The 95,631-nt window shown below is 41.9% G+C and carries 97 protein-coding genes, 2 tRNA genes and 2 pseudogenes (1 of these 101 only partly in view); 90 read left to right on the top strand and 11 right to left on the bottom strand.

Annotation, left to right across the window (positions count from 1 at the left end):
* The 30 genes from C7384_RS08110 to C7384_RS08105 form a co-directional block, all read left to right on the top strand.
* The coding region (locus C7384_RS08110) for a hypothetical protein (RefSeq protein ID WP_165806763.1) at positions 1 to 474 on the top strand (474 nt) is incomplete at its 5' end.
* A gap of 250 nt (positions 475 to 724) precedes the next feature.
* Entirely contained in the window at positions 725 to 958 is a 234-nt protein-coding gene (locus C7384_RS02145; protein ID WP_089940100.1) for a hypothetical protein, read from the top strand.
* A 78-nt stretch (positions 959 to 1,036) separates the two neighbouring features.
* Entirely contained in the window at positions 1,037 to 1,255 is a 219-nt protein-coding gene (locus tag C7384_RS02140) for a hypothetical protein (protein WP_089940097.1), read from the top strand.
* A complete protein-coding gene (locus tag C7384_RS02135) occupies positions 1,242 to 1,652 on the top strand; it encodes a DUF2335 domain-containing protein (RefSeq protein ID WP_089940094.1) in 411 nt (136 codons plus the stop codon). Before C7384_RS02140 ends, C7384_RS02135 begins: the two co-directional genes overlap by 14 nt.
* A 289-nt stretch (positions 1,653 to 1,941) precedes the next feature.
* Positions 1,942 to 2,250, top strand: coding sequence for a hypothetical protein (locus tag C7384_RS02130; protein WP_133240776.1), 309 nt, complete (start codon positions 1,942 to 1,944; stop codon positions 2,248 to 2,250).
* A gap of 47 nt (positions 2,251 to 2,297) precedes the next feature.
* Positions 2,298 to 3,062, top strand: a complete 765-nt coding sequence (locus C7384_RS02125; protein ID WP_089940088.1) for a terminase small subunit — start codon at positions 2,298 to 2,300, stop codon at positions 3,060 to 3,062.
* A complete protein-coding gene (locus C7384_RS02120) occupies positions 3,059 to 4,384 on the top strand; it encodes a PBSX family phage terminase large subunit (RefSeq protein WP_089940085.1) in 1,326 nt (441 codons plus the stop codon). Before C7384_RS02125 ends, C7384_RS02120 begins: the two co-directional genes overlap by 4 nt.
* Entirely contained in the window at positions 4,381 to 5,982 is a 1,602-nt protein-coding gene (locus C7384_RS02115) for a phage portal protein (protein WP_243400695.1), read from the top strand. The genes C7384_RS02120 and C7384_RS02115 overlap by 4 nt, the downstream gene beginning before the upstream one ends.
* Entirely contained in the window at positions 5,979 to 7,121 is a 1,143-nt protein-coding gene (locus tag C7384_RS02110; RefSeq protein WP_089940081.1) for a phage minor capsid protein, read from the top strand. Before C7384_RS02115 ends, C7384_RS02110 begins: the two co-directional genes overlap by 4 nt.
* A gap of 141 nt (positions 7,122 to 7,262) precedes the next feature.
* A complete protein-coding gene (locus tag C7384_RS02105) occupies positions 7,263 to 7,886 on the top strand; it encodes a phage scaffolding protein (protein WP_089940078.1) in 624 nt (207 codons plus the stop codon).
* Positions 7,887 to 7,900: 14 nt separating this feature from the next.
* The gene (locus C7384_RS02100; protein ID WP_089940075.1) at positions 7,901 to 8,872 is read left to right on the top strand and encodes a N4-gp56 family major capsid protein; all 972 of its coding nucleotides are present in this window, start codon (positions 7,901 to 7,903) and stop codon (positions 8,870 to 8,872) included.
* 13 nt (positions 8,873 to 8,885) lie between these two features.
* Positions 8,886 to 9,299, top strand: a complete 414-nt coding sequence (locus tag C7384_RS02095) for a hypothetical protein (RefSeq protein WP_089940072.1) — start codon at positions 8,886 to 8,888, stop codon at positions 9,297 to 9,299.
* The gene (locus tag C7384_RS02090; protein ID WP_243400694.1) at positions 9,296 to 9,646 is read left to right on the top strand and encodes a putative minor capsid protein; all 351 of its coding nucleotides are present in this window, start codon (positions 9,296 to 9,298) and stop codon (positions 9,644 to 9,646) included. The genes C7384_RS02095 and C7384_RS02090 overlap by 4 nt, the downstream gene beginning before the upstream one ends.
* Positions 9,643 to 10,002, top strand: coding sequence for a minor capsid protein (locus C7384_RS02085; protein WP_089940067.1), 360 nt, complete (start codon positions 9,643 to 9,645; stop codon positions 10,000 to 10,002). Before C7384_RS02090 ends, C7384_RS02085 begins: the two co-directional genes overlap by 4 nt.
* Positions 10,002 to 10,409: a phage tail terminator protein gene (locus tag C7384_RS02080; RefSeq protein ID WP_165806762.1), complete on the top strand. Its 408-nt coding sequence runs from the start codon at positions 10,002 to 10,004 to the stop codon at positions 10,407 to 10,409. The genes C7384_RS02085 and C7384_RS02080 overlap by 1 nt, the downstream gene beginning before the upstream one ends.
* On the top strand, positions 10,409 to 10,894 hold the full coding sequence (locus C7384_RS02075; RefSeq protein ID WP_089940061.1) for a phage tail tube protein: 486 nt from the start codon (positions 10,409 to 10,411) through the stop codon (positions 10,892 to 10,894). Before C7384_RS02080 ends, C7384_RS02075 begins: the two co-directional genes overlap by 1 nt.
* Positions 10,895 to 10,971: 77 nt before the next feature.
* Complete coding sequence (locus tag C7384_RS02070) at positions 10,972 to 11,376, top strand: hypothetical protein (RefSeq protein ID WP_089940058.1); 405 nt, start codon at positions 10,972 to 10,974, stop codon at positions 11,374 to 11,376.
* Positions 11,376 to 12,014: a Gp15 family bacteriophage protein gene (locus tag C7384_RS02065; RefSeq protein ID WP_089940055.1), complete on the top strand. Its 639-nt coding sequence runs from the start codon at positions 11,376 to 11,378 to the stop codon at positions 12,012 to 12,014. Before C7384_RS02070 ends, C7384_RS02065 begins: the two co-directional genes overlap by 1 nt.
* 20 nt (positions 12,015 to 12,034) lie before the next feature.
* Positions 12,035 to 15,976, top strand: a complete 3,942-nt coding sequence (locus tag C7384_RS02060; RefSeq protein WP_089940052.1) for a tape measure protein — start codon at positions 12,035 to 12,037, stop codon at positions 15,974 to 15,976.
* Positions 15,963 to 16,799 carry a phage tail domain-containing protein gene (locus tag C7384_RS02055; protein WP_089940049.1) on the top strand — a complete coding sequence of 279 codons (837 nt, stop codon included), beginning with the start codon at positions 15,963 to 15,965 and terminating at the stop codon, positions 16,797 to 16,799. Before C7384_RS02060 ends, C7384_RS02055 begins: the two co-directional genes overlap by 14 nt.
* A complete protein-coding gene (locus tag C7384_RS02050) occupies positions 16,799 to 17,944 on the top strand; it encodes a phage tail protein (protein WP_089940047.1) in 1,146 nt (381 codons plus the stop codon). The genes C7384_RS02055 and C7384_RS02050 overlap by 1 nt, the downstream gene beginning before the upstream one ends.
* The gene (locus tag C7384_RS02045) at positions 17,937 to 18,158 is read left to right on the top strand and encodes a hypothetical protein (RefSeq protein WP_089940044.1); all 222 of its coding nucleotides are present in this window, start codon (positions 17,937 to 17,939) and stop codon (positions 18,156 to 18,158) included. The genes C7384_RS02050 and C7384_RS02045 overlap by 8 nt, the downstream gene beginning before the upstream one ends.
* Positions 18,155 to 18,343, top strand: a complete 189-nt coding sequence (locus C7384_RS02040) for a hypothetical protein (protein WP_089940041.1) — start codon at positions 18,155 to 18,157, stop codon at positions 18,341 to 18,343. The genes C7384_RS02045 and C7384_RS02040 overlap by 4 nt, the downstream gene beginning before the upstream one ends.
* Before the next feature lie 13 nt (positions 18,344 to 18,356).
* Entirely contained in the window at positions 18,357 to 19,499 is a 1,143-nt protein-coding gene (locus C7384_RS02035) for a BppU family phage baseplate upper protein (protein WP_089940038.1), read from the top strand.
* Between the two features lie 10 nt (positions 19,500 to 19,509).
* Positions 19,510 to 19,869 carry a hypothetical protein gene (locus C7384_RS02030; protein WP_089940034.1) on the top strand — a complete coding sequence of 120 codons (360 nt, stop codon included), beginning with the start codon at positions 19,510 to 19,512 and terminating at the stop codon, positions 19,867 to 19,869.
* Positions 19,870 to 19,877: 8 nt separating this feature from the next.
* Positions 19,878 to 20,279, top strand: a complete 402-nt coding sequence (locus C7384_RS02025; RefSeq protein ID WP_089940031.1) for a hypothetical protein — start codon at positions 19,878 to 19,880, stop codon at positions 20,277 to 20,279.
* Positions 20,272 to 20,553 carry a hypothetical protein gene (locus tag C7384_RS02020; protein WP_089940029.1) on the top strand — a complete coding sequence of 94 codons (282 nt, stop codon included), beginning with the start codon at positions 20,272 to 20,274 and terminating at the stop codon, positions 20,551 to 20,553. The genes C7384_RS02025 and C7384_RS02020 overlap by 8 nt, the downstream gene beginning before the upstream one ends.
* Positions 20,554 to 20,577: 24 nt before the next feature.
* Positions 20,578 to 20,991 (top strand): phage holin, LLH family, encoded by a 414-nt coding sequence (locus C7384_RS02015; RefSeq protein ID WP_089940026.1) that lies wholly within the window; start codon positions 20,578 to 20,580, stop codon positions 20,989 to 20,991.
* Positions 20,991 to 21,854, top strand: a complete 864-nt coding sequence (locus C7384_RS02010) for a peptidoglycan amidohydrolase family protein (protein WP_089940023.1) — start codon at positions 20,991 to 20,993, stop codon at positions 21,852 to 21,854. The genes C7384_RS02015 and C7384_RS02010 overlap by 1 nt, the downstream gene beginning before the upstream one ends.
* A 254-nt stretch (positions 21,855 to 22,108) precedes the next feature.
* Positions 22,109 to 22,258, top strand: a complete 150-nt coding sequence (locus tag C7384_RS08105; RefSeq protein WP_165806761.1) for a hypothetical protein — start codon at positions 22,109 to 22,111, stop codon at positions 22,256 to 22,258.
* Between the two features lie 145 nt (positions 22,259 to 22,403).
* Here C7384_RS08105 and C7384_RS02005 read toward each other — a convergent pair.
* Positions 22,404 to 22,476 (bottom strand) — tRNA-Arg (locus C7384_RS02005).
* A 126-nt stretch (positions 22,477 to 22,602) separates the two neighbouring features.
* Here C7384_RS02005 and upp point away from each other — a divergent pair.
* From upp to C7384_RS01980, 5 genes are all read left to right on the top strand, one after another.
* Positions 22,603 to 23,232: a uracil phosphoribosyltransferase gene (upp, locus tag C7384_RS02000; protein WP_089940418.1), complete on the top strand. Its 630-nt coding sequence runs from the start codon at positions 22,603 to 22,605 to the stop codon at positions 23,230 to 23,232.
* Positions 23,233 to 23,249: 17 nt separating this feature from the next.
* The gene (locus tag C7384_RS01995) at positions 23,250 to 24,650 is read left to right on the top strand and encodes a D-alanyl-D-alanine carboxypeptidase family protein (RefSeq protein WP_089940415.1); all 1,401 of its coding nucleotides are present in this window, start codon (positions 23,250 to 23,252) and stop codon (positions 24,648 to 24,650) included.
* Positions 24,651 to 24,818: 168 nt separating this feature from the next.
* Positions 24,819 to 26,957, top strand: a complete 2,139-nt coding sequence (locus C7384_RS01990) for an NEAT domain-containing protein (protein WP_089940412.1) — start codon at positions 24,819 to 24,821, stop codon at positions 26,955 to 26,957.
* Positions 26,958 to 27,020: 63 nt separating this feature from the next.
* On the top strand, positions 27,021 to 27,674 hold the full coding sequence (locus C7384_RS01985; protein ID WP_089940409.1) for a hypothetical protein: 654 nt from the start codon (positions 27,021 to 27,023) through the stop codon (positions 27,672 to 27,674).
* Between the two features lie 65 nt (positions 27,675 to 27,739).
* Complete coding sequence (locus C7384_RS01980) at positions 27,740 to 29,107, top strand: KxYKxGKxW signal peptide domain-containing protein (protein ID WP_089940406.1); 1,368 nt, start codon at positions 27,740 to 27,742, stop codon at positions 29,105 to 29,107.
* Positions 29,108 to 29,208: 101 nt separating this feature from the next.
* On the opposite strand, the gene C7384_RS01975 is transcribed toward C7384_RS01980, so the two are convergent.
* Complete coding sequence (locus C7384_RS01975; protein WP_089940403.1) at positions 29,209 to 29,505, bottom strand: CsbD family protein; 297 nt, start codon at positions 29,503 to 29,505, stop codon at positions 29,209 to 29,211.
* A 364-nt stretch (positions 29,506 to 29,869) separates the two neighbouring features.
* Between C7384_RS01975 and C7384_RS08315 the strand changes: the two genes are divergently transcribed.
* The 10 genes from C7384_RS08315 (at position 29,870) to brnQ (ending at position 41,476) form a co-directional block, all read left to right on the top strand.
* Positions 29,870 to 30,982 carry a KxYKxGKxW signal peptide domain-containing protein gene (locus tag C7384_RS08315; protein WP_165806760.1) on the top strand — a complete coding sequence of 371 codons (1,113 nt, stop codon included), beginning with the start codon at positions 29,870 to 29,872 and terminating at the stop codon, positions 30,980 to 30,982.
* A gap of 150 nt (positions 30,983 to 31,132) precedes the next feature.
* Positions 31,133 to 31,921: a type I methionyl aminopeptidase gene (gene map, locus C7384_RS01965; RefSeq protein WP_089937914.1), complete on the top strand. Its 789-nt coding sequence runs from the start codon at positions 31,133 to 31,135 to the stop codon at positions 31,919 to 31,921.
* A 21-nt stretch (positions 31,922 to 31,942) separates the two neighbouring features.
* On the top strand, positions 31,943 to 33,307 hold the full coding sequence (locus C7384_RS01960) for an RsmF rRNA methyltransferase first C-terminal domain-containing protein (RefSeq protein ID WP_089937912.1): 1,365 nt from the start codon (positions 31,943 to 31,945) through the stop codon (positions 33,305 to 33,307).
* A gap of 92 nt (positions 33,308 to 33,399) precedes the next feature.
* Positions 33,400 to 33,747 carry a DUF1831 domain-containing protein gene (locus tag C7384_RS01955; RefSeq protein ID WP_089937910.1) on the top strand — a complete coding sequence of 116 codons (348 nt, stop codon included), beginning with the start codon at positions 33,400 to 33,402 and terminating at the stop codon, positions 33,745 to 33,747.
* On the top strand, positions 33,740 to 34,393 hold the full coding sequence (locus C7384_RS01950; RefSeq protein WP_089937908.1) for a histidine phosphatase family protein: 654 nt from the start codon (positions 33,740 to 33,742) through the stop codon (positions 34,391 to 34,393). Before C7384_RS01955 ends, C7384_RS01950 begins: the two co-directional genes overlap by 8 nt.
* Positions 34,394 to 34,401: 8 nt before the next feature.
* Entirely contained in the window at positions 34,402 to 36,831 is a 2,430-nt protein-coding gene (gene recD2 / locus C7384_RS01945) for an SF1B family DNA helicase RecD2 (protein WP_089937907.1), read from the top strand.
* A 68-nt stretch (positions 36,832 to 36,899) separates the two neighbouring features.
* Positions 36,900 to 37,874, top strand: a complete 975-nt coding sequence (locus C7384_RS01940; RefSeq protein WP_089937905.1) for a ribose-phosphate diphosphokinase — start codon at positions 36,900 to 36,902, stop codon at positions 37,872 to 37,874.
* Between the two features lie 2 nt (positions 37,875 to 37,876).
* The gene (locus C7384_RS01935; protein WP_089937903.1) at positions 37,877 to 38,773 is read left to right on the top strand and encodes a GDSL-type esterase/lipase family protein; all 897 of its coding nucleotides are present in this window, start codon (positions 37,877 to 37,879) and stop codon (positions 38,771 to 38,773) included.
* Between the two features lie 4 nt (positions 38,774 to 38,777).
* Positions 38,778 to 39,770, top strand: a complete 993-nt coding sequence (locus C7384_RS01930) for an aldo/keto reductase (protein WP_089937901.1) — start codon at positions 38,778 to 38,780, stop codon at positions 39,768 to 39,770.
* A 338-nt stretch (positions 39,771 to 40,108) separates the two neighbouring features.
* Entirely contained in the window at positions 40,109 to 41,476 is a 1,368-nt protein-coding gene (gene brnQ, locus C7384_RS01925) for a branched-chain amino acid transport system II carrier protein (RefSeq protein WP_089937899.1), read from the top strand.
* 41 nt (positions 41,477 to 41,517) lie between these two features.
* Here the strand turns inward: brnQ and fni are convergent, their stop codons facing one another.
* From fni to mvk, 4 genes are read right to left on the bottom strand one after another with little or no spacing between them, the layout of a single operon-like run.
* Complete coding sequence (fni, locus tag C7384_RS01920) at positions 41,518 to 42,558, bottom strand: type 2 isopentenyl-diphosphate Delta-isomerase (protein ID WP_089937897.1); 1,041 nt, start codon at positions 42,556 to 42,558, stop codon at positions 41,518 to 41,520.
* Between the two features lie 11 nt (positions 42,559 to 42,569).
* Positions 42,570 to 43,601, bottom strand: coding sequence for a phosphomevalonate kinase (locus C7384_RS01915; protein ID WP_089937895.1), 1,032 nt, complete (start codon positions 43,599 to 43,601; stop codon positions 42,570 to 42,572).
* Positions 43,591 to 44,544, bottom strand: coding sequence for a diphosphomevalonate decarboxylase (mvaD, locus tag C7384_RS01910; RefSeq protein ID WP_089937894.1), 954 nt, complete (start codon positions 44,542 to 44,544; stop codon positions 43,591 to 43,593). The genes C7384_RS01915 and mvaD overlap by 11 nt, the downstream gene beginning before the upstream one ends.
* Entirely contained in the window at positions 44,541 to 45,470 is a 930-nt protein-coding gene (mvk, locus tag C7384_RS01905; RefSeq protein WP_089937892.1) for a mevalonate kinase, read from the bottom strand. Before mvk ends, mvaD begins: the two co-directional genes overlap by 4 nt.
* A gap of 130 nt (positions 45,471 to 45,600) precedes the next feature.
* Between mvk and C7384_RS01900 the strand changes: the two genes are divergently transcribed.
* The 5 genes from C7384_RS01900 to C7384_RS01880 all read left to right on the top strand — a co-directional run bounded on the left by C7384_RS01900 (position 45,601) and on the right by C7384_RS01880 (position 51,908).
* Positions 45,601 to 47,970, top strand: coding sequence for an exonuclease domain-containing protein (locus C7384_RS01900; protein ID WP_089937890.1), 2,370 nt, complete (start codon positions 45,601 to 45,603; stop codon positions 47,968 to 47,970).
* A gap of 93 nt (positions 47,971 to 48,063) precedes the next feature.
* A complete protein-coding gene (locus C7384_RS01895) occupies positions 48,064 to 48,588 on the top strand; it encodes a cell wall elongation regulator TseB-like domain-containing protein (protein WP_243400693.1) in 525 nt (174 codons plus the stop codon).
* A gap of 13 nt (positions 48,589 to 48,601) precedes the next feature.
* Positions 48,602 to 49,789 carry a pyridoxal phosphate-dependent aminotransferase gene (locus C7384_RS01890; RefSeq protein ID WP_089937886.1) on the top strand — a complete coding sequence of 396 codons (1,188 nt, stop codon included), beginning with the start codon at positions 48,602 to 48,604 and terminating at the stop codon, positions 49,787 to 49,789.
* Between the two features lie 32 nt (positions 49,790 to 49,821).
* Complete coding sequence (gene asnS, locus C7384_RS01885; protein ID WP_089937884.1) at positions 49,822 to 51,132, top strand: asparagine--tRNA ligase; 1,311 nt, start codon at positions 49,822 to 49,824, stop codon at positions 51,130 to 51,132.
* Positions 51,133 to 51,203: 71 nt separating this feature from the next.
* On the top strand, positions 51,204 to 51,908 hold the full coding sequence (locus C7384_RS01880) for a DnaD domain-containing protein (RefSeq protein WP_089937882.1): 705 nt from the start codon (positions 51,204 to 51,206) through the stop codon (positions 51,906 to 51,908).
* Positions 51,909 to 51,911: 3 nt separating this feature from the next.
* On the opposite strand, the gene C7384_RS01875 is transcribed toward C7384_RS01880, so the two are convergent.
* Positions 51,912 to 52,160, bottom strand: coding sequence for a hypothetical protein (locus tag C7384_RS01875; protein ID WP_133240775.1), 249 nt, complete (start codon positions 52,158 to 52,160; stop codon positions 51,912 to 51,914).
* A gap of 61 nt (positions 52,161 to 52,221) precedes the next feature.
* On the opposite strand from C7384_RS01875, the gene C7384_RS01870 reads away from it, so the two are divergent.
* Together C7384_RS01870 and C7384_RS01865 are read left to right on the top strand one after the other, a co-directional pair.
* Positions 52,222 to 53,355: a THUMP domain-containing class I SAM-dependent RNA methyltransferase gene (locus C7384_RS01870; protein WP_089937877.1), complete on the top strand. Its 1,134-nt coding sequence runs from the start codon at positions 52,222 to 52,224 to the stop codon at positions 53,353 to 53,355.
* 139 nt (positions 53,356 to 53,494) lie between these two features.
* A complete protein-coding gene (locus tag C7384_RS01865; protein WP_176760684.1) occupies positions 53,495 to 54,013 on the top strand; it encodes a GNAT family N-acetyltransferase in 519 nt (172 codons plus the stop codon).
* Positions 54,014 to 54,021: 8 nt separating this feature from the next.
* Here C7384_RS01865 and C7384_RS01860 read toward each other — a convergent pair whose 3' ends face one another.
* Complete coding sequence (locus C7384_RS01860) at positions 54,022 to 54,411, bottom strand: ribonuclease HI family protein (protein ID WP_089937875.1); 390 nt, start codon at positions 54,409 to 54,411, stop codon at positions 54,022 to 54,024.
* A 108-nt stretch (positions 54,412 to 54,519) separates the two neighbouring features.
* Between C7384_RS01860 and C7384_RS01855 the strand changes: the two genes are divergently transcribed.
* From C7384_RS01855 to C7384_RS01820, 9 genes are all read left to right on the top strand, one after another.
* Positions 54,520 to 54,909, top strand: a complete 390-nt coding sequence (locus C7384_RS01855; RefSeq protein ID WP_089937873.1) for an EbsA family protein — start codon at positions 54,520 to 54,522, stop codon at positions 54,907 to 54,909.
* Positions 54,896 to 55,843 carry an RluA family pseudouridine synthase gene (locus C7384_RS01850; RefSeq protein ID WP_089937871.1) on the top strand — a complete coding sequence of 316 codons (948 nt, stop codon included), beginning with the start codon at positions 54,896 to 54,898 and terminating at the stop codon, positions 55,841 to 55,843. Before C7384_RS01855 ends, C7384_RS01850 begins: the two co-directional genes overlap by 14 nt.
* Before the next feature lie 4 nt (positions 55,844 to 55,847).
* Complete coding sequence (gene pyrR, locus C7384_RS01845; protein WP_089937869.1) at positions 55,848 to 56,375, top strand: bifunctional pyr operon transcriptional regulator/uracil phosphoribosyltransferase PyrR; 528 nt, start codon at positions 55,848 to 55,850, stop codon at positions 56,373 to 56,375.
* 18 nt (positions 56,376 to 56,393) lie between these two features.
* A complete protein-coding gene (locus tag C7384_RS01840; protein WP_089937867.1) occupies positions 56,394 to 57,473 on the top strand; it encodes a carbamoyl phosphate synthase small subunit in 1,080 nt (359 codons plus the stop codon).
* A complete protein-coding gene (locus tag C7384_RS01835) occupies positions 57,454 to 59,970 on the top strand; it encodes a carbamoyl phosphate synthase preATP-grasp domain-containing protein (RefSeq protein ID WP_089937865.1) in 2,517 nt (838 codons plus the stop codon). The genes C7384_RS01840 and C7384_RS01835 overlap by 20 nt, the downstream gene beginning before the upstream one ends.
* The gene (locus C7384_RS01830; protein ID WP_243400692.1) at positions 59,960 to 60,265 is read left to right on the top strand and encodes a DUF7671 family protein; all 306 of its coding nucleotides are present in this window, start codon (positions 59,960 to 59,962) and stop codon (positions 60,263 to 60,265) included. The genes C7384_RS01835 and C7384_RS01830 overlap by 11 nt, the downstream gene beginning before the upstream one ends.
* 71 nt (positions 60,266 to 60,336) lie before the next feature.
* Positions 60,337 to 61,008 carry a hypothetical protein gene (locus tag C7384_RS01825; RefSeq protein WP_089937862.1) on the top strand — a complete coding sequence of 224 codons (672 nt, stop codon included), beginning with the start codon at positions 60,337 to 60,339 and terminating at the stop codon, positions 61,006 to 61,008.
* Between the two features lie 108 nt (positions 61,009 to 61,116).
* Positions 61,117 to 61,293, top strand: coding sequence for a hypothetical protein (locus C7384_RS08100; protein WP_165806758.1), 177 nt, complete (start codon positions 61,117 to 61,119; stop codon positions 61,291 to 61,293).
* Positions 61,286 to 62,512: a glycosyltransferase family 2 protein gene (locus C7384_RS01820; RefSeq protein ID WP_089937861.1), complete on the top strand. Its 1,227-nt coding sequence runs from the start codon at positions 61,286 to 61,288 to the stop codon at positions 62,510 to 62,512. The genes C7384_RS08100 and C7384_RS01820 overlap by 8 nt, the downstream gene beginning before the upstream one ends.
* Positions 62,513 to 62,555: 43 nt before the next feature.
* On the opposite strand, the gene C7384_RS01815 is transcribed toward C7384_RS01820, so the two are convergent.
* The gene (locus tag C7384_RS01815; RefSeq protein WP_089937859.1) at positions 62,556 to 63,767 is read right to left on the bottom strand and encodes an MFS transporter; all 1,212 of its coding nucleotides are present in this window, start codon (positions 63,765 to 63,767) and stop codon (positions 62,556 to 62,558) included.
* Positions 63,768 to 63,971: 204 nt separating this feature from the next.
* Here C7384_RS01815 and C7384_RS01810 point away from each other — a divergent pair, with 204 nt between their 5' ends.
* Genes C7384_RS01810 through dtd form a run of 3 tightly spaced genes read left to right on the top strand, consistent with a single transcriptional unit; the run spans position 63,972 to position 67,259 of the window.
* On the top strand, positions 63,972 to 66,209 hold the full coding sequence (locus C7384_RS01810; protein WP_089937857.1) for a RelA/SpoT family protein: 2,238 nt from the start codon (positions 63,972 to 63,974) through the stop codon (positions 66,207 to 66,209).
* 21 nt (positions 66,210 to 66,230) lie between these two features.
* Positions 66,231 to 66,809 carry a hypothetical protein gene (locus C7384_RS01805; RefSeq protein ID WP_243400691.1) on the top strand — a complete coding sequence of 193 codons (579 nt, stop codon included), beginning with the start codon at positions 66,231 to 66,233 and terminating at the stop codon, positions 66,807 to 66,809.
* Between the two features lie 3 nt (positions 66,810 to 66,812).
* A complete protein-coding gene (dtd, locus tag C7384_RS01800) occupies positions 66,813 to 67,259 on the top strand; it encodes a D-aminoacyl-tRNA deacylase (RefSeq protein ID WP_089937856.1) in 447 nt (148 codons plus the stop codon).
* Between the two features lie 40 nt (positions 67,260 to 67,299).
* Here dtd and plsY read toward each other — a convergent pair whose 3' ends face one another.
* A complete protein-coding gene (gene plsY, locus C7384_RS01795; protein ID WP_089937854.1) occupies positions 67,300 to 67,914 on the bottom strand; it encodes a glycerol-3-phosphate 1-O-acyltransferase PlsY in 615 nt (204 codons plus the stop codon).
* Between the two features lie 217 nt (positions 67,915 to 68,131).
* Here plsY and parE point away from each other — a divergent pair, with 217 nt between their 5' ends.
* The 19 genes and pseudogenes from parE (at position 68,132) to C7384_RS01705 (ending at position 87,320) form a co-directional block, all read left to right on the top strand.
* On the top strand, positions 68,132 to 70,192 hold the full coding sequence (parE, locus tag C7384_RS01790; RefSeq protein WP_089937853.1) for a DNA topoisomerase IV subunit B: 2,061 nt from the start codon (positions 68,132 to 68,134) through the stop codon (positions 70,190 to 70,192).
* A gap of 33 nt (positions 70,193 to 70,225) precedes the next feature.
* Complete coding sequence (parC, locus tag C7384_RS01785; RefSeq protein ID WP_089937850.1) at positions 70,226 to 72,658, top strand: DNA topoisomerase IV subunit A; 2,433 nt, start codon at positions 70,226 to 70,228, stop codon at positions 72,656 to 72,658.
* Positions 72,659 to 72,702: 44 nt separating this feature from the next.
* A complete protein-coding gene (locus C7384_RS01780) occupies positions 72,703 to 73,608 on the top strand; it encodes a manganese-dependent inorganic pyrophosphatase (protein ID WP_089937848.1) in 906 nt (301 codons plus the stop codon).
* Positions 73,609 to 73,735: 127 nt separating this feature from the next.
* A complete protein-coding gene (rpmG, locus tag C7384_RS01775) occupies positions 73,736 to 73,885 on the top strand; it encodes a 50S ribosomal protein L33 (RefSeq protein WP_002815032.1) in 150 nt (49 codons plus the stop codon).
* A complete protein-coding gene (gene rpsN, locus C7384_RS01770; protein WP_089937846.1) occupies positions 73,885 to 74,154 on the top strand; it encodes a 30S ribosomal protein S14 in 270 nt (89 codons plus the stop codon). Before rpmG ends, rpsN begins: the two co-directional genes overlap by 1 nt.
* 200 nt (positions 74,155 to 74,354) lie before the next feature.
* Positions 74,355 to 74,831, top strand: coding sequence for a ribosome maturation factor RimP (locus tag C7384_RS01765; RefSeq protein WP_089937844.1), 477 nt, complete (start codon positions 74,355 to 74,357; stop codon positions 74,829 to 74,831).
* Positions 74,832 to 74,858: 27 nt separating this feature from the next.
* Positions 74,859 to 75,986 carry a transcription termination factor NusA gene (nusA, locus tag C7384_RS01760; protein WP_089937841.1) on the top strand — a complete coding sequence of 376 codons (1,128 nt, stop codon included), beginning with the start codon at positions 74,859 to 74,861 and terminating at the stop codon, positions 75,984 to 75,986.
* A gap of 17 nt (positions 75,987 to 76,003) precedes the next feature.
* Positions 76,004 to 76,300 carry an RNase P modulator RnpM gene (gene rnpM, locus C7384_RS01755; protein WP_089937839.1) on the top strand — a complete coding sequence of 99 codons (297 nt, stop codon included), beginning with the start codon at positions 76,004 to 76,006 and terminating at the stop codon, positions 76,298 to 76,300.
* Entirely contained in the window at positions 76,254 to 76,610 is a 357-nt protein-coding gene (locus C7384_RS01750; RefSeq protein WP_089937837.1) for a L7Ae/L30e/S12e/Gadd45 family ribosomal protein, read from the top strand. Before rnpM ends, C7384_RS01750 begins: the two co-directional genes overlap by 47 nt.
* Positions 76,610 to 77,009 (top strand): annotated as a pseudogene (locus C7384_RS08385) (translation initiation factor IF-2); the annotation flags it as partial. The gene C7384_RS01750 and the pseudogene C7384_RS08385, both read left to right, overlap by 1 nt.
* A 113-nt stretch (positions 77,010 to 77,122) precedes the next feature.
* Positions 77,123 to 79,096 (top strand): annotated as a pseudogene (gene infB / locus C7384_RS01745) (translation initiation factor IF-2); the annotation flags it as partial.
* Between the two features lie 44 nt (positions 79,097 to 79,140).
* A complete protein-coding gene (rbfA, locus tag C7384_RS01740) occupies positions 79,141 to 79,494 on the top strand; it encodes a 30S ribosome-binding factor RbfA (RefSeq protein ID WP_089937833.1) in 354 nt (117 codons plus the stop codon).
* An 86-nt stretch (positions 79,495 to 79,580) separates the two neighbouring features.
* A complete protein-coding gene (locus tag C7384_RS01735; RefSeq protein ID WP_089937830.1) occupies positions 79,581 to 80,765 on the top strand; it encodes an aminotransferase class I/II-fold pyridoxal phosphate-dependent enzyme in 1,185 nt (394 codons plus the stop codon).
* The gene (gene truB / locus C7384_RS01730; RefSeq protein WP_089937828.1) at positions 80,758 to 81,666 is read left to right on the top strand and encodes a tRNA pseudouridine(55) synthase TruB; all 909 of its coding nucleotides are present in this window, start codon (positions 80,758 to 80,760) and stop codon (positions 81,664 to 81,666) included. Before C7384_RS01735 ends, truB begins: the two co-directional genes overlap by 8 nt.
* A 3-nt stretch (positions 81,667 to 81,669) precedes the next feature.
* The gene (ribF, locus tag C7384_RS01725) at positions 81,670 to 82,620 is read left to right on the top strand and encodes a riboflavin biosynthesis protein RibF (protein ID WP_089937826.1); all 951 of its coding nucleotides are present in this window, start codon (positions 81,670 to 81,672) and stop codon (positions 82,618 to 82,620) included.
* A 127-nt stretch (positions 82,621 to 82,747) separates the two neighbouring features.
* Positions 82,748 to 83,779: a heat-inducible transcriptional repressor HrcA gene (hrcA, locus tag C7384_RS01720; RefSeq protein ID WP_089937824.1), complete on the top strand. Its 1,032-nt coding sequence runs from the start codon at positions 82,748 to 82,750 to the stop codon at positions 83,777 to 83,779.
* Between the two features lie 21 nt (positions 83,780 to 83,800).
* The gene (gene grpE, locus C7384_RS01715; protein WP_089937822.1) at positions 83,801 to 84,403 is read left to right on the top strand and encodes a nucleotide exchange factor GrpE; all 603 of its coding nucleotides are present in this window, start codon (positions 83,801 to 83,803) and stop codon (positions 84,401 to 84,403) included.
* 88 nt (positions 84,404 to 84,491) lie between these two features.
* On the top strand, positions 84,492 to 86,333 hold the full coding sequence (gene dnaK / locus C7384_RS01710; protein ID WP_089937820.1) for a molecular chaperone DnaK: 1,842 nt from the start codon (positions 84,492 to 84,494) through the stop codon (positions 86,331 to 86,333).
* Positions 86,334 to 86,402: 69 nt separating this feature from the next.
* Entirely contained in the window at positions 86,403 to 87,320 is a 918-nt protein-coding gene (locus C7384_RS01705; protein ID WP_089937818.1) for a DnaJ C-terminal domain-containing protein, read from the top strand.
* Between the two features lie 34 nt (positions 87,321 to 87,354).
* Here C7384_RS01705 and def read toward each other — a convergent pair whose 3' ends face one another.
* Complete coding sequence (def, locus tag C7384_RS01700; RefSeq protein ID WP_089937817.1) at positions 87,355 to 87,933, bottom strand: peptide deformylase; 579 nt, start codon at positions 87,931 to 87,933, stop codon at positions 87,355 to 87,357.
* Positions 87,934 to 88,088: 155 nt separating this feature from the next.
* Here def and C7384_RS01695 point away from each other — a divergent pair, with 155 nt between their 5' ends.
* The 7 genes from C7384_RS01695 to aspS all read left to right on the top strand — a co-directional run.
* Positions 88,089 to 89,258, top strand: a complete 1,170-nt coding sequence (locus C7384_RS01695; protein WP_089937815.1) for a DUF3114 domain-containing protein — start codon at positions 88,089 to 88,091, stop codon at positions 89,256 to 89,258.
* A complete protein-coding gene (locus C7384_RS01690; RefSeq protein WP_089937813.1) occupies positions 89,251 to 89,520 on the top strand; it encodes a UPF0223 family protein in 270 nt (89 codons plus the stop codon). The genes C7384_RS01695 and C7384_RS01690 overlap by 8 nt, the downstream gene beginning before the upstream one ends.
* The gene (locus C7384_RS01685; RefSeq protein ID WP_089937811.1) at positions 89,517 to 90,308 is read left to right on the top strand and encodes an inositol monophosphatase family protein; all 792 of its coding nucleotides are present in this window, start codon (positions 89,517 to 89,519) and stop codon (positions 90,306 to 90,308) included. The genes C7384_RS01690 and C7384_RS01685 overlap by 4 nt, the downstream gene beginning before the upstream one ends.
* 61 nt (positions 90,309 to 90,369) lie before the next feature.
* A complete protein-coding gene (gene typA / locus C7384_RS01680) occupies positions 90,370 to 92,220 on the top strand; it encodes a translational GTPase TypA (protein WP_089937809.1) in 1,851 nt (616 codons plus the stop codon).
* Between the two features lie 31 nt (positions 92,221 to 92,251).
* A tRNA-Ser gene (locus C7384_RS01675) sits at positions 92,252 to 92,341 on the top strand.
* A gap of 325 nt (positions 92,342 to 92,666) precedes the next feature.
* Positions 92,667 to 93,968 carry a histidine--tRNA ligase gene (gene hisS, locus C7384_RS01670; RefSeq protein ID WP_089937807.1) on the top strand — a complete coding sequence of 434 codons (1,302 nt, stop codon included), beginning with the start codon at positions 92,667 to 92,669 and terminating at the stop codon, positions 93,966 to 93,968.
* A gap of 2 nt (positions 93,969 to 93,970) precedes the next feature.
* On the top strand, positions 93,971 to 95,631 hold the 5' portion of the coding sequence (gene aspS, locus C7384_RS01665; protein ID WP_089937805.1) for an aspartate--tRNA ligase. Its footprint extends 133 nt past the window's final position; 1,661 of the gene's 1,794 nt are visible here — the first part of the coding sequence; it begins with the start codon at positions 93,971 to 93,973; its stop codon lies beyond the right edge, outside the window.

Raw genomic sequence — 95,631 nt, 5'->3', positions numbered from 1 at the left:
GGTAAAGATGGTCGAGATGGCAAGGACGCCACTAGCACAACACCACGTCGTCCACCGATGGCCTGGGCATTAGATACCTCAACCACACCGTGGAGTCTATATTTCGACAATGGTTGTACATTACAACTGCCTAGCTATCCCAATAATGTTGCTTTGTATGGTTATGGAATGTACTCTAATCCAGGCTCATTAGCAAACTACCCGCTATATCAGAATATAATTGGCACAGCAAACGGGGCTATTACAGTTCAAAAATGGAAGGATGTCGCTTTTGAGCCTTGGGCTTATTGGGCTGATGATACGACCGTCCTTAATCCAATTAATGATGCTACTAAATTAGACTTTTCCAATGCGCAGTTCAAAGAAAATGGTGGTAGCTATCATTCCCGCCAAAAGAATGTCATTCGTGTGATGTATGAATTAGGTATTTGGGACTTAGCAACAATTAAGAATTTGGGGGCTAAAGAGAAGTGATTCCACCAGAAATGATTAAGAAGCGTATCCAAGGTTCGACGGAAGTGAACCGCAAGTACATTCAGCGTAATAACAACGACAAGGCGACCAGGGTTGCGTGTCATCAGCAAATGCGCCAAGAGTTGTTATTGAGTCCGATTGGCTATGTGAGGCACATGGAGTGGTTATTTCACTATTAGAGTAAATTTTATAGAGTTGACATTTTTTTATTTTAATCCAATTGCTATAATTAGTATTAGGGGTAGAAATAATGAATAAAAAAATATATGACAGACGCTCGTTAGGTGGCCGAGATGAAATCGGAATGAAGACCGCTGCTCAACGAGAGGAGCGGATTAAAGAATCAAGCGCAGTTAATGACGAGCTAATTGAATATAATGACCATCAGTATGAGACCAGAGGAGCTAGGCACGCTTCCATGAAGAGTGACTTACAGCTTAGTAAATTGGATTACACGAAACATATGCCATGGTTGAATAAGTAGGCACTCCGGTGCTTTTTTATTTGAATAGTTTATATGTGTTACAATAAAGCAAGTGTAAAGCAAGGAGGAATGATGCTTATGAAGTATGAAAGCAATGTAAAACGTGACATATTTGGATCACTCCTAAATGGTTTTTCAAAGTTAAACATGGCTGGTAATATCGGTTCAATTCAAACTAAAAATGTTTTTGTTGGTTCTGAGTATGATGATAAAAAAGCAATTTCAAGCGATTGGAATGCTGTTGGAAATAGCTTAAGGGCTTCAATTAATTTGGTGGTTGGCCATGAGTCAAAGTAGCCACAAACAAAATATTGGCCTTAAAAAGAACAACCAGGCTAAAACACCACAACAATTTCATTATGCAGGTCCATTACCTCCTTCTAATGAATTGAGAAATTATGGGAATATTGACTCAAGCTTTCCAGATAGAATTGTTGCAATGTCTGAAAAACAAATGAAACATCGTCAAGAATTGGAAAGTAAATCTGCTGAAGTAAGTTCTAAAAATAGTAAGTCAAATCGTATAACAACACTGCTGGGACTTATTTTTGGATTTATAATCGTGATGTTTGCGTTAACGTTAGCTTTGATTATGATTTTAAAGGGCCAGTATTGGAATGGTGTATTTGCCATATTTGGAATCATTGGTGCAATTGCTATCGCATGGTCCAAAAGTAATAAATCAAATAAGTAATTATAAACGTTCCACACTTTTAAAGATGTGAGCGTTTTTTATTTGCATATGAAATCATAGAAGACAACAGCGATGATTACCAGTTTAGAAAGACTAAACAATATTTTGAAGCAAAAAAAGTAATGAACGATTTCAGTAAAACAAAATATAAAAAGCGTAGAGACAAAAAGGAGATGTAGATATGATGTTCATTCTAATATTTATGTCGCTAATATTATTCATTAGCTATATAGTCATGATTGCTTATGTAGAATTTGTTTTCAATCTTAAGTCACTTAGGATTACTTCTATGGCTGGACATTTTATTGTTCCGTTAGTCATATTGTATTTTAGTATTAAATCATGGTTTGAAATGTTGGGAGAGAATGAAATAAAAATTAATGCAATAAAGCGGGTAGTGCTGTCTCTGTTCTACGGTATGACGTTTTTTATTATTGGTACTTCAGTCACCGCAACTTGGTTAGTGGCATACCATAGTGGTAAGGTTCATATTAAACAGCCAGAATATAAGCAAAGTAGTGAGGAAGATAATATATCTTTTGGATTTTGGAAAGCGGCGGATTATTTGAGACAAAATAAAAGCATTAGATTTGCATAAGCACTTCGGTGCTTTTTTATTTGCAGTAAAGGAGGTGGCGCGATGACATGAAGAAGTATGAAGAAGCTGAACAAGACTATTTAGCTGGCATGAAATATAAGGATATAGCTGACAAGTACGGCGTAACAATCAATACTGTTAAGTCATGGAAGTCACGCTACTGGAATGCAACTAAAAAGGTTGCAACCTCTCAAAAAAGTGTGCACACAAAACCTAAAAAGGTTGCACACAAAACAGTAACCGATATTGCTATTGAAGAATTAGCTAATAGTGATTTAAATGATAAGCGAAAAGCCTTTGTTATTGAGTTTGTTCGGCTTTATAATGCAACCCAAGCGTATATAAACGCTTATGGTGTTGATTACAGCACAGCTAAGACAGCAGGCCCACGATTGTTGGAAAATGTTGGAGTTCAAAAAGAAATAAAACGTCTACGTGATGCTCGATTTAAAGAGCTAAGCATAGGCGTTTTTGATTTGCTAGATGATGTAGTGGCCGAAGCAAAAGGTGACCTAGGGGAGTATATAAACTTTGGTAGTGAAGAGCTAAAGTCTGTTGATGAAGATACAGGCCAACCGATAACAAAGCATTATTCTTGGGTTGCGCTCAAAGATAAAGTAAGCGTTGATACAAAATTATTGAAGAAGGTCAACGTTGGTAAGGATGGCGTGGTAGTTGAGTTACACGATCGTAACAAGGCCCGTGATACTTTGTTGGATTGGATGCTTAAAAAGGGCAGGTTTGAAAATAGCGACGGCGAAGGAGATAAGAATAGAACGACTGTGGTAGATGATTTAGGGGATGTTAAATGAGTGATGTAGTTATACATACAAAAGATATGATTAACCCACACTTTGCTAAGCTATGGCGAACTGATAAGCCCGAAGTAATTGCTAAGGGTGGACGTGGTTCGTTTAAGTCGTCTGTTATCAGTCTTAAGTTAGTGCTAATGATGCTTAAGTTAGCTGGAAAAGGTAACAAAGTAAATGTTATTTGTGTGCGAGAAAATGCCAATAATTTACGTGATAGTATCTATAACCAAATTTTATGGGCCATTGATATGGTCAACTCTGAAGGGGAATTTCGGACGTATGCATCCCCACTAAAGATTGAACATATCGCTAGCGGTAGCACGTTTTATTTTTATGGTGCTGATAATCCGCGAAAGTTAAAGTCTAATACCGTAGGAAATATCATTGCTGTTTGGTATGAAGAAGCTGCTAACATGAAATCATTTGAGGTGTTTGATACAGCAAACCCAACATTTATTCGGCAGAAACCAGCATGTGTTGATAACGTTAAGATATTTTATTCTTATAATCCACCAAAAAACCCATATGATTGGGTAAACGAATGGATTGATAAGAAAAAGTTAGAACAAGATGTTTTTATTGACCACTCAACTTACCTAAATGATGAACTAGGTTTCACCACTAATCAGCAATTAAGAATGATTGAAAACTATAAAGCCAACGATTATGACTATTATCGCTGGCTTTATTTGGGTGAGGTTGTTGGACTTGGTACGTCAATCTATGACATGGATCTATTTCATCAGATTAATAGCTTAGACGAGTTGCCAGAAAACGATCATGTTGTAATGTTAAAGTTTTCGGCCGATGTTGGTCATTCGGTATCTGCGACTACGGTTAGTTGCTACGGGATTACTTACCAGCGCCGGGTAGTCGTGCTAGACACCTATTATTATTCACCGGTTGGACAAGCCAACAAGAAAAGTCCTAGTGATTTAGCACCAGAGATATATGAATTCATCAATCGGATGTATCAAAAGTATCCGTTTGCTATTACAGGAATGATTATGGATAGTGCTGAGCAGGCCTTACGTAATGAATACCATAAGCGTTATGGCGTGGATTGGAAGAACGTTCGCAAGTTGAAGAACGTTGACATGATTGACCGTGTTCAGAATGTTTTGGCACAAGGTAAAGTATTCTACTTGCCAACTAAGAACAACTTAAAATATTTCATCCCCGAGCACCAAAAATACCAGTGGGAAGAGAAAACACTGCAAAGTGATGATCCTAAAGTGATTAAGGTTGATGACCACACAGTCGACCAATTTAAATACCTAGTTCGTGAAAGTGAACAGGAGTTAGGAGTTTCTTGGTCATGAGTTTATTAGACAGTATTAAAAATATATTTAAGAAAGGAGTAAGCGCCATGCAACCGAATCAAGGACTAGGACTAATCACTGATGATCCACGTATTAATTTGCCACCTAGTGAACTGACCAGGATTCAAACGGCCTTGCGGTATTATCGTAACGATTTTAAGGATGTTAAGTTTTACAACACCTTGAATCAATTGAAACACCGCAAACCTTACACGCTATCGGTTACTAAGTCAGCAAGTAGGCAGCTAGCATCAATCATTGCAAATGAAGGCTTTAATATCTCTGTTCAATCAACTAATCCAGATGGGAAAGACAACAGCCAATCAAAAGACATTGATGACTACTTGCAGCAGGTATTTGACCGCAGTAATTTCTATCAAAACTATGAGGAGAACTTAGAGGTTGGTATTGCCACTGGTGGTTTTGCGATTAGACCTTTTATTCAAAACAACGTAGTTAAGCTGGCTTGGATTAGAGCTGACCAATTCGTGCCACTTGATAGCAACAGTAATGAAGTTAACAGTGCGGCTATCGTTAGTAAGAGCTCCGTGTCTGCCAATGGGACAACTACCTATTATTCATTGATTGAATTTCATGAATACGATCCTGATAGCAGAGTTGAAATGATTAGCAATGAACTTTATCAATCTAATTTCCCTGATTCTGTTGGTACACGCGTATCATTATCAACATTAGAAGCTTATTCTGGATTGTCTGACAGCGTACAGCTAACCAACATTTCACGGCCAACATTTGCTTACTTTAAATCTCCTGGTAAGAATAACATTGTGGTAGATAGTCCGCTTGGTATCGGATTAGTTGATAATAATTTAAGCCTTGTCGATGCTATTAACGTCGCAAATGATCAGTTCGTACGTGAGGTAAAACTTGGTAAGCGTAGGATTGCAGTGGGGGCTGAGTTAATTAAGCCGACTGTTAATCAACAACCCCAGTATGGGGAGTTACCTAACCAAGGTTATCCATCATTTGCAGAAGATGATGATGTATTCATGCAACTAGCTAGCACTCGTGATGATAAATCTATGTTGCAGGACTTAACTAACGATATCCGGGTTGACCAGTATAGTAAGACCCTACAAATGTATATCCATCAGTTCGAAAATGCTGTGGGACTGTCACAAGGTACACTATCGGTAAATGATAGCAATAGCAGTGGGACTAAAACGGCTACCGAGGTAGTATCTGACAATAGTCGAACCTATCGAACCCGCTCTAGCTATCTGACGATGGTTGAAAAGCAGTTAAGAGGATTAATCACCACGATTGTTGAACTGTCTAGTATTGGTGAATTATTTGACAATGGAACATCCCCACTGAACTATGATTTGGCTGCTAATCCGTTAGACATTAACATTCATTTTGAAGACGGTGTCTTTGTTGATAAGGATGCCCAAGCAAAGAGCGATATGTTAGCCGTTCAAGCTGGTATTATGCCAAAAATTGAGTTCTTACGGCGCAACTATGGACTTTCTGAAGAGGACGCACAGCGTTGGTTATCAGAAGTGCAAGGAGAGGCACCAGAAGACGATTTCACGCCGCCTAATCAACGTCAAATGTTAGGGGATGATGGAGCATGATCACTCACGACAGCTTAAATAACGATGCGAATCGTATTGTTGATGAGTTTAGTTTGCTTGAGCAAATGATATTCAAGACTATTATTAATCGGTTGCAAGATATTGATATTAGTAATTATGACGCTGATAACATTCTTGATTGGCAGGTAAGACAATTATCCAATGCGGGGATGTTGAATAGCGAAGTAATTAAGCTAGTCGCTAAGCAAGCTGGAAAGTCCATTAACGAGGTTAGTAAGGTACTGACCAATAATGGGATTAAGATTGTGGATGACGTCGATGGCCAACTAAGTAAAATCACGGGCGATGAGACACCGATGAGCGAAGATGCCAAAAACATCATTCATTCAGTTGCAAGGCAAGCGCACGATGATTTAAGTAACGTGGTCAATCAGTCTTTGCTGACGCGCAACGACTCACAGAATGCCGCCGTTAAGGTTTATCAAGATATCGTTACTAAATCTACATTGGCAGTTACAACTGGTATTAAAACGCCAGAGAGAGCGTTGTTCGATAATATCTACCAGTGGGTGGCCAAAGGACTACCAACTAATTTAGTGGATAGTTCAGGTAGACGTTGGAGTCTAGAAACGTATTCACGCTTAGTGATTGGCAACACAGCTCATCAAACTTTCAATGATCTCAGGTTAAAGCGAATGAATGACTATGGTGTTGGTCAAGCGTTGATGAGCTCACATCATGCATCCCGTGAAGCTTGTGCCTATATTCAAGGCCATGTCGTGAATATAGTTCCTGTTGGATCGCCTAACTATGATGATAGCTTTGATAGCATCTATAACCACGGCTATGGGACACCAGCGGGTACTCAGGGCGCTAACTGTCATCACACATTAACGCCGTTTGACCCAGAAGCTAATACGGTGCCTGATAGTGGTGATATTCCTAACCCTGATAAAGCGTTAGCCAACGCTCAAGTTCAAGCTAAACAGCGCCAAATTGAACGTGCTATTCGTGCTAGCAAAAAGAAGCTAGCTGTAGCCCAAGAATTAGATGATACTGATATGATTACTAGAATTAAATCACAAATAGCTAATCAGCAAGCTAACATCAGAAAACTAATTGATGAAAATAGTTGGCTTGGTCGTGACTATAGTCGTGAAAAGGTGGTTACAATATGAACAATAAGGTATGTAAAAGAAAAATTGTTAAGCACTTACAGTGATGTAGGTGCTTTTTGTGTGCCTGGGCAAGCCTATAACTACCTACATAACAACTCTGTGCGGGAGCAGACCCGCTAACTAACTGCTTAGGAGAAAATTATGGCATTTGATACAAAAACATTAACAGAACTCGGATTAACCGATGAACAAGTGAAAGGAGTGATGAAGGCACATGGCGAAGATGTAAACGCTGTTAAAGCGCAATTAAATGATGTGGTAGCTGAACGCGACGGCCTAAACGGCCAGGTTAGTGAATTTACCAAGCAACTTGAAGAGGCCAAGAAAGCGGCTGAAAAAGACAGTGAAGCAGCTAATCAAGTTGAACAGCTACAACAGCAATTAAAGGATAGCCAAAAGCAAGCCGCTGATAGTTTAGCTAAAACAAAGCTAGGCTATGAGGTGGATAGTGCTTTGTTAAAGGCTGGAGCCCTTAATAATAAGGCCGCGAAGGCTTTAATTGATATGGATAAGGTTAGCTTTGGTGATGATGGAAAGCTAATTGGTTTAAATGACCAATTAGAGAGCATTAAGAATGATAATTCATTCTTGTTTAAAGCCACTGAACCAGAGCAGACTAAGCCAGGCGTAAAAATTACACCTCCTGGAAATCCAAGTAATTCAAACAACGACAAACCTAATCTAAGTAGCATGAGCTATAAAGAACGAGTTGAGTTTAAACATAATGACCCAGAAGGGTATGAACAAGCTGTACAAGCTGAATAAGGAGAATTTTTTATATGGCAGATGATGTAACACAAGTAAGCGAAATGATTGATCCTCAGGTATTGGCAGACATGATTTCTGCCGAACTTCCTAAGGCGGTAAAATTCAGTACGTTATCGCCAATGGATACAACCTTGCAAGGCCGTCCAGGTGATACGGTAACTGTTCCACGATGGAAATATATTGGGGATGCTAAAGATGTCGAAGAAGGGGCGGCTATTGATTATTCAAAGCTAACTTCTTCAACAGACACATTCACCATCAAGAAGGTCGGAACAGGAGTTAAGTTAACGGATGAATCTGTTTTGGTTGGTTATGGTGATCCAATTGGACAAGCTCAGAAGCAAATCACAATGGCGATGGCTTCTAAGATTGATAACGATATCGTAGCCACGGCTTCAAAGGCTCGACTATCTTTGGGAAGTGTTGATTTTACTAAGCTAGACTTTATTGACCAAATTGAAGATGCGTTTATTGACGACACTAGTGAGCAAAACGTTGAGACAGACGATACGGCTAAAGGTGTTATTTTTATCAACCCTAAGGATGCGAATACGGTTCGTAAGGCAGCCGCTTTGAATTGGGAGCGCCAAACAGATTTGGGAGACTCAATGTTGACCAGTGGTGTATTTGGTGGAGTCCTTGGTTGGCAGTTCCAGCGCTCTCGTAAGATTCCTGTTGGTTCAGCGATTGTTGCTAAGCCTGGTGCTATGAAGACTTATTTGAAGCGCAATGTTAATTCTGAAACTGGCCGTGACATGGATCATAAGTTGACCAAGTTTAATGCTGATGCTATCTATGGTGTGGCGATTTACGATGACACTAAGCTATTGGTGATTAAGCCGTTTAACTATGCGGATGGAACATATATTGAGCAGAACACCAAGAATGTGCCTGATGACTCAACTAAGTCAGCTAATAAGCGTAAGTCTAGCACACAAGCGCCAGCTCAAGCTCCTGTAACTGGAGACAACACTGGTAAGTAATTAGGAGGTTAATATGTACCTCAATTATGTAGAATACAACGATCTGATTGGCGATGATTTGGAACTGAAAGATTTTAATAAGCTGCTTAAAAAGGCCACTATTCAGCTAGATAATGTTACTAATGGATTTTATGAGCTAAAGCATAGCTTGGATGATGATTTAAAATCGTCAATATTTACCTATATTGCAAGGGCAAAAGCATTTAAGCAGGCATTAGGTCTAACCATTGATTTCATGAACCAATTACAGGTTACTAATGTAGCCAGTTTAAACACTGACGGGACAGCCGATGTTCAAATTGGTGACACGCACATTCAAGGTGCTGGTTTAAGCGGTACCATCACTAATGGATATGGTTCGGTCATCCCCGATGAAGCTATTCAGCTATTGGGGCGCCATGGATTGCTTTATCGAGGTGGATTATGATAATACCTAAAGTACCTAAGGCATTGTGCAACCAAAACATTATCTACAAGCGTCCTGGTGATCCAGACGATTGGGGTGGTGTTGGTAGCACGATTGATACACCGATAGCTAATTGTGTGGTGCAACTCCAGACAATTTGTTCGGGTACTAATAACAATCGTGAAGTTGTCGCAAATGGCAGTGTTTATTTATATGCCGGGATAACTACGCCAATGCCAACATTAACAAAGACGAACCAAGGGGATGTAATTAGCTTTGATGGAATTGACTATACCGTTAAGACCATCATTGAGCATCGTGACCCGTTAAGCAACGACATTTGGAGTTACAAGCTGGAGGTATTATGACCGGCGTACATTTGGATTTAAACGGTGTGAATAAAATGCTTCAAAATGGCCGTTCAAGGGGTAATTATCTAGCAGCTAATCAAGCAATGTTAGAGATGAACCGCTTTGTTCCGTATTCTGGCAAGCAACGTCAAAACCATTTACGCGACACCGCTCATTTAAGCAACCGCACTGATGCAATCATTTACACAACGCCATACGCCAAAGCACAGTTTTACGGGTTTGTTGGTCGTGGTGGCTATCGAGTCCGCAACTATACGACCCCTGGCACTAGTCGCCGTTGGGATTTACGTCTGAAGGGTGACAAGCAAGGCATGAACAATGTGATTAATGCCTTTAGAAAGGGGATGCAATAGTGGATTTACTAGAATGTTTAGCAAAGTCTATCAACGATAACGTCAAGCAATTACCAGGCAAATTGATGCTTGGCTATATTTCGGAAACGAAACCGTTCGCTATCTACGCTCAACCAGGGTCAAAGGTAATCAGCGCCGATTATGATGGTACTCAACTAAAGGAAATGCCATTCGAGGTGGCACTTTCTACTAATAGTCTTGGCCAAGGCGATAGTGTGATGTGGTCAATCAGCAATTACCTAGATAACTTAACTAAATTAGATACTGACGGTACCTATACCGTCGAAAGGCTAGATATTCAGCCTCAACCGTTTCTATCAATGGTTGATGTGCAGAATAAAAGCCTTTTTTTATTGGATTTTTCCGTGCAAATCACGGCTAAAAGAACACAAGGAGATTTGAATTAATGGCAGAATTTCAAGAAAACTGGGTCAACAAGTTAGAGATTGACCTAAATGGGAATAATTCACTTGATGATGTATCAAAGGCTAAGTGGGGACGACTGGCAACGGGTATTACAACGATTACACCGTCAGCTTCTGAAACGGCAGATACAACCGCCTATTACGATGGCGAAGGATTCGCCGATCACGATGTAACTGGTAAGGCCATTCAGTTTGCAATTGCTGGGCATCGTAAGTTTGGTGACCCCGCGCAAGACTATGTTGCGTCTAAGTTTATTGCAGTTGGTGATACATTGCGCACTTTGGCACGTTGGACTGACCCACAGGGGAACATCGTGCAGTTCGTTGCTACTTTGGTTGCCGTTGTACCTTTCGGTGGCGCTGCTAACGTTAAGCAAACATTTAGCTTCACCTTGGCTGCCAATGGCAAGCCACAACGAGTTAGCAATGCTGGTACGGTAACTACCGGAGATACTGGCACTCACTAATTGATCTAGCGACGACGGCTTAAAACGTCCAAACGGGGTGAGAAGCCCATGCAAACGAATTACATAGGAGAATATACATGGCTATTCAGATTACTAATTTATTGATTAACACGCAGGAATTTGTGCTAAAAGGGCGCAAGTTAAAGGCTACTTACACGCCTGAAATTGATAAACAGTTCAGCAACTTGATGATTGACATTAACGAGCTTGAAAAAAAGATGACTTCAAAACAAGCTGATGAGTTAAATGTTGAGGCTAAGAAGAAGTTGAGTAACGAATCGTCTGAGAAAGCGTCACGTTTGGCTACTGATTACATCAAAGCGTTATTTAGTCCGGAAGATGCAAAGTTCATTTTAGAAGCAACTGGTGGACGTGATTACAACCTAGGCAGGCTAGCTGGTATTTTCTTCAAGGCTGGTAACGATGACGAAGTCGAAAACAACCGCCAAGAACGTCGTCAAAACAACAAGAAAGGCAAGTAATGTTTTCGTTCACCAAAAAACCTGAATCAACAATTGAATTTAACGGTAATGTTTACCGAATTAATTTAGCTTTTGATGTGGTCATTCAGGCTTTTAGTGTGATTGAAGATGAGCAGCTTAGTGATGCTGAAAAGGCGAACAAATGTTTTGACTTGTTGATAATTGACGACTTTCCATATCAGGACGAAAGCATTAAAGCTCAGATAATCGCCGACTTGTTTAAATACCTCTATCAGAACCCCTATGGGCATGCTAATGCTAGTGATGATGACGAACAAGAAGGTGCTGCGCCGATCCCTGACTTTGATTTTGAGCAAGATGCGGGTGCTATTTATGCTTCATTTCGTCAGCAATACAATATTGATTTAATTCAAGAGCTGGGTCATATGCACTGGGATGTGTTTATAGCACTGTTTAAAAACCTTAATTCTGAAACACCTATTCAACAGATACGTGCTTATCGTAATGATGAATTAAATGGTTATAAGGATAATCCAGAGGGGCTAAGTCATGCGGCCGAGATGAAGGATTACTTTCAATTGGATAAGGTGCGCCACCTTGAAGAAGATGATGACGCTGATAAGTTCTCAGGGGATGCACAGTCAGTATTTGCAAGCATGTTCAACGATGCAAAGTAAATAGGAAAGGAGGTAAATAAATGGCAGATGGAAGTATCACAATTGATTTTTTACTCAATGACCAGACAGGACCGCAGTTTGACAAGTTCAAGCAGAAAGCTGCTGATGCCGGAGCAGAGGGCTATAAAAGTGCTAAAAAACCTTTCGATGAGCCTATTGTTGCTAAATTAGATGCGCAGGCTAAAAAGCAAGGGATAGAAAATTTCAAGCAGTTATTAAATGAATTGCCTAAAAAACAACAAACGGAACTTCTAGCCCGTGCTGAAAAAGGTGAAGTAATTGATTTTACTAAAGAGTTGCGTAAGATACCATCAAAGGTGGCTTCACAGGTTGAATTAAATGACAACGCAAGTCCTAAAATGCGTAATATCCAGCAGGAAGCTGTTAACACCGAAAAGAAGTTCGGCACCTTGAAAGAAGTTATTCAGGGTACTTTTATCGGTAATATGGCCTTTAAAGCTTTTGATGTTGGAATTGGTTTGATTAAAGGTTCGCTTGATGGCGCTATTAGTCGTGTTGATACCTTGAATAATTCTACCCGAGCTTATGAAAATATGGGCGTTAAAGCCGAAGATGCCGCTCAAGCCAATAAGGATTTACAAAAGGCCATCGACGGCTTACCAACTTCATTAGATGAAGCGGTCAAAGGTCAACAATTGCTCACTGCTTCAATGAATAATGATATTGGTGGCGCTACTAAAGTGTTTAGGGCGATCAACGATAGTATCTTGGGATTTGGCGGAAATGCTAACCAAGTTAACGAAGCAGTTATCCAGTTATCTCAGTCGTTTTCTAACGGAAAAGTAGATGCAGCTACCTGGAACTCCATGATTAATGCTGGTATGGGACCTGCTTTAAATTCTCTAGCTAAGATTATGGGTAAGACGGCCGGAGAATTAAAAGATGGTATGTCTACTGGTAAGATATCGGCTAAAGATTTCCAAGATGCCTTGGTTCAGCTTGATCAAAAAGGTGGGGGTGGCATGGCCTCCCTACAGAAGATTGCCAAGGATTCGACTGGTGGTATTCAGACTAGTATGGCTAACATGAAGACGGCTTTTACGCGAGTATTAGCTGATATGTTAGATGGCTTACAAAAGGGTGGTTTATCTCAAGGTTTTGATATGATGACCAAAGCAATTAAAGGCTCATCTGGAACAATGAAAGACTTTGGAAAACAAGCTGGTAAGACATTAGGGAACGCTTTTAAATATATCGCAGATCATCAAAAAGACTTAGGAAAACTATTTGGAGCAATCAAAGATATAGCAGGAGCGCTAGCTGATGGTGCATTTTCTGCTGCTAAAGGAGTTATCGAAGGAATAGCTGACGGTTTTAATCTATTAACAGGTAACTCAAAAAGTTCTAAAGATCCTCTTAAAAGTGTGGCAGATGCCTTGAGCGCTTTCTCTAAACACAAAGAAACGATTAAAGTTATTGGTGGTATCCTCGGTGGATTGTTTGTAGCATCTAAGGTCACTGATTTTGTTAAGGCCTTGAAAGAAATGAATGAAGTGTTGAAAATAACATCAATTCTTTCTTGGGCTGTTTCTGGCCCATGGGGTCTAATTGCCCTAGCTATTGCGGCAGTCGGATTAGCCTTATATGAAGCGTATAAGCACTTCAAACCATTTAGAGAAGCTGTCGACGGCTTTGCTAAATTTGCAGTTAAAGCGTTTAATTCGGTCGTTGATTTCTTTAAAAATGACTGGAAAGAAATACTATTATTTATTGTTAATCCAATTGCTGGCGGATTTGCTTTACTTTATAAGCACAATACTGGCTTTAAAAAGTTTGTAGACGGACTGGTTAAGGATGCCAAGAAGGCATTTAGCAACATCGGAAAAGCAATAGGTAGTGGTGCTAGTGCTGTTGGTAAATTCTTTTCAGGACTAACAAAAGGATTTGTAAAAGGTTGGAATACTTTTACGAAGTTTGTTGGTAACTTAGCGAAAGGCATTGGAACAGTTTTGCTATATGGCTTGTTGCTCGCAGTTGGTGTAGTTGTTTTGTTTGGAAAGGCGTTATTGAAAGCGTTTGAACCAGTATTTAAACCAATCGCTAAGTTAGTTACATCTGCTTTTAAAGCAATTAGTAAGGTCATATCAAACTGGTTTAAAACTACCCAAAAAGCATGGAAAGCCGGTTGGAAAGTCATTACGGACGTGTTCACGTCTGTATGGAATGGACTAGTTAAATTCTTTACACCAATCATTAAATGGCTTGGGAAAGCGATTGATAATGAAATTAAAGGTATCCAAAAGGGATGGGATCTAATTTGGAATACTATCACTAATCTGTTTAAGTCAATTTGGAATGGGCTGGTAAAATTCTTCAAGCCGATTATTGAATGGTTTGGGGATGTCATTAACGATACTGTAAAGGTTATTCAAAAAACTTGGGATAATGTTTGGAATGCTATCAGTTCATTCTTTGGTGGTATTTGGAAATGGATTTCCAAGACTGGTAGTGATGCGATTAATGGTGTTCATGACACTATTTCAAGTGTGCTAGATAGCATTGGTAAAGTCTGGAATAGTATGTGGCGTTCGTTCTCTGACTTCTTTGGATCTATTTGGAAAGATATTAAAGGATTCGCTTCAGATGGAATGAATGGCGTGTTAGATATTATTAATGCTGGTGTTGATGCGATTGATTCAGTATGGAAATTCTTTACTGGTCATGAAACGAGTATTCATCATCTAGGACACGTTAAGTTCGCAAGTGGTGGAACTGTTGGTGGTGAAGATGGCCAAATGGCAATGATTAATGATGGTGGTGGTTCTAATTGGAAGGAGCTACTACAGTTCCCTAATGGTGAACTAAAGATGTCTAACCAACGTAACCATGTATTACCATTGCCAAAGGGTACCCGCGTTTATAACGGGGAAGAAACCAAACAAATCATGGGCATGGCTGGTATTCAAAAGTATGCCAATGGCGGTGTTGTTGGTGGACTCATTGACTGGGGTAAAGGTGCATTGAACAATGTATCTAGCTGGATTGGTGATAAGTTTGAAGCTGTTACTAGTTTCCTAAAAGACCCACTTAAGAATGTAGTCAATATGATTACTAAGGCCACTGATGGTATGTATTCTGGCCTGCATAACTTTGGTGATATGGCCCATGGTGTATGGGATAACCTCTACAATCCGATTGCTGATTGGTTTAAAAAAGGCCTGGAAGAAGTCAAAAAGAGCATGTCTCGCTCTGCTCCTGGTGGTGCTGGTGTTGAACGTTGGCGCAGTCAAGTCAAGGATGCGCTTGCTGCTACAGGAATGCCAACGGCGGACTGGGCTGTTGAAAAGATTTTACGCCAAATTCAAACGGAGTCCGGCGGGAACGAGAAGATAACACAGCCTGGTGCTGACCCAGATGGAGATGGTTCTGGTCCAGCTATTGGATTGATGCAAACTAAGCGGAGTACATTCAACGCTTTTGCTCTGCCGGGACATGGCGATATTTTCAACGGATATGATAACTTACTTTCAGCAATTTCCTATATTAAGGCACGTTATGGCGAAGGCATGTCATTTATTGGTGAAGGACATGGATATGCTAATGGTGGGCGCACTAATGGCGTGGGAATTGTTGGTGAAGTGCCCGGCGAAGATGAATGGGTAACTAATCCTAATCGTGATAGTGCCGACCGCACGATCATCGGTTCAATCAGAGAGACAGCAGCTAAGCAGCCTAATAGCTTTAGTGCCAAGCTATCTAAAGTAATTGATGGTGTTAAAACTGGTATGAATGGTGTTGGATATCAACCAGTAGTGGCTAGTGCAAATAATACACATACCACTAATGGCGGTAACGTTGATCTATCTGGGGATGTGAACCTTACGATTGAACTAGATAGTGGTCAGATTGCTCAAGCAACTTATCCAAAAATTAAGATGCTTCAAAACCAAGACATCCAGTTAAAAGCACAGGCAAGAGGTTCTATCTATGGCAATTACTAAAGGATCAATCATCATTCAGCGTAAAGATGGCACTATTTATGATTTGCATAAAGAAGGCATTGAAGTTGTTTCATTTGACCCGCCTAGTCCTAATTTTCAACACACTTATACGCAAAATAGTAAGTATGGTGCTACTTTAACTACTAGTCAGATACAACAAATGAATATTCCGATTGTTTTCGACGTATTTGCTCGAGACAATGCCGATTATGAATTACAAAGGCTCAAGGTACTACGTATTTTCGATAGTACTGAGCCTTTTTATGTGATCAATCGTCGGTTACCTTGGCAACGTTGGCGAGTAGTAGCAGAAGCATTTAACTATCCTCGTTCTGGTAATTTTTGGAAAGCGAAGTCAGTATCTTTTAACTTGGTGGCGATTGATGGCTTAGCTGAAAGCGTTGGCACAACATTAGATCCATTTATTTTTGATGATGCCAAATGGGGTATTGGTATGGGAATACCGTACGAAAATCAGCGCTATTCGTTCAATAATCAATCGTCGTTTAATGTGTATAACCCGTCTATTATTCCATTGCTAGCTAACGAACGTCCGGTAGTTATTACTTTTAAAGGAAATGCACCAAATGGCCTAACAATTAGAAATAGTACAACTGGTCAATTATTTAATTATAAAAAGTCATTGAGTAGTAGCGACGAGTTCCAATTGGTTGGCATTGTTCCTATCATAAATGGTCAACAACGATTGGGGAATGATTTTTCTGATCGTGGCTTTGTTGATTTTGTAAAAGGTGATAATCAAATAACTATTAGCGGTGCAAGTAACTTCTCAATTTCATTTAATACGAGGTTTTATTACTGATGGAATTAGCAAATAATTTTGTAACATTTAAAAATGCTAGTGGGGATGAGACGGCTGCTAATACATTTGCTTTGCAAGTGACTGAAAATATCAACGAGCTATCAACGTGTACGTTTCAGATATTATCAGAGGCTCAAAACAAAGTAGCGATTGAGATGTTACAACCGTTGACCAAGTTTTATATCCCAACCGTCGGACAATGGTTTCAAATCACAAATGTGTCTTCTAACTCTCAAGTTAATACGCGCCTCTTTAATATATCTGGTGTTCAGGTTGGAACAGCGTTACATGCTAAATTTATTGAAGATAAACTCAATGGATCGCAGTCATTAGATGCTTGTATGCAATTTATTACTAAAGATACAGCGTTTAGCTATGTGATTAATGATCATTTCAACAACTACGGTTTCAGTGATGGTTTTGGTGGAGATTATGCAGACCAACTATTAATGAGTACTTTGAAAGATGATTTTGGATTTGAGTTACTTTTTGATAATTACACCATCCATATTTATAAGCAAATCGGTCAAAATGATCAGTTTGTTTTTGTTGATGGATATAACGCTTCAAAGATTAATTCGACCGAAGATTACACTAACGTGGCTACGTACATTAAAGGCAACGGCAAACCTAATGAGGGAGAGAATGCTACTGGCTATCAGGCAACGGCTGACTATCTAAGTCCCAATGCTTCTATTTGGGGAAAGATACAAGCACAAACCATCAGCGATGAGCGCTTTACGGATAGCAATGCACTACGCGATTACATTAAGAGTAAGTTGCAGGACTATCCAATTGTGCAATACACGATGGAACGTGCTGAATTTGAACACCATGCCAAGTTTGCTGAAGTCAACAACGTTAAGATTGGAAACTACGGTCTATTAAAAGACCGTTTGGGAATTGACGTTGACGTTAGAATAATCGGTATGTCTTATTATCCTAATGATCCTAACCAGACAGATACAGTAACATTTGGAAACAAGTTATTTGATTTTGCGCATAATATGCAAATGCAAGGAAGTGCAAGACGAATGAATGAAAGTATTAAAAAAGACCTATCTGGTATTAATGAGTCTGTACAAGATTTGTTAGGAAACAAAATAGGACTCGAATTTGCTGGAAAGGTCACAACACATGGATAATCAAAATATTAGCGCATATTATCTGACAGACAGTACTGGTAATCGCATTTATCCGGTTGCCCATTGGGATAAAATTGATGGTCGCCCGGACATTCCAAGTAAGTCTGGTACTAATAACACTAGCAATCTTATTTTGACAAGTCCCAAAGGTCAACAATATAAACTAGGTGTTGATGACAATGGCAGACTAATAACAATAAAGGTGACTAAATGAAAAAAGTGGGCAATGGATTTGATCAAGAATTTAGAAACACACTGAATGATAATTTTGATGAATTGAGTGCTACTAAAAACATTAACGGTAAACAATTTAATACATTAGGAGACCGTTTAAATGCTATTGAGTTAGCACTACAGTCATCTGGACTGCCAATTGACGGTGATCCAGATACACAATAAGAAAGGAATATAAATGGATATTTCACAAAAATATGTTCAGATTAATACTGAACTAAGTACCGACCAAGCAACGGTAGTTAATGCTATGTCTGGCCGGCAAGGCGATAACAAGCGTGAGGTGTTTTTCCAGTTAAAAGATGGGCAATTTCCACATAATTTATCCGGTCAAGATGTTCGCTTAGTTGTAAAGGATGCTAAGGGGGTATTAAAAGTACTATCTGGAATGAACAACGTCTCAAACTTAGCTTTGGGGCGTTTTTCAATGGTAATTCCTTGGAACTTTTACCAAGCTGCAGGCGATATTTTAGATGGATATTTGCAAGTTACTGAAGGGGATAAGGTTATTTCAACTATTCCTATTCATTACACTGTTTACACCAATCAGGGAACATTTGTTCAAACTGATGACAAGGTGTTTTTAAGCGATGTTCAAACATTAGTGGATGATATTAATAGTCGTTTCAAGGGAGCAACACAAAACCTAGAGGCCATGGAGACGGCAACTAAGTTGCTACAACAAGCACTCGATAACGTCACCGCACAGATTAATGGTAAGGGACTGGCATCTAAGGGGGATGATAATACCTTCACTGGTAGCAATACCTTTACTAATCCAATTAAAGGTTCACTACAAGGAGTAGCCACTAATGCTTTATCAGCCAACACGGCTACTGACCCCAACGCTGCGCACGTAACTAGTAGGAATGACTTTAGCAATTACAAACAAACTTTTGGAACTGTTGTTTTAAATGAAGGTATTTCAAGAGACTTGAGGTTTACATTTGATGCTATTTTGTGGGGTGTACATGTCACTTTTTATCAGACACCAATTGGCGTACAGATATACATCAATGGTTCATTAACAGACCGAGATAGTTCATGGGATTGGCAATCGACTGGGGTCAGCTTGAACAGTAACATTAATCCTCCAGTTGCCGATCAGGTTATTTCGATTCCATGTGGAAGTGGTGTTGATGGATATAGCTTCCGAATTGCTTTTGAATTTCAAGTTAAGATAACTACTTCTGGTAATATTTTAATTCGTTTAATGCGTACTGATACAGCTTATAAAAGTACATTGGATGATGCCTGGGGAACACTCCATGTTAATACTATGAATGTGGAAGGTTCATACTTCTATCCATCATTTGTGTAGGAGGATATAAATGGCAGACAAAAATACATTTGTAACTACTGATGATGTTGTTGCATTATCCAGTGGGCTAACTTTTAAGTCGGTAAGCAAAATAGTTAATGGAGTTAAATTTACATTTTCTAGAAGTGGCCCGTTGGTAATAGTAACGGCTAACGGTTTTGCAACAGCAGAAACAGGTAATTTTTCCGGACTCGTTCCAACGGGTTACCGTCCTGAATCAATCGCAGTATTACCTGTTGTTGGATTCGGTACAAGCGGTGCCATGCTAATTAATAATGCTGGTGGTACCTATATGCCGAAGGCTGTTGTTGCTGGTAACTATTTTAGGTCATCAGGCAGTTATTTAACGGCTGATCCAATGCCAAATTAGGAGGGTATATGAAACGGCACATTTTATTAAATGAAGATATGATAATCACGGCGTGGGAAACCATCATGTTAGGTCTAGTTATCTTAGTGCAGTCCCAACAGTTACACCATCGGTTACCTCCTATTCTTGATTGGACGGACGATGTCACATCGGGCATGATATTCCTAGTATTAGGTATTCTGGTACTCGTGAACGCTGTGTGGGACTTTTATTGGTATCGAATACGGGTTGTTCTATTAAGTTCCATGGCCTTTTTATGGTCAACATTAGCGGCTAGTTTTTTATTAGATGATTTATCAGATCACCATATTACGATTGTTCCTTTACTGTTTATTACAGTTGTCGTTCGTATTATGCTGATTGCTAAGCGAGAGCCCCCATATAAAATGAATGGAGGTGACCATGGATAATGTTATTACGGCAGCAATTATTGGGATTGTTCCAGCGGCTATAACGGCTATTCTAACCTATAAGGGTAAACATGAGGATACTTTAACATCTGTATTGAACGGTATTCGAGAAGATAATCGGGAGTTAAAAGCATCTAATGAAAAGATTTTAGAAGATAATAAGCGGCTTAGTAACCAAGTAAATCAGCTAATCCTACTAGTTAAGGAAATGAATTCAGAGTTGAAAAGTTACGGTCACGATTATAGTGAACGAATCAAAAGCATTACTGAGTAGTGCTTTTTTATTTTGGAGGTAAATATGAATAACGTAGTAGAAACACTTGCAACGATTGGTACGTTGATTGTACTGGGTGCTCCGATAGTTCACGGAGTAGTTAAGTACCTACGGTCAAAGACCAAGAACAACAACGTACAGCTATTTTTAGGTTGGGTTGACCAAGCTGTTGGATCGCTGGAAAATAGCGACCTATCTGGCACTGAAAAGAAGTACAAGGCCATTAGCTACGTTAGCAAGCGTTTAGCTGCTAATAAATTGGTTGGTAAGTTCAGCGAACAGCAAATTAGCGCAGCAATTGAAATGGCTGTGAATGGCTTACACGGTAGTGAAACAAGCAATGCAGAACCAGTAGTTAGCAATAATCAGCCTGAACAAGCAGGATTACCAACGATCAAGAATTATGTGAATGGACCTGTAAATGGAGGTGTTAAATAATGGGATATGATGTACAAAAAGCCTTAAACGCAGCTTATAGCATGTTACACGGTGTCACTTATTCGATGGATTGGGATAAGCGTGACGGCCTAACTGCCGACGGTACAACTTACTTTGATTGTTCCGGTTTTATTTATTTTTTACTTAACCAAGCTGGTGCAATTGATGATAGTTACTTGAAGCGGTCGCATTTTACTGGAACTTTGAAGCAAGACTTGGAAGCAGCGGGATTTATTGAAGTATCTGGCGACAAGGTACAAGCTGGCGATATTTATATCTGGGGCGGAAATTATGGTGCTGCTGCCGGTGGTGCTTGCCATACTGGTATGTTTGTTGATAGTTCTAACCAGATTAGTTCTTGTTATTACACACTAGGTAGTTGGAACGAGGCTGTAGTTGTATTGGACCATGACTACTACTGGGGAATTGATGGACAACCAGAGTATCATTTCTTCCACTATGTTGGCGGTTCAAGTAAACCAGTATCAATTGACCGTCCGGTTGTTGATACACCAACAACATCGATTGAACAATTTAAGAACGGCGGTAATGAATTCGTCTTAGGCGGGCAATTTACTGTAACGAACGCACAGCGTGTGAACGGTATCTTCCAGGTACGCGCTGATGAGCTAACGGCTGAACCGTTTGATTGGACTGACAACGGTATTCCTGCCGTATTGTTGCAGAACGTCAATGGCAGTCAATCAGACTTTAAAGCTGGGGATGTGGTTCGATTTAAGCCAGCCTACAATTCTGGCACAATTGATGAGTACAATACACAAGATAACGCCGTAGGTATTGAATATATTAAGGGGTATGGCATTATCTGGTATGATGCTGATAAGTTTTGGAAGCACGATTAACAAAAGGGCTGCGGCCCGTACATAATTAATAGTAAAAAAATAAAAGGCCTCGAAAAAAATCCGAGACCTTTTGGGCGAAAAAACTATAAAACCTAATTACGTATTAACTAATACCATATTTGTTTTCAAGTACTTTTGTTAGAATTTCTGATACATCGTTTCCGTATTATAGCAATATGCCATGATTTATTTTTATTAATTTTTTATAACGTTTTGTGTATACTGAAATTATCAAGTGTAAAGGAGGAAATGATATGTCACTTGAAGAAAAGTTAGATGCAACTAAGGATAAGCTTGCTGGTAAGGCTAAGGAGGTCCAAGGTAAGGCTAAGGATGTAGCTGCTGATGCTAAGGATGCTGCTAAAGATGTAGCTGATAAGGCAAAGGACGCTTTTAAGAAGTAATTTGTCATTCAAGCTTCTGTAGCTAAAATGGAATATCCTTTAAATATAAAAAGCACCTAGACTACTAAAGTTTGGGTGTTTTTTACTATATTAGTGCAAAAGTCGTGTGAATTGCTTGTAAACGTTTATATATCAACGCAGATCATGCGTCCACCCAGACTCGAACTGGGAGCAAAGACTTAGGAGGTCCTCGTTTTATCCCGTTAAACTATAGACGCGAACTTTGTCATTATACCCAAAATTAAAAATAATGACAATCGCCATAAGGAACGGCTGCTTTTTGATATAATAATTTAAGAAGCAATCTAGAAAGGAGCTGGCAAACTTGAGTAGCCAGAAAAACAATGGGTAAAGTATACGAAGTTAAGCATCCTCTAATTCAACATAAGTTGACAATGATTCGGCATAAAGAGGTCGGTACAAAAGATTTTCGGGCGCTAGTCGACGAATTGGCGATGTTACTAACCTATGAGGCTAGTCGAGATCTTCCGCTAGAAGATATTAGTTTTGACACGCCAGTTGCCCATACTACGCAAAAGCAACTAACGGGTAAAAAATTAGCCGTGGTGCCGATTTTGCGGGCTGGATTAGGCATGGTTGATGGTATTTTGGAATTAATCCCAGCTGCTAAAGTGGGGCATATTGGGATGTATCGCGACGAAGAAAGTTTAGAGCCAGTCGAATATTTCATTAAGTTACCGGAAGATATCCAAAGTCGTGAAGTATTATTAGTCGATCCAATGTTAGCTACGGGTGGGTCAGCTCGGGATGCCATTAGTGCTTTAAAGGCCCGTGGTGCTCAAAAAATTAAGTTAATTACCTTAGTTTCAGCTCCAGAAGGGGTTGAGGCCGTTTTGGCTGAGCATCCTGATGTTGATATTTTTACTGCTTCAATTGATGAAGGACTAAACGACCAGGGCTATATCGTGCCTGGTCTTGGGGATGCTGGTGATCGACTCTTCGGTACCCATTAATTTAGGATACAGAGAACATGAATAAAGAGTCTAATCAAGGGCCAACACAAAAGACCCGTTTGCAACTTTTTGATAGGCACACACAATCTTCAGACCGTAGTAGGGGCAAGATAATCGTCTTAGGCCTGGCTCTGCTCGGCCTTTTTTGTGTGGGTTTAGGATTGCTTTTTTACCAGCAACGACCAGTTAAGCCAACTCAGAGGGTTGTTACAGCTCAACCGATTACGTTACACACTAAAGCCAAGTATGCGATAGTTATTGATGCCAAGACGGGTCAAATTTTGGGACAAAAAGATGCTAATCAATTAGTTGGGATTGCCTCACAAACTAAGATGTTAACAGCTTATGGTGTCTTGCGAGCAGTTGAACGGGGGCAAATTAAGTGGAGTGACAAGGTACCCATTAATCAGCATACGGATTGGTCGAATAAAGATTCGGATACGTATGCTCATCTGGATATTCATGCAGGCCAAGCAATTGCTGTTCGGGCGTTATATGGTGCAATGTTTACCAGTTCGGCTAATGATGCAGCCTTGGCTTTAGCTGAGTACGTTAAACCTAAAGATAAAAGCCAGCAAGCAGAACTGCAGCAGTGGGCTGATGAATTACATTTAACAGGTTCTAAATGGTACAACGCTGCTGGTCAGGTTAATCGAGATGCCTTTGATTTTGAGGTGAAAAATGCCCAGCCAAACGCTGAAAATAAGGCAACGGTCACGCAATTAGCTACCTTGGCTTGGCAGGATTTGAAAATGGATCCTAGTTTGCGAGAGTACTATCAAAAGTTGGGCTTAGTTTATCACCCGACGCCGGATGTAAATAAGATTGCTCAAACTGAATACTCTAAGTTTAAACAACAGGTTTTACCGAATTTACATAATGCTGATAATTTTAAATTTGAAGGCTTAAAAACCGGCTCAACTCCTGATTCTGGGGGTGCATTTACTGGTTTGTTAAAGGATCGTGCTGGTCATGAATTGATTACGGTTGTCAGTGGTGCCGGGCGTTACACGGACCAAATTGAACGTTACCAATATACCGTTGATGTGGCTAATGAAGTCTTAGAACATACTGTGCCTTGTACTTTTACTGCTGGTCAGACCATTGCTGGAGCTGGTACAGTCGTTAATTCAGCAGTAAAAACTGGTAAAACAGCGGTTGTTGTGCAAGAAACGAAAACTTATTGGGTTCCTAAGGAAGCTCAGTCATCTAATTTAGGTGTTTATCCGCCAAACAAAATTAATCAGGCCCCTGTTAAGAATGGTCAAAGGATAGTGAAATTGGCACCGGCTTTAAAAACAGAATATATTCCTAATAGTCAAAAAACTGATCGAGGTTTAGCGATGATCAGTACTCAAAATGAAGCGACAGCTGCCTGGTGGCAACGATGTTTTAATTGGCTCTTTGTTTATTCGTAAGGTTTCTATCGGTTTATCTGAATATTTCAGGTAGACCGATTTCTTTTATTAGGAAAGTTACCCTCCTTATCGCTTGATAAACAAGCTTTATATGGGCATTTTATCCATTAAAATATGGTATACTACTGTTGAATTTTTATTTGGAATTAGATATGTGAGGAGAAGGAAATGGTTCAAAAAGAAACGCATCGAGTGAAGATGTTCAAGGCCGGGAAACTATGGTTAACAGCCGGGGTTACGGTAGCTACTTTGGGAGCGGTATCAGCTACCCAAGTCAATACACCAGCGCTGGCCGCTGAAGTTACTAGTACGAGCAGTGCTGATGATCCAATGCAATTAGCTGATGGTGAATATCAAATTAACTACGTTATGAATGAAAGTGGTAAAACCACGCCATCCATGATGCAGTCGATGTTTGGTAATCCAGCTACGGCAGTGGTTAATGGTAATCAAATTACCATGACCTTTACCTTCAATGATTCAATGTTTACTACGGCAGCACAGTTGTCTGATATGTTGACCTCGTGGACCTTTAACGGGGTGGAATCACAAAAGAGTGGTATTACCCGTTCCGTTACGCTGGATAAGGCAGCTCTTGCTTCAACTATTAAGATGGATGTTGCTTATCCACACCATCAACAGGCTGATTTTAATTTTAAGTCGGCAACTTTAGTTAAGGCGGCCTCTGACTCCACTAGTACAGCTAGTCAAACAAGTACCGCTACTATTTCTGATAGCAAAACGTCAGCTAGTACTAGTACTGCTAGTGATTCAGTAGCGCCAATTAGCCAATCTGCTGCGCCTAACAGTGATGTCAATAAGCATGATGTTGGCTTTCAGATGATGCGCTTTGATGATCCTAAGACTCCATCAGTGATGTCGAAGATGATTGCCCAGCCGGCTAAGGTTTTTTATAGCGCCGATGGTAAAAACGTTACCATGACCTTTAGTTTTTCCAATAGTGGTTCAGCATTTGGTAACGGACAAGCACTATCGGATATGCTGCATTATTGGAAGTTTAATAATATCCCAGCTACTAAGAATGGCCTAGATTGGACAGTGACTTTGCCAACCCAGGATCTAGATAAGGCCATCATCATGGAGGTGAGTTACTTCCAAGTTGAACAGGCTCAGTTACTTATGGATAAAATGCCTGCTTTTGTGGATGTTACTTCGTTATCCGCTAGTACCCAAGCCAGCACAAAAACTAGTCAATCAGCAAGCCAATCAAACATTACTAGTACAAGCTTAAAGGATTCAGCTAGTCTGAGCTCTAGTAAGGCGGACAGTGAAAGCCAGTCTATTAGTAAAATAGCTAGTACTAGCTTAAGTCAAAAAGTTAGTGAACAACAAAACGATTCACTAAGTGAATCTAATAGTGCTGACCAAAGTCAAGGTGGGAGTCAAAGTAAATTAGCAAGTGCTTCAACTAGTTTGAGTGAAGCGCTTAGTGCCAAGCAAAGTACCTCTGTGAGTGAGTCTATTAGTACCAGTTTGAGCCAAGTTAATAGTCAAAAAGCAGCTTCAACTAGCCAAACCAGTGACTCAACAGCTTCTGATAGCCAAGACTCAACTAGTCAGACCAGCGACTCAACAGTATCAGACAGTCAAGGCTCAACTAGCCAGACCAGTGACTCAACAACTTTCGATAGCCAAGATTCAACTAGTCAAGCCAGTGACTCAACAACTTCCAATAGCCAAGACTCAACTAGCCAATCAATAACTGATAACAATAGTGTTAACAGCCATGAAATTAGCTATAAGATGATTCGCCATGATGGTAGTAATCAACCTTCAGTTATGGCTAAGATGGTTTCTCAACCAGCCAAGTTGGTTTACAGTGCTGATGGACAAAATGCAACTTTGACTTTTAGTTTTGCTAATAGCGGTTCATCATTTGGTAATGGCCAAGCCCTATCAGATATGTTGCATTATTGGAAGTTTAATGGCGTACCCGCTCAAAAGAATGGTTTGGACTGGACGGTAACTTTGCCCACCAAGGATCTTAACAAGATGATCTTGATGGAAGTAAGTTATTTCCAAACTGAGCAAGCAGAATTATACCTAGATGCAGTGCCAGCGTTTGTGGCACCAGACAAACCATCTAATAACTCGACTAGTCAAACCCCTTCAGTGCCAACTAGTCAAGCTTCACAAAGTACTAACAGTCAATCAACAGCTTCTGATAACCAATCCAGTGATTCAAACAGTAAGTCAACTGGCACTTCAACTAGTACAACTCCGGCTTCACAAGGTTCAGATTCTAAGTCAAACAGTATTAGCAACTCAACTACTAGTGAATCTTAAGTCACTAATGGCCAAAATGCTAAAAAGGCCATTGTTCCTGGCACTTACGCTGCTGATTACAGTATGAAGAAGTCTGGTACCGCTGAGCCATCCGTTATGGATAAGATGTTTGATAAACCCGCTAAGGTTGTTATTAGTGCCGACGGGAAGCAAGCCACTTTGACCTTTACGTTTACTCAGGGGGATACTACTTTTGGTAGTGGTGATTTGTTGGCTAACATGTTGAAAGAATGGACTTTCAATGGCGTGCCTGCCGTGCGTGATGGCCGTAACTGGACGGTAACTTTGCCAAGTAACGCTTTGAAGAACGCCATTCATATGAAGGTAACCTATTTCCAAACTGAAGAAGCTGATCTTTACTTAAAGGATTGGAATATGGATGATTCGGGGGCTGATAGTCAAAGTCCTAGCGACATTACACCGAATTCACAGTCTGATTCTGCCCATCAAGGCAGTGAAAGTGAGTCGACCAATAATTTGGCAAATGTCAACGGTAGTGCCCAATCAACTTCATCGGCAGCTACAGTAGTTGATTTTCCACAAATCAATAGTGCGGTAGCGCCCCTAACTGGTAGCTACCCATCAGCCAATACTAGTGCCCAGTCCTTGCCAAAAACTAGTCAAACTAGTCTCAATGCCTCTGCTGCAGTGCTAGCAACTGCCTTGGCCTTCTTTGGCATTAGTGCTGGTGCCAGTCTTAACCGTCGCAAAAAGTAGAATTCATAAAATAATCATTGTGGTATACTGAATACAAGTGAAAGTGTATTTAGGAGGAAACTTTTATGAATAAGCAAGTAAAGCAACACGTGAAGATGTTCAAGGCCGGTAAATTGTGGTTGACTGCTGGTGTCGTAGCCCTTGGTATGGGTGCTGCTACTGTCGCTACCACTAGTCCAGTCGCATCAGCCGATACTGCTGCTGTTCAAGCACAACAAAGTATCAATGGATATGCCGATGGTACTTATACAATGCCATTTGCCATTATGGAAACTGGTAGCACCCAAAATCTTTCGCAAATGCAAGGTATTTTTGCTAACCCAGCAACTATCACTTTGAAGGGTGATCAAGCAACTTTGACTTTGGCTCCCGCCGGTGAATTATCAGGAACCAACGCAACTATGTATAACAACTTGGTTAAGACCATGACCTTTAATGGCAAGCCAGTGACAGCGTCAGGTAACAATATTTCTGTTACTTTGCCAAAGGATGATTTCAATAAAACTATTATTATGAGTGTTTCAGCTCTTGGATCAACTCAAAATGCTGATTTTCATGCTGTTAACCAATTTACTCCAGTTAATGGTGGTAGCACCTCAACTTCTGAAGCTCCGAAGACCTCAGCTTCAGCTTCTGAAGCGCCAAAGACTTCAACTGCTAGTGAAAGTCAAAAGCCTTCTGCTTCTACTAGTGCAACCCCAGCACCTTCAACTAGTACTGCAAGTACTTCAACTGCTGCTCAAAGCACTGAATATAAGGCTGACTTCAAGATGGTTAAGGACAACAGTTCTGAAGCCTCTGTCATGGACAAGATGTTTGAGAAGCCGGCTAAGGTGGTCTACAGTGCTGATCGTAAGAACGTGACTTTGTCATTTACCTTCGGTAATGGTTCATCTTTTGGTGATGGTAACGCTTTGTCAGGTATGTTGAAGTCATGGACTTTCAACGGTGTTGAAGCTACTCGTAATGGTCGTGTTTGGTCAGTAACTTTGCCAGCTTCAGCTGTAAAGTCACCAATCGACATGAAGGTTACTTACTTCCAAAGCGAAGAAGCCAAGTTGGTTATTACTAACATGACGACTATGGATGGTAAAGCCTTTGATTTCAAGGCTGACGAATCTTCGTCGACTACTAACAACGGTGGTTCAACTACGCCAAGTTCAACTGTCGATTCACAGTCCAAGACTGATTCAAACTCGGCAAGTGATAACGCTACTGCTGGTACTGACACAAAGGGAACTAGCACAACTTCAGCTGCAACGATTCCAGTTGCCCACAAGGGTCAACAAGCCCCTGCAGCTAAGACGACAACCACTTCAGCTTTGCCAAAGACTGCTCAAGAAGCAGCCAACAACAACGCTGTTGCACTAGTTCTTGCTGCTCTTGGTTTGAGCGGTGTCGCTGCTTACATGACTTATCGTCGTAAGCACTAATATGAGTTTAGTAAAAAACACCCAAGGGTGTTTTTTTACTTGATAAAAGAGCAATAAAAAAGACCAGCACTGGCTGGTCTTTTTTATATTAATTAGATTGATTAAGAAAGGGCTTCATCGGCCTTCTCTTTAACATCTTTAGCAGCATCCTTGACGTCACTTTGAACGTCTTGAGCAGCATTCTTAACATTGCCCTTGGCTTCATTAAAGGAGCCTTCAACCTTATCACCGGTATTACCTGTAACGGCACCCTTGATTTGCTGTGCCTTACCAGACCATTCATCGGTCATAGCATCAACACGATCACGTAATTCACGCACTGAATCTTGATCCTTTAGCAAAGTGTATGCCAAAGCTGCGTTACCAACAAGACTTAATCCAAGCAAAAAGTTCTTCATAACTAAAATCTCCTTTATTCAACTTACCTTAATTATGGTAGCTGTCGGCACCTTTGTCAAACATATTCTCTCAAAAGGAAATTAAATATTGAAGATTAAAATTCTGAGTGAAATTGTAGATTTAAGGCAAAAATTAATCATTGAAATTTTAAATTATTAAATAATAAACTGTTAAATTATAAAATATTAAATAAAGTTGATTAAATTAGGAAATTTTTTTGTTTTTTTACATTCCTATGCTGTATACTTTAATTGTTGTAAGAAATAATTACACGCGGAGAGAGTGCACGCCGGTCGGTAGATTATTCGATTTACTGAAAATGATTGCACACAGTAATCATGTAAAATGATGGAGGAAAGATATATGACTGATACACGTTATAAGATGTTTAAGTCAGGTAAGATGTGGATGGTTGCTGGAGCTGCTGCTTTGGCAATGGTTCCTGCTGCTGCACAATCAGCAAACGCTGATGATGCTACTGCTGCTACTACTGCAGCAACAACTGCAGCTGCTGACACTAATGTTAAGCATGAAACTGCTAAGGAAGGCGAGAAGCCTGTTGCTGTTGGTACTGTTACCACTCCTGCTGTTACTAATGCAGATGGTTCAAAGACAACTACAACTACAACTACTACTGAGTCAAAGAACGCTGATGGTTCTTTGACTCAGACTTACAAGTCTCATGCTGAAACTGTAAGCACTGTAAAACACACAAATTCAAAGAATCAGGTTAACGCTAACGGTGTTAATGACACTACTCAACTTTACAATTTTGAAGCTAATGGTAAGGCTCAGACATTCACTGTAACTGGTGATCGTACTAAGGCCTTTCCTAAGGCAATGGGAACTGAAGCAGCTCACAGTCAAGTAAACTTCAAGGTTGTAACTACTAGTGGTGACCCACAAGGGCCTGGTGTTGTAATGGCTGAAGGTACGTTGTATGCTAACAAAGCTGGTGAAAACACAACAACGTTCACTTTTACTCCACAAACTAATGGTAAGTACGCATTCCAGTTCGAACAAGTTCCTTTGTCAGATGAAATTGGACAAGGTAATGACGTTGTTTGGAATGATATCCAAGTTACTTCAACAAAGACTACATCTACTGACTCAACTGTAGTTAAGGATTTCCCTGCTACTAAGCCTGCAGATAAGCCAGCTGACAAGCCTGCAGATAAGCCAGCTGACAAGCCTGCAGATAAGCCAGCTGACAAGCCTGCAGATAAGCCAGCTGACAAGCCTGCGGATAAGCCAGCAGAACAACCAGCACAAAAGCAAGAAGAGAAGCCAGCTGCAAAGCCAGCCACTGAAAAGAAGGCTACTCAAACTGCTGCCCCAGCCGCTAAGAAGGCTTCTGCTTCAGAATTGCCTGCAACTGCTGAAAAGGCTTCAAACAATGAAGCTGGTTTGATTGCTTTGGCTGCTGCTACTGTTGCTGCATCATTTGGTGTATTGAGCTACAAGCGCAAGCACTAATACCAAGTCTCTTGGTATTGATTAAAGCTACCTTCGGGTGGCTTTTTTTATTGGTTTTATACTGGAGGATTTTGTTAAAATAGAGTTGCTGTTTAATTAAAATAAATTGATTAAACAATCATGAACAAAAGAGGCCAAGAAAGAGAAAATATGATTAGTTTAAAATCACCACGAGAAATTGAAGCGATGCGCAAGTCAGGCGCTGTTCTTGCCGGCATGCACCACATGGTTCGCGACTTAGTAAAGCCTGGTATTGATACTTGGGAAATTGAAACCCGTTGTCGTGAATACATTGAAAGTCATGGCGCCGTGCCTTTGCAAATTGGATTCGAAGGCTTTAAATATGCCACTACCATTAGTATTAATGACGAAGTCGCCCATGGTTTACCCCGTAAGGGTTTGAAGCTTAAAAATGGTGATTTGCTTAAAGTGGATACTGTAGTTGGTTTGGATGGGGCTGTTTCCGATTCAGCTTGGTCCTATGCGGTTGGTGAAGTTAGCCCGGAAGTTCAGCAATTGATGGATGTAGCCAAGAAATCCCTTTACTTAGGTATTGATCAAGCGGTAATTGGTAACCGGATTGGTGATATTGGTTGGGCCATTCAAGATTACACTGAGAATCAGCATCATTATGGCGATGTGCGCCAGTATATTGGGCATGGTGTGGGACCAACTATGCACGAAGATCCACAAGTGCCCCACTATGGTAAGCCAGGACATGGTGTGCGTTTGCAAGAAGGTTTGGTTATTACCATTGAGCCAATGATTAACATGGGCGGTTGGGAAGTTATCACCGATGATACACCAGAAGATGGTTGGACAGTCCGCACGGCCGATGGCTCTTGGTCAGCCCAGTATGAACATACTTTGGCCATTACTAAAGATGGTCCTAAGATTTTGACCAGTCAAGATCCTGAATTTGACGCCCCTTATCTATAAAAAGTAGTCACGAGGTTACTAATGCCATTACCAGAGGCTTTTATTCAAAAATATGAAAATTTGCTTGGTGCTGATGCACCGGCTTTTTTTGCGAGCTTTAATCAACCGGTGCAAAAGGGCTATCGCTTGAATCCCCTTAAGGATCTGACCAGTTTTTTAAGTCAATCCAGTGATCCTAAATTACCCTATGGTCAGTGGGGTTACTATGGGCGCGTAGATGGACATAGTATCGCCCATGTGACGGGGGTGCAATATTCACAAGAACCGTCGGCTCAATTTGTTGGGGAAGTGTTAGCACCTAAACCTGGTGAACGTGTTTTAGATTTAGCGGCTGCTCCTGGTGGAAAAACGACTCATTTAGCGGCCTTCATGAAGGGGCAAGGACTCTTATGGGCCAACGAAATCTTCATGAACCGGGCTAAGATTTTAAGTGAAAATGTGGAACGGTTAGGTTTGCAAAATGTTGTGGTTTCATCCCAAACGCCGGCGGAATTAGCCCAAAAATTATCGGGTTATTTTGATAAAATTCTTTTGGATGCGCCCTGTTCGGGGGAGGGGATGTTTCGTAAAGATCCCGATGCTATCCAATATTGGCATGAAAATTATCCTTTGGAATGTAGCTTGCGTCAAAAAGAAATTTTAGCTTCAGCGGTTCAAATGTTACGACCGGGTGGGACTTTGGTTTACTCAACTTGTACCTTTGCGCCTGAAGAAGATGAGCAGATGATTGCCTGGTTGGTGGCAACTTATCCAGAATTTAGGATTGATCCAATTATTAAACCAGCTAATAGCCATATTAGCGATGGCCAAGTGGCCTGGGGGGATAGTTTAACTCAATTACAGGGGACGGCGCGTTTATGGCCTAATCTAGTTCAAGGCGAAGGGCATTTTGTCGCCCGCTTAGTTAAAACGGATGATGATTCGAAAACGTTTGTTCCTAAAGTGTCGAAACCAGTCAAGTTATCCACTGAGGAACAGGGCTTATTGACAGACTTTTGTGATCAAAATTTGGCTAACTTTGATTTAGATTTTCAGCGTTTGGTCCGATTTGGGGATCGTCTATTTTTGGCTCCGGTTGATTGCCCAGATTTGAAATCATTTAAAATTTTACGACCAGGTTTAGCCTTGGGTAGTTTTAAAAAACAACGATTTGAACCAGACCATGCCCTAGCTTTGGCATTATCCGCTCAGCAAGTTCAGCAAAGTTACGAGCTTGATGAAGCGGAATGGCCTCAGTATGTGCATGGCGATGTGTTGACCAGTCGAACAAACTTTGCTAAGGGATGGGTCTTAATTTTGGTCCAAGGCAATGGTTTAGGTTGGGCTAAATATGTGAATGGACAATTAAAAAATTTCTACCCCAAAGGTTTACGTTTTAACGTTTAAAGCGGTAGAAAGGCAGAATCGGCCTAGTTGTGAAGGTCGATTTTTTGATATAATTAAATAGACTTTACGTATTATGGAAGGTGGAGATTTCAATGGCATTTGCAAAAGAAGTGACCATTCCAGGCGATACTACTTATCGTCTGAACGCAACAATTAAAAAATATACTTTATTGGATGTTGGTTTTATTACAAATAATGCTGGTGCCTTTGTTTTGCATCGGGCCTTGGAACCCGATAAACTGTTGGAACAGGCCATACAACTTAAGTTGACCATTAACCCTGATTTGACTGGTTTTAAGATGAGTACGGTAGCTGCTGGTGATCGTGCACGGATTGATATTTTTAAAAATCCGAATGCCCCTCAATTGATTGAACTTTATCATTTCTTTATTGATGAATTGGTGCAACGTGGCATCATCGAGCGGGTAAAACATGACTGATTTTTACTTTGTACGACACGGTCAGACGGAATGGAATTTGGAACGGCGTTTTCAAGGTGGCCAAGGCGATTCACCGCTTTTGCCAACTAGTTATCAGGATATGCACCGGGTGGCGGATTATTTAAAGGACGTAACTTTTGATCATGCTTATACTTCGCCACTGCGGAGAGCCCGGGTAACAGCTGAGGTGATTGTGAGTGATTGGCAAGATGCTCCCCAACTATCAATCCGCTCAAATTTGCTAGAAGTTGGTTTGGGTCAGTGGGAAGGGGAATTGACTAGTCAAGTTGCCAAGGATTTTCCCAAAGCCTACGATCAGTATCGGAATCATTTAGAAGAGTTTGAAGGGGAAGAATTTGATGGAGAGGGCTATACAGCCGCTGTCACACGCTTTCAACGATTGATTACTAATTTGGTTCAGCAATATCCGGATGGTAAAGTATTATTAGTTGCCCATGGTTTGATTCTTTCCTTTGGTTTGAATGCCTTACTGGGGACTGCTCGTTCTGAAATTCGTCAACGCGGTGGCTTAAGTAATACTTCGACCACTATTTTAACGACCGAAGATGGGCAACACTTTGATGTGAAAGCCTGGAATCAAACTGATTATTTAAATAAAGAACAAGATGATTCAACAACCATTTAAGGGTTTGTATGACTGAACAAGAAGAACAATTGGATATGGTTAGTGGCACACTGCAAAATATTATTTTTGCAGCCAGTGATTCCTACTTTAAAATTTTGTCGGTATTAGTTGAGGATAGTACCTTAACGGATTGGCAGGAGCCTGAGATTATTGTGACGGGTACTTTTGCAGATGTGCAGGAGGGTTCAGTCTATAATTTTTATGGTGATTTAGTGCGTCATCCCAAGTATGGCCAGCAGTTTAAAGCCCAACGCTATGAAAATGAACTGCCACCAGACGAGAATGGTTTAATCAAGTATTTAGCTTCGGGTCAGTTTAAAGGGGTGGGACCCAAAACGGCAGCTAAGATTGTTAATAGTTTGGGTTTGAATGCTATTCAATTAATTTTAGATGACCCCCGTGTTTTAGCCGGAATGGTCAAACCAGCCCTCGCGCAAAATCTTTATCGCACGCTTCGATTAAATTTGGGATTGGAGCGTTTTTTTCAATTGGGGAATCAATATGGGATTGGCGCTGACTTAGCTGGAAAATTATACGATCAATATGGGGATGAGGCGGAAGATATTTTGGTTAATCATCCCTACCGCTTTGTCTTTGAATTTGACGGCCTATCCTTTAAGAAAATCGACCAAATTGCTCAAAAAAGTGGCTTCCAAGATAATGATGGCGAGCGAATGAGGGCCGCTGTTTATGCGGCTATGAGCGCCTTAACTTTTCGACAGGGACATACATATTTAACGTTCGACCAGTTGGAAAATGCCACGGCTTCTCTACTAAGACAGCCCGAGGCTCAACAATCAGGAGCCATTCAAACAGCTTTGGATGAACTAATTTCAGCTCATCGAGTGGTGGTTGATCAGCAGCGCTATTATCCTAAACCACTCTACGATGCTGAAGTTACCGTAGCCCAACAATTAAAGCAGCTCCTGGTTTCTCCCGGTAGTTTCCCACTTAATGTCGACCAAGTTGGCCAACATTTGGTGGTACCAGACCGAATTGAACTTGACGATAAGCAACAACAAGCGATACAAACCGGTTTGGCCTCTCGCCTATTTGTCTTGACCGGTGGACCCGGAACTGGAAAAACGACCATTATCAAAAGTATGGTGGCCACCTGGCAAAAATTGGTACAGGTTGTTGCCCAACAGGGAAGTTTTGGAACCGATTGGTTAAAAAGTCAGCGGGTTCGCTTGGCTTCACCAACCGGTCGAGCCGCCAAACGAATGACCGAAATTACTGGTTATGAGGCCAGCACGATTCATCGTTTACTAGGTATTACCGACGGTGGTGAGGCTGAATTTAATGCGGACAATCCGATTGCTGGTGGCTTACTTATCGTTGATGAGGCGTCCATGCTAGATATTGAGCTGGCAGCCCAGTTGTTGTCGGCCTTACCTAAAGATATTACCCTGATTTTTGTTGGGGATAGTGATCAATTGCCTTCGGTTGGACCAGGTAATGTTTTGGCTGACATGTTAGCTAGTCGGGTGATTCCTCAAGTGGAATTGGATACTATTTATCGCCAGGGGCGGGGAAGTAGCATTAATGCCCTAGCTGCCGATATTAAAGCTGGCTATTTACCACAAAACTTTGCGGCTAATCAGGGTGACCGAGCTAGTTTTATGGTGGATGGGCCCCAGGTGCCTTCGGCTATTTATCAGGTGTTAGAGGCGGCTCATAAAAAGGGCTATTCGGCCAATGAAGTGCAGATTTTAACACCCATGTACAAGAGTGAAGCTGGGGTTAATGCCCTGAATTTAATGGCCCAGGAATTGTTTAATCCGATTAAGCCAGGTCAAAAGAGCCTCCAACACGGGCAAATTAATTTCCGCCAGGGTGACAGGGTTTTACAATTAGAAAACGATAGTGAACGAGATATTTACAATGGCGACATGGGGCAGGTGATTGCAGTCCACTACCGTAGTGATGGCCAGGGCCATGAAGACAGCTTGGTGGTTGATTTCGACGGTAAGGAGTTACTGTATCCCAAAAAGTCCTTAAATCAGTTAACCTTAGCCTATGCCACAACTGTGCATAAGGCTCAGGGAAATGAATTCCGCTTGGTGATTATGGTTTTGACCGACCAGTTCTATATTATGCTTAATCGAAATTTACTTTATACTGGTATCACGCGGGCCAAAGAAGCCTTGATTATGGTTGGTAACTATTCGGCCTTTGAAACAGCTGCCAGCCGTGCGGTACCCCAGCGCCAAACTAGCTTAGTGGCCCGTTTACAAGATCAGACAGGGACTACGGTTGCGACTAAGCCATCCAGTCCAGCACCAAAAACAAAACCAGCTGATAAACCATTGGTGACTGAAGCACCACCCGTTTTGGCTGGACCCGCTGGTGGTTTAAATCAGGCGACTTTAAGGCAGGCTAGTCAAGATCCCTTGATAGGGATGACCGGCACTAGCCCCTATGATTTTATGCCCTAGGGCCTTAAACTTGTTATAATAAGCTTGAAAGACTCTTGGCTAGATTTACATATACAAATGGAGACGAAATGACTAGTAATCCTGAATATCGTTTATTTGATTTGGGTAGTAATCCCACTTTAGCAGCAGAAATAGCAGAAAAATTAGACTTACCTTTAGCCAAAGTTCAGCTAGAAATGTTTGCCGATAATGAAATTTATGAACGGATTGAGGATTCAGTACGGGGGATGGATGTTTATGTCATCCAGTCCATCAGTGATCCAGTTAATGATAATTTCATCAAGTTGATGATTTTTATTGATGCGATTCGCCGTACTTCAGCTAAGTCCATTAACGTGATTATGCCTTATTTTGGCTATGCACGTTCGGATCGTAAAGCTCGTTCTCGAGAACCGATTGTGGCACGTTTAATTGCCGATATGTTAGAAAGCCAAGGCGTTAAGCGGATGCTAACGATGGATCTGCACACGGGGCAAGTGCAAGGTTTCTTTGATATTCCGGTGGATCATCTTTTAGCCATGCCAGTTCAAACCCACTATTTTTATGAACGTGGTTTAACCGGTGATGACGTTGTCGTCGTTGCTTCGAACCCTAGTAGCCTAAAAATGGTACAACGCTTTGCTAAAATTTTAGGTGCTCAGTGGGCCTTAGTTGATCGGCGGCAAGATGAAGATGATCAACGGACAAAGCCTTATCAGATTACTGGGAATGTAGCTGGTAAAGTAGCCTTGATTCTAGATGATATGATTGATACCGGTCGTTCGATGGTCCTAGCCAGTGAAGCCATTCAAGCAGCGGGAGCCCGCCATATTGAAGCTGTGGCAACACACGCAGTATTATCGGGTTCAGCTGTTGAGCTTTTGGAAAATTCTCCAATTGAACGAGTAGTGGTAACAAATACCATTGAAGTACCGGCTAATAAGCGTTTTTCAAAGCTGGTAGATTTATCGGTTGCCGGAACTTTTGCAGCCGGCTTAAAGCGGGTCATTGCCCATGAAAGTATTGCCCCGGTTCTCTTGAGCCCGGATAATCCGGAAGTGTAATAATGGAACAAATTGATTTAGAACAAATTTTATCTCCTGAATGGGGAAAAGCTGATGGTGATTTTGTCACTAGTCAGTATGGTGCGCAATTAAATTTTATTAGTCATCAAGCCGATACGGTCGTGGTCACGCTATCTCAAGTCTATCCGGGATTACAGTGGTTGTGGTCAGTTGACCAGCATGATTATCAAGTCGTTTTACCAACTGATAATCAACTTAAATTAGACTTACCGGCAGGCACGCATCGGCATCAAATCGTATTACAAAATCTGGCGATGGGGCAGATTGCTTTTTGGCAACAAGGGGTTCGGTTACTGTCTATAACCAGTCAGCATGTCTTGGAACCGGTTAGCTCTCAAAAGCCTTACATAACTTTTGTAGGCGATTCGATTACAGCTGGAGAATGCATGGATGGCTTACAACACCATCCCGAACTGAGTTTTCCGCAATTGGTGGCGCAGGCTTTGGAAAAACCTTTGGCTCGGATTGCATACGGTGGGACTGGCCTGACTAGTCACGCCCCCTTTCAGGAACCTAGTGCGATTGAAGCATTGTGGAAAATTGGGGAAGCGATTGCCCGTCCACGGGTGCAAACCGATTTAGTAGTCGTTAACTATGGGATAAATGATGCTAATTATGGCGCCAATCGGCAGGAATTTGCCTTTGGCTTACGGGTCTATTTGTTAGAGCTAATTAAACGCTTTCACCAGGCTCGATTTATTTTATTAACGCCCTATAATGGCGCTTTTGTCGATATTTTTAAAATGGAAGCGCAGCGTTTTGACTGTTTTGAGGTGGTAGATACCAGTGATTGGCAGGTTTATGTGACTGGTCGTCATCCCAATCTAGTTGAACATCAACGAGCAGCACAAAACATTTTGAATCTTTTGGAGGTATAAATTAATGGTCTATGCAGCTGATGAAAATCGTTATAACAAGTTACCCTATCGGCGGGTTAGTGATTCTGGTTTGATTGTACCAGCAGTATCTTTTGGTTTATGGCGTAATTTAGGGGATCAAATGCCCCTTGAAAATTCTCGTAAGGTTATTTTAAAAGCCTTTGATAGTGGTATTTTTAGTTTTGATAATGCCTCGAATTATGGTCCAAGTAATGGGACGGCCGAGGTTACCTTTGGCCAGGTTTATCGTCAAGATTTGAAGCCTTATCGTGAGGAATTAGTGATTACAACCAAGGCCGGTTATCATATGTGGCCGGGACCTCTAGGTGAATTTTCTGGTAAAAAGACTTTGGTTAATGCCTTAGATTTGAGTTTGAAGCGGATGGGCTTGGACTACGTTGATATTTTTTATGCTCACCGTTGGGATCCCAATACCCGTTTAGAGGAAACAGCGCGGACACTGGACCTATTGGTTCGGCAGGGGAAGGCACTCTATGTGGGTGTGTCCAACTATACGGCCGAACAAACGGCAGCCATTGCAGAAATTTTTGAAGATTTAGGTACTCCTTTTATTGGGAACCAAGTCTCTTATAACATGTTGAACCGAAGCTCTCTAGATTCAGGCTTGTTGGATACTTTAAATCAGCACCATGCCGGTTTGTTTGCTTATGGTCCTTTGGCCGAAGGACTGTTGACGGATCGTTATTTGGAGGGCATTCCGGCTGACTTCCCAATTCACCGGACTAACCAGTTCCTCTTTGATCAAGGAAAAGATGCTGTCGTAGCCAAGTTACAGGTCTTGAATCAAATTGCCCAGGCCCGTGGTCAGAAACTAAGCCAAATGGCGCTGGCCTGGTTATTACAAGATCAGCGCGTAGCCAGTGTGGTGATTGGTGCTAGTAAGGTTGAACATCTAATGGACAACTTGGCTTTTGCCCAAAATACAGAATTTTCAACTGATGAATTGGCTCAAATCGAAGCCATTCTTAAAAAATAATCATTTATTTTTAATTAAGGCTTGATTAAGTTAGAAAAATACGATAAATTATTATCATACTTCTTTGAAGGAAAGAGTAATAGGGTAGTTGCTACTTAGGGAGCACCGTTAAGTGAAAAGGTGTTGGCATTACCATATGAAAGTAATTCTGGAGAAAGTTGATGCGAAGAGTATCAACCGGTCACGACCGATATCTCGTACGACTCTCTGTTGATTGAAAAACAGGCAGTTAAGATTTGAGTAAAAATTACGGTGGTACCGCGTATCTACGCCCGTTTGATTTAGAAATAAATCAAGCGGGTTTTTATGTGGGAACAACTGGATAATGAGGAAAAAGTATGGAAAAGAAACTCACGAAACAACAAATTATTTTACTAGTATCGCTGATATTTGGTCTGTTCTTTGGGGCTGGTAACTTAATTTTCCCCGTGCATTTAGGCCAATTGGCCGGTGCTCACTGGCTGTCAGCCACCGGAGGCTTTTTGCTAAGTGCTACCTTAATTCCTTTAGCGGCTCTAATTGCTCTTTCGACCACTCGCTCGGTTGGAATTTATGATTTAGCCCGACCAGTTGGTGCCAGTTTTGCCGTTGTTTTCTTGATTGCCTGTCATATGTCCTTAGGACCTTTGATTGCCACTCCCCGAACGGCCACGGTTGCTTACTCACTGAGCTTTGCTAATTGGTTACCCAAGGCTTGGGTTGGTAGTGGGCAGATTATTTTTTCTATTATTTTCTTTGTCCTAGTTTATCTGGCTAGTATTCAAAGTAAGCGTTTAATCAACTTAATTGGTAAATATTTGAATCCAATTTTTATTATTTTATTAATTATTATCTTTATCTTAGGCTGGCTACACCCAATGGGCAGTTTGCAGCAGCCTGTCACTAGTCAGTATACGCACCATGCATTTTCGGCCGCTTTTCTGCAAGGCTATAACACCTTAGATGCTATCGCTGCCTTAACCTTTGGGATTACCATTGTGCGTTCCATTGAAAGTATGGGTTACCGCCAAGCTGGTACAATTAGTAAAATTATTGCTAAAACTGGTTTTTGGGCGATGCTGGGTACAGCAACCGTCTATATTGGTTTAATTTTGATGGGCGCTAGTTCTTTGGGTCAGGTTTCTTTATCTGAAAATGGGGCTACGGCCCTTAGTCAAATTATGCAATTTTACTTTGGTAGTTTTGGCCAGGCCTTCCTAGGTGTAATGGGTACTTTAGCAGTCTTTACGACTGCTATGGGCTTAACGGCTAGTTTTGCCCAAGATTTTAATCGCATTTTCCCACAAATTTCTTATCGAATTTGGTTGGCAGTAACGATTATATTATCGTTTTTGGTGGCTAACTTAGGCCTAGACCAGATTATTAAGTGGGCTGCGCCAGTCTTGATGTTCTTATATCCACTGGCCATCGTGTTAATTATTTTGGGCTTGTTAAATCCCTGGATTAAACAAAATAAATTAATTTATCAGATGACAATTTTCTTTACTTTAATTCCAGCAATTTTTGATGGCTTATCAAATGCCCCTTTTGCCAATCAATTAGGCGGGCTGGTTTCTTATACCACTGCCAACGGTCTGGTACAAACTGGTTGGTATCAGAATGTGATTCCTGGTGCTGCCATTGGCTTTGGTTGGTTAATTCCAGCCTTACTAGGACTGATTGTTGGTTTAATTGGTACAGCCATAATGAAATCAAAGAATAATTAAACAATAAAAGCAGCTATCCTCATATAGGGGGATAGCTGCTTTTATAGTTGTTGGATGAAATTTTGTAAGTCTGGGTTATAAATTCGAGGGACTGTTCTTAACTCATTAACTTGACGGACGCCTAAAGCTAACATGAATTTTGGTAGGGCTTTTTGCCAATCAGTAATTGTTTGGTAAAGACCGGTTGGCCCCTGAGTGACCAAGGTTGATAGGAAGTAGCCGGCCGAAGAGGTTAGGGTAGCACCTAGCATGAGGCTAGTAATAATATCATTTGGCTTAGTAATTCCACCGGTGGCAATGATGGGGACGGTTACTTGAGCCTTTTGAGCAGCTAGCAAACTTTCAATTGTTGAAAAACCATAGTGGCTAAAATCAATTGGATTGCTGTTTTGTAAGTCACGAGCTTGTTCAATTGTGGCAAAATTCGTACCATTTGTGCCACCGATATTGATTGCGGCTGGTTGAAGAGCAGCAATTTGCTGAATACTGGACGTTCCCATACCAAAGCCGACCTCTTTAATAATGACCGGTACTGGTGATTTGGCAATAATATTAGCTAGATTATCGAGCCAGTAAAACGTACGATCGCCTTCGGCCATGCTTAATTCTTGGGCGACATTGATGTGCATTTCTAAGGCATTGGCCTCCAGCATATCAACGGCTTGTAAAACATGGTCGAGGGGATGATTAGCCCCCAAGTTAGCAATCACAATCCCGTTGGGATTTGCTTGACGAACGATTTTAAAAGAATCAGTTGCCTGACGATCCTTAATGGCAATTGATTGGGACCCAACGGCCATGGCGAGGCCAGTTTCACTAGCCACTTGGGCCAGTTGGCCGTTAATTTCCTTGGTGTAATTAGAACCGCCGGTCATAGCCTCAATGTAAAATGGCCAGTTAAAATTTAGACCGGCCACGGTTTGACCTAAGGTAATATCTTCTTCCCCTAATTCAGGTAAGCTATTAGGAACCCAGCGGACCGCTTCAAAAGCTGCCCCGATAACTTTTAATTGCTGTTGGCGCCACATTTTAACCGCTAAGGATAAATGCTCATTTTTACGTTGGGCTTGTTGTGATTCCATATAAATCTCCGTCAAACTGTTCTAGTTGGCGCTATTGTTAGCAACTGACACTGAATTCCGGCTGCCTGCCAGACTGATTCAAGGTCTTGTTTTTGTTCAAGACGATTGAGGATGGCAAAGCCGTTATCTCCAAAACCTGCTCCTGAAATTTTACCGGCACAGGTCTGTTGTTCCAAACTAGCCAAGAAAATGTGTAATTTAGGTGTAAGGTAGGCTGGTGGTAAATTACTGATGAGTAGGTCTTGGTTAGCATTTAAACTATGCCTTAAGCCGGTATAGTCACCGGCCTGGACTGCATGTAATAATCGCTCCATAATGGCCTGACTATCCTGGTAAAAGCTAGCCATTAAGCGATTTTTTTCTAAGGCCTTTTTTGTATCAGCGGCCTGGCCAGTTGCTCCTAAGAGTAGCTGCCAGTTGGTTGGCCAAATTAAGGGGGTAATTTTTAAATCTGGCCAAGGTTGATCCACTAAGTCAATATCTTGAGCAGGCATTATAGTCGTAATTTGAGGCCTTTGATAGGCGATTACACCACCATAGGTAATGGCGGCCACATCGCCTAAAGAACCATTGCCTTGAACTTGAAGATGGGCCAAAGCTGCTAATTTAAATTGGGTCAAAAGGGGTAAATCTAATTTAAAGAAGCAATTTAAGGCGCGGACAATTCCAACGGTAATGGCCGCTGAAGAACCCAACCCTAACTTTTGTCCATCTAAAACCATGTCGCTTTTAATTGTTAATTTAAAATTGGGCCAAGGAGCTGTCAAACCAGCCCGTTTACAGTAGGCCAAGACTAATCGCAAAGTGGCCGCTACGTAACACCAGCTTGAATTACTTGCTTGAATCGCTTGGTTAATGTCAAATACCAGTGGATTTGGTATGGTGTCGGAGTCAATTTGACTGTAATTGTCTTGGGCAACAATCGTAATGTGTAAGCCCTTTTGGACAGCTGCAATCAGAGCTGGATTACCAACTTTGGTAACGGCATATTCGCCTGCTAAAAAGAGCTTTCCAGGAACAGTAAAGTGGCCATTATTGCTCATAGCTTACCCCTGGTCCCGGATGAGCTATCGTAACGCGTAATTTAGGTAGTTCTTGGTGGAGCTGGGCTTGAATATAGGCGGCTTGGTCAGAGTGGGTAATGATTTTAACATTTGGGCCTGCATCTAGAGTGGCGTAGGCAATTAAGCAAGCTTGACGGAGCTTTTTGACTAAGTCCAAGACTTGAATGGTCTGAGGTGTGAAATAGGTGAAGCGCCGGTCTTTAGCACTTAAATTCAAGGCATGCATGGCTAGGGCGTTATCTTCAGCTAATTGACCGACGCGGGTCAAATCACTAGCTTGTAATGCGGCTTGCATGGCCGTGATTTGCCAGTTAGCATCATGAACCCACTGCTCATAGTTGGGTGAGGTCATGGCTCGTAGCATCCCCTCACTAGATGAAATTTTCTTCTGTAAGCCCGAAATTTCTACCACTAGTAAACTAATCGGAATATTGGGTGTGGGCAAAGCATTGGCGTAAGAGGTTTGATCATTGGTACCGGCCTGCCATAGGGCAAAGCCACCAAATAGAGAACGGGTAGCCGAGCCAGAACCCCGCCGGGCTAAGCGAGACAGGGTTGTTAATGGTAAATCAAGGCCGAGATGACGCGTAGTTGCTGCCGTCAAGGCTGCAAAGGCTGAGGCCGAAGAGGCCAAACCAGCCGCCGTGGGCACATAATTTTGTGAGGAAATTAAAAGGGGACTAAAGTCACCTAATTCAGCCCGCAAGGCGTCCAAAAAATGATGCACCCGAGTTGGATCAGCCATTTGTCCGTTAATAATTAGTTGGTCAATATTGCTGTTTTCAACCGTTGTGGTTGTATAAAATTCATCTAAAGTTAGGGAAAGTGAACTAGTGGTTGGTAAATTTAGCTGGGCATCTTTTTTACCCCAATATTTAATTAGGGCTATGTTGGTATGGGCTGTTGCAGTTGTTTTTGTCATAAAGGTTGAATCCAAGTATTTTGAGCGCCGGCCTTACTGAGGGCATTGGCGATTTGAATAGCATCGTTATTATCTTTGGCCAGGGCAAACATGGCCCCGCCGATTCCAGAGCCAGTTAGCTTAGCGCCTAGGGCACCACTGTGAAGGGCAGCATTGACCAAGTTATCTAACTTGGGATGGGAAACGTTGAGAGACTGTAATTCATGGTGAGCCATGGTAAATAATTGTCCTAAATGTTTAGGATGGTTATGATATAGATCTTGGCGAACTTCACCGGCAATTTCGCCGAGATGATTAATGGCGGCCCAACTGGTCTCGTGGTTGGTCTCTAAGAGATCTCGAACAATGCCAATCGCCCGTAGGGTCTGACCTCGAACGCCGGTATCAGCCAAAACTAAAGTTGCTGAAAGATTCATTTGAAAAGTTTCAATGGTTTTATTTTCATACCAAATTGGATCTTTAGAACTAACTGCTGCAGCATCAATGCCTGAAGGCGAACCATGAGCTATGTTTTCAGAAATACTGGTATAAACACTTAGTTCAGCGGCGTTAATGCTTTGATGATGATAATCAAAAAAAGCTTCAGTAATGGCAGTTGCCAGGGCAGCTGAAGCACCAAATCCGCGCTCTTGGGGGACATTTGATTCAATCGTTAGGCTAAAGGGCTGGTTGACCATATTAAAATGGCCTAGTAATCGGATAATTAACTGGCGAATACCTTCTAGGTCGGCTCCTAATTCATTTAGCGATCCACTAAAACCTGATAAGTACACCATTTGGTCGACTGGACTAGGTAGTAAAGTGGCCTTAACGGTCATGTTTAGTAGGGGGATGGCCACGGCAGGTTGATTATAAACGACGGCATGGTCTCCAATTAAAATTGCTTTGGCGTGGGAATAGCCGACGCCGACTTTTTCTGTGGACATATCATACTCCATAACTTTTTACATTGTACCGCATTGGGGTAAGTAGTGTAAAATACATTAATGTGATGACTATTAATGTAAGATAAGTAGTTAATAGGAAGATTAAAAATCAGAATTTAGATTAAAGGAAATGGCTATGAATCAGCATGGTTCCTTTGCCGTTGTGGATTTAGAAACCACCAAGCCCAGTGTGAGCGCTGGTGGCCGCATAATTCAAATTGGCATTACCTTCATTAAAAATCGAAAAATCGTTGAGCATTTTGATTCCTTTGTGAATCCAGCCCATGATATTGACCGCTCAATTCAACAATTGACCCATATCACGCCCAAAGATGTGGCCGATGCGCCTTATTTTGAGGAACTGGCCCCGCTCTTGCAAAATTTGTTGAGCGATCAGGTCATTGTGGCGCATAACGTTAATTTTGATTATCCCTACTTAAATAATGAGTTTGAGCGGGTTGGTTTACCAAAACTAGAATTAGAAGCAATCGATACTGTTCAGCTGGCCCAAATTCTATTACCAACCGCCCCTGGTTATCGATTGATTGATTTAACCCGTTATCTGGGCTTACCACTGCAAAATGCCCATCGAGCTAGCGCTGATGCCGAGGCGACGGCCTTGCTCCTGTTAAAACTTTGGCAAAAGGCAGAAGGTTTATCGAGTAAGGTTAAAGCGCAACTTAAAGCCCATGATTGGGGACTTTTACGGCAAACGCAGGCTTTTTTGACCTTGGCCTTAAATGGTAAGGCTAAACAGCTGGAATCACAGTCCACAGCTACCGGCCACTATTTGATTAAATCAGCCACCAAGGCCACCTTTTCCTATGATAGCCGTTCTCAAGCACAATTGATTGGCGAGGAACGGGATTTAAGACCGGGTCAAAATCAACTCATTAATCAAACTTATGATTTTTTAAAAAGTAAAAAAAGCGGCGTCTTTAACTTGGTAACTAGACCCAAGATGGGCAAGACCAGTGGCTCTTTGTTGGCCCTATATTCTACTAAAATTCAACCGACCCTCCTAATTACCCAGGATCGTAATCTGCTCAAGCAACAAGAAATTATTTTAAAAAGATTTAATCAACAGCCTGATTTAGCGACCTTTAAGTTCACAACGTTATTTGAGCCAAATCAATATATTGACCCCAAACGTTTGCATGAAAGTTTGGCAGCTTTGGGGAATGAACATGGCTTCTTGTGGCAGGCCCGTTTGCTGGTCTGGTTGAGTCAAACCAAAACTGGCTTACTGACTGAAATCATGGTGGGCTTAAATCACCGCCAAGTTCGTGACTTAGTGCGGGGCAATCAGAAGGGAAACTTTTATCAACAGGCCTGGCAAGCAGCTAAAAAATCACAATTAATTTTAATGAGTTTTGATAGTTACTGGGCCTTGGCGGAACGTTTAAAAAAGCAACGCCATTTGATGCAATGGCCGTTGGCTATTTTGGAAAATCCATTGGAATTTCGTAAAACATTGCGCCATCATTATGGTCTAAGTTTGCCCTTGACTGGTTATGGTGAAGTCCTAGCCCATTTAATTGAAAAAAGTGCTGAATTTGAATCCCTTACCCTTCAAAAATTATTGAAGAGTAAGGTGGCCACTTGTCAGAATATGTTGGAACAGTTCTACGAACAGGGACAGGCTCGTGGCGCTTTGAAACGAATTAAACATTTCTTAGTCCACTTGAGTGATTTGGCCCAGTTTTTGCAAAAAGAAAATATTCATCCTGATTTTAGCCATTTTGAACTAGACCAAGCCTTGGTTAAAATTAATTATTTACAAAAACACCGTCAATTTTTATTGGATACGCAGTTGACCAGCGATGAAGCTGGAACACAAAAGTTAAAAATTATTATTGATGAAGTCAATCTCTGCAAGGCTCAATTTACCAGTCAAATTCGGCGGTTAATTTTGATGAATGACTTTTTACCAGCTGATTTAAAGACCTTTTTCCAAGACGATATTGCCCCTAAAAACTGGTATGAGGGTCAGCTAGATTTGGCCGAGATGGCCTTGCCAATCATGGTGCCCACTAATCAACAGTTTAATACGCATTTACAGGCTTTGGCACAGAGTCAAACTGGTCCGATACTCTTTATTTTACCAACAGATAATTTAATTAGTGACTGGTATCAAAAGTTGCGTAATCAGTATGGGGATGATTATAGCGTGGTTGCGCAAGATTTAACGGCTCCTTTAGCAAAGCTACAGCGTCAGTACCAACAGGGGCGCTTTATGATGATTGTCGGACCTAGCTACCTGGAAACCTTGTGGCAACATAAGACGGTTTTGCCTAATGTAGTGGTGATTCCTGATCTTCGTTTTTGGGATCAAGCTGATGATTGGCAGCCTTTGTTGACGGCTTTACAGGGGGTTGAGCATGGCTTAATTTTGAGCCCCTTAACGCGTAAAATTTTGCGAGAATTGCCAACTAGCTTGCAAATCAATCGTAAGTTTCCAACTGATTTAGTGAAATATTATCAATTTCACTTGAATTAACCCGTGAAAATAAAAAGCCAGTCAAAGTGACTAGCTTTTTTTGCTATAATATTTTACAGACAAGTCCTGCCAGGGAAAAGTGAGTACGCCATTATGCAATTTAGAGAAAACATGCGGATCGGCCAACGTCCTAAACGAGTGTTGTGGTCCAAAATTATCATTGTTGCCGTTGCCATTATTGCACTGTTAGTAGTGCTGGGTGCCGGTTACACTTATTGGGCTTTAGCGCCAATGCGCTCGGCGGAAAGTCGAGTTGAAAAAATCGTGCACCAAAAAACTGATTTAGTGAATTTAAACCAAATTACGGTTGATTATCGCGATCAGACCACCTATGCAGTTGTTGGTGAAAACGCCAAAGGGCAGCAAAAGGTGGCCATCGTGCAGGGGTCTTCGCAAAAGGTGAGAACTTTTCCAAGAAGTGACGGTATGTCTAATCAGCAGGTAACTAAGCTCTTGAATGATCGTTATCAGCCCAAACGAATTTATGCCGCCAATATCAGCTATTTCAAGGGTGTTCCCGTCTGGGAAGTTAGCTATACTGGTGATAACGGTCAGTTAAATTACCTGACATTAGATTTTAAAACTGGTAAGGCCTATCGAGTAATCAATGGACTTTAAGGAGGACATAGGGATGGATTATCAATTTTCAAAGCGGGTTAATGCAGTAACACCTTCGCCTACATTAATGGTGAGCCGCAAGGCTAAAGAAATGCAAGCGCAGGGAATTGATGTGATTAATTTGGGTATGGGGGAACCGGATTTTCCAACCCCTACTCATATTGATGAGGCGGCCATTCAAGCCATTCAAGCCAATAAGACCAGTTTTTATACTGCCGTTAGTGGTATTCCAGCTTTAAAAGCGGCGATTGCCGATCGGATGAACCTTCGTTATGGTAGTAAGGTGGGCGCTGATAACGTTACGGTAACCACCGGCGCTAAGCTGTCACTGTATGTTTTAATGCAGGTATTGCTGGATCCAGAAGATTGGGTAGTCACTGCTCGTCCTCAATGGGTTTCTTATGTTGAACAGGTCAAATTGGCGGGCGGTCATTTTCATTCAATTTTACCTGATAACCCAAGTTTAAAATTAACTTTGGCTGATTTAGAGGCATTGGATCATCCGGTCAAGGTTTTGATTTTGAATTCACCTACCAATCCAACTGGACAGGTTTACAGCCGTCAGGAATTGACCGGTATTCTTAATTGGGCCAATCAACATGGCACTTATGTGATTTTGGATGAAATCTATGGCCAATTAGTTTACAATGGGGCAACTTTCACGTCTGGTTTGCAACTCCAAGAGTTAAATGATAGTCGAATGATTATTGTTGATGGTGTGTCTAAAGCCTATTCCATGACTGGCTGGCGGATTGGTTGGACTTTAGCTGATCCTCGGATTATTGGGGCAATGAATAAAATATTAGGGCACATGACTTCTAATCCTAGTGCGGTATCACAATATGCCGCCTTGGCTGCTTTAACGGATAGCCAGGATTGTGTGGAGGAAATGCGTCAAACTTTTGAGCAGCGTTTAAATGCTACCTATGCGCAGCTAGAGCAAATGAGTTTTTTCAACCTGCCCGTTAAACCGCAGGGAGCCTTTTATCTCTTCCCTCAGATTAATCCTCAGGTGATGGCTGATTTGGGCTTTGAGTCAACCAGTGAACTGGTGCAAGCGATTCTTACTCAAAGTCATGTTGCTTTACCTAGTGGTGAAGGATTTGGTATGCCTGGTTATCTAAGAATTAGTTATGCCAAGGATCAGGCTACTTTGGATCAGGCTCTTAGTCGTTTAAATAATTTTTTTAATAATAAATAAGATAGGAGAAAGGACGTTTGAAGTCCTAAGGTATGACAGAAACAGAAATTCCAACCATTCAAATTATTGATGCAAAAGATTATGTAGGCCAAACGGTACGAATTGGTGGCTGGCTCCGGCAAAAGCGTGGTAGCGGTAAGATTGCCTTCTTGCAATTACGCGATGGAACTGCCTTTTTTCAGGGGGTGGTTGTTAAAGCCGATGTACCTGAAAATGTTTTTGAAACCGCTAAGGAATTAAAACAAGAAACAAGCTTATATGTGACTGGTGAAATTCACGAAGATAGCCGCTCTTCTTTTGGCTATGAAATGGCTGTTAGTGATATCCAAGTAATTGGTGCTAGTCAGGATTACCCGATTACACCAAAGGGACATGGGACAGAATTTCTGTTTGATGAGCGCCACTTATACTTGCGCCACATCAAGCCGTTTGCCACGCTGAAGATTCGGAATACCTTGATTGCGGCTACCTATGAATTTTTCAACCAAGAGGGATTCATTAAATTAGATGCCCCCTTGTTGACTGGTTCAGCACCCGAAGGGACGACCGAATTATTTGAAACTGATTATTTTGGTCAATCAGCCTTTCTATCGCAAACTGGTCAGTTATACGCTGAAGCTGGGGCCATGGCCTTTGGCAAGGTCTTTACCTTTGGACCGGCCTTTCGGGCGGAAAAATCAAAAACACGCCGTCATTTGACTGAATTTTGGATGGTCGAACCTGAAATGGCCTTTATGGATCAAGAGGCCAGTTTGGCACTGCAAGAACGCTACATTGCCTTTTTGATTAATAAGGTTTTGGAACAAAATGATCAGGAATTGGATTTGTTAAAGCGCGATAAGGACTTATTACGCTCTTATACACAATTACCATTCCCACGGGTATCCTACGATGATGCCATTCAGTTGTTACAAGATAATGACTTTGACGTCCAATGGGGTGTTGACTTTGGTTCACCGGAAGAAACTTTCCTAGCTAACCACTTCTCAAAGCCGGTCTTTATTACTAACTACCCGAAGGAAATCAAGGCCTTTTACATGAAGCGCCACCCAAGTCGTGATGATGTTGTCATCTGTGCGGATTTGTTGGCACCTGAAGGTTATGGGGAAATCATTGGTGGATCAGAACGTGATACCGATTATGATTATCTTAAGGCCCGAATTGAAGAAGAGGGGTTGAGCTTAGACGAATACGGCTGGTATTTGGATTTGCGTAAGTATGGTTCGGTGCCGCATTCTGGCTTTGGTTTAGGTTTGGAGCGGATGGTGACTTTTGTTACTGGAGAAGATCATATTCGAGAAGCGATTCCGTTCCCACGGATGATGCACCGCATCCGACCTTAAGGGGAATAAAAAAGCGTTCAGGTTGCTAGGACTTGAACGTTTTTATTATGTTAGAGTGAAGGGAGGCTCATATGGAAGCTAATCTACAACGATATTTAAAAGCCGGACATACCAGTATTAGCAATGATTTGCTACTCCACTATCGTCAATTAGGTTTGGATAACGATGATTTGGTCCTATACTTAGAAATTCAACGATTACAAGATAGTGGCGACCAGGCCACACCAGAGGTTCTGGCGCGGATTATGCAGGTGACCAGTCAAAGTATTATTGATCGGATTAAAAGTCTCCTTAAACGCCAATTGGTCCAAATTCAAGGTCGCAATCGGCAAACGGAAAGTTACGATTTTACCCCGATGTTGAATAAATTAATTGCTGGCAAGGCCGTAGCAGATAGTGAGGTTGAAGCGACTACGCTTTCAACTGGAGCCAGCAGTCGTCGTCAAATCTTGCAAACCTTGGAACAAGAATTTGGCCGGATGCTCTCGCCGATGGAAATGCAAACTGTGGGTCATTGGTTTGATCAGGATCATTTTGATCCCAATATGATGTTGCTGGCTATTCAAGAAGCCATCGCCAACAATGCCCGTTCTTTGCGCTATATTGAGGCTATTTTGGCTAATTGGCAACGAGAAAATTTGACCTCACCTCAGGCAGTGCAGATGGCTAAAGTTAAACGGCGGGCAGTTAACTACGCGCCCTCAAAGACAGCTATTACATCGTCAAATCAAGCTCCTCAGTTTAAGATACCAAGTGGTAAAATTGAGGATATGTAGTTTTTAATTTAAGTAGATATAGTAGTGCTTATCTAACTGGAAACCTAAAATTGACTGCCCGTTGGGGCGCAATAGCAGCGCTTGATGGCTCACCTGGGCTGTCTGGGCCATTAATTGTCCTAACGACAGTGGTTTTGAGCCAATTACCAACAGTAAATCCCGATGATTAGCAGCAAATTTAAGTTGACTAACGGGATTACCATTGGGGTCACTGGCCGGATATTTAAGATAAATTGGAGTTTTTAAATCCATATATTGAGTTAAAGCTTCAAATTGACTTAATTGCATAGTGTATTAATTATAAAGGAAAATTATGGTAAAAAGTTATCATCTTATGGCAACTGCCGCTGCCGGCGTGGAAGCATTGGTCGGTAAAGAGTTGCGTCAGCTTGGCTATGATGCCCAGGTGGAAAATTATCGTGTTCGTTTTGAGGGAACTCAGGCTGATATTTTGCGCAGCAATATTTGGTTGCGGACGGCTGATCGGATTAAAATTATTGTCGGCGAGTTTGAAGCTAAAACTTTCGAAGAATTATTTGAAGGAGTTAAAGCTCTCAATTGGCAAGACTATTTGAACTATGACAGTGCCTTTCCGGTGGCCGGGCGTTCGCATAAATCAACCCTATTTAGTGTACCCGATGTTCAGTCGATTACTAAAAAGGCGATTGTAGCAAAGTTGCAAGAGGAATACCATGTCCGGACCCGTTTACCAGAAAACGGTTTCTTTGCTCAGCTAGAAGTGATGATTGAAAAAGATCACGTAATTTTAACCTTAGATACGACGGGGGATTCACTTTTTAAACGTGGTTATCGTGTGAATAAGGGTGGTGCGCCACTGAAGGAAAACTTCGCGGCGGCTTTGGTTTTACTGACTAATTGGCACCCAGATCGTCCCTTTGTTGATCCCACGACTGGTTCGGGTACTTTGGCCATTGAAGCGGCTTTGATTGGCCGTAATATTGCGCCTGGTCTAATTCGTTCCTTTTCAATTGAACAAATGGACTGGTTTGATACCAATTTGTCCGACCAAGTTCGTGATGAAGCTGAAGCCCAGGCTGACTATGACCGGGAATTAAATATTACCGGCTATGACATCGATGAAAATATGGTTGCCATTGCCCAGGAAAATGCCAAGCATGCTGGCCTGGGACAAGATATCCACTTTGCTCAACTAGCCGCTAAAGATTGGAAAACGGACCAAGTCAATGGGGTCCTAGTATCTAATCCGCCTTATGGAGAGCGTTTGGGTGAGTTAGAAGCAGCCCGGGAGTTATATCGTCAAATGGGTACTTTATATGCCCAATACCCTAGTTGGAGTAAGTATATTTTGACTAGTGATTTAGATTTTGAAAAATCTTTTGGTCAAAAAGCAACTAAAAAACGTAAACTCTATAATGGCTCCTTGCGAGTTGATTATTATCAGTATTGGGGTAAGCGGGTTAAATAATGATAAAAACGGGGTAATTACCTCGTTTTTTATTTGGTTTTTGGGTAGATTATGTTAAAATTACACTTTGTGAAAACATAGAAAGGAGATGTATACCACTGACTGTGGTATGCAAATCAAGTCAATGCCAGTAGTTTATATGCGGCGGGCAAAAGCCCGTGATATGGCCTCGATTGTAGAAATTCTACAAGGGGCGAAGAATTATCTAAAAGAACAGGGATTAGACCAATGGCAGGGAGAATACCCAAATATTGATACTGTTCAAAAGGATATGGATCATCATCAGGCTTTTGTACTCGTTGTTGATGATCAAGTAGCTGGTTATGCAGCCGCTTTTGAAGGCGAAGACCCACTATACACTGCCCTAGAAGATGGTAATTGGCTCGTTGATGGCCATGACTATGCCAGCCTTCATCGAGTAGCTATGTCAGATAAGTACCGTGGTCAGCGGTTAGCACCACGCTTTATGACTGCTTTGATTTCTTATTTCTATGCCCAAGGCGCTCGTGACTTTCGGATTGATACCCATCCTGGTAATTTACCAATGCAAAAGGTCATTACTAATAATGGTTTTGAAAAGCGGGGGACAGTCCACATGCAAGAAGGAACTAATATCAGCACTGCCCGTTGGGCCTACCAACTCTTAATTCAAGATTAAAAAGCAGATCATTGATCTGCTTTTTTTAATGCTTGTAAGGCCAAGTAGTGGGGGCCTTGATTTTGTTTTTCGCTGACCCAATCAATTAACACGAGCGAATGAGCGGCTAAAATGGTATGCAGGCGATCCACATAAATTTGATAATGTTTGGCATAGTTTTTATTGAGGGCATCGACCAGTAGTTTTGAGTCCGAATAGAGATGTAACTGATGATTGCCAGCCGGTAGGTTGGATAGAGCCCAAATCGCGGCTAAAAACTCAGCCTGATGGTTGTCATCGGTAAGCGGGAGGGGCGTTTTTAATTGTTCTTGTTGGCCATTGATGACTAATAAACATCCCGCTGCTGACTGGCCCGTGCGGGGGTGGCGGGCAGCATCAAAGTGAATTTTAATTAACATTTATTACTCCTTGCAAGTTATTATAGGGCTGGCCGGTTAGTCTTGCCAAGCTTTGGTTAAATTTCATGGTAAAATAGGAGTGATTTTAAATATGGTAAGGAGCATGAAATGGGTCCGACAACTGGCTTTTATCAACCACTTGATTCTTGGAATCAAATATTATGGATGTGGTGGGCAATTTTGACGATGTTAGGGGTCATTATTTCCTCCGAGAGAATGTACCAAATGCCCCTATGGCTGACAATCTACTTAATTATTTTAGTGGCTACTGGCATCTTTGCCTTTGCTCGTCACCGTCTCTATCTAACTGGTAGTCAATTGTTTATGGGGTATGCTTTACGGCGAACTTACGCTGAATATAATTTGGACAGTGGTTTATATTGGCAGCTAGACGGACGCCGTCTGAGCATTCAATCTGGCAGTCGGTTACAGACTTATTGGATTAGTAAGCACATGGCTCGCAAATTAAAGGAAATAAAGCAAGATGACAGAAAATAAGCAGTTTGTGATTGATGATCAGCAAACTGGTCGATTAGACGCAGTGTTAGCTCAACTAGATCAAGAGTACTCTCGTTCTCAAGTAGCTAGTTTAATTCAAAAAAAGCATGTATTGGTAAATGGCAAGGCCGTTAAGAGCTCTTACAAAGTGCAAGCTGGGGATAAAATTAGCATTAATCCACCACAACCAGTCGCTAGTGAGCTAGTGCCACAAGATATTGCCCTAGATATCGTGTATGAAGATGATGATTTATTAGTGGTTAATAAGCCTCGGGGGATGGTCGTTCATCCTGCTCCCGGACATCCGGATGGCACCCTAGTTAATGCTTTATTACACCATGCGCCCCTTTCTTCAATTAATGGTGAGTTTCGACCGGGAATTGTGCACCGAATTGATCGTGATACAAGCGGTCTTCTAATGGTTGCTAAAAATGATCATGCTCATCAGGCCTTATCAGAGCAACTTAAGGCCCACAAAAACACTCGGCTTTACTACGCCTTAGTACAGGGTGAATTTGATGAAGATGAGGGCCAAATTGATGCGCCGATTGGCCGTCATCCGGTAGATCGTAAAAAACAAGCAGTGCTAGCGCAGGGACGCGAGGCTTTGACGCATTTTAAGGTCAAAGAACGCTATCCTGGCTATACTTTATTGGAATTACGCTTAGAAACCGGACGAACCCACCAAATTCGCGTCCACTTGGCCTACATCGGTCATCCAGTGGTCGGTGACCCGCTCTATGGCAAGGGTAGTCTGGTAACCAACCTAGGTCAAAAAGGACAGCTCTTACATGCTAAAACGCTTTCGTTAACGCAACCAAGTACTGGCCAGGAGCTGACTTTTACCAGTGATTTGCCGTCCTATTTTACAGATGTTTTAGCAAAATTAGAACCAGTTATTAGGACTAAAGATAATTTAAACAAGGAGTATTAACACCATGGCTAATAAAGTTGTTTTAGACTCAGCCTCTTTACAGCGAGCTTTGACTCGAATCACTTACGAAATTTTAGAGCGAAATAAGGGTGGTCAGGGCTTGGTTTTAGTCGGCATTAAAACGCGTGGTGAATACCTAGCTCATCGGATTGCCAATCGATTAGAGCAATTGGAAAAAGAAACGATTCCAGTCATGGCCATTGATGTCACCAATTATCGTGATGATGTTTTGGCTCATGGTGATCATTTAGGCTTGGATGAAAAGGATTCAATTAACATTGTCGATAAAAACATTGTTTTGGTTGATGATGTCCTCTTTACCGGGCGCACGATTCGCGCGGCTTTAGATGCCCTCATTCATATTGGCCGCCCCAAATCGATTTCTTTGGCAGTGTTAGTCGATCGTGGGCACCGGGAACTGCCGATTCGGGCTGATTTTGTTGGTAAAAATATTCCAACAGCTCAAAATGAAAAAATTCAAGTTTCGGTGGAAGAAATTGATGGGAAAGATGCGGTAGAAATTATCCACTAATCTCCCAAGGAGGAAGGCATGCAACGGCACTTGATATTAGAAGATGGTAGTACTTTTGTTGGAGAAGGCTTTGGTGCGCCCGCAACAACCTTTGGTGAAATTGTTTTTCAAACGGCGATGACCGGTTACCAAGAAAGTATTACTAATCCGATTTATGATGGCCAGATGATTGTCTTTGCCATGCCGGTAGTAGGAGCCGATGGGATTCATGCCGAGGCCTACGAATCGGTTAAACCCACCATTCGGGGGATGGTTGTCCATGACCTAGCCGAAATATCGACCAATCGGCAACGGCGCATGAGCCTAGATCGATTTTTAAAACAAAATAATATTCCCGGGCTTTGTCAAGTTGATACGCGGCAATTAATTCGACACTTACGAGAGAGTGGTCCGCAGAAAGCGACGATTGTTGATTATGTTGATGATCATGCCCGTGACCAGCTGGCAGCCACGGTGTTAACCAAACAACAGGTACAAAATACCGCCACACCTAAAGCCTATGCTAATCCGGGCCGAGGGTATCATATTGTAGTAATTGATTTTGGCCTGAAACATGGGATTTTACGGATGCTGGGTGACTATGACAGCAATGTGTCGGTCCTTCCTTACACAACCAGTGTTGAAGAGGTCTTAACCCTTGATCCGGACGGAATTATCTTGTCTAGTGGCCCGGGTAATCCTAATAGTTTGCCAGAAAGTGTGTTTACTTTAATTCGTGTCTTACAGACCAAAGCCCCAATGTTGGGCATTGGTTTAGGCCACGAACTTTTTGCTATGGCCAATGGGGCAACCTTAAATCCCTTGGTGGCTGAATATCATGGGATGAACCATCCGATTCAAGAAATTATTTCCCAAGAGATTTTCTATGCCATGCAGGGAAGGGGATATGTCGTTGACGATCAGACGGTTGATCGTAAAAAAATGTTTGTGACCCACCGTGATTTAGTCGATCAATCAATTCAAGGACTACGACATCGTGATTATCCAGCCTTTAGTGTGCAATTTTTCCCTGATGGGGCCCCGGGTCCCATTGAACCCAATGTGATTTTTGCAGATTTCTTTGAAACGGTGGCCGACTATGTCGAACAGTACAACTAAATCTAAACTAAATAAAGTCCTATTTCTGGGGGCTGGACCCAATGATTTTGGAATTCAGGGCGAAAATGATGCGGCGATTTATCAAGTTTTGCCGGAATTACATGGCCATGGCTATCAAGTCTTTGTGGTCGATGATAATCCCTATTCAGTCGCTTTAGAGAGTGTTGCGGCGACAACTTTTTGGGAGCCGTTGACCGTCACCAATATTAAAAAAATCATTAAAGATCATCAGATTGATGCGGTGGCACCTTTATTTGGGGGACACCGGGCCTTACGACTTTGGAATCAAATTTTAAATGAATGGCATGCTGATGATGGGCAAATTCCACGGACTTTGGGCTTAAATCCGGCCGTATTACGTGAATCAGCCGATATTACTCAGTTAAATCAGCTATTAATCGATGCCGGTTTGCCAGTAATCCAAAGTCAGGTGGCCAAATCTCAAACTGAAGTGAACGAATTAATGCGGTCGTTATCCTTACCTTTGGTGGTACGGGCCAACAATCCCGTGCAAAGTAACACCCGCCAAATCGTTGAACGCCTGGACGATTTAGAGCAGGTGGTTGACGAGGTTAAAAGTCAGTCTCTCCTAGATGAGGTGTTAATTTCTAAAGCCATTAATGGCATGAAAGAGGTTAGCCTAGAGGTTTTGCGTGATTACCGTGGTAATTGTTTACAGGTTGGGGCTAGTGAGGATATGGATCCCATTGGGATTCACACGGCTGATTCGCTTAGCGTTTCGCCGGTTTTAACGATCCAAGATCGTTTTATGGAACAAATGCGTTCTTATGCCTTCCAAGTGGCTGATTTATTACAGCTACAAGGAGCTTTGCACCTACAATTTGCCGTGAGTGAAATTACTGGTAAAATCTACATCATTAAAATTGCGCCCTACATTGATCAAATGGCGACTCGCATGGCTTTGGTGACTGGCTATCCGATGCTATTGGTGGCCATGTACTTGTCCTTGGGACAGGCACTTGAAGACATTGAATTACCCCATAATTTCCACCCCAAAACGGCCATGATGGAGCCAATGATGGATCATATTGCCGTTAAATTACCAGTTTTTCCCTTTGGGGATTTACAGGCCAGTGGGGTTGAAGTTGATCGAAACCTAAGTAGTATTCAAAAATCAGTGGGTTCGACGATTGGATTTGGTCGGACCTTTATCGAAGCCTTGGAAAAGGCGATTCGGTCGGCTCACTTTAATAACCGAGGCTTTTCGCCAACCTACATGGAACATATTTCTGATGATGAATTAATTCAACAATTGATTCACCCTCAAGATAATCGAGTTTTACTATTTATTGAGGCGATTCGACGGGGTTATGAAGTTGATGAATTAACCGAATTAAGTCATATTGATGCCTTTTATTTCTACCAGTTAAAGCACCTAATTGCTTTAGAACAAATGGTGGAAGCTAAAATTGATGATCCTAATATTTTGCAACAGGCTAAACAAGCTGGCTTGTCCGACGGCTTGATTGCCCGTTTTTGGCATAGTGATTTTCAGTCAATTCGTCGTTTAGCTCGTCAAAACGATATTCAACCAACCTATAAAGCCTTAGAACCTTCTGCCGGGGAATTTCCGGAGAATGCTCACCAGTATTACGCCACTTTTGAAACGGAAGATGAGTCGACTCCCCTGGGAAAAGACAGTATTCTCGTGGTTGGATCGGGGGCCTTTCGTTTAGGCGAATCGGCTTCGGGCGGTTATGCAACGACAATTGTTTTATCGGAATTACGCCGCTTGCAATATCACACGGTTGCGATGAACAATAACAGCAGTGATGCTACCTTGTTGCCGCATATTTCAGATAAACAGTACCTGGAACCGCTGGAAATCTCGGATGTAATGGCCGTGGTGGATAAAGAGCAGCCGCAGGCAATTATGGTGCCGGGTAATCGTAAAAAGTTAATTAAGGTCTTAGAAGAATTGGGACAGCGGGTCTTGATTTTACCCCGTGAAAAGCATTTAGGCAGTGGACCAGAAAATCATGAGTCAGAATTTTCTTTGAACTTTTTCTACGATGGGGTGGAAGTTTATCCCTTGATTGTCGGTCAGCACCGTGCCGGAGAAATGCGCCTATTGAATCAGGCCTTAGATATCAAGGAAGATTTGAATAATCTGAGTTTACCTAGCCCGGGTCTGTATCAAATTATTTGGCGAGCAGATGTCAACGAATGGGTTCATCAAATTGAGATTCCGGATTTGTCCCATGATACTTGGCTGCGGTCGGTATCATACGGGCAGGTAGCCTATTTGAGTAAAGCCATGGGCATTCATTTTCTGCGTTTAATTGTGCGGGCTATGTTAGATGAATTGACACCCCGTGACTGGGAAATGCTGCAAATGATTTCCAAAAATCCGCCCCATGTCCATCAGTGGATGGCTAAGGCCCTGACTAATTATCAACTACATTTGCAACCTAGTGGTCCGATTGATACGACTCGCTTTGAGATGGGCGTGCGGGTGGTTAATGATGAGCAATAAAAAGTATCCAACCGAAAAAATTATTGGCCTGGTGGTTGAACAAGATCCTTCAGGAAACTACTTACCGCAGGCTGGTGCTAAACCTCATACTTGGCGGATTGGTAAACATACTAAAGGAAAGTTTTCTGAGCTGGGACAAGTATTTTTGACTGAAAATGGTCAAGCAGTAGCAGTCATTGACCGAGCGCCCTTAGCCTTTAATCAGCGTCATGATTATCAACCTTTGGCACGTTGGACTAGCGGTCAAGTAGATATAATGGCCTTACAGCCTTGGATAACATTTAAAAATGATTAACTTTTGTGAATAAAGCCTTACAATATATTCGAAAGGTACATGTAGTGTGACTACATGTAAACAGGAGATATATGTCAGACCAGCCAATGCGGACCCATTATTGGTCCAGAAATATTAGTCCACTAGTTGATGATGGTCTACTAGCCGTACCAATTCTCTCACCTAGTGTTCGTTATAAACAGGCGGCTCAGCTGGCCTTGATAAAAAATCAACAAAAAATAGCTGCAGCAATCAAGATCGATTTAACCCTAACGGATAAACAAAAACAAGCCCAATTGGCGGCTTTAAACCAGGATTTACAACGAGCTAAATTGGCTTTATACCAAGCTAATAGTTTGTCAGCCATTCAACCAATTATTCAACAGGCTGATTTAGCCATGGTTCAGCAACATGCGATTGGTCTACCGTTAAATTTGCAAAAACAACAAGCCCAAGCGACCATTAGGCAAACTAGTCAACAGCTACTTTTGAAGATTAATAACGATTCTCGTTTGTCCCAAACTATTCAGGAACAACAGCAAGAAAAAATTCGGATTGAAGCACGCAAGGCTAACCAGATTATTGATCAAGCCCAAGATGCCCAGCAAATTGCTAACGGTCAAAATATGGGGCTGTTTAAAATTCGTTATCAAGCATCATTAATAACAGATTTTGTTCAAGCAGGGGGGCTGGGTTTGCCAAAGCCAATTAGTTTAAATCAATGGCGGGTTGATTTGAGGTCTTTTTTTGAAAAAGATAATTGATATAGTTGTAATATTTTATTAATTATTTTTACTATATGCTGGTTTTAAAGCTATAACAGGGTTTTGATGTGCTATACTTTCCTTAAAAGAGAAAGTTGAGTAGCTATTATGTATCAAAAAGCATCGGCCGTGGTAGTTTCAGGTGCAGTTGGGGTTGCACTATTACCACAAACTGGTATACACATCAATTCTGATTGGCAGGTAGCCCTCTCGATTATTATTGGGCTGGCCTTTACCGGGGCGCTTTTATCTAGTTTGTACCTCCTTTATAAAAAGAATGTCTAATTGGTTGGTTATTAGTGTGATTCTACTGGGTCTTTATGCTGCCCTTAGAATTTTGCTTGGTATTTTTTTTGCTAACGTATACGAATTAAAAACGCTTAAGTTACAAAAAAGGACCGCCAAGCCAGCACAACATCATTCCTTTAGTATTTTAATTCCTGCCTACAATGAGGGGAAAAGTATTCAGGACAGCGTTTTATCAGCTTTGGAATTGGATTATGATAACTTTGAAGTAATTGTGATTAATGATGGTTCGCATGATGATACCTTGAATCAATTGCGAGCGCTCCAATTAAAATATCCTAATTTAGTGATTGCCGATCAGGCCAATGGTGGTAAGTCGGTTGCCTTAAATAATGCCTTGATTAATTATGCTCAGTATGAATTAATTATGGTTTTAGATGCCGATTCAGTATTATCAGCAGACGCGTTAACCAAGATGAATCGCTATTTTCAAGATCGGCGGGTTTTAGCGGCAGCGGCGAATGTGCGGATTAAGCAGGCACCTCATTTTATTGAATATGTCCAACGAGTTGAGTATTTCGTTGGTTATTATTTAAAAAATTCGGAAATACCATTGAATATGGAATATATCATTGGTGGGATTGGGTCCTGTTTTCGACGGGATTGCTTACTGCAAGCCGGCGGATATGACAGTGATACCGTGACCGAAGATATTGATTTGACGATGAAGTTACTGGCTTATTATGGTAATACGGCCTATAAATTTGTTTACGCCAATGATGTAATTGCCTATACCCCAGCCGTCCATACTTTTCATGAACTATTAAATCAACGGTTGCGTTGGAAATATGGTCGTTTCAAGGCGCTCATTAAATATCGGACTATGATTTTTAACCTTAATCCTAAATATAGTTTGTCCTTGTCCTTTTGGAAATTGCCTAAGATTTGGTTGGAAGAATTTTTAATGTTCCTGGAGCCAGGATTCATTTGTTTGGCCCTATTTTGTTTGGTGCGGTATGGTGATTTTTCGACCTATATTTCCCTCGTATTACTTTATGGGGCTTATGCTTCTTTTGCAGTACTAAATGCCGATAAATTAACTTTGAAAGAGAAGGGGATTTTCTTTTTAACCGCACCTATGGCCTTTTTATTCCTGGAGGTCGTTTCTTTGGTTGATTATCTGTCTTTGCTGCGTTGTTTGATTCATCAGGATGCGATTTTTAAACAAGAAAGCTCCTGGGAGCATGTCGAACGTTAACGAATAAAAAATGCTGAGTTGTCAATTAACAACTCAGCATTTTTTATTTGGCCGTTTGGCGACGGGTATTCCAAGAAAAGAGTAAGGCGTTGATAACCATGATGCCAGCACTCACTAAGAAAATTGCTCGATAGTCATAGAGATTAGCAATTACAGCACCCAACATGGGACCGGCCACACTACCAATGGCTTGAAAACTCTGATTATAACTAAAAATTCGGCTAATCATATTTTGAGGTGAATTTTTGGAAAGCAGAGTTTGAATGGCTGGTAATAAGGTGGCATCACTAATACCCACGATAAATCGCAGTAGGATTAAGAGCGTTACACTGGTGACAAAGGCGGTTGGGATAAAGGCCAAAACCGCAATGACAAAGCCGATTTGAATTAAAAAGCGGGTGCCAATTCGATCGCCTAAACGGCCAAAACTAGGTGCAGCGATAATGGTTGCTAATCCGGGCGCAGCGGCCACCACCCCGGCTAAAAAGGTGACATTGTGGCTGTTATGCACCAACTCACGGACAAACAGTGAGACAATCGGATTAATGGACATATTTACAGCCTGGACCAACATGGTAGTAATAAATAGGGAGACCAACAAATGCTTATGCGGCAAGGTCGCCCAGGTAATTTTTTCTAGTGGTTTTTGTTGATTGACTTGGCTAGGGCGCTGATTTTCCTGAACTAAAAATAAAATTAAAAAGAAAACCAAGAACATGATAAAGCCAGTGATGTGAAAGGTTAGTTGATAAGAAAAGGCACTGGCAAGCGCACCACCAACAATCGGACCGAGTAGGGTTCCGGCCGTAAAGCCGGTGACTACGATTCCTAAGGAACGGCCGACTTGTGACTTTGGTGTTTGGGTGGCAATTAGGGCGTTAGCATTGGAAACAAAGCCACCTAAAGCCCCCTGAATGGCTCGTAAAACGATGAGTTGCCAGACATTGGTGGTAAAGCCCATCAAAAAGAAGATGACGCCCATCCCAGCCGCAGCCCGTAACATCATTAATTTACGACCCTTTTGATCAGCCAATTTACCCCAGAGCGGGGAAACAATGGCTGTAACGAGGAAGGTGATCGCAAAAGCTGCACCAGAATAAAGGGTTAACTCATTTTTAGAAAAATGACCCAGCGTATCAACGTACAAAGATAGGAAGGGGATAATTTCGCTTAACCCAATCCCAGTCATAAAAACCCCAAACCAGACAATAATGACATTGCGCTCCCAAACTTCTTTTTTACTTAACCAATCCATACGGTGCTACCTTTCTAATCTGTTTTAGCCTTAATTAATCATTCTAAACCGATTGGGAAAAATATGCACTGTATGGCTTGACTTTGCTTGTGAAAGGGGTTGATTTTTAATATAATAGCAATGATTATTAATTCGCTTTTGGTGGCCCATTTGGGAACATAATTACCACATTGACTAGCAGGAAGCGGAATTTAAGGGGCACTTATGACAAAGTATCGAGACTATACCGCTAGTGATGTTTTAGAGATGGTGGCATCTTATATGTCACCAGCCGACACCCAAGAAGTTAACCGGGCTTATCAGTGGGCAGCTCAGTTACACCAAGAACAACGGCGTAATTCCGGGCAACCGTATATTATTCATCCCATTCAAGTCGCCGGTATTTTGGCAGAACTACGAATGGATACAGCGACGGTAGCAGCCGGTTATTTACATGATGTGGTTGAAGATACGCCGGCAACGCTGACTGATGTAGCCGATAAATTTGACCCAGCTGTGGCTCAAATTGTCGATGGTGTCACTAAAATCAGTCAAATTAAATACCAAAATTCCCAAGAGCGGCTGGCTGAAAATCATCGTAAGCTTCTTTTGGCCATGTCTAAAGATATCCGGGTCATTATTGTTAAATTGGCTGATCGTTTGCATAATATGCGAACTCTGGATGCCCTGCGACCCGATAAACAAAAGCGGATTGCCCGGGAAACCCTTGATATTTACGCTCCTTTGGCTGATCGTCTGGGAATTAGTACGATTAAATGGGAGCTAGAGGATCTTTCGCTAAGTTATTTGGACCCTGATGATTATCATCATATTGCCTCTTTGATGGATATGAAACGTGATGAGCGTTTAGCCTACATCCAAACGGCGGTAGATGAGATTAATGCGGCCATTGATAGCTTAGGATTGCAAAATGTTGATGTTTATGGTCGGCCAAAGCATATTTACTCGATTTACCGTAAATTAGTTGACAAGCATAAGGAATTTAGTGAAATATACGACTTATCAGCTATTCGGGTTTTAACTGATACGATTCCTGACACCTATGCGGTTTTGGGGACGATTCATTCCCGGTGGACGCCAATTCCTGGTCGATTTAAAGACTATATAGCGCTACCAAAGGCTAACGGTTATCAAAGCCTACATACAACGGTGATTGGCCCGGGTGGTCGGCCAATGGAAGTCCAAATTCGGACGCATAAGATGCATGAAGTCGCTGAATTTGGGGTGGCCGCTCATTGGGCCTATAAACAAAATCGAGGTTCGGATAAACAAGCCCAAGTCGGTGATAAAAACCAACAAGCCTTAAACATGATTCAGGGAATTTTAGAGCTACAAGAAAGTGCTCAGGATGCCCAAGACTTCATGGCTGGTGTTCAGGGCGACCTGTTTGGTGATCGAGTGTATGCTTTTTCTCCGAAAGGGGATGTTTATGAACTAGCCCAGGGTGCAGGACCGCTTGATATGGCCTTTTCGATTCATTCTAATGTTGGTTTAAAGACGACCGGGGCAAAAGTAAATGGTCGAATTGTGCCCCTAGATTACAAGATTAAAACTGGGGATATTGTCGAAATCATCACCAGCCCTAATGCTAAACCGAGCCGAGATTGGCTAGATTTGGTATCAACTCGTCGAGCCCGCAATAAAATTAAACAGCACTTTAAGCAACTTGATCGTCAAGATAATATTGTGGCCGGTCGGGAAGTAATTAGTCAGGAATTAACGGAGGAACATTTCAATAGTGCTGATTTCTTAGATGAAAATCAATTAACACAAGCCGCTTTAGACTTACATTTTTCCAGTGCCGATGACATGCTAGCGGCTGTTGGTTATGGGGACATGACTGGCCAGGGGGTTGTTAAAAAGTTAACCGAAAGTGCGCGTCAGCAACAGGCTGATCAAGCCGCTCAAGAATTACAACGCGAAATTTTAGAAGAAGGGCATGCGATTACTGCTGACCAGACCGGTTTTTCTCATAAAGAGGCCAATAAGGTTAATGATATCGTGATTGCCGGGGTTGATAACCTCTTGATTCGATTGGGCCGTTGCTGTACACCAGTTCCCGGTGATGCTGTAATGGGCTACATTACTAAGGGACGTGGTGTTTCAGTTCATCGATTGGACTGTCCTAATATTCGTCAAGCTCAAGGACAGGGACAACGCTTGGTGGATGTGCAGTGGGAAGATCCTAACGGACAAAAGGCTAATTATGCCGCTGATTTGACGGTTCATGCCGAAAATAGTGGTGGCGTTTTAAATGATGTCATTCGGATCTTAAATAGTCGAACCCGCTATGTAAATGGGATTAACGGGCATGTTACCAAAAGTGGCATGATGCAAATTTCCCTATCAATCGGGGTTCGAAATGTGGAACAGTTACATGGTATTATGGATACCTTGCATAATTTACCAGCGGTTAGCACCGTTGAGCGAACTTTTCACTAGGATATAGAGGAGACTAGATTCTTGAAAGACTATTTAATGGCGATTGCGCCGATTCGGCAAAATAACCAAAAAGGGACTTTAATCGTTGATCGGCAACAGCAAAAGTCCTACTTTACGCCCCAAGTTTTACCAGAACCGCAAGCTGAACGCTGGCTATTGTGGATGTTGATTATTAGTGGTGTCTTGGTTACCCCCTATTGGTTATTAAAGTATTTTGTCACCTTACCCCGTATCATCATTCATAATCCTGCTTTATGGTGGTTAATCCTATTTTTAACCGCCGGGTTACCAATACTGGCTTGGATTTTTGGTCGTCAAAAGCAAGGCTATGATGCCAAACAATTGGTACCATTAACTGCTGATGCGGTTGATTTGACCAAACAATTGCAAAAGTGGCCCTTTGAACGGGCCTGGGTTCTCTTTGTCTTAACCTTGTTACCACCAACGGCTCTGATGTTTTTGGTTTTGTATATCATCAAAGCCGATGTGGTGGATGCCCTATTAATTACGGTTCATGGCGCCTTGTTTATGCGTCGTTTAATTCCCCATGCGATTAGCCGTATTCGGGTTTCAACCAAGCAAATTATTGAGTGGAGGTAAGCCATGCGGGTTATTTTACAGCGGGTCAGCCAAGCTTCAGTCAGAATCGATACTGAAATTGTTGGCCAAATTGACACTGGTTTGATGCTGTTAGTTGGGATTGGCCCTGATGATCAAAATGAAGATATTGATTATTTAGTTCGTAAGATTACGCGGATGCGAATTTTTGCTGATGATCAGGGACGTTTAAACCGCAGTATCTTAGATATTGAAGGAGCGATTCTATCAATTTCACAGTTTACTTTATATGCTGATACTAAAAAGAGTAACCGGCCCAGTTTTACCCAAGCAGCTGCGCCTGATTTAGCTAATCAACGGTATCAGGAATTCAATCAAGCCTTAATGGCGACCGGTTTAACTGTTCAAACCGGACAGTTTGGCGCTGATATGCAAGTTAGCTTAGTAAATGATGGCCCAGTGACTATTAGTCTAGACAGTAAAGCACCATAAAAAATGCCACAATCATCTGATTGTGGCATCTTTTATTTAACTAATCTTTATGATGGCGGTAATAGTACCAGCCAAAAGGAATTGTACTTTCTTGCCCATGAATAATCCGGCTGAGATTATTACGATGGCGGTAGAAAACAAAGGCAGTTAGTGCGACTGCAACAATGGCTAAAATCGGATCGTGGTAGTAAAAGATGGACATGATGGTTGCAAAGGAGAAGCCAATCATTGAGGCGACTGAAACCATTGATGAAAGGGACAAAATCACTAAGAATACGCCCCAGACCATGAAGAAGAAAATTGGATTGTAAGCTAGGAGGACACCGGCCGATGTCGCCACGGCTTTGCCTCCCTTAAAGCCAATCCAGACGGAAAAAGTATGGCCCAAGATGGCTGCTAAACCAACTAACATGGGATTAATCGAACTGTGAAAGAATAGGGGAAGGAGGCCAGCTAAGGTCCCCTTGAACATGTCTAGCAGCAAGACGATTGATCCTGGTACCGGTCCTAAAATTCGAAAAGCGTTGGTAGTACCAATGTTGCCGGAGCCTTCGTTACGAATGTCTTTATGGTAAACATACTTACCCAACCAATAACCTGGTACTAATGAACCTAATAAATAGGCTAATACAAACATTAAAATAGTTTCGAACATAATATCCTCATTTAATTAAAAGGTGATTTAATGAAAAATTAACAGCTACTATTTTACCATAGAGCCACTGGTGGATGAGAGGATTTGATGGATTTTACTATTGTCAGGATTTATCTTTTACTCTATGATGAAATAGATTGCCAATTTTAATGGTTGTTTTGGCACTGGAATTTTTGAAGAATTATTCAGTCGTATTAAATAATAAAGGAAATGTACTGTGGCAAAAAACGTTCACTATGATGCAGATTCAATTAAAATCTTAGAAGGGCTTGAAGCTGTTCGTAAACGACCAGGCATGTATATCGGCTCGACCGATGGCCGTGGTTTGCACCACTTGGTCTATGAAATTGTTGATAACGCCGTCGATGAAGCTTTAGGTGGGTTTGGTGATGAAATTCGGGTTACCATTCATGCCAATAATGCCATCACGGTTCAAGATTTTGGCCGGGGAATGCCTGTTAGCATGCACTCTTCCGGTAAGCCGACGCCAGAAGTCATTTTAACGGTCCTACACGCCGGTGGAAAATTTGGCCAGGGTGGGTATGCTACTTCGGGTGGTTTACACGGGGTTGGTTCCTCAGTGGTTAACGCCCTGTCAGAAAGCCTTAGTGTTGATATCATTCGTGAAGGTCATCGCTGGGTAGAAAAGTTTAAAGATGGTGGACAGCCAATCGGGACCCTAGAAGATTTAGGCCCTAGTAAGGCCTCTACGGGTACGACCGTAACCTTTAAGCCTGATCCCAATGTCTTTTCGACGACGATTTTTAATTTTGACACCCTGTCTGAACGTTTACGGGAAGCGGCCTTTTTGATGAGTGGGGTCAAGTTTATCCTTAGTGATGAACGAGTTGAGCCGATTAAAACCGAAGTTTATCACTATGACCACGGGTTAGAGTCTTTCGTTGATTTTTTGAACGAAGATAAGGCTAGCTTGGGCCCAGTTATGACTTTTGAGGGTCAAAGCGATGAGATTATCGTTGATGTAGCAGCTCAATATAATGATGGCTATTCCGAAACCCTATTGTCCTTTGTCAATAACGTGCGAACCCAGGATGGCGGTAGCCATGAAGTTGGTTTTCGTTCAGCCTGGACTAAAGCTTTTAACGACTATGCTCGTCGGGTTAGTTTGTTAAAGGATAAGGATAAAAACTTAGAAGGAACCGATGTCCGTGAAGGATTATCGGCCGTGATTTCATTACGGATTCCAGAACAACTACTGCAATTTGAAGGGCAGACCAAAGATAAATTGGGAACACCAGAAGCCCGTGGTGCCGTTGATAGTGTGGTAAATGAAACCCTCAGCCGCTTCTTACTAGAAAACGGTGATTTTGGTCAAAAGATTGTCCGTAAGGCCCTACGAGCTCGAGATGCTCGTGAAGCCGCCCGTAAGGCTCGTGAAGAGAGTCGAACTGGTAAATCTAAAGGCGCCCGGGAAAAGCTATTGTCCGGTAAATTAGCGCCAGCCCAGTCGAGAAATTCTGATAAAAATGAACTTTTCTTAGTCGAGGGTGATTCTGCCGGCGGTTCAGCTAAACAAGGCCGCGATCGTAAATTCCAAGCTATTTTGCCTTTACGGGGTAAGGTCTTAAATACCCAAAAGGCTAAATTACTCGATATTTTAAAGAACGAAGAAATTTCAACTTTGATTTATGCCATTGGGGCTGGAGTGGGTCCTGACTTTAAAATCGCTGATGCGGCTTTTGATAAAGTGATTATCATGACCGATGCTGATGATGATGGCGCTCATATTCAAACCTTGTTATTAACTTTCTTTTACAAATATATGCGCCCATTGGTTGAAGCGGGTAAGGTCTATATTGCCTTACCACCGCTTTATCGTGTCCGTTATCGTTCTAAAAAGATACCAGACGCCTTTGCCTGGACTAATGATGAACTGGCTGAAATTACTGCTAAAAACCAAGCTAGTTATGAACTAACCCGATTTAAGGGATTGGGGGAGATGAATGCGCCCCTACTGTGGGAAACCACCATGGATCCCCAATCACGAACGTTAATTCGAGTTAAAATTGATGATGCAGTTTTGGCTGAAAAACGAGTGACGACCCTGATGGGGGATAAGGTTGACCCTCGCCGGCAATGGATTGAAGCCAACGTTCAATTTACAATGGGCGATACTGGTTCAATTTTGGATAATGTTCAAGGAAATCAGCAAAACAGCGACTTCTTTGAACAGGTTCTCCAAGAAAAACAGGGCAGTAAGGTTAAGGGTAAGCCAACGCCTAAGTCCACTGAAAATCAAAATCTTGAGTTATTTTAAGAGAGCCTAGAAAGGAAAGAGGTTGCTAACAGAATGGTAGATCGGATCCAAGAACTATCGCTAGAAGCAGTGATGGGCGAGCGCTTTGGCCGCTATTCCAAATACATTATTCAAGAACGAGCCCTTCCCGATATTCGTGATGGTTTAAAACCAGTTCAGCGGCGAATTTTGTATGCCATGGAAGAAGATGGCAATACCTATGACCACCCTTACCGTAAATCGGCTAAATCGGTGGGAAATGTCATGGGTAATTTCCATCCCCACGGGGATTCATCGATTTATGAAGCCATGGTTCGTCTTTCCCAAGATTGGAAGGTAAGAGAACCATTAATCGATATGAATGGAAATAACGGTTCCATTGATAATGATCCAGCCGCAGCGATGCGTTATACCGAGTCGCGTTTATCAAAAATTGCCGATGAAATTTTACGTGATTTGGGCCAAGATACCGTTGATATGGTACTTAATTTTGATGACACCCTCTATGAACCCACGGTTTTGCCCTCACGCTTGCTGAATTTATTTATTAATGGGGCTACCGGAATTTCAGCCGGCTATGCCACTGAAATTCCCCCTCACAATTTAAAAGAAATTAATAATGCCTTGATTTATCTTTTGGATCACCCGCAGGCAACCTTGAGCCAATTGATGCGCTATGTTAAAGGACCTGATTTTCCAACTGGGGGGATTATTCAGGGGCTAGATGGAATTAAGGATGCCTATAAGACTGGCCGTGGCCGGATCATTGTTCGGGCTAAAACCGAACTAAGTGCCCTGAAGGCTGGCCGACAAAAGATTGAAATTACCGAGCTACCCTATGAAGTGGTGAAATCAAATTTGGTAGCCAAAATTGATGCCATCCGTCTCAATCGAGATGTGGCTGGGATTACAGAGGTTCGTGATGAATCGGATCGCGAAGGATTATCGATTGTCATTGAATTAGCACGTGATGCCAATGCCCAGGGAATTTTAACCTATCTATTTAAGAAAACTGATTTACAAATTTCTTATAATTTCAACATGGTTGCTATTCATCAACAACGGCCGGTCTTAGTTAGTCTTCAAGCTGGCTTACAAGCCTTTTTAGATTTTCGTAAAGACGTTGTCTTGAAGCGTTCGGCTTATGAATTAAAGCGTGCCCAAGCCCGGCAACATATTGTAGAGGGCTTAATCCGCATGTTATCGATTTTAGATCAGGTCGTGGCAACCATTCGGTCTTCTAAAAATCGAAAAGATGCTACGCAAAATTTGATTGACCAGTACCAATTTACCCAGCAACAGGCTGAAGCCATCGTGACCTTGCAGTTGTACCGTCTGACTAATACGGATGTGACCCAGTTAGAAAACGAACATGCTGAATTAAAGGCTAAAATTGAACAACTACAACGGATTTTGACGGAACAAGAAGCCCTCCATGACGTGATTCGGACTGAAATTAAAGCTATTTCTAAGCAATATGTCTCCGAGCGCCGGAGTGTGATTGAAGATCAGATTGAGGATCTAGTCATTGATACAGCCGTGACGATTCCAGAAGAAAATGTTCGTGTGCTGGTTTCTAAAAATGGTTACTATAAGCGTTCGTCACTCCGCTCCTATAAGGCTTCAGCCCCTGAAAATGGCTTGGCTGAAGATGACTTAGTTTGTTTTGAAGGGACGCTAAATACCACTCAACATTTACTATTATTTACGAATTTAGGAAATGTCATTTATCGGCCAATCTTTGATTTACCTGATTTGCGTTGGAAAGATTTGGGTGAACATTTGTCCCAGCAATTGACGAATTGGCAGGGAGATGAAAGTCTGATAGCTGCCTTAGTCGTTGACGATCCTAATGCTGAGCAAACGGTTTTGTTAACGAGTAATGATGGTTTCATCAAACAAACTAACTTAACTGATTTAATTCCTAAGGCCTATAAGAAGAAGTCGATTATGGCTATGAAATTAAAGCAGTCCACTAGTCGATTATTGGCGGTAACCATGGTTACACCAACAGCTCAATCAGAACAGGTCGTTATTTTCACTCAGGCAGCCCAAGCCCTACGTTATGAGTTGAATGAAGTACCAATTGTTGGTAATCGAACTAGTGGTGTCAAAGCGATTAATTTGTCCGATGGCGATGTCCTAGTGGCGGCTAGCCTAGCTGATGATAAAATGACGCAGGTCGCTTTAGTTGCCGAAAATGGGGCCTTTAAGCACATTAGTTTGGCTGAATTACCATTAGCACACCGAGCTACCAAAGGGGTGCAAATATTTACGCAACGCAAAACTCGTAGCTATCAATTGGCGGCGGCCTGTCTCTTGCGTACTAATGACCAAGCCGTTTCGATTTTAACGGAGCGTCAGCAGGAAGTGAATTTGCAATTAAGTGATTATAGCCAAGCTAGTCGAACTAGTAATGGTCGCGAAGTTTTGGACATTAAAAAACTGGGTCAGGCAATTCAAATTCAGCCTTTGACCCTTAGTTAAGCAGTATTAATATGATAAAATAATTAAAAAATAGGAGTGAAGTTATGGCACAGATACAAGTTTTTGGACATAAAAATCCCGATACTGATACAGTTGTTTCGGCAATTGGCGCTAGTTATCTTTTAAATCAACAGGGACTAGATACCAAGGCCTTTGCGCAAGGTAAGCCTAATGCTGAAACCCAGTACGTATTAGACTATTTTAAGGTTGAGTCTTTACCAATTATTAGTGAAGCAACTAGTGCTGAAGTGGTATTGGTTGATCACAATGAGGCAGCGCAATCAGTTGATAACCTGGCTGATGTGACCGTTAATCATATTTTTGATCATCACAAGTTTAATTTTCAAAATGCTACTCCACTTTATATCACGGCTAAGCCATGGGGTTCTGTGGCCACTATTTTGTACTTTGAATTACAAGCAGCTCAAATTGAAATTCCAGCTCAGTTGGCTGGCTTGCTCTTGTCGGGTATTATTTCAGACACCTTGCTCTTAAAGAGCCCAACGACGACTGACTGGGATCGTCAAGCTTTGCCAAGTTTGGCTCGTTTAGCTGGCCTTGATGATGTTAACAGTTATGGTCTAGCTATGCTAAAGGCGGGTACAGATTTGTCAACCCGCTCGGATCAAGAACTGTTAGATGGGGATGCCAAATCCTTTGAAATGGGTGGACACCAATTTAGAATTGGTCAGGTTAATACTGTTGACATTGATGATGTTTTGGCCCGTCAAGCTGGTTTAGAAACGGCTATGAAAGCTGAAGGTTATGAAGACTTCTTGTTTGTGATTACTGATATTTTGAATTCTAACTCAAAGGCCTTGTATCTTGGTGATACACCGGCCAGTATTGAAGCTGCTTTTGGCAAAAAGTTAGTTAATAACGTGATTGATTTGCCGGGCGTTGTCTCACGTAAAAAACAAGTTGTACCACCATTGGAAGGGCAATTTTAAACTAATTTAGTTGTCATTAAGTTAAAAATTCGTCAAAGCCTTTACACATGGCCTTGTCCCATGTATAATTGACATTTGTATTGACAAGCAAATAATTCTATTAAAAAAATACTGAGGAGCTGGAACTATGCGTATTCACGTTGTTTTAGGAAATGATGAAACTGGTGAGCGTATTTACTTGACGTCCAAGAATCGTCGTAATACGCCTGACCGTCTTGAGTTAAAGAAGTACTCACCCAAACTTCGTAAAGTTGTAACTTTTAAGGAGATTAAGTAATGGCAAAGAAATCAAAGATTGCAAAGGCAAAGCAACGTGAAGCGTTGGTTGCGAAGTATGCTGACAAGCGTGCTGCTTTAAAGGCTGCTGGTGATTACATCGGTTTGGCTGCATTGCCAAAGGATTCTTCACCTGTACGTGTTCATAACCGTGACCAAGTTGATGGTCGTCCTCACGCTTACATGCGTGAATTCGGTATTTCACGTTTGACTTTCCGTCAATTAGCACACAAGGGTCAAATTCCTGGTGTTCGGAAGGCTTCTTGGTAAGCTGAGCTTATCTCTCTTAATACGTTCATCGCTGATGGGCGTATTTTTGCTACTAGAAATCGTCAATTTGCAAATTCAAGGCATTTAGGCTATGATTAGAGTAGTTAATTTACATGAGTACTGTAAATGGGCGGGTCGATTTGACGACCGGCTCATTTTTTATGAATTGGACAGGTTTTAATTAACAGAAAGGAATTATCTTGGCAGGTCAAGCAAAAAATGCCTTACTAACATTAATACAACCGATTCTAGATGATCAGGGTTTACTTTTGTGGCAGCTTTCGATTAAGAATGGCGGCGGACAAAAAACCGTTGAGGTTTTGGTTGATCGACCAGAGCATGTCGCTGTTACCATGGATGATTTGACGCTCTTTACTCAGGCGGTCAATGAGGTTTTGGATGACGTTGACAATGATCCAATCCCTGAAGCTTATCTTTTAGATATTAGCTCGCCCGGATTAGATCGGCCTTTAGTTGAGCAATGGCACTTTCAGTGGGCTTTGGAAGGTCAAGAACCGATTGCTCTAGCCCTTTTCTCGCCCCGTTCAGGGCAAAAAAAATGGACTGGTAAGCTAACTGAGGTTACTGATCAAGGAATTACAATTGAAAGTGATCAAGGACTTCAGCAATTTAACTACGATGAAATTGCTAAGGCAGCTTTGGATGTTCAGTTTTAATTTAAGATATAACATGGAGAAAAATAAATGAGTAAAGAATTAGTCGATGCTCTGAATGCTTTAGAAGCAGAACGCGGAATTGATCGTGCCGTGGTTGTCGAAGCTTTAGAAAACGCACTTAAGGCGGCTTATAAGAAGCAATACAATGCCGCTCAAAATGTGGAAGCCACCTTTGATGACAAGAAGGGGAAGATGACAATTAAGCAGGTTAAATTAGTTGTCTTAGATGAAGATTTTGTTGATGCCGATCTTGAAATTTCTTTGAGTGACGCTTTGAAAATCAACAAAGCCTATGAACCTGGCGATGAGATTCGCTTTGATGTAACGCCTAAGGACTTTGGTCGGATGGCTGCCCAAGCTGCTAAGCAAGTCATCGTACAAAAAATGCGTGAAGCTGGTCGTGAAGCCATCTACAACAAGTTTCAAGACTATGAAAATGAGATCATTACCGGTGAAGTTGAGCGTCAAGACGCCCGTTTCCTCTACGTCATGTTGGCCGGCCAGCAAGAGGCTGTCATGGCCCCCGGTGATCAAATGCCCAATGAACATTACCGAATGCGCGATCGAATCAAAGTGTTGGTGACTAAGGTTGACAATAACCTTAAGGGTCCTCAGATCTTTGTGTCACGAACAGCGCCTGATTTGGTAAAACGATTATTTGAGCAAGAAGTTCCAGAAGTTTATGATGGCACAGTTGAAATCGTTAGCATCGCTCGTGAAGCTGGTGACCGTTCTAAGATTGCCGTTTATACCCATGATGCGGATTTGGATCCAGTTGGTGCCTTAGTGGGACAACGGGGTGTTCGAGTGCAAAACGTGGTCAATGAACTTGGTGGCGAGCACATGGACATTGTGGAATGGGTTGAAGATGAAGCGCAATATATTGCCAATGCCTTGAATCCTTCCGAGGTTACGGATGTAATCTTTGATCAGGAAAACGAACGAGTTGTGACGGTAATTGTACCTGATGACCAGTTGTCTTTGGCCATTGGTAAACGAGGACAAAATGCTCGTTTAGCTGCCCGTTTGACTGGCTTTAAAATCGATATTAAGTCTGAAAGTGAAGCTGGGGACCTCTTAAATACAAGTTCAGCTCCTGAAGTTGCTGAAGATGAGGTTGTCAGTGAGTCGGATACACCAGCTGATTTCAGTTAAAAAGGAGGCGGTGAATCATGAAAACACGCAAAATTCCGTTGCGTAAGGACATTGTCACCGGGAATATGTTTCCTAAAAAAGACCTGGTCCGAGTTGTTCGCAACAAAGAAGGCGAAGTAAGTTTAGACCCGACTGGTAAGAAAAATGGTCGGGGCGCTTATATTAGCCTAGATGTTAAGGTTGCTCAGCAAGCACAAGGTGAGCATGTTTTTGAAAAAGCTTTTGGGGTAGCAATTCCAGCTAGTTTTTATCAAGAATTAATTGAGTATGTTGACCACCAACAAGCTCGTCAGGAGCTTTTTGGTGAACGATAATCAAATAGCAATTAGAAATTTATTAGGTTTAGCTATGAAAGCTGGTAAACTAGTCTTGGGTACTGGACCAACTTTAGACGCTATTCGCCAGGAAAAGGTGCAAGTAGTTTTTTTTCCAAGTGATGGTGGGAAAAGCCAAGCCAAAAAATTTCAAGATAAGACCCAGTTTTATCATGTTCAACTGGTGCAAGACTTTGATCGAGATACTCTCAGTCAAGCTATTGGTGCTAATCGCAGTGTTTTTGGGGTTAGTGACCAAGGCTTTAGTAAAAAAATTAAACAATTACTAATCGAAAAGGAGCGCAATTAATGGCAGAAGAAAAGAAATTCTCTAGCTCAAACCAGCCTAGGCCTGCGCATAAACAAGCAAGACCAGAACGAAAAGAGTTGCCAGCTTCGCAACGTCGTCACGCTGCTAAATTGTCAGATGGGGCTTCACGGAGTCAGCAAAGTAATGACACAGCTACTCGTCGTCCTAGCCGTCCAAAGACGCAAAATGAACCCCGTAAGCAAGGTGGATCAACTGGTTCAAAACCAGCTGCTAGTGCTAACCGCAATGGACAAAGCCGTTCCAGTCGGCCAAATTCACGTTTGACACCTACTAGTGGGCGTCCGATGGTTCGTGAAAAGAAGAATTGGTCAACTAAGCCGCGTGAAGGCCAAATTAACTATTCCGCTAAAAAAGATGACAGTCTTAAGGAATACGTTAACCAGAATAAAAAAGCAGCGGAAGCTAGTCAGGCAGCTAAGACAGCCAAAACGACTAAAAAAGCCAATGCCAGTGCTTCTAATAGTAAAACTGCTAGCAAAGAAGCACCGCAAGCAGCTACAACTACCAATGGTGGTGGCCGTTTTGGTGGCGCTTTAGCCTCAGGTAATAATTCTGCTCGCAACAATGGCCGTAAGCGTAATACCAATGGGACTGGTCAGCCTACACCACGTCGTAACAATAAGCCGCATGGTTCTAAAAAGTCCCGTCGTATTGCTGCTAAGCAACAACCTAAGAAGCCAGCTACAGTACGTAAGGAACAGCCACTTCCAGAAGTTTTGGAATATCGCGAAGGTATGAACGTTCAAGATTTGGCTAAGCTTTTGCATCGGGATGCTTCTGAAATCATTAAGAAGCTCTTCTTGTTAGGAATTGTAACCAACCAAAACCAGAGTTTGGATTCTGATACCATTGAAATTTTGGCTGCCGACTATGATATTGACGCTAAGATGAAAGAAGAAGAAGATGTCGCTGATATCGATCGTTTCTTTGATGAAGATGATATCAAACCAGAAGATTTGGCTCCTCGTCCACCAGTTGTCACAATCATGGGACACGTCGATCACGGAAAGACAACTTTGTTGGATTACCTTCGTAATACCAATGTGACCGAAGGCGAAGCCGGTGGAATTACTCAGCATATTGGGGCCTATCAAGCTCGTTTGAACGATCGTTTGATTACCTTCTTGGATACACCTGGTCACGCGGCCTTTACGGAAATGCGTGCTCGTGGGGCTAACGTTACTGACATTACAATCTTAGTTGTTGCCGCTGACGATGGGGTTATGCCACAAACCATTGAAGCTATTGATCATGCCAAAGCTGCGGGTACACCAATTATCGTAGCCGTCAACAAAATTGATAAGCCAGGTGCTAATCCTGATAACGTCATGAACCAGTTGATGGCTTATGACTTAGTACCAGAAGAGTATGGTGGCGATACCATTTTCGTTAAGATTTCAGCTAAGTTTGGTCAAAATGTTGAGCAATTATTAGAAATGATTTTGCTTGAAGCGGACGTTTTGGAATTAAAGGCTGATCCTAAGATTCCAGCCCGTGGCTCTGTCATCGAAGCTCGCTTGGATAAGGGTCGTGGTCCGGTAGCAACTGTTTTGGTTCAACAAGGAACAATGCATGTTGGTGATCCAATCGTAATTGGTAATACTTACGGCCGTGTTCGTACAATGACCAATGAACGTGGTATCGATATGGAAGCTGCTACCCCAGCAACACCGGTTCAAATTACTGGATTAAATGATGTACCACAAGCTGGTGATCGTTTCATCGTTATGGCTGATGAAAAGACCGCCCGTGCAGCTGGTGAAGAACGTGCAAAACGTGCTCGTGAAGAAGTCCGGAATGCTGGTTCAGTCGTTACCTTGGATACTTTGTTTAACACTATGGCTGAAAAGGCTATGAAGACTGTCCCAATTATTGTTAAGGCCGATGTTCAAGGTTCAGTTGAAGCTTTGACTGGTTCATTAAAGAAGATTGAAGTTGATGGCGTTCGTGTTGATATTATTCACACTGCTGTTGGGGCCATTAACGAATCAGATGTTAGCTTGGCTGAAGCTTCTGGTGCAATTATTATTGGTTTCAATGTTCGGCCAACGCCATTTGCTCGTTCACAAGCTGAAAACGATCAAGTTGATATGCGTTATTACAACGTCATTTATAACGCAATTGATGATGTGACCGCAGCCATGAAGGGCCAGCTAGAACCTGTCTACGAAGAAAAGATTATTGGACATGTCCTAGTTAAGGAACTCTTTAAGTTCTCCAAGGTTGGAACCATTGCCGGGGCCAGCGTTGAAGAGGGTAAGATTACTCGCGATGCTAAAGTTCGTATCGTTCGTGACGGCACGGTCGTCTATGAAGGTGAGCTGGCTTCATTGCAGCGAGGTAAAGACGCTGTTAATGAGGTTAAGATGGGATTTGACTTTGGATTTACCGTTAATAAATTTAACGATATCCAGCCTGGTGATACAGCTGAAGCTTATATTATGGAAGAAGTTAAGCCTAAATAAGGTCGTAATACCCATTTAATGATGGAATGAGGAAGGTGGTAAGAATGGCAAATGCACAACGAGCTGGGCGTTTAGCTCAGGAAATTCAACGTGATGTTTCAGACCTTCTGTTAAAGCGGATCAATGATCCTCGCTTACAGGACGTTACAATTACCAGTGTGGATGTTTCGGGTGATCTTCAGATTGCCACGATTTACTATTCCATTCTGTCAGACGCTACTAGTGAGCAAGAAAAAGTTGCTCAAGGATTACAAGCTGCATCAGGCTTGATTCGTAAAGAACTAGGAAGTCGTTTGACAGTTTACAAAATTCCGGAGTTGCGTTTTGAATTAGATAGTTCGGTTCAATATGGTGATCATATTGAAAGTTTGATTCGCCAACTTCATAAAAAAGATTGACTGCAAGAAACGCTGCCTTTATTTGAGGTGGCGTTTTCTGCATACATACAGATTATTTCTCTTAATAAGAAAGGAAGTACCAAATCATGGATCAACCACTTACAATTAACCCTATCGTAAAAAATATGGCCCCAGATAAACTACTCGGCTTTCAAAAAGAAATTAGTCAAATTCCGGATGTGCTTAAATTAACCTTTGGCGAACCAGGTTTTAATGTTGCTGATCCTATTAAAGAAGCGGCGATTAAGTCCATTGAAGCTAATCGCTCGCACTATGCCGAAAGCCAGGGGGAATCACCTTTACGGCAGGCGGTGGTTGATTATTTTAATCGACGTTATCATCTTAACTATCAAAGTAAAGATCAAGTGATTGTTACTTCTGGTGTAACTGAGGCCATTAATGTGATTTTCCAAACTCTCTTAGCCCCAGGGGATGGCTTATTGGTACCCGAACCTGCTTATGGCCCTTATTTTTCATCGTTAGATTTAGCGCATGGGGTTTGTATCAGTATTGATACGGCAGTACATGAATTCAAATTAACACCTCAACAGGTAGAAACTGCTATTGAACAGGCCCGGGTACCAGTTAAAGCGATTTTGCTCAATTATCCCAATAATCCGACTGGGGTAACCTATGATCGTTCAGAATTAGAGGCACTGGCTGAGGTATTTAAAAAACATCAGATCTGGGTTATCTCAGATGAAATTTACTCTGAATTAACTTATCAGGGACAGCATGTTTCTATGGCAGAAATACTACCAGAGCAAACGATTCTGTTAAACGGTCTTTCAAAGTCACATGCGATGACCGGGTATCGGGTTGGTTTTATCTTAGGGCCAGAAGCTACGATTACTGAAATGCAGAAGGTGCATGGCGCGCTAGCCTTTGCCATTCCGACTTTTATCCAAGATGCAGCGCAGATGGCCATGGTTGAAGATGATGACCGAATCAATATGATGAAGGGCACCTATCAAAAACGGCGAGATTACATGGTTGAAATTTTAGAAGGACTTGGTTTTACAATTGCTAAACCAGCTGGGGCTTTTTATATCTTTGCTAAGTTACCGGCTGATATGGGGACCGATGGCCATCAGTTTGCTTTAAAAATGGCTCAAGTTGCTAAAGTAGCGGTTATTCCTGGTGAATGTTTTGGTGGCCTCCCAAGTAGTCAAGCCTATATTCGTCTGTCCTATGCGGCTAGTGATGAAGATGTTAAGGACGGTCTGACTAGAATTAGTCAGTATGTGACTGCATTACGAACAAATGGGTGACAAAATGGTTGATGGTATCTTAGTTGTAAATAAGCCGGTTGGCATGACTTCTTTTGATGTTGTTGCCCGTTTGCGACGCCGTTTAGGTCAAAAAAAGATTGGCCACGCGGGGACACTAGATCCTAGTGTTGATGGTGTTTTGGTCTTAGCTTTAGGTAAAGCGACTAAATTAATCGATGTTTTACAAAGTCGTCCAAAGACTTATCAGGGGGAAATTACCCTTGGCTTTCAAACTGAAACTGAGGATCGCGAGGGAACCATCATTAGAGAACAGGCGCTAACCAGCCCGTTGCCGGTTGATGACATTGATCAGGCGCTTGCCCATTTTCGCGGACAAATCACCCAGATTCCACCGCTGTATTCGGCGGTTAAAGTGGCTGGTCGACGGTTGTATGAATATGCCCGTGCCAATGAGCCGGTAGAACGGCCCACCCGCTCTGCTTATATTTATGATTTCAAACGAACTAGTCAACCAGAATTTGATGGCCGTTATCAAAGTTTTGATTTTCAAGCGCAAGTTTCTAAGGGAACTTACATTCGGACCTTAGCCAGCGATGTTGGAGAGTTTCTTAATTTACCAGCAACCATGACGCGCTTGACTCGTATCAGTGGGAGTTGCTTTGATTTAAGTCAGGCCAGTCCCTTGGATGAGCTGTTAGCTTTACCAGTGGCGCAAGTTGTTGAGCGGATTGTACCAATTAATCAAATCTTAGATTGGCCAATTAAGGAACTAGAGCAGTCCGAATGGTTTGCGGTTTCTAATGGACAAAAAATTTCAGATTGGCCGATTAATCAGAGCGGCTATCTTCAGCTATACTATCAAGGACAGCTTAAAGCTGTTTATCAATACGATTCAGAGCAGGCGCTTTGGCGCTCGCGGTATGTTTTTTCAAATCGGTGAACTATGTTAGCACAAGTAACGCATTTACATTTTCCGCTTAAAAATTTTAAGCCTTTGGCTCAAAAGACCGTCATTGCGATGGGCTTTTTTGATGGTGTTCATCGTGGACACCAGGCGGTGATTCAAACGGCCGCCAAACTAGCCCAAGAACGACATTTGCCCTTGGTGGTCTTAACTTACAATCCTTATCCTGAGGCAGTTTTTAAAAAGATGGCCTTGCCTCTTCGGTATTTAACGCCTTTACCACAAAAGACCGCTTTACTGAGTCAACTAGGGGTAGAGCAGGTTTACTGCCTACAATTAACCTCTCATTTAGCTGTCCAAAGTCCGCAAAATTTTGTCGATCAAGTTTTGATGCAACTTAATCCAGCGATAGTTGTGGCTGGTTTTGACCATTTGTATGGTTTAGCCAGCCAACACGCTGATATGCAACATTTGGCGATTTATAGTCGAAATCGCTTTGAAGTGGCTGTTGTGCCAGCTCTAAATGATGTTGGTAAAGTTTCTTCAAGTCGGATTAGGCAAGCCTTATTAGCGGGTCGAGTAGCTGATGCAGCGGCCGATTTAGGACGCTATCATCAAACGAGTGGTTTGGTGGTGCATGGAGATGCTCGCGGAAGAACTTTAGGATATCCGACCGTTAATATCGCAACACCAGAAGCTGAGTGGTTACCAACCATTGGGGTATACGCGGTTAAAATTCAAATTAATGAACGGTGGTATCAGGGGATGGCTAGCATTGGCCGTAATATCACTTTTGAAGCGGAACGGCCGATTACGGTCGAAATCAATATTTTTGATTTTAATGACCAGGTTTATGGTGAGTTAGTTCAAATTCAATGGATTGCCTACTTACGTGGTGAAGAAAAATTTGCCAGTGCGGATGAATTGGTCGAGCAACTCCATCGAGATAAAGCCCAGGCGCAAGCCCTTTTAATAGCAGTTAACGATTAAGCCGTTAACTGCTTTTTAGCACTTAAAAAAAAGAGTGCTAAAAGTCTTGCAAAATAAAAAAGATTCAGTATAATATAGTTATTGGCAGTCGAATAATGTGAGTGCTAAACCGAAAGGTGGGAAGTTGATGTTAACTGAACGGCAAAAGTTGATTTTAGGAGCGATTGTTTATCAGTATACGCAAACGGCCCATGCTGTCGGATCAAAAAAGTTACAAGAACAACTTAATATTAAAGTTAGTCCAGCCACCATTCGTAATGAGATGGCGGTTCTAGAAGAAGCCGATTTGATTCGTAAGTTACACACTTCGGCTGGTCGAGTGCCTTCAGTTGCTGGGTATCGTTATTATCTTGATAACTTAATGATTAGCCGCTCGGTTAGTCAAAACGATATTGAACGATTATTAACCAGCTTAAGTGGTAATTTTCATGAAATTGATGATTTCCTGGATGAAACGGCGAAACGTTTGTCGGAGCTAACCAATTGTACGGCTTTGATTTTGAAACCACCTTATGTGGATTTGAAAATTTCTAGTTTCCAATTGATTCCGCTGGAAGGCCGACAATTAATTGCGGTCTTGGTGACCAACTACGGTAAAGTGACCAGTCAAACTTTTAAGTTACCGCAAGGTCTACATGCTGATTCACTAACCAATATGGTTGCTTATATTAATGCCCAAATGGTTGGTCGACCGGTTAAAGAAGTGCTGACGATGATGAATTCGGGTGAGTTACCAATTCAGTTAACCCGTGAAATTCAAAGTCCAGCTGCCTTCTTACAATTGTTCGGTGAGGTTTTAGCTCAATCTATTGAAGAACACGTTCATGTTGGTGGACGATTAAACGTCTTGGAGTTGACTGAAAATCGTTTCGACGATTTGACCAAGGCTCGTCGATTGTTGGAATTGCTAGATTCACCGCAAGCCTTGCGACATTTAGCTCGGTCATCTGGTGCTGGCATTTCAATTAAAGTTGGTAGTGAGATCGGCGAGGATTTATTAGATGCTTATAGCGTCTTAAGCCGGCATTTCTCAATTGGTCAACAAGACCAAGGCATAATCATTTTGGTGGGGCCGGTTCGTATGCCTTATGCCCAAAATGCTTTAATTTTAAATATATTTGGTCAAGCTTTAACACAAAAGATGTTAGATTACGTATAACAAATTCAGGAGGACGTTTCAGTGGCAAAAGAGGACAAAGAACAAGTTCAAACTGATCAAGAATTAAAACAAGATCAGGATAATGGTCAAACAGCTGAGACTAAGCAGGCTGAAGAGACTGCCCAAGCTGCTAATCAAGACCAAGTTGCAATTGAAGCTGATGATCAAATTGCCCAGTTAGAAAAACAAGTGGGAGAATTAGAAGATCAGTTGTTACGCAGTCAAGCTGAAGTGCAAAACATTCAACAGCGGAACGCCCGTGAAATTTCAAATATCCGTAAGTATGACGGACAACGCTTAGCAACAGCAGTTGTACCCGTAGTGGATAATTTGGAACGCGCTTTAGCGGTTGAAGATGCTGAAGATGAAATTGCTCTTCAAATTAAAAAAGGGGTTGAGATGACTCTTAAAACCCTGCGTCAAGCCTTAACTGATAACGGTATTACTGAAACCGGTAAGGTCGGCGAAGAGTTTGATCCTAATACCATGCAAGGAATTCAAAGCGTGAGTGCTGACGAAGTCGATGATGTTGAAGCTGATCAAGTGGCTCGAGTATTGCAAAAGGGTTACTTGTTACATGATCGTGTTATCCGTCCAGCCATGGTGGTTGTGGCAACAAAGTAATGAACTTGGTGAATCAGCCCAATGAGGCACCACACCTTAAAAAGCTAATGAATGTTTAAATTTTATAAGAAAAGGAAGTTGTAATTTTATGTCCAAGATTATTGGTATTGATTTAGGAACAACAAATTCTGCAGTTGCTGTCTTAGAGGGTGGTAAGCCTAAGATTATCACTAACCCTGATGGTGGCCGTACAACCCCTTCAGTCGTTTCATTTAAGAACGGCGAAATTCAAGTTGGTGATGTCGCTAAGCGTCAAGCCATTACTAACCCAGATACTGTTAGCTCAATCAAGTCTCACATGGGGGAGGCAGGTTACAAGGTTAAGGCTAACGATAAAGAATACACACCACAAGAAATTTCAGCAATGATTTTGCAATATATTAAGGGATATGCTGAAGACTACTTGGGTGAAACTGTTGATAAGGCCGTTATTACTGTACCTGCCTACTTTAACGATGCTCAGCGTCAAGCAACTAAGGATGCTGGTAAGATTGCTGGTTTGGAAGTTGAACGTATTATCAATGAACCAACAGCTGCATCATTGGCCTATGGTCTTGACAAGTTAGATCGTGATGAAAAGATTTTGGTTTATGACTTGGGTGGTGGAACTTTTGATGTTTCTGTCCTTGAATTAGGTGATGGTGTCTTTGAAGTTTTGTCAACTAATGGAGACACTCATCTTGGTGGAGATAACTTTGATAACAAGGTTATTGATTACCTAGCTGAGCAATTTAAGGCTGACAACGGCATTGACTTGCGTGATGACAAGTTAGCTTTGCAACGTTTGAAGGATGCTGCTGAAACAGCTAAGAAGACTTTGTCTTCTGCTAACGAAGCTCAAATTGATTTGCCATTTATTGCTTCTGGTAGTGAAGGTCCATTGCACTTGCAAACGACTTTGACCCGTGCTAAGTTCAACGAATTGACTGCTGATTTGGTTAAGAAGGCTGAGCAACCAGTTTTGAACGCCTTAAAGGATGCTGGCCTATCATTCTCTGATATTGATGAAGTAATCTTAAACGGTGGTTCAACTCGTATTCCTGCTGTGCAAGAATCTGTTAAGAAATTGACTGGTAAAGAGCCTAACCACTCAATTAATCCTGATGAAGCGGTTGCCTTGGGTGCTGCGGTTCAAGGTGGTGTTATCTCTGGTGATGTTAAGGACGTGGTTTTGCTTGATGTTACCCCATTATCACTTGGTATTGAAACCATGGGTGGTGTCTTCACTAAGTTGATTGAACGTAATACGACAATCCCAACTTCTAAGTCACAGGTATTTTCAACTGCTGCTGATAATCAACCAGCCGTTGATATCCATGTCTTGCAAGGTGAGCGCTCAATGGCTGCTGACAACAAGACTTTGGGTCGTTTCCAATTAGCAGATATTCCAGCTGCTCCACGTGGGGTTCCTCAAATTGAAGTTACCTTTGATATTGATCGGAACGGGATTGTGAACGTTTCAGCCAAGGATTTGGGTACTCAAAAGGAACAAAAGATTACCATCCAAGCTGCTGGTGGTTTGTCAGATGAAGAAATCGAAAAGATGATGAACGACGCTAAGGCCAATGAAGAAGCCGATGCTAAGAAGAAGGATGCTGTTGATACGCGCAACAACGCTGACCAATTAATTTTCCAAACTGAAAAGACTTTGGAAGAAGTTGGCGACAAGCTTCCTGACGCTGATAAGAAGGCTACCCAAGATGCCTTGGAAGCTTTGAAGAAGGCTAAAGAAGATGCCCAAGCTGAAGATGCTGATTTGACAGATTTGAAGGCTAAGACTGAAGATTTGACTAAGGCTGCTAGTGAATTAGCTGCTAAGTTGTATCAACAGGCTGCTCCACAACAAGACGGTCAGGCTCAACCAAAGGATGACAATACTGTTGATGGCGACTTCGAAGAAGTTAACCCAGATGACAAGAATAAAAAGTAATAATTAGTAAAACAAACCGTCCATGGGGGCGGTTTGTGTACATAGTTTAATAAGAAAAGGAGTATCCTGGTGAATAATACTGAATTTTATGAGCGTTTAGGGGTCGATAAAAATGCTAGTCAGGATGAAATTAAAAAAGCTTATCGTAAGCTCTCTAAAAAATATCATCCAGATTTGAACCACGAACCTGGGGCTGAAGATAAGTATAAAGATATTCAAGAAGCTTTTGAGACTTTAGGAAATCCTCAAAAGCGTTCCCAGTATGATCAATTTGGTGCTGCTGGTGCCCAAGGTGGTTTCGGAGGTCAAGGATTTGGCGGCTTCCAAGGTGGACAGGGTGGCTTTAGCGACTTTTCTGACTTGGGTGATATCTTTAGTCAAATGTTTGGTGGTGGTTTTGATCCCAATGCTCCTCGTAAAGGACGGGACTTACAGTACCGGATGCATTTGACCTTTGATGAAGCTATCTTTGGAACAGAAAAAACAATTAAATATAGTCGTGAAGCCGATGGTCAAGGCCAGCAACATGAAGTTAAGGTAAAAGTTCCAGCTGGTGTCGAAACTGGTCAACAAATGCGTTTGAATGGTCAAGGAGAAGCCGGTGTTAATGGCGGTCCTCAAGGTGATTTGTACGTTGTCTTCTCAGTTGGGGCTTCATCTGAAGGCTTTGAACGTGATGGAGCTGACATCTATTTGCAACAAGACATTAGTTTTGTCAGTGCTGCCTTAGGTGATGAGATTGACGTCAAAACTGTTCATGGCGATGTTAAGCTAAAAATTCCGGCTGGTACGCAAAATGGTCGGCGTTTCCGCTTAGGGGGCAAGGGCGCTCCTCGCCTACATGGTAGTGGTCATGGAGACCAGTTTGTGGTGGTCAATGTGGTGGTTCCAACGCGCCTAAATAAGGATCAAAAGAATGCCCTAGAAGAGTTTGCCAGCGCTTCCAACATGAAGCGTAGTAAGAAGAAGTCAATTTTTGATTTATAAGCAAGTAAAAAAGCAATCCAGCTGGATTGCTTTTTTATTCAATATATTTAGTTTGATCGTCAACATGCCAAGGGTCATTTTGATTGATATGATCATAGTATAAATGTCCATGGAGATGATCAATTTCATGCTGGAAGACAATCGCTGGATAGCCTCGTAATTTAATGGTTTGACTTTGACCCTCTTCGTCTTGATAGCGAACGGTAATTCGATTGGAACGGGGGACAAAACCAGGAACATCTTCATCAACTGATAGACAACCTTCACCAACGTTTAAGGCTCCTCGTTGGACGGTTTCACTAACAATGACTGGATTAAAAATGACGCCCTTAAAGTAAGGCTCCTCGTCACTTTCTTGCGGGTTTTGTGCCGGAATCAAGACCGCTGCCATTTGAAGGGCATAGCCAACCTGCGGGGCAGCCAGGCCAACTCCTGGACGAAGTCCATATTTTTCGTTAGCCTCATCATCCTGGGAAACTTCTAAATAGGTCATCATATCCTGGGCTAATTGACGATTTTCGTCACTTAGAGGGAAGGGGACGGCCTGACTGATTTCCCGTAAAACGGGGTTCCCGTCACGGGTTATTTTATCCATGGTAAAACGGACTTTCATACTGTTCTCCTTCAAGTAAAATCTTATCCTAGTATATCAAAACTTAGCTTTTTGCCAATGTTGATGTTGAAATATCCTTTTGAAGATGGAGAAAATAACGCTTGCTTGCTAGAATAGAGATTGAGTAATTAAGACAGTTGAGTGGAGAATAAAAAATGACTTTTAGCTGGTTGTTAGATAAATATCGCGGATCAATTCAGTTTAGTGACAAAGAAGTCCAGCTTTTGTCAAAGGATGGATGGGATCAAGCCAGTCAATGCAAGGCGGCCCAGTACTTGTATCAGCAAAAGCTGACTTCATTAGAACAGATTGAAAAACAAAAAGCCCACATGTGGCATCAAATTCATGCTATCGGTAGTGAATTTTATACGCAGATGTACCAAGCTAGTCAAAAAGGACCAGTTCAGCGGCTTCAAATGTTGTTGGGGCAATTAGGAGCTAAAATCGATCAGTACCACTTCTTGCAAATACAAGGGGCTTATCACTTTGATGCCCAGTTAGCGCCCCATGCTCCTTTCTTAGTGCTCCTATGTCAAGATATCCAACAGGTATTTAAATCACAGACTTTGGCTGATTATGCTCAAGGGGAGGGGGAGCTAGCGCTCCTAGCTCAGCAAATTCATCTTTTGCGCTACTGGATTGATCGACAAAATATTAACTATATTCGGGAAAATTTTCCTGGTGGCAATGACTATCAAAAATTACTAAATTACCAAACTTACTATGGCTTAGCCCTTGACTATCAAACCGATGCTACCTATCACAATCGTTATCAGGGCCGTTTCATTTATCCGAATAATTTTAAAGTTCAAGTAACGGCAAAAAGTAAGCATGCTGAGTTTATTATTGATTTAGTTCGAGGCGATTTTGTCACCCAATGGGATGTCTTAAAAAAGTTGGATAATGGTTTAATCGATAGTCAACCGGACCACTATGGCCAATATGAACTGTCGATTATTGCCAATACAGAATCATTTAATTTTGGTCAGGTGCATCATAAAAGTCATTGGCGTTTGGATATTGAACACCCATCAGATGCGCAATTGCGTCAAAGGGCTACCCAACAATGGCCTTATGAACCGGATGTATTTGATAAACAACAGCCGGGTCAGTACTTGGACATTGTCAAAAAAGGTGGTCCCCGTGACGTGTATGCTTGGCAAGAAATACCCTTAGCCCAGCGACAGGAGGTTTATCACAACTATTTGGCCAATTATCAAAATAGCCGGTCACGCAGTCTTGGCTTTGCTAAATTTGCCGAACAACAAAAAATAGCAGCCACTAAGGCTGAGGCGGCTAAAAAGAAGGAGGAGCGCGATGAATAATTATCAACTACCAATTGATGGCAATTGGACAACTGCCGATATTATTGCCGTGTCGACTTTGGTTGATGATGTGCTCATTGCTCATGAAGCAGGGGTTGACTGTCAGAAAATATTGGCTGATTATCAGGCCTTTTGCCAGGTAATCCCGGCTAAAAGTGAACAAAAAGCGTTTGATCGTGATTTAGCCCAACAAACCGGCTACAGTATTTACCAAACGATTAAACAAGCCCAACAAACCACCCGAAAGCAATTACACCTATGACAGATAGTGACCTCAAAGAATTAAAGGCTATTGATCAAATGGTGTGCCACTGGTTAGAAGAGTTGATGCATCAAGCTCAGGGACTAGTTCAAAGCCATTTAGATGTTCAACATAAGGATGGAGATACTCGTAATTTAGTCACCAATGTTGATCGGGAAAATGAGCGTTGGCTTGATCAAAAGATTCGAACTTTTAATCCAGAAGCCAAAATCATCAGTGAAGAGGGTTTTGGTGATCATCCGCTGGATATGGAGGGAGATGTCTGGTTTGTTGATCCCATTGACGGTACGATGAATTTTGTTCATGAACATACTGACTTTGCCATCATGGTTGCCCTATATCGGGATGGGCAACCCTTGCTAGGTTGGATTGCTGATGTGATGGGCAATGATATCTATCACGGGGGACCGGCCATCGGCGTTCAAATCAATCAGCAACAATTATCAGCCAGTCCTGACCTGCAGTTGTCACAAAGTATTCTCATGCTCAGTGGGCGTCGCTTGGTTGCCGGCGATTATGGTTATAAGACCCTAGCACAAAAGGCCTTAGCCTTTCGGGTGATTGGTTCAGCTGGCATTACCTTTTCATATTTATTAAAAGGACAGGTTAATGGTTATTTTTCAAAATTAATGCCTTGGGATGTGGCTGCTGGTCGAGTTTTAGCGGAAGGCTTGGGATTTATCGTCACTAATCTTGACGGACAAGCGCTGAATATGCTATCATCAAACACAGTATTAATTGCTACTGACAGTACACATCATGAAATTGTAACGATGTTGAAGGGCTAGGGAATCCGTTTTCCCTAGCTTTTAATGTGAGTAGTATCAACATTAAAGGAGCACTAGGAAATTGGCAAAACTTCGCGAAGATATTCGTAATATCGCTATTATTGCCCACGTCGACCATGGAAAGACGACGTTGGTTAATGAAATGTTAAAGCAATCAGATACATTGGATGCCCGTAAGGAAGAGGCCCTTGGGGACCGTGTTATGGATACCAATGATATCGAAAAAGAACGTGGTATTACGATTCTTTCAAAGAATACTGCTGTTCGAGTTGGTGATAAGCAAATCAACATCTTGGATACTCCTGGTCACGCCGATTTCGGTGGAGAAGTTGAGCGTATCATGGGAATGGTTGATGGTGTTTTGTTGGTTGTTGACGCCTTTGAAGGAACGATGCCTCAGACTCGTTTCGTTTTGAAAAAGGCCTTCGAGCAACACTTGACACCAATCGTAATCGTCAACAAGGTTGACCGTCCTGGTGCCCGTCCTCAAGAAGTTGTCGATGAAGTTTTGGATTTGTTCATTGAATTGGGTGCTGATGATGATGATTTGGACTTCCCAGTTATCTTTGCTTCAGCTATGAACGGAACTAGTTCTTACGATCCTGATGTAGCGACGCAAGAACACACAATGAAGCCAATCTTTGACACAGTCTTTAAGACAGTGCCAGCCCCAGTGGATAACTCTGATGAACCTTTGCAATTCCAAGTTGCCATGTTGGACTATAACGACTTCGTTGGTCGTATTGGTATTGGTCGTGTTAAGCGTGGAACAATCAAGGTTGGAGACAACGTTGAAGTTTTGAAGCTTGACGGTTCAACACAAAGTTTCCGTGTTACTAAGTTGGCTGGTTTCATCGGCTTGGACCAAGTTGATATCAAAGAGGCTAAGGCTGGAGATTTGATTGCGGTTTCAGGAATGGAAGATATTTCCGTTGGTGAAACGGTTGCTGATCCACAGCATCCCGAAGCCCTACCTTTGTTACGTATTGATGAACCTACTTTGCAAATGACTTTCCGTCAAAATGACAGTCCCTTTGCTGGTCGTGAAGGTAAGTTTGTAACTGCTCGTCAAATTGATGATCGTTTGCGCCGTGAATTGCATACTGATGTTTCTTTGCGTGTTGAAGATACCGGTCAAGCTGGTGCTTGGTTAGTTTCTGGACGTGGTGAATTGCACCTTTCAATCTTGATCGAAACAATGCGTCGTGAAGGCTTCGAATTGCAAGCTTCTCGTCCACAGGTTATCTTCCGTGATATCGATGGCGAAACTTGCGAACCTTACGAATCAATTCAAATTGATACTCCTGATGAATATGCTTCAGCGGTTATTGATTCTTTGAACCAACGTAAGGGTGAAATGCAAAACATGGAATCAGTTGGCAATGGCCAGACCCGTTTGATGTATATGGCACCTTCACGTGGTTTGATTGGTTACTCAACTGAATTTATGACTGCAACCCATGGTTATGGTATCTACAACCATACTTATGCTGAATACCGTCCAATGGTTCGCAATTGGGAACCTGGCCGTCGTAACGGCGCTTTGGTTTCAATTACGCAAGGTCAAACTACTAACTATGCCATCATGGGTGTTGAAGACCGTGGACAAATGTTCATTCCTGCTGGAGTGGATGTTTATGAAGGTATGATTGTTGGTATGAATGCTCGTGATAACGATATTTCCGTTAACGTTACTAAGGCAAAGCCACAGTCTAACGTTCGTTCTTCTAACAAGGACCAAACTGCTTCAATCAAGACACCACGTACTATGAACTTGGAAGCATCTTTGGAATTCTTGAACGATGACGAGTATGTCGAAGTAACCCCAGAGAACGTTCGTATCCGTAAGGCTATTTTGAACACTGCTGAGCGTGAAAAGGCTGCTAAACGCCGTAAGGCATCTTCTAACTAATTTTTATAACGGGTAGAGAACTACCCCTTGTGGAGCTATGGCACAATCTGGTACTGCAGCGGACTCGAAATCCGTCGAGCCGTCGTATGGCGGTGTGCGGGTTCAAATCCCGCTAGCTCCTTAGTTAATTAAAATCTGGCTTGACAGTTGCTAGTCTTCTAGTTATGATGTAACCATAATAAAACCAATGACAAGGATAAGGTTACGTTTTGACAGTTAGAAACCTCATGGCTGATGAAAATGAGGCAACGGCGTAGTTTTGACACCTTAGAGGTATACATCATTAAATTGATCGTGAGTTGCGCGTTAAGCAACTTGAGAGTGTTGTCTAACACTGAATTTAAGGTGGTACCGTGCAAAAGCACCCTTAACGACTTAGTCGTTGGGGGTGCTTTTTATTTGGTTAATGATAAAGCGGAGGGTACGATTAACGTACAAGTAAATTTATGGCAAAAACAACTTTTCAACGTCCTAAAGGAACAGCCGATATTCTGCCAGATCAAGTGTATCAGTGGCAAAAAATTGAGGCCGTAGCCCGGACATTATTTGATCGTTATGGTTTTGGTGAGATTCGTACACCAATTTTTGAAAATTTTGAGGTTTTTGCTCGTTCGGCTGGGGATACATCGGATGTCGTTACCAAGGAAATGTATGATTTTCATGACAAGGGTGATCGACATATGGCTTTGCGCCCTGAAGGAACTGCCGGCGTAGTGCGGGCTTATTGTGAAAATAAGCTATATGGACCAGAACATGAAAAGCCTTATAAGGTCTTTTACATGGGACCAATGTTTCGCTACGAGCGTCCTCAAGCCGGGCGTTTCCGTCAATTCCATCAAATTGGGGCAGAGGCCTTTGGTTCTGACTCACCTGCTTTAGATGTTGAAATGATTGCGATGGTGGTTGATTATCTAAAAAATCTTGGCTTAAAAAACCTAACGGTAGCCATTAATTCGCTTGGTGATGCTCAGTCCCGCGCTCAATATCGTCAGGCGTTAATTGACTACTTAAAGCCCCATTTTGATGAACTTTCCAGCGATTCACAAACTCGTTTGGAAAAGAACCCATTGCGCGTATTGGATTCTAAGGCTCCTCAAGATCAAGCCATCGTGGCCCAAGCCCCTTCTATTTTAGATTTCCTTTCACCAGCGTCAGTTGAGCATTGGCAGGCCGTACAAGCCTTACTTGATCAATTAAATATCAGTTATGAAATTGATAGCAGCATGGTACGTGGTTTAGATTATTATAATGACACTATTTTTGAAATTATGACTAATGATGAAAGCCTTAGTGGTGCAGCAACGATTGCTGGGGGTGGTCGTTATTCTGGTTTGGTTGAAGAATTTGGTGGTCCGGCAACGCCTGGGGTTGGTTTTGCAATTGGCGTTGAACGCCTCATAAGCTTGTTAGCTGCTCAAGGCCAGCTGCCAGCTGATCAAGCTGACGTTGACTTCTATGTCGTAAACATTGGTGATGAAGCCCAGGTTGCTAGCCTGGCAGTGACCCAGCAGTTACGTCATTTGGGATATAAGGCCCAACGTGATTATCTAGATCGCTCGGCCAAGGCACAGTTTAAGAGTGCCAATCGCACGGGGGCTCGCTTTGTGATTACCATTGGGGCAAGTGAACTAGAAAAGGGTGTTGTTGCCTTAAAGAATATGGCAAGCGGACAACAACACGAAATTAGTTTGAATGAACTGACACAAGCTGTACCAACAATTATGCAAGCAGCCAGTCAAGGAGAATGAAAATGGAACGGACAACATACGCTGGATTAGTAAACGAGAGTTATTTAGATCAGACAGTAACATTGACTGGTTGGGTGCAAAAGCGCCGCAATTTTGGTGAGTTGGTCTTTATTGACCTGCGTGACCGAGAAGGAATCGTACAATTAACTTTTAATGCTAAGCATCCACAAGCCTTGGCAATTGCCCAAGAAGCTCGCAGTGAATACGTTTTGGCAGTTACTGGAAAAGTTGTTAGACGGGCTGATGACCAAATCAATACGAAACTGGCTTCTGGCCAAATTGAAATTGAAGTCCAAGAAGCTGAAATTTTAGCTAGCTCTAAGACCCCACCTTTTTATATTGAAGATGGCGTTAATGCTAACGAAGAATTAAAGTTGCAGTATCGTTATCTGGATTTGCGTCGGCCAGAAATGCAAAAAAACTTACGTATCCGTTCAAAGTTGATGGCTAGTGCTATGCGCTTTATGGATGAGCATGATTTCATTAACATTGAAACGCCTTATCTGGCTAAGTCTACCCCAGAAGGAGCTCGTGATTATTTAGTACCTTCACGAGTATTTCCGGGATCGTTTTATGCTTTGCCTCAGTCACCACAACTTTTTAAGCAACTATTGATGGGCGCCGGCTTTGATCGTTACTTCCAAATTGCCCGTTGTTTCCGTGATGAAGATTTGCGTGGTGATCGTCAACCTGAATTTACTCAGTTGGACTTAGAAACTAGCTTTATGTCAGCTGAACAAATTCAAAATTTGGTCAGTCAATGGGTTAAACAAATCATGAAAGACGTGGTTGATTTTGATCTTGACATTGACCATATCCAAATTTTGACCTGGCAAGAGTCGATGGACCGTTTTGGAACTGACAAGCCTGATTTACGAATTGCTTACGAAATTAAAGACCTTAGCAGCATGATGGCTGATGTTGATTTCGGTGTCTTTGCGCAAACCATTCAAAAGGGTGGGGTAGTCAAGGCTTTGGCTGTTCCAGGTGGTGCCGAACACTACTCTCGAAAAGATATCGATAAACTTACTAAGTATATCGAACGTTTTGGTGCCAAAGGTTTGGCCTGGTTGAAAGTCACTGATGATGGCCTTAATGGACCAATTGCCAAGTTCTTTAATGATGAGCAGGCCCAAGAAATTTTGACTTTGAGTGGTGCTAAAAGCGGAGATTTGATTCTCTTTGGGGCTGGCCGTCAAGATATTGTGGCAGCATCATTGGATTACCTACGGCGTCAAACAGCTGCTGATCTCAACTTAATTGCCACTGATCGTCCATGGCGTTTTGCCTGGATTGTTGATTGGCCATTATTTGAATATTCAGAAGATTTCGGTCGCTGGATTGCTGCTCACCATCCCTTTACTATGCCTAACGAAGAAGATCTGCACTACTTGGATGAGGGAGAAGACCCACACCAAGCGCATGCGCAAAGTTATGATTTGGTTTTGAACGGGTATGAATTAGGGTCTGGTTCTATTCGTATCCACCGGATGGATATTCAAGAAAAGATGCTTAAAGCGCTTGGCTTTACCCCTGAAAAGGCGCAAGAGGCCTTTGGCTTCTTACTTGAAGGAATGGAGTATGGTTTCCCACCAATGGGTGGAATTGCCTTAGGGTTGGATCGCTTAGCAATGTTGTTGGCTGGTCAGGATAACATTCGAGA

This window comes from Convivina intestini, from assembly GCF_003096575.1.
GTDB classification, from domain to species: Bacteria; Bacillota; Bacilli; order Lactobacillales; family Lactobacillaceae; genus Convivina; species Convivina intestini.
The sequence above is the reverse complement of the archived record's forward strand: the minus strand, read 5'-3'. Positions and strand labels throughout refer to the sequence as shown.

Bases quoted from the DNA above. Each gene is read 5' to 3' on its own strand.
- C7384_RS02145 (WP_089940100.1), top strand. From the start codon at position 725: ATGAATAAAAAAATATATGACAGACGCTCGTTAGGTGGCCGAGATGAA.
- C7384_RS02140 (WP_089940097.1), top strand. From the start codon at position 1,037: ATGAAGTATGAAAGCAATGTAAAACGTGACATATTTGGATCACTCCTA.
- C7384_RS02135 (WP_089940094.1), top strand. From the start codon at position 1,242: ATGAGTCAAAGTAGCCACAAACAAAATATTGGCCTTAAAAAGAACAAC.
- C7384_RS02130 (WP_133240776.1), top strand. From the start codon at position 1,942: ATGGCTGGACATTTTATTGTTCCGTTAGTCATATTGTATTTTAGTATT.
- C7384_RS02125 (WP_089940088.1), top strand. From the start codon at position 2,298: ATGAAGAAGTATGAAGAAGCTGAACAAGACTATTTAGCTGGCATGAAA.
- C7384_RS02120 (WP_089940085.1), top strand. From the start codon at position 3,059: ATGAGTGATGTAGTTATACATACAAAAGATATGATTAACCCACACTTT.
- C7384_RS02115 (WP_243400695.1), top strand. From the start codon at position 4,381: ATGAGTTTATTAGACAGTATTAAAAATATATTTAAGAAAGGAGTAAGC.
- C7384_RS02110 (WP_089940081.1), top strand. From the start codon at position 5,979: ATGATCACTCACGACAGCTTAAATAACGATGCGAATCGTATTGTTGAT.
- C7384_RS02105 (WP_089940078.1), top strand. From the start codon at position 7,263: ATGGCATTTGATACAAAAACATTAACAGAACTCGGATTAACCGATGAA.
- C7384_RS02100 (WP_089940075.1), top strand. From the start codon at position 7,901: ATGGCAGATGATGTAACACAAGTAAGCGAAATGATTGATCCTCAGGTA.
- C7384_RS02095 (WP_089940072.1), top strand. From the start codon at position 8,886: ATGTACCTCAATTATGTAGAATACAACGATCTGATTGGCGATGATTTG.
- C7384_RS02090 (WP_243400694.1), top strand. From the start codon at position 9,296: ATGATAATACCTAAAGTACCTAAGGCATTGTGCAACCAAAACATTATC.
- C7384_RS02085 (WP_089940067.1), top strand. From the start codon at position 9,643: ATGACCGGCGTACATTTGGATTTAAACGGTGTGAATAAAATGCTTCAA.
- C7384_RS02075 (WP_089940061.1), top strand. From the start codon at position 10,409: ATGGCAGAATTTCAAGAAAACTGGGTCAACAAGTTAGAGATTGACCTA.
- C7384_RS02070 (WP_089940058.1), top strand. From the start codon at position 10,972: ATGGCTATTCAGATTACTAATTTATTGATTAACACGCAGGAATTTGTG.
- C7384_RS02065 (WP_089940055.1), top strand. From the start codon at position 11,376: ATGTTTTCGTTCACCAAAAAACCTGAATCAACAATTGAATTTAACGGT.
- C7384_RS02060 (WP_089940052.1), top strand. From the start codon at position 12,035: ATGGCAGATGGAAGTATCACAATTGATTTTTTACTCAATGACCAGACA.
- C7384_RS02055 (WP_089940049.1), top strand. From the start codon at position 15,963: ATGGCAATTACTAAAGGATCAATCATCATTCAGCGTAAAGATGGCACT.
- C7384_RS02050 (WP_089940047.1), top strand. From the start codon at position 16,799: ATGGAATTAGCAAATAATTTTGTAACATTTAAAAATGCTAGTGGGGAT.
- C7384_RS02045 (WP_089940044.1), top strand. From the start codon at position 17,937: ATGGATAATCAAAATATTAGCGCATATTATCTGACAGACAGTACTGGT.
- C7384_RS02040 (WP_089940041.1), top strand. From the start codon at position 18,155: ATGAAAAAAGTGGGCAATGGATTTGATCAAGAATTTAGAAACACACTG.
- C7384_RS02035 (WP_089940038.1), top strand. From the start codon at position 18,357: ATGGATATTTCACAAAAATATGTTCAGATTAATACTGAACTAAGTACC.
- C7384_RS02030 (WP_089940034.1), top strand. From the start codon at position 19,510: ATGGCAGACAAAAATACATTTGTAACTACTGATGATGTTGTTGCATTA.
- C7384_RS02025 (WP_089940031.1), top strand. From the start codon at position 19,878: ATGAAACGGCACATTTTATTAAATGAAGATATGATAATCACGGCGTGG.
- C7384_RS02020 (WP_089940029.1), top strand. From the start codon at position 20,272: ATGGATAATGTTATTACGGCAGCAATTATTGGGATTGTTCCAGCGGCT.
- C7384_RS02015 (WP_089940026.1), top strand. From the start codon at position 20,578: ATGAATAACGTAGTAGAAACACTTGCAACGATTGGTACGTTGATTGTA.
- C7384_RS02010 (WP_089940023.1), top strand. From the start codon at position 20,991: ATGGGATATGATGTACAAAAAGCCTTAAACGCAGCTTATAGCATGTTA.
- C7384_RS08105 (WP_165806761.1), top strand. From the start codon at position 22,109: ATGTCACTTGAAGAAAAGTTAGATGCAACTAAGGATAAGCTTGCTGGT.
- upp (WP_089940418.1), top strand. From the start codon at position 22,603: ATGGGTAAAGTATACGAAGTTAAGCATCCTCTAATTCAACATAAGTTG.
- C7384_RS01995 (WP_089940415.1), top strand. From the start codon at position 23,250: ATGAATAAAGAGTCTAATCAAGGGCCAACACAAAAGACCCGTTTGCAA.
- C7384_RS01990 (WP_089940412.1), top strand. From the start codon at position 24,819: ATGGTTCAAAAAGAAACGCATCGAGTGAAGATGTTCAAGGCCGGGAAA.
- C7384_RS01985 (WP_089940409.1), top strand. From the start codon at position 27,021: ATGAAGAAGTCTGGTACCGCTGAGCCATCCGTTATGGATAAGATGTTT.
- C7384_RS01980 (WP_089940406.1), top strand. From the start codon at position 27,740: ATGAATAAGCAAGTAAAGCAACACGTGAAGATGTTCAAGGCCGGTAAA.
- C7384_RS01975 (WP_089940403.1), bottom strand. From the start codon at position 29,505: ATGAAGAACTTTTTGCTTGGATTAAGTCTTGTTGGTAACGCAGCTTTG.
- C7384_RS08315 (WP_165806760.1), top strand. From the start codon at position 29,870: ATGACTGATACACGTTATAAGATGTTTAAGTCAGGTAAGATGTGGATG.
- map (WP_089937914.1), top strand. From the start codon at position 31,133: ATGATTAGTTTAAAATCACCACGAGAAATTGAAGCGATGCGCAAGTCA.
- C7384_RS01960 (WP_089937912.1), top strand. From the start codon at position 31,943: ATGCCATTACCAGAGGCTTTTATTCAAAAATATGAAAATTTGCTTGGT.
- C7384_RS01955 (WP_089937910.1), top strand. From the start codon at position 33,400: ATGGCATTTGCAAAAGAAGTGACCATTCCAGGCGATACTACTTATCGT.
- C7384_RS01950 (WP_089937908.1), top strand. From the start codon at position 33,740: ATGACTGATTTTTACTTTGTACGACACGGTCAGACGGAATGGAATTTG.
- recD2 (WP_089937907.1), top strand. From the start codon at position 34,402: ATGACTGAACAAGAAGAACAATTGGATATGGTTAGTGGCACACTGCAA.
- C7384_RS01940 (WP_089937905.1), top strand. From the start codon at position 36,900: ATGACTAGTAATCCTGAATATCGTTTATTTGATTTGGGTAGTAATCCC.
- C7384_RS01935 (WP_089937903.1), top strand. From the start codon at position 37,877: ATGGAACAAATTGATTTAGAACAAATTTTATCTCCTGAATGGGGAAAA.
- C7384_RS01930 (WP_089937901.1), top strand. From the start codon at position 38,778: ATGGTCTATGCAGCTGATGAAAATCGTTATAACAAGTTACCCTATCGG.
- brnQ (WP_089937899.1), top strand. From the start codon at position 40,109: ATGGAAAAGAAACTCACGAAACAACAAATTATTTTACTAGTATCGCTG.
- fni (WP_089937897.1), bottom strand. From the start codon at position 42,558: ATGGAATCACAACAAGCCCAACGTAAAAATGAGCATTTATCCTTAGCG.
- C7384_RS01915 (WP_089937895.1), bottom strand. From the start codon at position 43,601: ATGAGCAATAATGGCCACTTTACTGTTCCTGGAAAGCTCTTTTTAGCA.
- mvaD (WP_089937894.1), bottom strand. From the start codon at position 44,544: ATGACAAAAACAACTGCAACAGCCCATACCAACATAGCCCTAATTAAA.
- mvk (WP_089937892.1), bottom strand. From the start codon at position 45,470: ATGTCCACAGAAAAAGTCGGCGTCGGCTATTCCCACGCCAAAGCAATT.
- C7384_RS01900 (WP_089937890.1), top strand. From the start codon at position 45,601: ATGGCTATGAATCAGCATGGTTCCTTTGCCGTTGTGGATTTAGAAACC.
- C7384_RS01895 (WP_243400693.1), top strand. From the start codon at position 48,064: ATGCAATTTAGAGAAAACATGCGGATCGGCCAACGTCCTAAACGAGTG.
- C7384_RS01890 (WP_089937886.1), top strand. From the start codon at position 48,602: ATGGATTATCAATTTTCAAAGCGGGTTAATGCAGTAACACCTTCGCCT.
- asnS (WP_089937884.1), top strand. From the start codon at position 49,822: ATGACAGAAACAGAAATTCCAACCATTCAAATTATTGATGCAAAAGAT.
- C7384_RS01880 (WP_089937882.1), top strand. From the start codon at position 51,204: ATGGAAGCTAATCTACAACGATATTTAAAAGCCGGACATACCAGTATT.
- C7384_RS01875 (WP_133240775.1), bottom strand. From the start codon at position 52,160: ATGGATTTAAAAACTCCAATTTATCTTAAATATCCGGCCAGTGACCCC.
- C7384_RS01870 (WP_089937877.1), top strand. From the start codon at position 52,222: ATGGTAAAAAGTTATCATCTTATGGCAACTGCCGCTGCCGGCGTGGAA.
- C7384_RS01865 (WP_176760684.1), top strand. From the start codon at position 53,495: ATGCGGCGGGCAAAAGCCCGTGATATGGCCTCGATTGTAGAAATTCTA.
- C7384_RS01860 (WP_089937875.1), bottom strand. From the start codon at position 54,411: ATGTTAATTAAAATTCACTTTGATGCTGCCCGCCACCCCCGCACGGGC.
- C7384_RS01855 (WP_089937873.1), top strand. From the start codon at position 54,520: ATGGGTCCGACAACTGGCTTTTATCAACCACTTGATTCTTGGAATCAA.
- C7384_RS01850 (WP_089937871.1), top strand. From the start codon at position 54,896: ATGACAGAAAATAAGCAGTTTGTGATTGATGATCAGCAAACTGGTCGA.
- pyrR (WP_089937869.1), top strand. From the start codon at position 55,848: ATGGCTAATAAAGTTGTTTTAGACTCAGCCTCTTTACAGCGAGCTTTG.
- C7384_RS01840 (WP_089937867.1), top strand. From the start codon at position 56,394: ATGCAACGGCACTTGATATTAGAAGATGGTAGTACTTTTGTTGGAGAA.
- C7384_RS01835 (WP_089937865.1), top strand. From the start codon at position 57,454: ATGTCGAACAGTACAACTAAATCTAAACTAAATAAAGTCCTATTTCTG.
- C7384_RS01830 (WP_243400692.1), top strand. From the start codon at position 59,960: ATGAGCAATAAAAAGTATCCAACCGAAAAAATTATTGGCCTGGTGGTT.
- C7384_RS01825 (WP_089937862.1), top strand. From the start codon at position 60,337: ATGTCAGACCAGCCAATGCGGACCCATTATTGGTCCAGAAATATTAGT.
- C7384_RS08100 (WP_165806758.1), top strand. From the start codon at position 61,117: ATGTATCAAAAAGCATCGGCCGTGGTAGTTTCAGGTGCAGTTGGGGTT.
- C7384_RS01820 (WP_089937861.1), top strand. From the start codon at position 61,286: ATGTCTAATTGGTTGGTTATTAGTGTGATTCTACTGGGTCTTTATGCT.
- C7384_RS01815 (WP_089937859.1), bottom strand. From the start codon at position 63,767: ATGGATTGGTTAAGTAAAAAAGAAGTTTGGGAGCGCAATGTCATTATT.
- C7384_RS01810 (WP_089937857.1), top strand. From the start codon at position 63,972: ATGACAAAGTATCGAGACTATACCGCTAGTGATGTTTTAGAGATGGTG.
- dtd (WP_089937856.1), top strand. From the start codon at position 66,813: ATGCGGGTTATTTTACAGCGGGTCAGCCAAGCTTCAGTCAGAATCGAT.
- plsY (WP_089937854.1), bottom strand. From the start codon at position 67,914: ATGTTCGAAACTATTTTAATGTTTGTATTAGCCTATTTATTAGGTTCA.
- parC (WP_089937850.1), top strand. From the start codon at position 70,226: ATGGTAGATCGGATCCAAGAACTATCGCTAGAAGCAGTGATGGGCGAG.
- C7384_RS01780 (WP_089937848.1), top strand. From the start codon at position 72,703: ATGGCACAGATACAAGTTTTTGGACATAAAAATCCCGATACTGATACA.
- rpmG (WP_002815032.1), top strand. From the start codon at position 73,736: ATGCGTATTCACGTTGTTTTAGGAAATGATGAAACTGGTGAGCGTATT.
- rpsN (WP_089937846.1), top strand. From the start codon at position 73,885: ATGGCAAAGAAATCAAAGATTGCAAAGGCAAAGCAACGTGAAGCGTTG.
- nusA (WP_089937841.1), top strand. From the start codon at position 74,859: ATGAGTAAAGAATTAGTCGATGCTCTGAATGCTTTAGAAGCAGAACGC.
- rnpM (WP_089937839.1), top strand. From the start codon at position 76,004: ATGAAAACACGCAAAATTCCGTTGCGTAAGGACATTGTCACCGGGAAT.
- C7384_RS01750 (WP_089937837.1), top strand. From the start codon at position 76,254: ATGTTGACCACCAACAAGCTCGTCAGGAGCTTTTTGGTGAACGATAAT.
- rbfA (WP_089937833.1), top strand. From the start codon at position 79,141: ATGGCAAATGCACAACGAGCTGGGCGTTTAGCTCAGGAAATTCAACGT.
- C7384_RS01735 (WP_089937830.1), top strand. From the start codon at position 79,581: ATGGATCAACCACTTACAATTAACCCTATCGTAAAAAATATGGCCCCA.
- truB (WP_089937828.1), top strand. From the start codon at position 80,758: ATGGGTGACAAAATGGTTGATGGTATCTTAGTTGTAAATAAGCCGGTT.
- ribF (WP_089937826.1), top strand. From the start codon at position 81,670: ATGTTAGCACAAGTAACGCATTTACATTTTCCGCTTAAAAATTTTAAG.
- hrcA (WP_089937824.1), top strand. From the start codon at position 82,748: ATGTTAACTGAACGGCAAAAGTTGATTTTAGGAGCGATTGTTTATCAG.
- dnaK (WP_089937820.1), top strand. From the start codon at position 84,492: ATGTCCAAGATTATTGGTATTGATTTAGGAACAACAAATTCTGCAGTT.
- def (WP_089937817.1), bottom strand. From the start codon at position 87,933: ATGAAAGTCCGTTTTACCATGGATAAAATAACCCGTGACGGGAACCCC.
- C7384_RS01695 (WP_089937815.1), top strand. From the start codon at position 88,089: ATGACTTTTAGCTGGTTGTTAGATAAATATCGCGGATCAATTCAGTTT.
- C7384_RS01690 (WP_089937813.1), top strand. From the start codon at position 89,251: ATGAATAATTATCAACTACCAATTGATGGCAATTGGACAACTGCCGAT.
- C7384_RS01685 (WP_089937811.1), top strand. From the start codon at position 89,517: ATGACAGATAGTGACCTCAAAGAATTAAAGGCTATTGATCAAATGGTG.
- hisS (WP_089937807.1), top strand. From the start codon at position 92,667: ATGGCAAAAACAACTTTTCAACGTCCTAAAGGAACAGCCGATATTCTG.